This is a genomic window from Motilibacter rhizosphaerae (assembly GCF_004216915.1).
Classification (GTDB): Bacteria; Actinomycetota; Actinomycetes; order Motilibacterales; family Motilibacteraceae; genus Motilibacter; species Motilibacter rhizosphaerae.
Genome location: NZ_SGXD01000002.1, coordinates 568,340 through 681,250, shown reverse-complemented (window position 1 = coordinate 681,250; position 112,911 = coordinate 568,340). Strand labels below are relative to the sequence as shown.

Sequence of the window (112,911 nt, the reverse complement as noted above, 5' to 3'; positions counted from 1 at the left end):
CCGTCGACGTCAACAGCGACCCGCGCAACCCCGTCATCGGCGTCCGGTCGTTCGGTGCGGACCCCGACCTGGTCGCCCGGCACGGTGTCGAGCTCGTCCTCGGGCTGCAGGAGTCCGGGGTCGCGGCCGCCGCCAAGCACTTCCCGGGCCACGGCGCCACGGTCGCCGATTCGCACCTGGCACTCCCCGTAATCGACGCCGACGAGGAGGAGTTCCGGCGCCGCGACCTGCCGCCCTTCGCCGCGGTCGTCGCGGCCGGGGTCGAGCTGGTCATGACCTCGCACGTCGTGTTCACCGCGCTGGACCCCGAGCCCGCGACGCTGAGCCGACGGCTCCTCGTCGACCTGCTGCGCGGCGAGCTCGGGTTCGCCGGCGTCATCGTCACCGACGCCCTCGACATGGCCGGAGTCCGTGCAGCGCACGGCATCGCCGACGGGGGAGCGCTGTCGCTGGCGGCGGGCGCGGACCTCCTGCTGGTGGGCGCCGAGGACGGGGAGCAGCACCTCGCGGACCTCACCTCGGCCGTGGCGCGCCGGCTGGCCGACGGCAGCCTGCCGGAGGAGCGGCTCGTCGAGGCTGCCGAGCGGGTCGGGCGGCTGCGGGCCAGGCTGGCGACGCCGCCACCTCCGCCGCCGAGCGATCCTGCCGCCGGAGGAGAGGCGGCGCAGCAGGCGCTCCTCGCCCGCGGCGTACGGCCCCTGCACGCCCCGGCGGTCGTCGTCGAGGTGCGGGGCGAGGCGAACATGGCGGTGGGGCAGGCGAAGTGGTCGCTGGCCGAGCCGCTCGCCCAGCTCGGCCTGCTCGGTGGTCTCGTCACCGTCACGGAGGACGGGGTCGCCGGCACGCTCCCGGAGCCGGGGGAGGAGCGCCCGGTCGTCGTGGTGGTGCGCGACGCGTACCGCAGCGCGTGGCAGCGGGCGGCCGTGGCCGAGCTGCTCGCCTCCTGCAGCGCGACCCTCGTCGCGCTCGGCATGCCCGACGACCTGCAGCTGACGACCGGTCCGGCGCTGTCGACCGGGGGCGCCGCCCGTGCCTGCACGGCCGCCGCGGCCCGGCTGCTCGCGGGGCGGGCCGCCCCCTAGATCTCCTGCCGCCCGGGCAGGGAAGCACGCTTCGCGAAGGAGCACCGATGCCACGAGCATCTCGGCGCGTCGCGGTCACTGCCGCCGCCGTCGCCGCCGCCATGACGAGCCCCCTCGTCGCGACCACGGCGCAGGCCAAGCAGCCCGCGTCGCCCCAGCACGTCGTCAACACCTACTTCGCGGACTGGGACATCTACGGCCGGGGCTACCTGGTCAAGGACATCCCCGCCGACGAGCTCAACCACATCACCTACGCCTTCGCCGCCCCCGACAAGGACGGCCTGTGCGCCGCGGCCGACCCGTGGGCGGACTACCAGAAGGTCTTCGACGCCACGCAGACCGTCGACGGCGTCGCCGACACCTGGACCCAGCCGCTGGCCGGCAACTTCAACCAGATCCTCCAGCTGAAGAAGGCCCACCCGGGCCTGCGCGTCAACCTCGCGCTCGGCGGGTGGACGCTGTCGACGTACTTCTCCGACGTGGCCAAGAAGGACTCCAGCCGCAAGGCGTTCGTCCAGTCCTGCCTCGACCGGTTCATCCGCGGCGACCTGCCCGGGTTGCCGGCGGGCGCGGCCAAGGGCGTCTTCGACGGCATCGACCTCGACTGGGAGTACCCCGGCGTCGACCCGGGCAACGGCAACCACTTCACCGCCGAGGACAAGCACAACGCCACCCAGCTGCTGCGCGAGTTCCGCAAGGAGCTCGACGCGCAGGGCGCCGCCGACGCGAAGCACTACGAGCTGACCGCCGCGCTCCCCGCGACGGCGAAGGCGAGCCAGTACTACGAGCTGCAGAAGGTCGCGCGCGAGCTCGACTACGTCGACCTCATGACCTACGACTTCCACGGGCCGTACGAGCCGGCGACGTCGTTCAACTCGCCGTTCACGACCGACCCGACCGACCCGAACCCGGGCGTGGACGCGACGTGGAGCACATCGGCGACCGTCGACTACTACCTCTCGCAGGGCGTCCCGGCCGAGAAGCTGGTCGTGGGCACGGCGTTCTACGGCAAGCAGTACATCCGGGTCGGGTCCGCGAACGGCGGCGTCTACCAGCCCTTCGACGACACGGGCCTGTCCGGCGCCGTCACCGGCGTCTCCGGCAGCACGACGCCGACCTACCGCGACCTCGTCCAGGCGGGCATCCTCAGCCCGGCGGGTGCCGTGGTCGGCGAGGGCTGGGTGCGCGGCTGGAACGCGGCGACCGGTGAGCCGTACCTCTGGAACCCCTCGGCCAGCCACACGCTGTCGGACGGCAGCACCGTGAGCGTGCCGACCTTCATCAGCTACGACGACCCGCAGTCCCTGCAGGAGCGGGTCGACCTGGTGCAGGCCAAGGGGCTGCGCGGCGTGATGGCCTGGGAGGTCAGCCAGGACACCGACGACGCGACGCTGCTCGGGACGTACGCGCCGCTGCTGCACTGAGCACGGGTGCACTGAGCTCTGAGCACTGAGCACGGGGCCGTGCCCGGGCGACCTGCCCGGGCACGGCCTCATGCCGGCTGGATCACTCCGACCGGATCACGCTGACTGTGCGGTGGCGCTGTGCCGCCGCGCGGTGGCCACGACGTCGTCGAGCCGGGCGCGGGTCGTGAGCAGGTCGCGCACGCGCTCGTCGATGCGGTCGCGCTCCTCCTCGAGGCGGCGCAGCATCTCCTCGGTCGCGATCCCCGTGTGGACGCAGGGCAGCAGCTCGAGGATGGTGCGGCTGGGCAGCCCAGCGGCGTAGAGCGCCTGGATGAGGCGCACCCGGTCGACGGCGTCCTCGGCGTAGTGCCGCTGACCGCTCGTGCTGCGCACCGAGGTGAGCAGGCCCTGCTCCTCGTAGTAGCGCAGCGCCCGCGTGCTCACGCCCGCCGCTGCCGCGACCTCACCGATCCGCACGGGTCCTCCCGGGGCTTCCTCGTCCAGCACTTGACCTTGACGCCAACGTCAACTCCTAGCGTAGCGAGCGCGGGCCGGCCGAGGGGGCCGGCCGCAGGTCCAGCAGGAGGACGTCATGGAGATCAAGGGATCCGTCGCGCTCGTCACCGGCGCCAACCGCGGCATCGGCCGCCACGTCGCCGCCCAGCTGCTCGAGCGCGGAGCGACGGTGTACGCGACCGCGCGCCGCCCCGAGGCGGTCGACCTGCCGGGTGCGCGCGTGCTGCAGCTCGACATCACCGACCCCTCGTCGGTCGCCGCAGCGGCGGAGGCGGCGCAGGACGTGTCGCTGCTCGTCAACAACGCGGGGGTCGCGACGTACCAGAACCTCGTGAGCGGCGAGCTGGACGCGATCCGGCTCGAGCTGGAGACGCACGTCTTCGGCACGCTGTCGATGGTGCGGGCCTTCGCACCCGTCCTCGCCGCGAACGGCGGGGGCGCGGTGCTCAACGTGCTCTCCGCGCTGTCGTGGCTGTCCTACGACGGCTCCGGCGCGTACAGCGTCGCGAAGGCCGCGGAGTGGAGCCTGACCAACGGGATCCGGCTCGAGCTGGCCCGGCAGGGCACGCTCGTCACCGCCCTGCACATGGGCGCCGTCGACACCGACATGATGGCCGGCTGGGACATCCCGAAGAACGACCCCGCCGACGTCGCGCGCGCGGCCCTGGACGGCATCGCGGCCGACGCGCTCGAGGTGCTCGTCGACGACGCGAGCGTGCGGGCGAAGGCGGCCGCCTCAGCGGACCTGCGATCGGTCTACCCGACGGCCGCGTGACGCCCGGCTCAGAGCGCGAGCACGGCCTCCTCGAGGACCTGCAGGCCCTCGAGGAGGAGCTCCTCGCCGATGACGAGCGGCGGCAGCAGCCGGATCACGTTGGAGAAGCTGCCTGCTGTCAGCACGATCACGCCCTGGGCGTGGCACGCCTGGGAGATGCGGGTGGCCGCGGCGGAGTCGGGCTCGTCGGTGCCGGGCTGCACCAGCTCCATCGCGAGCATCGCGCCCCGGCCGCGGACGTCGCCGATGCGGTCGGTGCGCTTCTGCAGGTCGCGCAGGCGGGGGAGGGTGAGCTCGGCGATGCCGCGGGCGCGAGCGGCCAGGTCGTACTGGGCCATGGTCTCGATGCTCGCGAGGCCGGCGGCGCAGGCGACGGGGTTGCCGCCGTAGGTGCCGCCGAGCCCGCCCTTGTGCACGGCGTCCAGCAGCTCGGCGCGACCGGTGATGCCGGCGAGCGGCAGGCCGCCGGCGATGCCCTTCGCCGTGACGACGATGTCGGGCTCGACGCCGTCGTGCTCGGCGGCGAACCAGCTGCCGGTGCGGCAGAACCCGGTCTGCACCTCGTCGGCGATGAACAGCGCGCCGTTGTCCGCGCACCACTGGGCGAGGGCGCGCAGGAAGCCCGGCGCGGGCTCGATGAACCCGCCCTCGCCCTGGATGGGCTCGATGAGGACCGCGGCGACGTTGCCTGCGCCGACCTGCACCTCGAGCTGGCGGGTCGCGCGGGCCGCGGCCTCCTCGCCGGTCATGCCCTCCGGGTCGCGGAACGGGTACGACGTGGGCACGCGGTAGATCTCGCCGGCGAACGGGCCGAACCCGTTCTTGTACGGCGTGTTCTTGGCCGTCAGCGCCATCGTGAGGTTGGTGCGGCCGTGGTACGCGTGGTCCACGACCGCGACCGCGGAGCGCCCCGTCGCCTTGCGCGCGACCTTGACGGCGTTCTCCACCGCCTCCGCGCCCGAGTTGAACAGCGCGGAGCGCTTCTCGAAGCTGCCCGGCGTCAGCTCGTTGAGCTTCTCGCAGACGGCGACGTAGCCCTCGTACGGGGTGATCATGAAGCAGGTGTGCGTGAAGCGGGCCACCTGCTCCTGCACGGCGGCGACGACCGCGGGGCTCGCGTTGCCGACGCTCGTGACCGCGATGCCGGACCCGAGGTCGATGAGGCTGTTGCCGTCCACGTCGACCACCACGCCGCCGTCGGCGTCCGCGGCGTAGACGGGCATCGTCGAGCCGACCGCCGCCGTGACCGCGGCCGCCCGTCGGGCCGCCAGCTGCTGCGACACCGGGCCGGGCAGGTCGGTGACGGTGCGCCGCTCCTGCGGCAGGCGGGTGGGGGGCAGCGCGGGAGCCTCGGTCATGCCCCCGAGCATGCCCGTACGCCGCGACGGAAGCAACGTCGCCGGCCCTCCGACGGGCGGGAATCCCTCGCGTGATCATCGGCGGTCGCGGGAAGGAGCAGACCATGGTGCAGAACGAGGACAAGGGCCCGGAGCTCGACGCGCTGTGGCAGGAGTTCCACGACCTGGTGACGATGGACTCCCGCGAGCTGCGGGAGTTCCTGCGCAGCGACGCCGCGGGCGAGGAGGGCGAGGCGCTGCCCGGGCAGGAGGGCGCGCTGGGCGACTCCGTCGCGGCCGTGCTCTCCAAGCGCAAGACCGACCTCACCGACGACGACGTCGACACGATGCGGACGGTCGTCGAGCAGATCCGCGGGGCCTACCCCGACGGCGACACCGACGCGACGATCGACCTCACCGACGGCGCGAAGCGCCACTGGCTGATGTCGCTCGGGCACGACCCGCTGAAGGTGCGCTAGCCGGGCTGCCGGCTAGAGGTAGGTCGTCGGGACCACGGGCTCGCCCTTGGACAGCTGGCGCGCGGCGGGCGGGAGCTCGCCGCGCGAGCGGCCGTGGCGCTCGCGCGCGGCCTCGACCGGCTCGGCGCCCACCACCTCGCCGCCGCGGACGAGGGGCACGAGCATCTGCCGGCCCTCGACGGGCTCACCGTCGGCCACCCGGCCGACGACCTCCTCCGCCGCGGTGCCGCCCTCGTAGCGGCGGACGGCCCACTTGCGCCCCCCGTGCGACGCCTTGCCCACGGAGCGCTTCTCGACGGGCACGAGCTCCCCACCGGACGTGGACTCCCGTGCCACGAGCTTGTAGACCAGGCCCGCGGTCGGCGCGCCGCTGCCGGTGACGAGCGAGGTGCCCACGCCGTACCCGTCGACGGGGGCGGCGGCGAGACCGGCGATGGCGTACTCGTCGAGGTCGCTCGTCACGATGATCCGCGTCTCGTCGTTGCCGAGGGAGTCCAGCAGCCGCCGGGTGTCGTGCGCCTGAGCGACGAGGTCGCCGGAGTCGAGCCGCACCGCACCCAGCGCCCGGCCGGCGACCGCGACCGCGTTGCGCACCCCCTGCTCGACGTCGTACGTGTCGACGAGCAGCGTCGTCCCGGGCCCGAGCGCGGCCACCTGCGCGGCGAACGCCTCCTGCTCGGAGTCGTGGAGCAGCGTGAACGCGTGCGCGCTCGTGCCCGTCGAGGGGATGGCGTAGCGGCGCGCGGCCTCGAGGTTGGAGGTGGCCGCGAAGCCCGCGACGTACGCCGCCCGCGCCGCCGCCACGGCCGCCTGCTCGTTGGCCCGCCGCGAGCCCATCTCGATGCACGGCCGCCCGCTGCTCGCGCAGGTCATCCGGCTCGCCGCGCTCGCGACCGCGCAGTCGAAGTTGAGGATCGAGAGAGCCAGCGTCTCGAGCAGCACGGCCTCCGCGAAGGTGCCCTCCACCACGAGGATCGGCGAGCCCGGGAAGAACGCCTCGCCCTCGGCGTAGCCGTCGACGTCGCCCGTGAACCGGTACGCCGCGAGCCAGTCGAGCGTGCGCCGGTCGATGCCGGCGCGCTGCAGCACGGCGAGCTCGTCGTCGCCGAACCGGAACTCCGCCAGGGCGTGGAGCAGCCGGCCCGTACCCGCGACGACGCCGTAGCGGCGGCCCTCGGGGAGCCGGCGCGCGAACACCTCGAACACCGACCGGCGCTCCGCGGCGCCGGAGCGCAGGGCCGCCTCGAGCATCGTGAACTCGTACTGGTCGGTCAGCAGGCCGGTGGACGATCCGCTCATGCGCGCACCCTAGCCAGCCCCCGCCCCCGGCACGTCTAGGGTGGTGGCGTGTCCAGCGCGCCCGTCGAGGCTCCGGAGCGGGTCGCGCCCGACCCCGTCGAGGACTACGCGCTCGCGCCCGACGTGCCCTGGATCACCCTGGTCTGGAACGACCCGGTCAACCTCATGAGCTACGTCACCTGGGTGTTCCAGGAGCACTTCGGCTACTCCAAGGAGAAGGCCACCGAGCTCATGCTCGACGTCCACCAGAAGGGGCGCGCGGTCGTCTCGACCGGCACCCGCGAGGAGATGGAGCGCGACGTGGAGGCCATGCACGGCTACGGCCTCTGGGCGACGCTGCAGAAGGACACGTGAGCGGGCCCGTCCGCCGTCGCCGCGACGGCACCGTGGAGCTCGACCTCGAGCCCGCCGCCGTCTCCGTGCTGCGCGGCGTGCTCACCGAGATGCTCGACCTGCTCGAGCCGGAGGAGGGGCCGCCGCCGAGCGACCCGCTCTCCGCGGCGCTCGCCATCGGCGTCAGCACCGCACCGCCCGAGGACCCGGCGCTGCGGCGGCTGCTGCCCGACGCGTACCCCGACGACCCGGAGGCGTCCGGCGACTTCCGGCGCTACACCGAGCTCGGGCTGCGCGAGCGCAAGCGGACGGCGGCGAGCACCGCGCTCGCGTCGCTGCCGGCCGAGGGGGAGGAGCCGCGCGGCCCGCTGCGGCTGCGCCACGACGTCGTGCTCGCCTGGCTCGGCGCGCTCAACGACGCGCGGCTGGCGCTCGGCACCCGGCTCGGCGTCGACGAGGACTGGGAGGCCACGGCGTCCCGGTTGTCCCCCGACGACCCGCGCCAGTACGCGTACGCCGTCTACGAGTTCCTCACCGACGTCCAGGAGCTGCTGGTCAGGGCGCTGGGCTAGGTCTGCTGGGCTGGATCTGCTGGGCTAGGGTCGGGCCGTGCTCCAGCTCCCGCGCGCGCTCCACGACGCGATGGTCGCCCACGCCCGCCGCGACCACCCCGACGAGGCCTGCGGCCTGCTCGCCGGGCCCCTCGGCTCCGACCGCCCGACGCGCATCGTCGAGATGCTCAACGCGGCCCGCTCGCCCACGTTCTACGAGTTCGACTCGATGGAGCAGCTGCAGGTCTGGCGCGAGCTCGACGACCGCGACGAGGAGCCCGTCGTGATCTACCACTCGCACACGGCCACCGAGGCGTACCCCTCGCGCACGGACGTGTCGCTCGCCTCCGAGCCGGGCGCGCACTACGTGCTGGTCTCGACCGCGGACCCGGAGACCGCGGTGGTCCGGTCGTACCGGATCGTCGACGGGGAGGTCACCGAGGAGCCCGTCGAGCTCGTCGACTGAGGGGAATACCCTGGACGGCGGGCCCGGTTGCCCGGTGCGCGGACGCCCCTCCAGGGGCTCCGCCCAGTGCTCGACGTCAGGAAGGTTCGGCAGTGGCCATCGAGGTGCGGATCCCGACGATCCTCCGGCAGTACACCGACGGCGCGAAGGCCGTCGAGGGGGCGGGCGGCACGCTCGACGAGCTCATCGCCGACCTCGAGTCCCGCCACCCCGGCCTGCGCGACCGCCTGGTCGACGGCGACGCGCTGCGCCGGTTCGTCAACGTCTACCTCAACGACGAGGACGTCCGCTTCCTCGGCGGGCTGCAGGCACCGGTCGAGGACGGCGACAACGTCACCGTCCTCCCCGCGGTCGCCGGCGGCTGAGGTCCCGCGTGCGCTTCGACTCCCTGCTCGACTCTGTCGGGCGCACACCGCTGGTGGGCCTGCCCCGCCTCTCCCCGTCGCCCGAGGTGCGGCTCTGGGCCAAGCTCGAGGACCGCAACCCGACCGGCTCGGTCAAGGACCGCCCGGCCCTGCGCATGGTCGAGGAGGCCGAGCGCTCCGGGCTGCTGCAGCCCGGCATGACGATCCTCGAGCCGACGTCCGGCAACACCGGCATCTCGCTGGCGATGGCGGCGAAGCTCAAGGGCTACCGGATCGTCTGCGTGATGCCGGAGAACACCTCGCCCGAGCGCGCCCAGCTGCTGCGCATGTGGGGTGCGGAGATCTCGTTCTCGCCGGCGGCCGGCGGGTCGAACGAGGCGGTCCGCGTCGCGAAGGCGATGGCGGCCGAGCACCCCGACTGGGTGATGCTCTACCAGTACGGCAACCCCGCCAACGCGCTCGCGCACTACGAGGGCACCGGCCCCGAGCTGCTCGAGGACCTGCCGACGATCACGCACTTCGTGGCCGGGCTCGGCACGACCGGCACGCTCATGGGCGTCGGCCGCTTCCTCCGCGAGAAGGTGCCGGGCGTCGAGATCGTCGCCGCGGAGCCGCGCTACGGCGAGCTGGTCTACGGCCTGCGCAACCTCGACGAGGGGTTCGTGCCCGAGCTGTACGACGCCTCGGTGCTGACCACGCGGTTCTCCGTGGGCCCGCGCGACGCGCTGAAGCGCACCCGCGAGCTGCTCACGCAGGAGGGGATCTTCGCCGGCATCTCCACCGGCGCGATCGTCCACGCCGCGCTCGGCGTTGCGAGGCGCTGCGTCAAGGAGGGCCGGCGCGCCGACATCGCGCTGATCGTGTGCGACGGGGGCTGGAAGTACCTCTCCACCGGGGCGTACGAGGGCGAGCTCGACGAGGCCGAGGAGTCGATCGAGGGCCAGCTCTGGGCGTGAGTCCTGGTTCCCAACGTTGTGGCCCTGGTTCGCGTCATAGTCCGCACTGAGGGCCACAACGTCGGGGACTTCCTTGCCAGCCGCGGTCGCGCAGCACCCGCGCGACCTGACGGGCCACACGGCACGGCTCACCGAGGACGTCGAGGTACCCGAAGCGCAGCGTGACGAGCCCCTCCACAGCAGCGGCGTTGTCCCGAGCCATGTCGCGGAAGCGCGTGTCGGCGTCGGCGTGGAACGCGCGGCCGTCGAGTTCCACCGCGACCCCCTGCTCCCGGTAGAGCGCGTCCCGGAAGACGCGGCCGCCCGGACCCGCGCCCGGTGCCTGGCGCTCCGGGTCCGGGAGGCCGTGGGCCCGCTCCAGGTGGAGGTACGCCGCCTCGAGCCCCGAGTGCGCGCCTGCCGTGACGTCGAGCAGCACTGCTGCGAGCGCCGCTCGGTGACGCACCTTGTGCCGCGCGTCCAGCTCCTGCAGCAGGAGGTCTGGCCGCGTACGTCCGCGCTGGACCGCCCTCGCCACCAGGGCCAGCCCGGCCAGGGGCGTGCGGCTCGCGACGGCGACGTCCAGGACGGTCGCCTCGACCCGGGTGCACGGGAGGAACGCGCGGTGGTCCCGCCGGTCCTCGACGTGGCGCGAGCGGAACACGCGCACTCCGCGCAGCCGCGGCGCCTTCCGCTCGTACGGCACGGTGACCGAGATCTCCGGAGGCCCGGCGCCCAATCCCCACAGTGCCGCAGCCGACGCGTGGCTCAGCACCGCGCCCTCACCGGCGCCGAGGACTGCTGCCCACCACGCGGAGCGCTCGAGGAGCGGGCCCGTGTGCACGGCGTACGTGCGGGGGTGGACCTCGCGCCAACGGCCGCTGGTGAGGCGCCAGCGCACAGTGTCCCGGGAGTGCCCGTGGGTGAGCGCCTGCTCGAGGGTGATGATCCCGTCCTGGCGCTCAGCGAGCTGTTCCCACTCCTGCACCCGAGCACCGTGCCGCACGAGCCGAGGCTGGTGCTGCCTCCCGACGCAGCCTGTGGATGACGCCCCCCTCGCGCGGTACCCAACGTCGTGTGCCTGGTTCGCGCTATGACCCCGCACCAGCGACACAACGTTGGGTACCCGGGGTGGCGTGACCCGCCCCGTACGCTGGGGCGCGTGGCGGACGCACCGATCGGCATCTTCGACTCCGGCGTGGGAGGGCTCACCGTCGCGCGTGCCGTGCTCGACAGCCTGCCGCACGAGCAGGTGCTCTACATGGCCGACACCGCCCGCCAGCCGTACGGCCCCAAGCCGCTCGCCGACGTCCGCCGCTACGCCCTCGAGGTGGTCGACGACCTCGTCGAGCGGGGGATCAAGGCGCTCGTCATCGCCTGCAACAGCGCCAGCTCGGCGATGCTCGCCGACGCCCGCGAGCGCTACCCGATCCCGGTGGTCGAGGTGATCCGGCCTGCGGTGCGCCGCGCGGTGGCGACCACCCGCAACGGTCACGTCGGCGTCATCGGGACGCGCGCGACGATCACGAGCGGGGCCTACGAGGACGCCTTCGCGGCGGCGCCGCACCTGAAGATCTTCACGCAGGCCTGCCCGCGCTTCGTCGAGCTGGTCGAGGCGGGCATCACGAGCGGGCCCGAGGTCGTCGAGGTCGCCCACGACTACCTCGACGACATGGTGGCGACGGGCGTGGACACGATCGTGCTGGGCTGCACGCACTACCCGCTGCTCGCGGGTGCCGTCCAGTACGTCGTGGGCGAGAACGTCACCCTGGTCAACTCCGCCGACGAGACCGCGCGCGACGTCTACCGCGTCCTGTCGGACAAGGGACTCCTGCGCGATCCCGCACTGCCTGCACCACGCCACACGTTCCTCGCCACGGGCGACGCGAGCCTGTTCACGCAGCTGGGCAGGCGCTTCCTCGGTCCGGAGATCGAGGTCGCGTAGGTGGAGCTCGCCGTCGCCGGCTGCTCGGGGTCCGGTCCCGGGCGCGACGGCGCCGCCAGCTGCTACCTCGTCCGCGCCGGCGCGACGACGCTCGTGCTCGACTGCGGGCCGGGTGCCCTGGCGCCGCTGCAGGGGCTCGTGGACCTGCGCGCCGTCGATGCGGTCCTGCTGAGCCACCTGCACCCCGACCACTGCCTCGACCTCTGCGCGTGGCACGTCGCCCAGCGCTACGGCGGCGCCGGCCGATCCGCGCCGCTCCCGGTGCTCGGCCCCTCGGGCACGCAGGACCGCCTGGAGCGCGCGTACGCCGTGGAGCGCCAGGAACCCTTGTCCTCCTTCGCCTTCGGTCCCTTCCGCGACGTCGGCGAGGTGGTCGTGCGCACGGCACGCGCGCACCACCCGGGGGAGTCGTACGCGATCCGGCTGGAGCACGCTGGGACGACGCTGGTCTACACCGGCGACACCGCGGTCTCGGACGAGGTCCTCGCGCTCGCGCAGGGGGCGGACCTCCTGCTCGCGGAGGCGGCCGCACCGGCTGACGGCTCGGGGGTCCACCTCAGCGGCGCCGAGGCCGGCGCGCTGGCACGGGAGGCCGGCGTGCGGGGCCTGGTCCTGACGCACATCCCCACCTGGGTCGAGCCCGAGCAGCAGCTCGAGCAGGCGGAGGCGGCGTTCGGCGGCCAGGTCGTGCTGGCCCGCAGCGGACTCGTGGTCGAGACCGCCGGATAGGCTCGGGCGCATGGCACGCCCTGACGGACGCACCGCGTCCGACCTCCGCCCCGTCACGTTCACCCGCGGCTGGACGGAGCACGCCGAGGGCAGCGTGCTCGTGGAGTTCGGCCGCACCCGCGTGCTCTGCAACGCGAGCGTCACGGAGGGCGTCCCGCGCTGGCGCAAGGGCAGCGGGCTCGGCTGGGTCACGGCGGAGTACGCCATGCTCCCCCGGGCGACCAACACCCGCAGCGACCGCGAGTCCGTCAAGGGCAAGATCGGCGGCCGCACGCACGAGATCTCCCGCCTCATCGGCCGCAGCATCCGCGCGGTCGTGGACGAGAAGGCGCTGGGGGAGAACACCATCGTGCTCGACTGCGACGTGCTGCAGGCCGACGGCGGCACGCGCACCGCAGCGATCACCGGCGCGTACGTCGCCCTGGCCGACGCGGTCACCTGCCTGCGCGGTCGCAAGGCCCTCCACGGCGAGCCGCTCAAGGACAGCGTGAGCGCGGTGAGCGTGGGCGTGATCGACGGCGAGGCCCGGCTGGACCTCTGCTACGACGAGGACGTCAAGGCCGGCACCGACATGAACGTCGTCATGACCGGCAGCGGGCTCTTCGTCGAGGTGCAGGGCACTGCGGAGGGCGCGCCGTTCAGCAAGGCCGAGCTCGACGCGCTGCTCGACCTCGCCGCCGTGGGCAACCTCGAGCTGGCCGAGCTGCAGAAGGCGGCGCTGGCATGACGCGGGTCCTGCTCTCGACGCGCAACGCGCACAAGGTCGAGGAGGTGCGCCGGATCCTCGCCGCTACGGAGGCCACGGGCGTCGAGGTCGTCGGGCTCGACGGCTACGACGTGCCCGAGGTCGTCGAGGACGGCCTGACCTTCACGGAGAACGCGCTGCTGAAGGCCCGTGCTGCCGTGCAGGCGACGGGCCTCCCCGCGATCGCGGACGACAGCGGCATCTGCGTCGACGTGCTGGGCGGGATGCCGGGCATCTTCTCGGCGCGCTGGTCCGGCCGCCACGGCGCGGACGACGCCAACCTGGACCTGCTGCTGGCCCAGGTCGCCGAGGTGCCGGACGACCGGCTGGGCGCCCACTTCACCGCCGCGGTCGTCCTCGTGCGCCCCGACGGCTCGAGCGTGGTGGAGGAGGGCATCGTGCGCGGACACCTCGTCCGCGAGCGGCGCGGCGCCGGGGGCTTCGGCTACGACCCGGTCTTCGTCGCGGACGAGTCCGGCGGCCTCACCACCGCCGAGCTCGGCCCCGAGCGCAAGGACGCCATCTCCCACCGCGGGCGGGCGCTGCGGGCGCTCGCGCCGTCCCTGGTGGCCCTGGCCGGCCAGCCCACCTAGGCGACGAGCACCTCGCCGCCCGGCCCGCTCAGCCGGGCCCGCGCGCCGAGCGCGTGCAGCCGCTGTGGCGCCTCCGTACCCCAGGAGTGCGCGGCCTGCGCGAGTGCCGCGCTCTCCGGGCCGCTCCATGCCACGACGGCCTCGCTCCACGGCGATGAGGCGCTCCCGGCGACACGGCTGACCGTGCCTCCCGGGGGCACCTCCAGCCCCCACACCACGGGCGGCAGGGCCAGCCCCCGCGCCGCGGCGGTCCCCCCGATGACGACGTACGCGCCGGTGCCCAGCACCTGCAGGACCTCCGTCGCCGCCCGGGCCGCGGCGACGGCAGCGGCGAGGGCGGGCACCTCGAGCGAGCGACCCGCGGGCACGGTGGCGCTGCCCTCCGCCACGTCGATGCCGGCCCACGGGTCCGCCGCGCGCGGCCAGGCCGCTCCGCCGCACGACGCGGTGGGCGAGCCGGCAGCGACGGCGGAGGCCCGTCCACCGCGGAGCCCACCGCCGGTGAGCTCCCGGGCACCGACCAGGCTGCGGAGCACGTCAGCGAGCACGGGGGAGACGGGCACGCCACGGGCGCCGGTCGCCCGCAGGCGGACGAGCTCCGAGTCGTACGACGCGCAGGTCGCCGTCTCGGCGCTGAGCAGGGACTGCCGGGCGAGCCGTCGCGCGCGCGGCAGCCAGCGGGCGTCGTCGACCTTGACCGAGACGTCGACGCCGCGGACGAGGAAGTAGCACGAGGCCGGCTGCCGCACCGGGCGCTCCGGCGGGACGAGCACCACGAGGTCCATGACCCGACCGTCGTCCGTGCCGCTGTGCAGCGGCTGTCAGGGGCCTCTGCGCCGGGTGTGAGGGTGCGCGAGCGAGGTCACCGCGGCGGCCCCGGAGCAGGTGCGCGGAGCGCGGCCGCGACGGTGCATGGCGCAGTCCTACCGCCTGCTGAAAGCGCTGTCAACGCCGAGGCACACGTTCCGACGGGCTGGGCGGCTCCGGTGTTCGCTTCTGTTGGGCGATCAGAACTGATCGGCGAGGCCGACCGGGGCTGTCCAGCAGCCCATGTGACCGGTAACGCTGGCGCGCAACGGCTTCCCACGTTGGACATCGGCGGACTCACGTGCTCGGTCACGTCGGTCACGCCGAAAAGCTGCGTGATCCAATCGTGACCAAACAGAAGTTGACACTTTCTGACGTCCGCTGGCACTGTCCGAGCACCGGCGGTCCGAGCGGCCGGCTTCTCGCCGCTCCGCGTACGCCGGGACCACCACCCAGAGGAGGAGTCCCCCCATGACAGCGCTGTCACCCAACCGCCTGAGCGCCGGCCGTCCCACCCCCGTGCTGCGCCGCGCCGGCATCGGCATCGCCGCGGTCGCGCTCGCCCTGACGGCGAGCGGGTGCGCCAAGTCCGCGAACGACTCCGCGAGCAGCTCGAGCGGCAGCGGGGCCGCGGCTCCCGCGGCAGCCGCGAGCAGCGGGGGCGACGCCGCCTCGGCAGCACCTGCGGCCGGCGGGGACGCCGCCTCGGCCGCCCCGGCCGCCAGCGGCAGCGGGAGCGGCGACGGCTGCACCCTGCAGCAGACCGGCGCGACGAAGATCGACCTGAAGGACGCGGTCGTCGGCTTCTCCCAGTCCGAGCCGGAGACCGCCGCCTTCCGCATCGCCGAGACCACGTCGATCGAGGACGAGGCGAAGAAGCTCGGCGTCAAGAAGCTCCTGCACACCGTGGCGAACTCCAACCTGCAGAAGCAGATCGCCGACATCCAGCAGATGATCAACCAGGGCGCCCAGGCGCTCATCGTCGCGCCGCTCAACAGCGACGGGCTGCAGCCGGCCTTCGCGGCCGCCGCGGCGAAGCACATCCCGGTCGTCACCATCGACCGCAAGGTGACCTCGCAGCCCTGCAAGGACTACCTCACCTTCATCGGCTCCAACTTCGTCGACCAGGGCAAGCGCGCCGCAGACCAGCTCATCAAGGTCACCGGGGGCAAGGCCAAGGTCGCCGTGCTCCTGGGGTCGTCGGGCAACAACGTCACCACCGACCGCACGTCCGGGTTCGTCGACGAGGTGAAGACCGCCCCCGGCATCACGATCGTCGCCCAGCAGACGGGTGACTTCGCCCGCGACAAGGGCCAGTCCGTGACGGAGACGCTGCTGCAGGCGCACCCCGACATCACGGCGATCTACGCCGAGAACGACGAGATGGGCCTCGGTGCCCTGGTCGCGATCAAGGCCGCAGGGAAGCAGCCCGGCAAGGACATCAAGCTCGTCTCCATCGACGGGACGAAGAACGCCGTGCAGGCGATCGTGGACGGGACGTACAACGCGGTCATCGAGTCGAACCCGCGCTTCGGCCCGCTCGCCTTCAAGACCCTGCAGGACTTCTTCTCGGGCCAGCCGATCCCCGCGAGCATCGTCATCTCGGACGGCCAGTACACCTCGGACAACGCGAAGACCGACGTGGCGAAGGCCTTCTGACGCAGCGGGCTCCACGAACCGCGCGCCCCGTGCCGGCGGCCCTGGCACGGGGCGCGCGCCCAGCAGCACCCGCAGGAGGAGGATCAGTGGACGAGAGCAGGACCGCTCCAGCAGCAGGACCTCCTGCCCTGGAGGTCGTCGGCGTCACCAAGCGGTTCCCGGGGGTGCTCGCCCTCGACGACGTGTCGTTCGCGCTGCACCCCGGGGAGGTGCACGCGCTGGTGGGGGAGAACGGCGCCGGCAAGTCCACGCTCATCAAGGTGCTGACCGGCGTCTACCAGCCGGACGCCGGCGAGCTGCGCCACGACGGGCAGCCCGTCCGCTTCGCCGGGCCCGCCGCGGCGCAGGCCGCCGGCATCAGCACGATCTACCAGGAGGTCAACCTGATCTCGCTGCAGAGCGTGGCCCGCAACGTCTTCCTGGGCCGTGAGCCGCGCCGGTTCGGCCTCATCGACTTCGCGCGCATGGAGCGCGACGCGCAGCGCGTGCTCGCGGACTACGGCGTACGCGTCGACGTGCGCCGCCCACTGCGCTCGCTCGGGCTCGGCATGCAGCAGATGGTCGCGCTGGCACGCGCCGTCTCCACGGACGCGCGCGTCGTCGTCATGGACGAGCCGACGAGCTCGCTCGAGCCGCGTGAGGTCGAGACGCTGTTCTCGGTCATCCAGCTGCTCAACGAGCGCGGGGTCGCCGTGCTCTACGTCAGCCACAAGATGGACGAGCTCTACCGCATCTGCCGCCAGGTGACGGTCATGCGCGACGGCCGGATCGTCCACACCGGCGAGCTCGCCGGTCTCCCGCGCCTCGAGCTCGTGTCGCTCATGCTCGGGCGCGACGCCTCCACGCTGCGCAACGGGCGCACGGAGCTCGGGGGCGGTCACGCCCGTCCGGGCCGGCCGGTCCTGTCGGTACGCGGCCTGCGCAGCCGCCACGCGCTGCACGGCGTCTCCTTCGACGTCGCGCCCGGCGAGGTCGTCGGCCTCGGCGGCCTGCTGGGCGCAGGCCGTAGCGAGACCGCGAAGGCGGTGTTCGGGGCGCTGCCGCTCGACAGCGGCGAGGTGCAGGTGGGCGAGAAGCCGCTGCGCCGGCACACGACGGGTGCGGCGCTCGACGCCGGTGTCGCCCTGCTGTCCGAGGACCGCAAGGTCGAGGGCATCATCCCCAACCTCTCCGTACGCGAGAACATCGTGCTGGCAGCACTTCCGCAGCTCTCGACGTTCGGGCTGGTGTCGCGGGCCAAGCAGGACCGGATCGTGGAGACGTTCATGCAGCGGCTCCGCATCAAGGCCTCCTCGCCGGACCAGCTCGTCTCGCAGCTGAGCGGGGGCAACCAGCAGAAGGTGCTGCTGGCGCGGTGGTTGTGCACCAAGCCCAAGGTGCTGCTGCTCGACGAGCCGACGCGCGGCATCGACGTCGGGGCCAAGGCCGAGGTGCAGGCGCTCATCGACGAGCTGGCCGCGGAGGGTCTCGGTGTGGTGCTGATCTCCAGCGAGCTGGAGGAGCTGCTCGAGGGCTCCGACCGCATCGTCGTGCTCAAGGAGGGTGCCGTGGTCGGCACGATCGAGGGGGAGGACGTGACGGAGGGCCGGCTCATGCAGCTGCTCGCGACCAGCGTGGCGGACGGCGGGGTGCAGGGTGGCGAGTAGCAGCTTCGCCCCGCGGCTCGGGAGCTCGGCCCTGCGGCTGCGCCCGGGCTGGATGCAGGACAACGGCGTCTACGCCGCGCTGGTCGTGCTCCTGCTGGCCAATGCGGCGTTCACCGACCGCTTCGTGACGGTCTCGAACCTGCGCACCCAGCTCATCCAGGTGGTCCCGGTCGTCATCGTGGCGCTGGGCATGGCGCTCGTCATCGGCACCGAGGGCATCGACCTCTCGGTCGGGTCGGTGATGGCGCTCGCCTCCGCGCTGCTGCCGCAGTACCTCGGCTACGGCTGGCCCGTCGCGCTCGTCGTGTGCATCCTCGGCGGCGTGGCCGTGGGGCTGGTCAACGGCTGGCTGGTGGCCTCGATCGGCCTGCAGCCCATCGTCGCGACGCTCGCCTCGCTCATCGCCGTCCGCGGTCTGGCCAACATCGTGCTCGACAACCAGGCCGACATCCACGACCGGACGCTGCTCGACCTGGGGTCCGGCTCGGTGCTGGGGATCCCGTACACCGTCCTCGTCGCGGCCGTCCTCGCGCTCGTGGTGGCGTTCCTCGTCCGGCGTACCCTCGTCGGCCGCCGGATCGTCTCGATCGGCGGCAACCGCGCGGCCAGCGAGCTGGCGGGCCTCCCCGTGAAGCGCACGCTGCTCCTGGTCTACGTCATCTCGGGGTCGCTCGCCGCCGTGGCCGGGGTCCTCGCGACCGCCCGGCTCACGGCCAGCACGCCCAACACCCTGGGCAACCTCGTCGAGCTCAGCGCCATCACCGCCGTGGTCGTCGGGGGTACGCCGCTGTCCGGCGGCAAGGTGAAGATCCTCGGCACCGTGGCGGGCGCGCTGCTCATGCAGCTGATCCGCTCGACCCTAATCGCCCACGACCTCAAGGACTCCGCGGCGCAGATGGTCCAGGCGGCCATCATCATCGTCGCGGTCTACTCCCAGCGCCGGCGAGGAGCGCGATGAGCACGGTGGACACTCCCGTGACCGCAGGCGGTCCCGACGCCCGGCTCCCCGAGGGCGACCCGGGTGAGGGGCTCTCGCGCGGGGAGCGGCTCGCGGCACTGGCGCAGCAGCGCGGCTCGCTCGTCGTGCTGCTGCTGACGGTGCTCGTCGCCTCGCTGGTCTTCGACACCTTCGGCAGCGTGGACAACCTGCGCGACATCTGCTTGCAGAGCTCATTCCTCGCGGTCGTCGCACTGGGCATGTCGTTCGTCATCCTCACCGGTGGCATCGACCTGTCGGTCGGCTCGGTCTACGCGCTCGGCGGCGTCGTCGCGGCCTGGGCGTCGTCGCACGGGACCGTGGCCGCACTGGTCGCCCCGGTCGTCGTCTGCGGTGCGGTCGGGCTGCTCAACGGCCTGCTCATCGTCCGCGCCGGGATGGCGCCGTTCATCGTCACGCTGACCACCCTGCTGTTCGCCCGGGGGCTCCTGCTCTCGGTCACCACCGAGGGCAGCGTCACCCGCGTCGTCCCCTCCGGCTCGGCCTTCGCGACGATGGGGCAGGGGTCGGCGCTGGGGATCGGCTACCCCGTCTGGATCGCCGTCGGTCTGTACGCCCTCGGCGTGCTGGTCCTGCAGCGCACGGGCTTCGGGCAGACCGTGCTCGCCATCGGCAGCAACGAGGACGCGGCGCGGCTCATGGGCCTGCCGGTCGGCTCGGTGCTCCTGCGGGTCTACGTGATGTCCGGCGTCCTCGCCGGCTTCGGCGGGGCGCTGGCGGCGGCGCAGGCGTCCTCGGGCGTGACCACGACGGGGGTGGGGCTCGAGCTCAGCGCGATCTCCGCCGTCGTCATCGGGGGGACGCTGCTGACCGGGGGCGCCGGCACCACGGGCGGCACGCTCGCCGGCGTGCTGCTGCTCGGCGTCATCGCCAACATCATCAACCAGATCGGCTTCAGCAACTCCAACTGGCAGTCGGTCGTCAACGGCGGCTTCCTCGTGCTCGTCGTCGTCATCCAGACGTTCCTGGCGCGCCGGCAGCGGCTCTAGCCGGCCACTCGAACCGCCCGCCCAGCAGCCCGGCCGGACCGCGTCCCGCGGTCCGGCCGGGCCGTGCTGTCTCCCGGCCCCCGGCAGTTGAAGATCGACTGGCAGCACGCAAGAACTGGAGCGCACAGGGGATTGACCGGAGCACGTCGTCGCGGTTGGATCAGACTCGTCCTGATCGGTCCAGCCCGTCTTGTGCGCGCTTGCGACCGGATCCGACTCCCTCGGCTGAGGAGGCCGCATGCTGCTCGATCGACGACGACCGACAGCCCGTTCCCGGACGCTCGTGACCGCCGCGCTCACCGGGATGGTGGGGGCGCTGGTCGCCGTCACCGCCCCGGTTCCCGCGTCGGCGGACACGCTCGTGCACGGGCTCAAGGGCGACTACTACCGCTCCAGCGGACCGGGGGTCGGCGACTTCGCCGAGCTGCGGACGACGCAGATCGACCCGAGCCTGGAGTTCCCCAACCTCGAGGGCGTCCTGCAGGCCGCGACCGGCCAGGACGACCGGGACTCCGTGCGCTGGACCGGGCGGGTCGACGTGCCGGCCACCGACGCGTACACCTTCTCGATCATCGGCGACAACGGGTTCCGTCTGTGGGTCGACGGCACCCTCGTCATCGACCACTGGGTCGACGACTGGGACAACCGGCAGACCAGTGCCCCGGTGCAGCTGACGGCGGGTCTCCACGACATCCGCGTCGACTACTTCGAGGACTTCGGCGGGTCGAACCTGCACGTCTCCTGGTCGACGCCGACGAGCCCGCTGGCTCCGATCCCGGCCACGGCGTACTACCTCCCGGCCGACTACACCCCGCCCGTGTCGGGGGATGCGACGGTGGCGACGAACGGCTCCGCCGTGACCCTCGCCGTCGACCACCCCTTCGTGCAGCCGCTCCCGACGGGCCTGACCGACCACCTGCACGTGATGGTCGACGACGTCGCGTACCCGGTCACGAGCATCGCCGTGGACCCGGCGGCCGCCGGGAACCTCGTCATCACGCTCGGTGCGCAGGTGCAGAAGGGCGCGACCGTCCGCGTGACCTACGACGGGAACGGCGGGCTCGCGACGTCGGAGAAGTCGCTGCCCGCGTTCTCCCTGCCGGGCATCAACTCCTCGACCTACACGCTCGACACGCCGTGGGCGAAGGACGTCAGCCCGACCAACGCGCTGCCGGACTACCCGCGCCCGCAGCTCGCCCGCGTGAAGTGGGAGAACCTCAACGGCACGTGGCAGTTCGAGGAGGCCACCGAGGGCCAGGCGGCCCCGCTCGGCCAGCAGCTCGACGGCAGCATCCTCGTGCCGTACCCCGTCGAGTCGAAGCTCTCGGGCGTGCAGAAGCACGTCGACCGCATGTTCTACCGGCGCACCTTCACCGTCCCCGCCGACTGGAAGATCGGCAGTGGCCAGCGCCTCGTGCTGAACTTCGGCGCCGTCGACTACCAGGCGACCGTCTGGGTCAACGGCACGCAGGTGACGAGCCACACCGGCGGCTACGACAAGTTCAGCGCCGACATCACCGACGCGGTCACCGGTACGGGCCCGCAGGAGATCGTCGTCGGCGTCGTCGACACCACGGACTCGAGCAACCAGCCCGTGGGCAAGCAGACCAACAACCCTGGCGGCATCTTCTACACGCCGGCCTCGGGGATCTGGCAGACGGTCTGGCTCGAGCCGGTCGCCGCCGCCCACATCGACTCGCTGGGCATCACCTCCGACGTGCCGGGCTCGGCCTTCGTCGTCACGCCGCGCACCACGGGCGCCTCGGCGGACGCGACCGTCACGGTCGTCGCCTCGGCCAAGGGGAAGGAGGTCGCCCGGGTGACGGGCCCCGCCTCGTCCGCGCTGCGGGTGCCGATCGCCGACGCCCACCTGTGGTCACCGTCGGACCCGTACCTCTACGACCTCTCGGTGACGCTGCACGACGGCGACTCCACGGATGCCGTCACGAGCTACCAGGGCCTGCGCTCGATCGGGCTGAAGGTGATCGACGGCAAGCAGCGCATCGTGCTCAACGGCAAGCCGACCTTCCTGCTCTCGACGCTCGACCAGGGCTACTGGCCGGACGGCATCTACACCGCGCCGACCGACGAGGCGCTCGCCTTCGACCTGGTGCAGCACAAGGAGATGGGCTTCAACACCGTGCGCAAGCACATCAAGGTGGAGCCCGACCGCTGGTACTACTGGGCAGACCGGCTCGGACTGCTGGTCTGGCAGGACATGCCGGCGACCTTCGACCTCTCGACCGGCGCCAAGCGCGCGAGCTTCGAGAGCCAGCTCGACCAGATCGTCACCGAGCACGACAGCGACACCTCGGTCATCGGCTGGATCCCCTTCAACGAGGGCTGGGGCGAGTACTCCAAGCAGTTCACCGGTGAGGTCGCCGACCACGTCAAGGCCCTCGACCCGACCCGGCTCGTCGACGCGCACAGCGGCGTCAACTGCTGCAACTCGCACGGCGACTCCGGGCACGGCGACGTCATCGACTGGCACCAGTACAACGGGCCGGCCTTCCCGGCTCCTGACGCGAACCGCGCCGCCGTCGACGGCGAGCACGGCGGCTTCGGCCTCGTCATCCCCGGGCACACGTGGCCGGGCGGCTCGCTGAGCAACTACGGCGCCGACCTCAAGACGACGGCCGACCTCACCAGGGCGTACGTCGCCAACCAGACGCCGCTCATCGCGGCGGCGAGCTGCGGGCTCTCGGGCTCGGTCTACACGCAGATCACCGACGTGGAGACGGAGCTCAACGGTCTGTGGACCTACGACCGCCGCGTCGAGAAGGTCGACCCGGCCGCGGTGCGCGACATCAACCAGCGCATCATCGCCGCCGGCGAGAGCACCGGCCAGGTGCAGCTCCCGCCGGGCAAGCCCGGTCTCGTGGGCGTCGGTGACTGGCAGCTCGACGAGGGCAGCGGCACCGTCACCGAGGACACGAGCGGCGGGGCGCACGACGGCACGCTCGTGGGCGGACCGACGTGGACGGCGGGCAAGACCGGCAGTGCGCTGCACTTCGACGGGCACAGCCAGTACGTCGACACGGGCGCGGAGATCCTCGACACCAGCGGGAACTACACCGTGTCCGCGTGGGCGAAGCTCGACAGCACCAACGGGTTCGCCACGGTGGTGAGCCAGGACGGCGCCTCCCGCAGCGACTTCTTCCTGCAGTACAGCGGCGCCGACCACCGGTGGGCGTTCAGCACCCCCGACGTACGCGCGCTGGCGTCGGACGTCGGGGAGCCGAAGGTGGGCCAGTGGTACCACCTCACCGGTGTCCGCGACGTGCGCGCCGGGCAGCTGCGGATCTACGTCGACGGCGCGCTCGCCGGCACGGCGTCGACCTGCGGCGGCGTGGACGACGGCGGGAACCTCGTCATCGGCCGGGCGAAGTGGGACGGGAACCCCGTCGACTTCTTCCCGGGCACGATCGACTCGGTCCACGCGTACGACCGCGTGCTGAGCGACGCCGAGATCGCGTCGCTGGCCGCGCAGGAGCCGACCACGACGACGCCGAGCGACGTCACGGCGGCGGTCGACGAGCTGAAGCGCTCGGGCGACCTGCTCTCGAGCGAGGCGGGCGTGCTCCGGCCGCTCTCGACCGGGGCGGAGTCCGCGCGGGCCGCGCACGACTACGCGACGATGCGGACCCGGCTGCAGGCGCTGCGCACGGAGGTGGACACGGCACGCACCTCGAAGCTCGGGGACGCCGCCCGCGACCGGCTCAGCGGGCTGCTCGACGCGCAGCTCCCGGCGCGTACGGGCGTGCAGGGGCTGCAGCGGCTCGTCGGTGACCTCAGCCGGCAGGACGCGGTCTTCCAGTCCGGCTCGGCCGGGCTGCTCGACCAGCTGGCGGCCGCGCGGGCGGCGGAGGTGGCCGGTGACCCGGCGACCGTCAAGGCCCGGCTGCAGGAGTTCCGCGCCGCGGTGGCCACCAGCCGGAAGGTGAGCGCCTCGGCCCGGGCGACGCTGCTGGCCCGCACGGATGCGGTGCTGGCGACGCTGTAGCAGGTCCGGAGCGGGGGCGGGTCCACCGAGCGGTGGGCCCGCCCCCGCCCCGCGCCGTGGGAGCGGATGCGGGCACGGACTGTCGGTGCCGGGTGGGAGGCTTGCGGGCATGAGCGACTCCCAGGTGCGCGTGCACAACTTCAGCATCTCCCTCGACGGCTTCGGGACCGGCGAGGGCCAGAGCCTCGAGACGCCCTTCGGGCACGCCGGTCAGCGGCTCCACGGCTGGGCCTTCGAGACCCGCACCTTCCGCCGGATGATGGGGCGCGAGGGCGGCGGGGTCGGGGTCGACGAGGCGTTCGCCAGCCAGTGGGGCGAGGGCATCGGCGCCGAGATCATGGGGCGCTGGAAGTTCGCCCCGAAGCAGGGCGCGCCCACGGACGAGGAGTGGCGCGGCTGGTGGGGTGACGAGCCGCCGTTCCACACGCCGGTCTTCGTGCTGACCCACCACCCGCGCCCCTCGATCGAGATGGAGGGCGGCACCACCTTCCACTTCCTCGACGCCACCCCGGCGGAGGCGCTGGCGGCCGCCCGCGAGGCCGCAGGCGGGCGCGACGTGCGCATCGGCGGCGGCGTCACCACGGTGCGCGAGTTCCTCGAGGCGGACCTCGTCGACCACCTGCACCTCGTCGTGGTCCCGGTCGTCCTCGGGCGCGGCGAGCGGCTGTGGGACGGGCAGGAGGGGCTCGAGTCGCGGTTCGACATCGAGGCCGTCTCCTCCCCGAGCGGCGTGACGCACCTGACGCTGACGCGCCGCCCGCGCGACTGACGCGCGGGAGGGACGCACAGAGGTCGCACAGGGCGGGCACAACCGCACGACAGCGGCCGGTCCGACGGTGGTGCCATGACCTCGACCGCCCTCGACCACCTCGAGCCCCTGGACGTGCGGGAGCCGGAGCCGCGCCCGGCCCGCGACCCGCGCCGCCTGCTGCACGGGCGGGCCGACGACCCCGCGTGGGTCCGGCCCGCCCTGCTCGCCCTGCTCGCCGCGACCGGCGTCCTCTACTTCTGGGGACTGTCCGCGTCCGGCTGGGCCAACTCGTTCTACGCCGCCGCCGTGCAGGCCGGGTCGGTGAGCTGGAAGGCGTTCTTCTTCGGCTCGTCCGACGCCGCGGGCTCCATCACCGTCGACAAGTCGCCGGCCTCGCTGTGGCTCATGGAGCTCTCGGCCCGCACCTTCGGGCTGAGCTCCTGGTCGATGCTCGCGCCGCAGGCCGTGCTCGGCATCGCCACCGTCGGGACGGTGTACGCCGCGGTGCGCCGCGTCGCCTCCGCCGGGGCGGGCCTGCTCGCCGGTGCGGTCTGCGCGCTGACCCCGGTCGCCGTGCTGATGTTCCGCTTCAACAACCCCGACGCGCTGCTGGTCCTCTGCATGGCGCTCGCGGCGTACTGGATGACGCGGGCCACCGAGGACGCGCGCACGACGTGGCTGCTGCTGGCGGGATCCGCGATCGGCGTGGGCTTCCTCGCCAAGATGCTGCAGGTGCTCCTCGTGGTCCCCGGCTTCGCGCTGGTCTACCTCGTGCTGGCCCCGACGGGCTTCTGGCGCCGGGTCCGCCAGCTGCTCCTCGCCGGGGTGGCGCTCGTCGCCTCGGCCGGGTGGTGGGTCGCGATCGTCGAGCTGTGGCCCGCGTCCGACCGCCCGTACATCGGCGGCTCGCAGCACAACAGCATCCTCGAGCTCGTCATCGGCTACAACGGCCTCGGCCGGCTCGACGGAGACGAGACCGGCAGCGTGGTCGGCGGTGGCGGCGGTGCCGGGGGGAACGGCGGCGGCATGTGGGGCTCCACGGGACTGACGCGGCTGTTCGGCAGCGAGATCGGCGGCCAGGTGTCCTGGCTCATCCCCGCCGCGCTGGTCGCGCTCGTCGCCGGGCTCGCGCTCACCTGGCGGGCGCAGCGCACGGACAGGGTCCGGGCGGCCCTGCTGATCTGGGGCAGCTGGCTCGCCGGCACCGCGCTCGTCTTCAGCGAGATGAAGGGCATCTTCCACCCGTACTACACGGTGGCGCTGGCCCCCGCCATCGGCGCGACCCTCGCCATCGGCGCAGAGCTGCTGTGGCGCGGGCGCTCCTCGATCGTCGTCTCCTGGGTGATGGCGGCGACCGTCGCGGGCACCGGCTGGCTCTCCTTCGACCTGCTGAGCCGCAGCGCGTCGTTCGTGCCGTGGCTGCGCTGGGCCGTGCTCGGGGCCGGGCTGCTCGCGGCCGTGCTGATGCTCGGCGCCACGCTGCGCGCCCGGGTCGCCGTCGCCGCGGTCGTGCTCTCGCTCGTGGCGGGGCTGGGAGGCCCCGCGGCGTACGCGGTGCAGACCGCCTCGACCGGTCACACCGGCTCGATCCCGAGCGCCGGCCCCCAGGTCGCCGGTGGCCGCGGCCCCGGCCCCGGCGGTGGAGGCGGGTTCCGCGGCGGACCCCGCGGCGGCTTCCCCGGGGGCACTGCTCCCGGTGGCACTGCTCCGACTGGCACGACGGGCGGGTTCCGCGGTGGCGCGGGCGGCGGCCTGCTCGAGGGCTCGACCCCGTCGACCGCGATCACCCAGGCCCTGCTGGCGGACGCGGGCGACTACACCTGGGTCGCGGCAGCCGTCGGGTCGAACAGCGCCTCCGGCTACCAGCTGGCGACCGGCAAGCCCGTGATGGCGATCGGCGGCTTCAACGGCAGCGACCCGTCGCCGACGCTGGCGCAGTTCGAGGCGTACGTCGCCGCCGGCAAGATCCACTACTTCATCGCCGGTGGCGGGATGGGTGGCGGGACCCAGATGGGCGGCAGCGGCGCCTCGAGCTCGATCACCTCATGGGTCGAGTCGCACTGCACCGCGACGACGATCGGCGGCGTGACGGTCTACGACCTGACGGCGCCCACGGACTGACCCTCCTCGTGATCATGCGGATCCTGGGGTTCGTCCCGACCGGACGGGCCCCAGGATCTGCATGATCGCGGGGGAGGGCGGTTGACCGGCTCCGACATACCGCGTATACATACGCGGTATGTCGATCCGTACGGGCCTGCTGGCCCTCCTCGCCGACGGTCCGCGCTACGGCTACCAGCTGCGCAGCGACTTCGAGGCCCGCACCGGCGCCACCTGGCCGCTCAACATCGGGCAGGTCTACACGACGCTCGCGCGCCTCGAGCGCGACGGGCTGGTGTCCCGCGCAGGGGCTGACGACGAGGGCCGGGTCAGCTACGCGATCACGCCGGAGGGGCACGAGGAGGTGCGTCGCTGGTTCGCCACCCCCGTCGACCGCTCGACGCCGGCACGCGACGAGCTCGCGATCAAGCTCGCGGTCGCAGTGACGGTCCCCGGGGTGGACGTCGCCGCGGTCGTGCAGGCCCAGCGCACCGCCACGCTGCGCGCGCTGCGGGACTACACCCGGCTCAAGGCGGGGGCCGGCACCGGCGACCGCGCCGAGCTCGCCTGGCTGCTCGTCCTCGACTCGCTGGTCTTCGCCGCCGAGGCGGAGGTGCGCTGGCTCGACCACGTCGAGGCGCGCCTCGCCCGGGCGGCGGCGCTCCCCGTCCCGGCGACGAGCGCCCCTGACCGCGAGCGCGCGGCGCAGGCAGGGGAGCCGGTCCGATGAACCCCGCGCCGATGAGCCCCGACCCGACGCAGCCCGTGCTCGAGCTGCGGGACGTCTCCCGGGTGCACGGACAGGGCGGCACGGAGGTCCACGCCCTGCGCGGCGTGAGCCTGCGGGTCGTCCCCGGCGAGCTCGTCGCCGTCATGGGGCCGAGCGGGTCGGGCAAGTCGACCCTGCTCACCATCGCCGGGGGGCTCGACACCCCCAGCAGCGGCGAGGTGCTCGTCGAGGGCATGCCGCTGCGCGGGCTGGGCCGGCGCGAGCTCGCCCGCCTGCGCCGCCGATCGGTCGGCTACGTGTTCCAGGACCTCAACCTCGTGCCCGCCCTCACCGCGGCCGAGAACGTCGCGCTGCCCCGCGAGCTCGACGGCGTCCGCGCCGCCACGGCCCGCGACGAGGCGCTCGACGTGCTGGAGGAGGTGGGCATCGCCGAGCTCGCGGACCGCTACCCGGACGACATGTCCGGCGGCCAGCAGCAGCGCGTGGCGATCGCCCGCGCGCTCGTCGGCGGCCGGCGCCTCGTGCTCGCCGACGAGCCGACGGGCGCGCTCGACTCGGAGACCGGGGAGGCGGTGCTCCGCCTGCTGCGCGCCCGGGTCGACGCCGGCGCCGCGGGCGTGCTCGTCACGCACGAGGCGCGGCACGCCGCCTGGGCCGACCGCGTGGTGTTCCTCCGCGACGGGCGCGCGGTGGACGACACGGGGTACGCCGCGACCCCTGACGCCGTCCTCCACGGGCGCAGCGCATGAGCCTGCGGCTGCTGCTGCGCGTGGCCCGTCGCGACGCCGCGCGCTCCCGGGGGCGCAGCCTGCTGGTGGTCGCGATGGTCGCGCTTCCCGTGCTCGGCCTCACCGCCGGTGACGTCCTGGCGTGGAGCGTGCGGCTCGACCCCTCCGAGCGGGTCGAGCGCCGGCTCGGCGCGACCAGCGCGGAGCTCCGCGTGGTCGACCCGACCGGCGGACCGGTGCTCCAGCTGCCGGGCGCCGGGCAGTGGACGAGCCCGCCGGACGCGCCGACGGGGACGCTGCCCGCCGCTACCGCGTGGCAGCGCGCCGCGGCCCTGCTCCCTCCCGGTTCCACCGCCAGCCCCACCCGCTCCGGCAGCGCGCTGCTCGCGACGCGCGCGGGCCAGGCGCAGAGCCCGGTCGCCGAGATCGACACCCGGCTGCCCGCGCTCCGCCCGCTGCTGCTCGTCCGTCGCGGCCGGCTGCCGCTCGCCGCCGGCGAGGCGGCCGTCTCCCCGCAGGTCCTCTCCCGGACCGGCGTGCGCGTCGGCGGGACCCTGCGGCTGCTCGACCCGGCCCGCGAGCTCACGGTGGTCGGCGTGGCGACCGGCTACGGGCCGGCGTACGGCCTCGGCATCACGACCCTGCCGGGGCAGGTCCTCCCCGCGACCACCCTACCGGACCGGCTGCTCGTCACCACGCCGCGCCCGGTCAGCTGGGCCGAGGTCCAGCGGTGGTCGGCGACCGGGGTCGTGACGTACTCCCGTGCCGTCGTCCTGCACCCGCCCGCCGACGCGGCGGTGCCGGCGTACCGGCTGGTCGGCTCGGGCAGCACGAACCGCGACGTGGTGACGCTCGCGGTCGGCGCCACGCTCGTCGTCGTCCTGGCCGCGCTCGAGGTCGTCCTCCTCGCCGGTGCCGCCTTCGCGGTCGGCGCCCGGCGCCAGGCCCGCGCACTGGCGCTGGTCGAGGCGGCGGGAGGGGAGCCCCGCCACGTGCGCGGGGTCGTCCTCGCCGGCGGGGCCGTGCTGGGCGCGGTCGCCGGCGTGCTCGGCAGCGCCCTCGGCGTCGCCACGGGCAGCGCCGTGCTCGCGTGGATGCGCCGCGCGGAGTACGGCGGGGTGCCCGGCCACGTCGAGCTCCGCCCGCTCGAGCTCGCGGCGATCGCCCTGCTCGGCGTGCTGACGGGGGTCGCGGCGGCGCTGCTGCCCGCCCGTGCCGCCGCCCGCCAGGACGTCGTGGCCGTGCTGGCCGGTCGGCGCCCGCTGCCGCCGCTGCGCCGCCGCGTGCCGGTGACCGGCCTCGTGCTCTGCGTGCTCGGCGCCGTGGTGGCGGCGCTGGGCTCGGCGCTCGGCCTCGCGGTCGCGCACAGCTCCGCGGCCGGGGGCCCGCGCCGGTACGCCGCTGCCGGCCTCATCGCCGGCGGCGCCGGCCTCACCGAGCTCGGGCTCGTCCTCGCCAGCGGCGCGGTGGTCGCCCTGCTCGGCCGGGTCGCGACCCGGCTGCCGGTCGCCCCGCGGCTCGCCCTGCGCGACGCCGCCCGCCAGCGCAGCCGCACCGCCCCTGCCGTGGCGGCCGTGCTCACCGCGGTGACCGGCGCGTGCGCCGTCGTCCTCGTCGCCGCGAGCGTGCAGGACCGCGGCCGACGCTCGTACGTGCCGGACGCGCCCGTCGGCACGGCCCTCGTGCAGCTGCGGACCTACGTCGACGACGGCGCCGGCGGCACCCGGGAGCTCGTGCACGACCCGGCGCGCGTCCAGGACGTGCTGCGCCAGCAGCTCGGCGCCACCACCAGCGCCGTGGTCGGGGAGGTGGTCGACCCGCGCTGCCGCGCGGACGGCAGCGACTGCCGCTCCGTCGAGGTCCAGCGCGCGCCGGCCGACCGCTGCCCGCAGGAGGACGGCGCCCGGCAGGACCCGCGCGACCCCCGCTGCGCCGGCGGCTGGGCGATCGCCGGGGGCTCGCTCCCCGTCGTGGCCACGGGGGACGCGCGCGCCGTCGCCGCCATCACGGGCCGCCCGTCGGACGCGACCGACCCGGCGGTGCAGCGCGCGCTCGCCGACGGCGGTGCGGTGGTGTTCCGCCGCGTGGGGACGGGCGACCCGTACCTCGGCAAGGGCGGGCGGCTCTGGGTCGGCGTCGACCGCCCGGACGGCTCCGCGCTGGGCGACGCGCCGGTGCCCGCCGTCGTCGTGCCGGTGACGAGCACGGCGCCCGCCGCCCTGCTGGGCCCGCGGCTGGTCGCGTCGCTCGGCATGGCCGGGCGGCCCTCCCAGGTGCTGGCCTCGGGCCCGCAGCCGCCGAGCGCCGCCCAGGAGGACGCCGCCCGCGCGGCGCTCGCGACCGCGGCGTCCCCGGGCTACCTCGAGGTCGAGCGCGGCTGGCACGGGACGCTCGGGTACCTGCTCGTCGCCCTCGTCCTCGCCGCCGGGCTGGTCGTGCTCGGGGCGTCGTGGGTGACGACCGGGCTCGCGCAGGCCGACTCCCGCGCGGACTCCGCCACGCTCGCGGCGGTCGGGGCCGACCCCGGCGTACGCCGTCGCGTGTCCGCCGCCCAGGCCCTCGCGGTCTCCGGCACCGGCACGCTGCTCGGCGTGCTCGCCGGCTTCGTCCCGGCGCTGGCCTTCGTCGGGCAGGACGAGAGCCTGCGCACCGTCGTGCCCTGGGCGCCGCTGCTCGTCCTGCTGCTGGGCGTCCCCGTCGTGGCGGCGCTCACCTCGGGGCTCGCGACCCGCGGCCGGCTCCAGCTCCAGCGGCGCGTCGCCTGAGCGGGGCCGGACGAGCTCCGCTGGCTAGGCTGGGCGCGCGCCGCGGGAGTGGCGGAACTGGCAGACGCGCGGGACTTAGGATCCCGTGCCCGCGAGGGCTTAGGGGTTCGAGCCCCCTCTCCCGCACGACCGGCGCGGCGGGGACTAGACGCCGAGCTCCCGCCGCAGCTTCGCCACGTGCCCCGTCGCCTTGACGGCGTACTGGGCACGCTCGACCCGGCCCTCCTCGTCCAGCACGAAGGTCGAGCGGATGACGCCCTCGACCTGCTTGCCGTAGAGCGACTTCGTGCCGTACGCCCCCCAGGCCCGCAGCACGTCCTTCGACGGGTCGGACAGCAGCGGGAAGGTCAGCCCCTGGGCGTCGCGGAAGGCGGCCAGCTTCGCCGGCGGGTCGGGGGAGATGCCGACCACGGCGTACCCGGCGGCGCGCAGCGGCTCGAGGGAGTCGCGGAAGTCGCAGGCCTGCTTCGTGCAGCCGGGCGTGCCGGCCGCCGGGTAGAAGTAGACGACCGCGCGGCGGCCGCGCAGGTCGGCCAGGGACAGCTCGCCGCCGTCGGCGTCGGGCAGGGTGAACGCGGGCGCGGGGTCCCCGGGGGCGAGGCGCACAGGAGCGGCGTCGGTCATGGCCAGCAGGATAGGCGGGCGCCCCCTGCTGGGCACCCGGGCGTGGACCCGGCATGATCGGGTATCCCCGGGACAGACCAGCAGGCGCCCAGCCCGGGCCACCACAGGAGGATCGACCGTGAGCCAGCACTCGGCCGCCGGCACCACCCACCGGACCCCCGGCGACATCGAGCGCGACATCGAGGCCACGCGCGCCCGCCTCGCCGGCACCATCGACGAGATCAGCGACCGGGTCAAGCCGGCCAACGTCGTCGCGGAGCTCAAGGAGAAGGCGCGCGCCCAGGTGGTCGACGAGCACGGCGCGCTGCGCATCGAGCGCGTCGGGGCCGCCGCCGCCGCGGCGGCGTCCGCCGTGGGCCTCGTCGTCCTGCGCGCGGTGCGCCGCAAGTAGTGGCAGCGGTGGAGGGCTCCGGCGGCCTGCCCGTCCGGCTGCTGCACGACCGGGTCCTCTGCCGCACGGGCAGCGGCGAGGGGGAGCGCCGCAGCACCGGCGGCATCCTCATCCCGGCGACGGCCGCGGTGGGCAAGCGGCTCGCCTGGGCCGAGGTCGTGGCCGTCGGGCCCAGCGTGCGGAGCATCGAGACCGGCGACAGCGTGCTGTTCGACCCCGAGGACAAGGCCGAGGTCGAGCTGCACGGCGCGACGTACGTCCTGCTGCGCGAGCGCGACGTCTCCGCGCTGGCCGCCGCGCGCGTCAGCGAGGGCGCGACCGGGCTGTACCTCTGACGCGCACGACGAAGGGCGCCCCTCGATCGAGGAGCGCCCTTCTCACGGGTGCGCCGCCAGGGACTCGAACCCCGAACCCGCGGATTAAGAGTCCGCTGCTCTGCCAGTTGAGCTAGCGGCGCGCGAGGAAGAGAATAGCAGGACCTCGGCCCGGTCCGTGCCAGGCCCGCCCTGTGCTGCCCGGTGCTGCTGCCCGGTGCTGCTGCCCGCCTGGTCGCGCCGCTCCAGGCAGCAGGTGGACGGACCGTCAGCCCGCGGACCACCAGGCGAGCTCGGGCTGGCCCTCGTGCTCGAGGATGTCGCGCGAGCTCGGCCCGCCGTCGTCGGTGAGGTCGCACAGCAGGGACAGGGGGATCCCCGCCTGCAGCAGTCGCATGCACAGCTGCGCGGAGGTGTCCCGCGCGCCCATCGTCGTCGCTCCCATGGCAATGTCCTCGGGCCGGTCGGGCGGTGCCTGGATGCGCCGCTCGGGTTGGCATCCCCCCGGGGGACGCGCTTCCCACCTCCGGGGCAGGCGGTTCACCCGGGAGGAGCAGCCCCCGGCCCGACCCCTGGCTCCAGCGCCGCCACGCCGAGCACGATCTTCGGCGCGGCGAAGGCCTCGGCGTACGCCGCCCGGCACTCCATGCCGCGCAGCCGGGCCAGGCCGGAGAACGTGTCGGCCCGCCACCAGTCGTGGGGGCGCTGCGAGGGGTAGTGCTCGTCGAGCAGCGCCCACTTGCGCTCGACCAGCTCGGGGGAGAGCGGCCAGTAGACCTGCGGGCGGGTCGCGCCGAGGTCGCCGTCCCACTTGGGGATCTCGTAGTGCAGGACCACGGCGTCGCGGAACGCCGTGCGCACGAGCTCGCCGAGCAACCGGTGGTCCTGGTGCGCGTCGGCCGGGGAGGGCGCGAGCACGACGTCGGGCCGGGTCGCGGCCGCGGTCTCCTGCAGCAGGTCCTTCACGGCGTCCCAGTGCCCCGGCAGCCGCCCGTCGGGCAGACCGCCGAAGCGGGCGGTGGGGACCACCGGCGCGCAGAACGCCGCGAGGCTCGACCGGGCCTCGCGCTCGCGCTTCGGGGTGGAGGCGAGCACGAGGGCGTCGGCCGAGCCGAGCGCGGCGCGCGCCGCGAGGTCGAGGAGGAGCCCGCCGGCGCCGATCTCGACGTCGTCGCAGTGCGCGCCGACGAGGACGAGGCGGAGGGGGCGGTCGAGCGAGGGGACGAGCTCGAGCACGAGCGTCAGCTCGCGATCTCGTCGTCCGCCGCGCGGCGCTGCCCGACGGCGGCCGGCCGCGGCGCCCGAGCCGGGACCTCCACCGCGCGGGCGGGCTCGCGCGCCCAGCGGGCCCACGGGCGGTTGCCGTGGCGCGCCATGTCGTCGAGCAGGCTGCGCTCCTTGACGGTGTCCGCCGGCATCCAGAACCCGTCGTACGGGTACGCCAGCAGCTCGCGCCGGTCCGCGAGGCGGGGCAGCGCATCGGTGACGAGGTCCTCGCCCTCGTCGAGGACGTCGAAGACCTCCTGGCGGAAGAAGAAGTAGCCGCCGTTCTCGCGCACGTCGAGCGAGGACACGGGGCGGATCGCCTCCACGCGCTGATCGGCGTCCATCTCGACCATGTGGAAGGCCGCCTGCGGCGGCACGGCGAGCAGCGAGCCCACGGCCCCGGACTCGCGGAAGCGCTGCTCGATGACGTCGAGGGGGGCGTCGGTCAGCACGTCGGCGTAGTTGGCGGCGAAGACCTCCTCGCCCTCGAGGTGGGGGCGCACCTGGCGCAGCCGCTCGCCGATCGGCGTCTCCAGCCCGGTGTGGACGAAGGTGATCGTCCAGTCGCCGATGTCGCTGGAGAGCATCTCCACGTCGGCCCCGCTGCGCCGCATGACGAAGTCGTTGGAGCGCGTCTCGTCGTAGTGCAGGAAGTAGTCGGTGACGTGGTGCGCGCCGTAGCCGAGGCAGAGGATGAACTCCGTGTGCCCGAAGTGGGCGTAGGTGCGCATCACGTGCCACAGCAGCGGCCGGTCCCCGATGACCTGCATCGGCTTGGGCAGGTCGGTCAGCCCGTCGCGCATCCGCATCCCGTAGCCGCCGCAGAAGAGCACGACCTTCACGCTGCACCACCGCGCCGCCCGGTCCCTGACGTGAACGCTCCCACCAGTCCCCCTCGCCTCCGTGCCGGCGGCACCGTCCCCCGCGGTGGTGCCGTCCTCCTCCGTCGAGGCTAGTGCGGGCGCCGCGGCCCCGGGCAGGAACCCGCGCGGTTGGCCCGTCCGGCCCCATGATCCCGGCGCCGGCCGAGCGGGGTCAGGGCTGCTGGCCCTCGTCGGGCACGACCACGCCCTCGCGGAGCAGCCGCCGCACCAGCACCTCGGCGTCGCCGGGGTCGTCCACCGGCAGCTCGCCCACCACTGCGCCGCCGTCCGCCAGCAGCCGCTCGAGCGCCGTACGGGTCTGCGCGGGCAGGGAGAGCTGGCGCTCCGGGAGCAGCAGCAGCACGGGGGCGGCCTGGTCGTCCGTCGGCGTCCCCTCGGCGAGCCGCACGCGCAGCGCGGGACGCAGCCGCACCCGGGTGCCGGGACCGACCGCAGCGGCGGCCGCCGCCTGGCGCACGGGGGAGAGCGGTCCGGGGCGGCTCTGCGGCCAGAAGCGGCGGCGCATCCGGTCCGCGACCGCCTGCGCGTCGGCACCGCGCAGCTCGGCCGCGAGGGCCTCGAGCGTGCTGGCCAGGTCCTCGCGCAGCTGCTCGGGATCCGCGACGTCGACGCCCAGCGGCAGCGAGCGGCGCAGCTCCTCGGCGCCCGCCGCCCCGGCGAGCAGGGCCTCCGCCAGGGCGTACCGCGTGATGCTGTGGATCCCGACGGTCACGTGGGCCGAGGTCTCGCCCAGCGCCTCGGCGGAGTGCAGCCAGCCGCGCGGGAGGTAGAGCACGTCACCCGGCTCGAGCACCTCCTCGAGCTCCGGGGGCTCGGCGGCGCGGGCGGCGACGGCCGTCTTGCGGTCGGTCCAGGGCTGCGAGCGCAGCGGCGCCTCGAGCACGGGGCGGCGCACCTGCCAGCGCTTGCGGCCGGCGACCTGGATGACGAAGACGTCGTGCACGTCGTAGTGCGGGTCGAAGCCGCGCGACTGCGGGGGAGTGACGTACGCGTTGACCTGGACCGGGTGCCCGAGCTCCGCGGCGAGGTCCGTGGCGAAGCGGACGAGCGGGGGGTGCGTGCGGTGCAGGCCCTGCAGGACGAGCGTCGAGCCGTCGGCGAACAGCCCGAGGAGGGCGTCGTCGCGGACCTGGTCGCCCACCTCGGCGCCGGCGCCGCCGCTGCCGGTCCACCGCCCCGGTTCGACCACCTTGCCGTCCTTGGCGACGCGGAGGAACGGCGTGCGCAGCCCCGAGGTCGAGACCAGGGCGTCGACGGCGTCGAGGTCGAGCAGGTCGGAGAGGCCGCCCGGCCCGCCGGGAAGCGCAGCGGCGCGGGCGAGCAGCGCCTCCCGGCCCCAGTGGCGCTCGGCGAACTCCTCGACGGGCAGGGGGAGCAGCCGGGCGAGCGCCGGCCCGGAGGTCCGGGGCCGGCGCTGCCCGGCAGCGAGGAGCGTCATCGGAGAGCGGTCAGGCCGAGCGGTCAGGAGGCGGAGGAGTCCGCGCCGCCGTCGCCGGCGCCGCCGTCAGCGCCACCGTCGTGCTCGCCCGCGACGCCGCCGGCGCCGGAGTCCGCCGGGCCGTGCGCGCCACCGTCGGCGCCGCCGTCAGCGCCACCGTCAGCGCCACCGTCGGCGCCACCGTCAGCGCCGCCGTCGTGCTCGCCGGGGACGCCGCTCGCGCCCGAGTCGGCCGGGCCGTGGGCGCCGGAGTCCGCGCCGCCGTCGCCGGAGGTGATGTCGCTGTCGTCGAGGGCCATGGAGGCTCCTTCCAGGTCGGCCGGCGCGCCTGCGCTGCGCCGTGCATGTGCATCGTGCCCCACCGGGCGGCACCGCGCAGTGCCGCCCCCGGCGGTCCTCCCCCGGCCGCGGCAGGTGAACCTTCGGTGAATGATCAGCCGGCGGCTCTTGCCCGCCGCAGCCCCGGGGAACTCGGCGGGTGACCCACCGGGCCCCGATCGCGGAGGCGCTCCATGACCGCCCAGAACCTCCTGCTGCTCACCGTCGTCATCACCGCGGTGGGCTTCGACTTCACCAACGGCTTCCACGACACCGCCAACGCGATGGCGACCTCGATCGCCACCGGCGCCCTGCGGCCCAAGGTGGCCGTCGCCCTGTCGGGGGCGCTGAACTTCGTGGGGGCCTTCCTGTCGCTCAAGGTCTCGGCGACCATCGCGAACAACATCGTCGACCAGGGGTCGGTGACGCTCGCGATCGTCTTCGCCGGCCTCGCGGGCGCGATCATCTGGAACCTCGCGACGTGGTACCTCGGGCTGCCGTCGAGCTCCTCGCACGCGCTCATCGGCGGCGTCATCGGCGCGACGTGGGTCGCGGCCGGGTCCCACGCCGTGCTCGGCAAGGGGATCCTCAAGTCGGTCGTGATCCCCGCGCTGCTCGCGCCGTTCGCGGCAGGCCTCGTCGCGCTCCTCGGGACCCTCGCGGTCTACCTCATCACCAGGCGGATCGACGACCGCACGCGCACGCACGGCTTCCGCATCGCCCAGGTCGGCTCGGCCTCGCTGGTCTCGCTCGCGCACGGCACCAACGACGCGCAGAAGACGATGGGCATCATCACGCTCGCCCTGGTCGCGAACCACACCATCGACAAGGGCGCGGCGACGCCGACCTGGGTGATCGTGCTGTGCGCGCTCGCGATCAGCCTCGGGACGTACCTCGGGGGCTGGCGGGTCATCCGGACGCTCGGCAAGGGCATCACCGAGATCGAGACGCCGCAGGGCTTCGCCGCCGAGGGCGCGTCGGCGTCGGTCATCCTCGCCTCGTCGCACTTCGGCTACCCGCTCTCCACGACCCACGTCGTGTCCGGTTCCGTGCTCGGCTCGGGCGTCGGGCGCCGCCTCGCCGAGGTGCGCTGGTCGGTGGCCGGGCGCATGGCCGTCGCGTGGGTGCTGACGCTCCCGGCCGCCGCGGTCGTCGGCGGCGTCGCCGTCAAGGCCGCCGACGGCATCGGGGGCACGACCGGCGTCGTCGTCATGGCGCTCGTCCTCGCGGCCTGCGCCGCGGGCTTCTTCGTCGCGTCGCGCCGCGCCCCCGTCAGCGCCCACAACGTCAACGACGACTGGAGCGGCTCGACCGCCCCCACCGACCACGAGCGCGTCCCCGCCGGCGTCTGAGCCCCCTCCCCACCCGACTCCAGGAGGTCCCCGTGAGCGACTACATCGACTTCTCCGCGCTGGGCCAGGTGCTCCTGGCCAGCGTCGTGCTCGGCGCCGGGCTCGTCGCGCTGTTCGCCGTCGGCCTGGTCGGCGTCTCCGCCGCCCGCGGCGAGACCGTCTCCAGCGACGGCAGCCTCGGCGTCCACCGCGGCTCCCCGCTCGGGTACGTGCTGGCCGCCGTCTGCTTCGCCGTCGTCCTCGCCGGCATCGGCCTCGGCATCTGGTCGATCCTCGCGAAGTAGCCGCCGACCGGGGGAGGAGGGCGTCGTCGCGACGCTCTCGTCCCGTGATTCCCCTCGATGTCCTGACGGCACCGGTTGCCCGGGTGTATCAACGGAGCGGTGTCTCCGCTCCGACCGTCGAACCCCCGCCGGGGGGACGGCCGGGCGAGGGCCCGGTGCACGAGAGGGGAGTCTCGATGCAGGTCCCAGTGTGGCTCAGCGCCAGCGACCGGTCCTTCGGAGCGGAGGTCGCTCGACGCCTCGCGACGTGCCCGGAGATCCGCCTGCTGCCGACCAGCATGGCCGACCGGGCGGCCGTCGCGGTCGTCGCGGCGCGCGGTCTCGACGTCACGAGCTCGCGGCTGGTCGCCGCGGCGCGGGCCCGGGGGCTCGCGTGCCTCGTCGTCTGCGGCGCCGTGCCCCCGGCAGGGGCGCGCCAGCAGCTGCCCGCGGGCGTGAGCCTGCTCCCGCTCGTGGAGACCGGCGCCGGTCGGCTGCCCGAGGTGGTCGCGACGCTGGCGCGCGGGGGGAGCCGCGGCGTCCCCGCCCAGCGGGCCGCCGTCCCCCGGGTCGTCGACCTGACGGCGCGCGAGCTCGTCGAGGTCGCCCCCGTCGCCGTGTCCGTGTCCGTGCCCGCCGCGGCAGCGGCCCTCCCGCTCGCCGGCGGCAGCGGGGCGGACGGGGAGCCCCTGCGCGAGCGCGAGGTCGCGGTGCTGCGGCTCGTCGCCGAGGGGTTCGACACGGCGGAGATCGCGCGGCACCTGTCGTACTCGGAGCGCACCGTCAAGGGCGTGCTCCACGACGTCACGACGCGGCTCGAGCTGAGGAACCGCTCGCACGCGGTGGCGTACGCCCTGAGGCGCGGGCTGATCTAGCGCCGGCGGGCCTAGCGCGGGAGGCGGACGACCTCGGGCCGTGCCGTGACCTCGGGCCGGGCCGTGACCCGGGCCGTGCCGTCCACGGCGGGGTCCACGCGCAGGGTGCCGCCGCGCCGGGACGCGCAGCCGGCGGCGTAGCGGAGGAAGTCCACGAGGTCGGCGGGGAGGGCGCCGAGCTCGGTCGCGTCGAGCACCACGGCCCCGCCGGGCTGCAGGGCGCGCACGGCCTCGGCCACGCGCTGCCACATGAGCGGGGACTCCACGTCGTCGCCGAGGGCGACGCGCACAGCGGGGAGGGTGACCGGCTCGCGCAGCACCCGGGGGGCGGCGGGGTTCCGCGGCGCGAGCGGTGTCGTCAGGGGGGCGGGGATGGTGGACCGCCGCCGGGTGAGGTCGATGATCCGCTCGGGCTCGCCCCGCAGCAGGGCAGGACGGCGGTCAGGCTCGACACGCTCCGCGGCAACCGACACGGTCTGCCTCCTCCCTGAGGGTCCCGACTGCTTCGTCCCCGCCCAGGACGAGCCCCAACCCCCGTGACCGGCACTTTTCCGGCGTGTTCGCGCACCCTCCCGCACAACCGCACCGAGGGCAAGAAACCGTTGCGGCACGAAGAGAACTCCCTGTTGCGCGGGTGTTGCGGGCGCGGCACCCGGGCGCGTCGGGGCTGCCGCCGCCAGCACCGGGCGGCGGGTTTTGCGGGGCCTCCGCAGGGGTCCGGACGACGGTTCCGCTCGCGCCGCGGTCGCAACACGGAGTTTCCGCGCGCAGTCGTTGACACCGGCCACCGCCAGGGACAAGATCCAGCGCAGAAGGACCGCGTTCCATACCAACCGCGGTCGCGCGTCCCCGAGGAGGGCAGGGCCCGTGTCCCGCACCAGTCCCGAGGCCAGCCGCCCGGCGGCCACCGAGCACGACCGCGACGCCCAGCGGCTCAACGAGCTGGGCTACGCCCAGGAGCTCAAGCGCGGGATGGGGTGGTTCTCGAACTTCGCCGTCTCGTTCACGATCATCTCGATCCTCACCGGCGGCATCACGACGTACTACCTCGGCATGCTCGCCGGCGGCCCGATCGTCATCATCTGGGGCTGGCTGCTCGTCGGCGGCATGGTGACCCTCGTCGGTGCCGCGATGGCCGAGGTCTGCTCGAGCTACCCCACCGCCGGTGGCCTCTACTACTGGTCCGCGAAGCTGGCCCCTCCCGGGAAGGCCGCGGTCTGGAGCTGGTTCACCGGGTGGTTCAACCTGCTCGGCCAGGTCGCCGTGACGGCGTCGATCGACTTCGGCCTCGCGAACTTCATCGCGTTCTTCGTCAAGCTCGTCTTCGACGACTCGTTCCGCGCCACCCCTCGCACCGTGCTGGGCATCTACTTCGTGGTCCTCGTGCTCCACGGCCTGCTCAACACCTTCGGCGTCAAGCTGACCGCCCTGCTCAGCGACGTCAGCGTCTGGTGGCACCTCGTCGGCACCGTGCTCGTCGTGGGTGCGCTGTTCATCGTGCCGGACCAGCACCGCAGCATCGGCTGGGTCTTCGGCCAGTACGAGAACGAGACCGGGTGGGGCTTCACCGGCAACGCGGTCTGGGTCGCAGCGATCGGCTGCATGCTCGCGCAGTACACCCTCACGGGCTACGACGCCTCGGCCCACATGACCGAGGAGACGCGCGACGCCTCGGTCAGCGGCCCCAAGGGCATCATGACCTCGATCTGGGTGAGCGTCGTCGCGGGCTTCGTGCTCATGCTCGGCCTGACCTTCGCCATCCCGCCGAAGAGCTACGACGACATCGCCGCGCTGGGCACGTTCTCCGCCGGCCAGATCATCCTCGACGCCGTGGGGGGCGGCTTCGCCAAGTTCCTCCTCTTCGTCATCGTCGTCGCGCAGTTCTTCTGCGGCATGGCGTCGGTGACGGCCAACAGCCGCATGATCTACGCGTTCTCCCGTGACGGCGCCGTGCCGGGCTCGAAGCTCTGGCACCGCATCAACCCGCGCACCCGGACGCCCACGAACTCCATCTGGTTCGCCGCGGCGTTCGCCTTCGTCCTCGGCATCCCGTCGCTCGTCACCAACAAGGCCGGCGTCCCGGTCGCGTTCTTCGCGATCGTCTCCGTCGCGGTGGTCGGGCTCTACATCTCCTACGTCATGCCGGTGCTGCTCCGCCGGCTCGCCGGCGACAGCTTCCAGCCCGGCCCGTGGAACCTCGGGCGCTGGAGCCCGCTCATCGGCTGGGCCGCGATCATCTGGGTCGTGCTCATCTGCTTCCCGCTGCTGCTGCCGCAGTTCAGCCCCGTCACCGCCAGTTCGTTCAACTACGCCCCGGTCGCGGTGGTCGCGGTCATCGGCTTCGCCTGGCTCTACTGGGTGCTCTCGGCGCGGAAGTGGTTCGTCGGGCCCAAGGTCCAGGGCACGCCCGAGGAGCTGGCAGCGATCGAGCGCGAGCTCGAGAGCCTGGCCTAGCGGTGGTGGCCGGGCCGGCGGCGAGCAACGTCGAGGCGCTCTGGTCGCGCTCGCTGTTCCGGCCCGTACGCGACCGCAACACCTTCGAGGTCGCCGTCGAGCGGCTGGCGCAGGGCATCCGGCTCGGCGTCCTGCCGTACGGCGCCCGCCTCCCGCCCGAGCGCGAGCTGGCGGAGCGGTTCGAGGTCAGCCGGGTGACGCTGCGCGAGGCCATCAAGGCCCTGCGCGAAGCGGGCTTCGTCGAGTCCCGGCGCGGTCGCGGCGGGGGGACCTTCGTCGTCTGGGCGGGCGCCCGCAGGGGTGGCGCCGACGCGGCGGCGATGGCACGGGGGATGGGCGACCGGCTCCTCGACGCGCTGGACTTCCGGCGCGTCGTGGAGCCGGGCGCCGCAGCGCTGGCCGCCACCCGCGAGCTCGCCGACTCCGACCGCGACTACCTCTGCGCCTGCCTGGCCGCCGCCGAGGCCCCGCCCGGCGACCACCACTCCGCGGACAGCGGTCGGCGGCTGGCCGACAGCCGGCTGCACCTCGCGATCGCGGGGCTGGCCGGCAGCGAGTCGCTCGCCCGTGCGGTGGCCGACGTGCAGCTGCGCCTCGACGAGCTGCTCCGGGCGATCCCCGTGCTGCGGCACAACATCGCGCACTCCGACCGGCAGCACGCGGCCATCGTCGACGCGGTCCTCGGCGGCGACCCGGTCGGCGCGCGGACCGCCATGGAGGAGCACGTCGACGGCACGGCGGCGCTGCTGCGGGGGTTCCTGTCGTGAGCCCCGAGCCCAAGGTACGGTTCCCGTACCAATCCCCGGAGGAGGACGCATGACGCCGCTCACCGTCGAGCAGCTGCGCGTGGACGTGGAGGCGGGGCGCACCGACACCGTGCTCCTCTCGCTCACGGACCTGCAGGGCCGGTTGTCCGGCAAGCGCCTGCACGCGCCCTTCTTCGTCGACGAGGTGCTGGCCCACGGCAGCGAGGCCTGCAGCTACCTGCTGGCCGTCGACGTCGACATGAACACGGTCGGCGGCTACGCGATCTCCTCCTGGGAGTCGGGCTACGGCGACGTCGTGCTCAAGCCCGACCTCGACACGCTGCGGCCCGTCCCGTGGCAGGAGGGGACCGTCTCGGTCCTCGCGGACGTGGAGTGGGAGGACGGCAGCCCGGTCGCGCAGAGCCCGCGCCAGATCCTGCGGCGCCAGCTCGACCGGCTCGCCGAGCGCGGGCTGCGGGCCTACGCCGGCACGGAGCTGGAGTTCCTGGTGTTCCGGGACACCTACGAGCAGGCCTGGACGAGCGGCTACCGCGACCTCACCCCGGCGAACCTCTACAACGTCGACTACTCGATGATCGGCACCGCGCGCATCGAGCCCCTGCTCCGCCGGATCCGGCTCGCGATGGCGGGTGCCGGGCTGACCGTCGAGTCGGCCAAGGGCGAGTGCAACCTCGGCCAGCACGAGATCGCCTTCCGCTACGCCGAGGCGCTGCGCACCTGCGACGACCACGTGCTCTACAAGACCGCGGCCAAGGAGATCGCCGCGCAGGAGGGCATGGCGCTGACCTTCATGGCGAAGTACGACCAGCGCGAGGGCAACTCCTGCCACATCCACCTCTCGGTGAGAGGTGCCGACGACGACGCGCCCGTCATGGCGGGCGACGGCGAGCACGGCTTCTCGCCGCTCATGGAGCACTGGCTCGCGGGCCAGCTCGCCTCGCTGCGCGAGCTCACCCTGCTGTTCGCGCCGAACATCAACAGCTACAAGCGCTTCGCCCCGGGCTCCTTCGCCCCCACCGCCGTGCGCTGGGGGCGCGACAACCGAACCTGCGCCCTGCGGGTCGTCGGGCGCGGGCAGTCGCTGCGCGTCGAGAACCGCGTGCCGGGCGGCGACGTCAACCCCTACTTCGCGGTGGCGGGCATCGTCGCGGCCGGCCTGCGCGGCATCGAGGAGGAGCTGCCGCTGGAGGCGGCGTTCCCCGGCAACGCGTACCTCGACGACGGCCCTCGCGTGCCGGAGACGCTGCAGGAGGCGCTGCAGCTGTGGGAGTCCAGCGAGCTCGCGCTCGCCGCCTTCGGTCCCGAGGTCGTCGAGCACTACGCCAACACCGCGCGCGTCGAGCTGGCGGCGTTCGGCTCGGCCGTGACGGACTGGGAGCGCTACCGGGGGTTCGAGCGGCTGTGAGCACCACCTTCGACGTCCTCGACCCCTCGACCGAGGAGCTGGTCGAGACCGTGCCGCTCGCGACGGTCGAGCAGACCGACGCCGCGGTCGCGGCCGCGCTCGCCGCGTACCCGGCGTGGAGGGCGGTCGCGCCCGCCGACCGGGCCCGGCTGCTGCGCCGCTTCGCCGCGCTCGTGGACCGCGACCGCGAGGAGCTCGCGCAGACCGAGGTGCGCAACGCCGGCCACACGATCGGCAACGCCCGCTGGGAGGCGGGCAACGTCCGCGACGTGCTCGACTACTACGCCGCCGCGCCGGAGCGGCTGTTCGGCCGGCAGATCCCGGTGGCCGGCGGGGTCGACGTCACCTTCCACGAGCCGCTCGGGGTCGTCGGCGCCATCGTGCCGTGGAACTTCCCGATGCCCATCGCCGCCTGGGCCTTCGCCCCGGCGCTCGCCGCGGGGAACTGCGTCGTGCTGAAGCCCGCCGAGCTCACCCCGCTCACCGCGCTGCACCTCGCCCGCCTCGCGCTCGAGGCCGGCATCCCCGAGGGCGTCCTCACCGTCCTGCCGGGGGAGGGCCCGGTCGTCGGCCGTCGCCTCGTCGAGCACCCCGACGTCCGCAAGGTCGTCTTCACCGGCTCGACCGCCGTCGGCAAGGACATCGCCGCGCGCTGCGCGCAGCAGCTCAAGCGCGTCACGCTCGAGCTCGGCGGGAAGTCCGCCAACATCGTCTTCGCCGACGCCGACCTCGAGCGCGCGGCGGCCACCGCGCCGTACGCCGTCTTCGACAACGCCGGCCAGGACTGCTGCGCGCGCTCGCGGATCCTCGTGCAGCGCAGCGCCTACGACCGCTTCCTCGAGCTGCTCGAGCCCGCGGTCAAGGGCGTGCGCGTCGAGCACCCCTCCAGCGAGAGCGCCGAGATGGGCCCGCTGATCAGCGCGGAGCAGCGCGACCGCGTGGCGTCGTACGTGCCGGAGGGCGCCCCGGTCGCCTTCCGCGGCTCGGTCCCCGAGGGCCCGGGGTTCTGGTTCCCGCCGACGGTGCTGGCGCCGGTGTCGCCCGGCGACCGCGTCCTCACCGAGGAGGTCTTCGGGCCCGTCGTCGCCGTCGTGCCCTTCGAGGACGAGGCGGACGCGGTGCGGATCGCCAACGCGACGGCGTACGGCCTGGCGGGCTCGATCTGGACCCGTGACGTCGGGCGCGCGTTCCGGGTCGCGCGCGGCGTCGAGGCCGGCAACCTCTCGGTCAACTCGCACTCGTCGGTGCGCTACTCGACGCCGTTCGGCGGGTTCAAGCAGTCCGGGCTCGGCCGCGAGCTCGGGCCGGACGCGCTGAGCTCCTTCACCGAGGTCAAGAACGTCTTCCTGAGCACGGAGGGTTAGAGCAGTGGCAGAGCGCCTGCAGGGCCGCGTCGGCGTCATCACCGGCGGGGGGAGCGGGATCGGGCTGGCGACAGCCGTCCGCTTCGCCGCCGAGGGGGCGAAGGTCGTCGTGGTCGACGTCGACGAGGCCGCCGGGAAGGCCGCGGCCGACCAGGTCGGCGGCACCTTCGTGCGCGCGGACGTGACCGACCAGGAGCAGGTCGAGGCGGTCTACGCCACGGCGTACGAGACGTACGGGTCGGTCGACATCGCCTTCAACAACGCGGGCATCTCGCCGCCCGACGACGACTCGATCCTCACCACGGGGATCGACGCGTGGCGTCGCGTGCAGGAGGTCAACCTGACCTCGGTCTACCTGTGCTGCAAGGCGGTCCTGCCCTACATGCAGCGGCAGGGCAAGGGCTCGATCATCAACACCGCGTCGTTCGTCGCGGTGATGGGCGCGGCGACGTCGCAGATCTCCTACACCGCCTCCAAGGGCGGCGTGCTCGCGATGTCGCGCGAGCTCGGCGTGCAGTTCGCGCGCGAGGGCATCCGCGTCAACGCGCTGTGCCCCGGGCCGGTCAACACCCCGCTGCTGCAGGAGCTCTTCGCGAAGGACCCCGAGCGCGCGGCGCGCCGGCTCGTGCACATCCCGGCTGGCCGCTTCGCGGACGCCAGCGAGATCGCTGCTGCCGTGGCGTTCCTCGCGAGCGACGACGCGTCGTTCGTGACCGCGTCCACCTTCCTCGTCGACGGCGGCATCTCCGGGGCCTACGTCACGCCGGTGTAGGCGGCGCGAACTCGGCCGCGAGCATCGTGACGTCGTCGGTGCGGCTGCCGCGCGACCAGGCGTGGAGGGCGGCGCGGAGGGCGCCGAGCCCCTGCTCGAGGCTGCCGTCGGCGAGCCGGCCGCCGGCGGTCAGCAGGGGGAAGTCGCCCTCGGGCCCGCGCGCCTCGACGACGCCGTCGGTGTAGAGCAGCAGCCGGTCGCCGGGTACGAGGCGCACCCGCGAGCAGCTGCCGCTGCTGCCGAGCCCCAGGGGCAGGGCGCCCGCGGGGGGCGGCAGCGTCTCGACCCGGCCCGCGCGGACGAGCAGCGGCGGGGGGTGCCCCGCGTTGCAGACGCGCAGCTCGTCGCCCTGGAGCTCGGCGAGCACCGCGGTGACGAAGTCCTCCGGCCCGGCGGCCCGGGCCACCGCGCGGTCGAGGTCGCGGGCGAGCTCGCCGAGGTCGGCCCGCTCGTGCGCCCGCTCGCGGAACGCCCCGAGCACCGTGCTCGCGAGGCGGACGGCGTCCAACCCGTGCCCGCGCACGTCGGCGAGCAGCAGGCGGGTGCCGAACGGGCTCGGGACCGCGGCGTACAGGTCGCCGCCGACGGCGGCGTCCTCGTCCGCGCTCTCGTAGGACGCGGTCAGCACGAGGTCGCCGAGCCGCCGCGGCACCGGGGGCAGGATCGCCTGCTGCGCCACGGCGGCGATGCGCTGCACGCGGGCGAGCCGCTCCTCCCGGTGCACCCGGCTGCGCGCGGCGGCGACGGCCAGCGCCCCGCCCGCGGCGATGAGGACGAGGCGGACGACCTGGTCGGGCAGGCGCGGCGCGGCGTACTGGTCGGACAGGGTGCCGAGGGCGGCGCCGAGCGCGAGGGCGAGCACCGCGTACGCGGCCGTCGCCCGCGGGCCGAGCAGGCTGGAGGCGAGCAGCGGGGTGATGACGGCGAGCGCGAGGACGACCGCGTGCTTGCCGGTCGCCACCTCGAGCGCGGCCACGCCGAGGGCGACGAGCGCGGGTGCGGAGCGGGCGAGTCGCCGGTCGGTGCTCAGGACTGCCTGCTGCGGTGGTCCTGCGCCGCGGCGCGGAGGCCCTCGAAGAGCCGCAGGTCCTCGTCGACCTCGGGGTGCCACAGCACCCCCAGCGCGAAGGGGTGCCCGGGCACCTCGACGGCCTCGACGCTCCCGTCGTCCGGGACGGTGCCGGAGGCGACCAGCGAGCCGACGGTGTCGACGCCCTGGTGGTGGTAGGACGCGACCGTCACCTCGTCGCCGAGCACCGCGTGCGCGAGCGTCCCGGGGGAGAGCCGGACGGCGTGGCGTCCGTAGACGCCGGGCTCGGGGCGGTGGCCCTCGTGGCCCACGACGTCGGGCAGGTGCTGGCAGAGCGTCCCGCCCGCCGCTGCGGTGAGCAGCTGCATGCCGCGGCAGATCCCCAGCAGCGGCAGCCGCTGCTCCAGGGCCGCCTGCAGCAGTGCGCTCTCCGCGGCGTCGCGGTCGGGCCGCAGCCCGGTGGTGCGCGGGTCGGGCTCGGCGGCGTACAGCGCCGGGTCGAGGTCCGCGCCCCCGGCGAGCACGAGCCCGTCGAGGTGGGCCAGCACGGCGGCGGGGTCGAGCGCGGCGGCCGGGGGGAGCACCACCGGCAGGCCCCCGGCCGCGACGACCCGGGCGACGTAGGCCTCGGGGAGCAGGACGGCGCGGACGGCGTCCCAGGGGCCCCAGGCGGCGGGCTCGACGTAGCTGGTGATGCCGATGACGGGGCGCACGAGGACAGGCTGCCACAGCGGAGGATCGTGCCTAGCCCGCCGCCAGCCGTCCCTCGGCGAGCCGGACCACGCGGTCGGCGTACGCGGTGGCGAGCGCGTCGTGGCTCGCGAGCAGCACGGCGAGCCCGTCGGCGTGGCAGCGGCGGCGCAGCTCGGCGAGCACCACCCGGGTGAGGTCCTCGTCGAGCCGGCTGGTGGGCTCGTCGGCGAGCAGCAGGGCCGGCCGGACGACGAGCGCGCGCGCGAGCGCGGCCCGCTGGGCCTGGCCCAGGGAGACCGCGTCGGGGCGGCGGTCGGCCTCCCCGGCGATCTGCAGCTCCTCGAGGGCGTGCAGCGCCGCGGTACGCGGTGCGGGCACCCCCGCGAGGCGCGCGGGCAGGGCGACGTTCTCGAGCAGGGTCAGCTCCTCGAGCAGCCCGGTCTGCTGGGGGACGACCGCGGTCCGCTCCCACGCCGTCGCGGCTCCGGGGGCCGTCACCTCGACCTCGCCGGAGTCCGGATCCTCCCACCCGAGGATGCAGCTGAGCAGCGTCGTCTTGCCCGAGCCGGACCGGCCGAGCAGCACGACCAGCTCGCCGGCGGCCACCTGCAGCTCGACGCCCTGCAGGGCGTGGACGACCTCGTCGCCGCGGCGGTAGGACTTGCGCAGCCCGCGCACCTCCAGGACGGGCGCGGCGTCGGGCAGCGCGCTCATGCCGGCGGCTCGAGGCGCACGCCGCGCTCGTCCAGGGTCACGAGCACGCGGCCGCCGGGGAAGCGGGCCAGGGCGTCGTCGGGCAGCTGCACGCGGCCGTCGGGGTCGATGACGGCGACGTGCCGGCCGTCGACGCGCTCCCCGGCGATCGTCCCCGACCGCATGGCGAGCACCCGGTCGGCGACCTGCTCGACACGGGGGTCGTGCGTGGCGAGGAGCACCGTGGTCCCGCGCGCCGTGAGCGCCCGCACGGCGCGGAGCACGTCGTCCGCGGTCGCCTCGTCGAGCTCGCCGGTCGGCTCGTCGGCGATGAGGAGCTGCGGGCCGCCGACCACGGCCTGGGCGAGCGCGAGCCGCTGCTGCTCGCCCCCGGAGAGCTGGTCCGGACGGTGCTCCGCGCGGTGGCCGAGCTCGAGCAGGCCGAGCAGCTCGTCGGCGGCCTCCGTGAGCGGGCGGCCGCGCAGGCCGCGCATCCGCCCCGCCGCGCGCAGGTGCCCGAGCGCGGTGAGCTGCGGCTGCAGGTTGTCCGACGGACGCGCGAGGACGAAGCCGACGCTGCGGCGGCGCAGGGCGCGCAGCCCGCGCCGCGACAGCGGGCCGAGCGGCGTCCCGGCGATCTCCGCGGTGCCCGCCGTCGGCCGGTCCTGGGCCGCGAGGATGCGCAGCAGGCTCGTCTTGCCCGAGCCCGACGGGCCGGTGAGCGCCGTCAGCGAGCCCGCGGGCAGCTGCAGGTCGACGCCCTTGAGGGCGTGCACGTCACCCTCCGGCGCGGCGTAGATGCGGACCACGCCCGAGCACCGGGCGGCGGCCGCGGCGCTCACGCGGGCGCCCGCATGACGGTGCCGGCGGGAGCGCGCCGGGCGAGCCGGTCGACGAGCAGCGCGCCGAGGACGACCGCGGCGAGCGTGCCCACCACCACGGCGAGCAGGGCGAGGGCGGGCACGCGGAAGAGCGGCGCCGGCGCCACTGCCGGGACCGGGTCGACGCGGCCGAGCACGAAGGCGCAGGCCGGCAGGGCCAGCACGCAGCCGCAGACGAGCGCCGTCCCGGCGAGCAGTCCGAGCTCGAGCGCCGCGGCCGTCCGCCCGGCCGCGCGGCCGAGGCCCATGCGGTCGAGGAGCACGGTGGCGACCGTGCGGCGCCGCTGCTGCCCCGCGGCGTGGAGCACGAGCCCGAGCAGCCCCAGGGCGCCGCCCGCGCCCGCGACCGCGCGGAGGTAGGCCAGCGCGTACGCCGCGGAGCGGACGTCGGGCCGCTGCAGGAAGCCCGCGGTGGTCGTCGTCGTGGCGGCGGCGCCGCTGCCGGTGAGGCCGAGCGCGCGCTGCGCGGGGGCCGAGTCCCCGCGTACCCAGACCTCCTGGTCGAACAGCGCGCGCGGCGAGGGGTCGTGCGCGGCGAGGGCGGCGAGGAGCGGCTGCTGGGCCACGACGACGAGGGGGCCGCGGCCCAGCATGCCCGGGAAGGCCGGCACGCGCGCGACGACCTGCACCTGCAGGGTGTACGGGCCCTCCTGCAGCGCCGCCGCCCCGGTGCTCGGCAGCCCCGTCGCGTCGCCGGCGATGACGACCGGCACGCTCCCCGGGGCCCCGGCCAGCCGGTGCAGCAGGCGGTCGCGGTCCCCGAAGCGGGTGTCCCACGTCGCCACCGCGGCGAACGTCTCCGGGTCGAGCGCGAGCAGGGCGGCGTTGCGGGTGGCGGACGCGACGCTCACCTGGGGGTCGCGCAGCACGGCCGAGGTCCCCGCGGGCAGCGCGGGCAGCACGCGGTCGTCGGCCGACACGACGGCGTCCGCCCCGACGGCCACGGCCGCCTTCGCGCGCAGCGTGCGGGAGGACGAGTCGGCGAGCGCGCTGGCGTAGACGGAGAGCCCGAGCGCGACGGCGCACGCCACGACGACGAGGCGCGCGGCTCCAGGGGCGGCGAGGACGCGCCGTGCGGCCAGGAAGGCGCCGGTCGGCAGTCGGTCGAGCGCGGGGAGCGCGCGCGGCGCCAGGCGCTGGAGCGCGGTGACGGCGAGCCCGGCGCCGGCCCCGACGACGAGCAGGGGGACCGCCAGCGCGACCGCACCGAGCGGTGCGCCGCCGGTGCTCGTGCCGGTGCTCGTGCCGCTGCCGTGGAGGAGGGGGAGCGCCGCGACGGCGGCGACCGCGCTGAGGACGGGGAGCCAGGGGACGCGGCCGAGCCGCTGCTCCAGCCGTCCGGCGTCCACCCGGTCCAGCCGCGCGACGAGCGCGGCGGTGACGACCGCGACCACCACGAGGGCCGCGACCGCGGCGAGCAGGGCACCGGCCGCCGTCGCCGTGTCCGGGCGCACCCGGGCGGGCCCCAGCAGCGAGACCCCGGCCCAGCCGAGGGCCGTCCCGAGGACCGCGCCGAGCAGGACCGCGGGTACGGCCGCACGGGCCGCGCGGCCCGCGGCCTCGGCGGGCCGCAGCCCGCGGGCGAGCAGTCCGCGGAGCTGCACCTCGCGCCGCCGGGACGACGCCGCCGCCCATGCCCCGACGAGGACGAGCGCGGCCGCCGCACCGCCGACGCCCACGGCGCGCACCGGCGGGGAGAGCAGCGCGGTCGTCCTGCGGGCGTCCGCGATGAGCCCGGGCAGCGAGGTGCGCAGGACCGGCGGATCGCCGACGGGGAGGGCCGCCTCCGTGACCCGGCCGCCGGCGACGGCGGCGGCGAGGCGGGCGTACGCCGACGCCGTTCGCTCGGCGGTGGCGAGGTCGAGGGTGCGGGGTGCGGGGAACGACCACTCGACGTCGACCGGGGAGTCGATGGTGCCGGCGAGCGCGTCCAGCAGGGCCGGCGCGGCGATGACGGGCGCCGGCGGGTAGACGACGCCCTCGTCGCCGCGGCCCGGTGCCCGCAGGAAGAAGCGCAGGCCGAGCCCCGCCCAGTACGCCGCGAGGGGCGCCGCCGGGCGCACGTAGATCCCCGAGACCGTCACTCCTGCCGGGCGGGCCCTGGTCGTCACGCTGCCGGCGAGGGTCATCCGGTCGCCCGGCCGCAGGTGCAGCTGGTCGGCGAGGTCCTGGGGGACGAGGACGCCCGCGGCGTCGACGCGTCCGGCGACGAGGTGGAGGTTGGCCTCGGCCGAGCTGCTGGTGGTGGTGCTGGTCGGGCTCGTGCTCGTGCTCGTGCTCGTGCGGGAGACGAGCACGACGGGCGCGTGGGCGTGCTTCGGGCCCGGGACGGCGGGGTCCTGGACGCTCACCGGCTCGACCGTCTGCAGCTCGAGGGCGTCGCCGAGCCCGGCGTCGCGGCCGGCCGCACTGACGGCCGAGGAGAGCGCGTCGAGGTGCGCCAGGCGCTCGGTCTGGGGCTCGGCGCCCTGCCCGCGCGTACCGCCCACGACGGTGGCGGAGACCGCCGACGGGTCGAGCGCCTCCCGCCCGTGGCGCCAGGTCGCCTCCCCGGCGGCCGCCACGTCGAGGGGCGCGGAGACCGCGACGCCCACGAGGACCGCGGTCAGCAGCACGAGCCCGACGTCCGGCCGAGGTACGCGGCGGAGCGCAGCCAGCCGGCCCGTCCGCCCCGACCTGCGCATGGTCCTCCCCGAAGCCGGCCCGTACGCCGTCCTCGTCACGCTAGTCGAGCCGTGTGACGGGCACGGGTCGGCGGGTCCCGCGGGTGCGGCGCAGTGCGGCGCAGTGCGGCTCGGCCGCGGGAAGGAGCGCGCCGGTAGCCCCGTCCGGCTGGTGCCGGCGGGGCTGGGCGGTCGTGCTGGTCCTGCTGCTGCTCGGGGTTCTCTCCACTGCCGACGGCTGAGTCAGGCGGCGCAGGGTTGGGGTTCTGGTCGTGCTTCGTACATCCGGCCGAGGGGTGTGCGGTGGGCGATGGTGCCGTCGGGGAGTGGTGTGGTGGTCCAGCCCCACCAGGTCTTGAGGTTGTGGTGGAGCCGGCATCTGGGGCAGAGGTTGCGGCAGGTGGTGTGCCCGCCGCCCGGGTCGTCGGGGTCCTCGCGGTTGAACGGGACCGTGTGGTCGACGTCGCAGCGGGCCGCGGGTACGGAGCAGGTGGGGTGTCCGCAGTGCAGCCACAGCGCGGTCACGTGAGCCCGTTGGGCGGCGGTGGGCTGGTAGCGGAGGCGGTGGAGGTCGAGGAGCTTGCCGTCGGGGTCGGTGATGGCGAGCTGCCAGGTCCCGTCGCTGGCGAGGAGGCGGCCGAGGTCGGCGGGGATCGGGCCGTGGCCCACGAGGTGGGCGGGGTCCTCGGCGAGGCCGAGGAGGGTGGCGGCGGAGATCTGCACCTGCACGGCGACCGGTGCGGCCGTCCTCGTCAGCGCCGGGACGAAGTCGCCGTCTGCGCTCGGGTCGAGCAGCACGGAGCACACCGCGACGAGCGCGTCGGCGCGTGAGCCGGCTCGAGCGGCGAACCCGCCGTCAGCGGTGGGCAGGTCTCGGGCGATCCGGTCGAGCGCGCTGGACACGACCTGCGCTTCGTCGGCGGTGAGCAGCGCGCGGATCTCGGCCATCCCATCGGGCAGCGGGGTGATCCGGACGGCCCGCTGCTGGACGGCGTCGGCGTGCCGCTCCACCGCCCCGCGCGGGTCGAGCTTCGCCACCGCGCGACGGACGTCGCGGCGCAGCTCGCTGACCGTCCGCTCCGGCGCGCGGCGCAGCACCGCCGCCTCCAGCGCCGGGATGAACTCGTCGGCCAGCACGGACGCCTCGTCGACCACCACCCGGGCGTGGGCAGGTGACAGGTGGCCCTCGGCGAGCAGCCACCGCGTCCCCGGATGACGCGACGTGAGCAGCAGCGCACCGTCGACCATCGCGGCGGCACCGCGCTCGGTCATCCGCAGCGCGAGCGCCATCTCCGCCCGCGCCGACACCTTCGCCCCACCACCCCGAGCCGCACCCGGCACCGTCTCCGCGGTCGCCGTCGCGATCTGCCCGTAGGCCGAGGCGACCAGCTCCGCCTTCACCGCCGCCGCCACAGCCTCTACCCGCGCGCACGCCTGCACCAGCGCCAACCGCGCGTCGGCGAGGACCACGACCTCCGGGCGGCCCTCCTTCGACCCGGCCACACCGGGGGCCGGTTCCCCCGCCAGCGCCCACGACCGCAGCAGGCCCTCGTCGCGACTCAGCTGCTGCACCAGCGACAGCAGCATCGGACCAGCCACGACCTGCTCCACCGCCCTCGCGAACGGCCGCCCCGGCCCAGGCAGCGCAACGACCCCGGGCACCGGGCGGACGGGCAACCCGTCGCCCCGCTCAGGACCGTTATTCGAACGCATGTTCGAATCGTACAGCTCCCAGGCGAGCTCGGCAAGGGTCAGCCGGCCTTTGTGGGCTCAGTCCTCGGGTGACAGGTCGGCCCTCCCAGAAGTGCGTGATCGCGAGGATGTAGCTGGCGCGGGCCGAGCCCCGGGATGTGCATGATCACGGCGGAAGGGGGGGCGGGCGAACCGCGGCACACCCCTCCCCACGATGTGCATGATCACGGCGGAAGAGGGCGGGCGGACGGCGACCCGGCCGCTGCCCGAGCCGTGCTTCATCACGTCCTTAGGTAGCCGTGCTCGATCGCGCCCTCACGGAGATGCGCAAGACCACGCCTCGCCGACACGTGCATGACCACGCCCTCGCCAGGATGTGCATGATCACCAGGGAGGGGGCGCCACTCGCTCAGCCCGCCCGCCGCCCCGCCGATCGGGAGGGCAGGAGACGGGGACGGGGACGCGGACGAGGAGGTGGCGGGATGGCGCGGGTGCTCGTCGTCGAGGACGACCCGGACGTGCGCTTCCTTCTGGCCGCCCAGCTGCGCCGCGCGGACCACGAGGCGCGCTGCGTCGCGAGCGGCGAGGAGGCCGTCGCGCTGCTCGCGAGCGGGCCCGCCCCTGAGGTCGCGATCGTCGACGTCGGGCTTCCGGGCGCCGACGGGTTCAGCGTCCTGGACTCGCTCGCGCGGGCCGGGCTCCGCGCCGAGCGGGTCGTCATGGTGACGGCCTCGCCCGCGGTGCAGCTGGCGGACCGCGTGCGGGCGCAGGGCGCGCGCTACCTCGCCAAGCCGTACGCCGCGGTCGACCTGCTCCAGGTCGTCGCCCAGGCCCTGGCCCAGACGCAGGCCCTCGGCTAGGGCCCGACCCGGAGCATGCCTACAGCTCGCGCAGCCGCGGCAGCACCTGCTCGCCGACCTGCTCGACCCACCCGGGGATCGCCGGGCCGGGGCCGCGGCGCGACACCCACGCCTTGCTGATGCCGAGCTCGGCGTAGCTCTGCATCCGCGCCACAAACTCGTCGACGTCCGCGAGGGGGTCGCCGGCCGCCACGACGGTGCGCTGCACGGTCGCGGGGTCGCGGCCGACGTCGGCGCAGTGCTGGTCCAGCACGGCGAGCTTGTCGCGCAGCACGTCGAGGCCGGCGTCGAACAGGTTGCAGGCGTCGGCGTACTGCGCGACGAGGCGCAGGGTCTTCCGCTCGCCCATCCCGCCGATGAGGACGGGCGGCCCACCGGGCTGCAGCGGCTGGGGCACGCAGAGCGTCTCGGCGAGCTGGTAGTGCCTGCCCTCGTAGGCCCCGTCGTCGTCGCTCCACATCTGCTTGCAGATCTGCAGCGCCTCCTCGAGCCGCTCGAAGCGCTCGGCGACCGGCGGGAACGGCACGCCGAGGCCGCGGTGCTCGCGGTCGTACCACGCGGCGCCGATGCCGAGCAGCGCGCGGCCGCCGGAGAGCACGTCCAGCGTGGCGACCGTCTTGGCGAGCAGCCCCGGGTGCCGGTAGGTCACACCGGTGACGAGCAGCCCCAGCTGCAGCCGCTCGGTGCGTCCGGCGAGGAAGCCGAGGGCGGTGTAGCCGTCGAGCATGGGGTCGGTCGCCGGCGCCATCGCCTCCATCTGGAACCAGTGGTCCATCAGCGTCAGCGTCACGAAGCCTGCGTCCTCCGCCGCGCGCGCGGTGGCCGTGAGCCCCTCGGCGAGGCCGGCGGGGTCGCCGTACGGCGTGAAGTCGGGGACGTGCAGGGCGAGGTCCACGGATGCTCCAGCGGGTGCGGCGGTGCGGCGCCGCCCAGCCTCGCAGACGCCTCAGCGCACGGCCAGCCCGACCACCACGAGGTCGAGCACGCACACAGCCGTGCAGGCAGTGCCGGCGACGAGGCGCAGAGGGGAGCGTCGCCCTCCGGTCGCGCGCGGAGCGGCTGGTCGCGTACCTCGCGCTGCACCACAGGCCCGTACGCCGTCAGCAGCTCGCCGGCGTGCTGTGGCCGGAGAGCATGGAGGACAAGGCGGGGGCCAGCCTGCGCTCGACGCTGTGGCGGCTGCCGCGCCCGCGCGGGCTCCCGCTCATCACGGTCACCCCGACCCACGTGGGGCTGGCGGGCGGGACGAGCGTGGACCTCTGGGCGGCGGAGGACAGCATCACGAGCCTGTCGGTCGAGGGCACCGAGTGCGACGTCCGGCTGCTCGACCGCGACGTGCTGCCCGACTGGGGCGAGGACTGGGTGCTGCTCGAGCGGGAGCGGCACCGCCAGCGGAGGCTGCACGCGCTCGAGGCGCTCTGCCGGCGCTCCAGCGCCCAAGGACAGCACGACAGCGCCCTCACCGCGGGGCTCGCTGCCGTCGCAGGCGAGCCGCTGCGGGGGAGCGCGCACCGCGCGGTGATCGAGGCGCACCTGGCCGAGGGCAACCCGGGAAAGGCGCTGCGGCAGTACGACCTCTACCGCAGGCTCGTCCGCAGCGAGCTCGGGCTCGCGCCCCTGCCGGCGATCCGCCGGCTGGTCGCGGACCTGCTGGGCAGGCCCGCCGAGCGGAGGCCGCGATGAGCACGGTCCTCGTCATCCGCGCGTGGCACGAGCCCGACGGGGAGGAGCCGGGGGAGCAGGCCGTCCGCGCTCGGCTGCTCACCGGGGACGACGCCGACCAGACCGTGGACGTGGCGGACGGCGTCGACGCGCTCGTCGACGCCGTCCGGCGGTGGCTCACCGCAGTCGCCAGCGGTGCGCGCCCTGCGATGAGCCCTCGGCTCAGCTGTTGGTGATGGGCAGGCCGGGCGGGTTGATCTCGGCGGTCTTGACCGCCTCGTTGCTGAGGTTCCACGCCGCCAGCCACTTGGCGTAGGTGCCGTTCGCGATGAGCGTGTTGATCGCGTCGGCCACCGGCTTGTTGAGTCCGTCGCCCTTCTTGGTCGTGGCGGCGATGAGGCCCTGGAGACTCGCGCCGGCGCCCGAGTACGTGCCCGCCGTGCGCGTCGCGCTCGCGGTGCCCCGCGACTGCTGGTTGGCGTACGCGATGCTCGGGTTCGGGCCGAGGTAGGCGTCGACCTGCTTCGAGCGCAGGGCCAGGGCGATCGTGCTGTCGTCGGTGTAGAACTTGCCGTTGAGCTTCTTGCCCTCGGCCTTCACCTTGGACTGCCACTCCAGCAGGATCTTCTCCTGGTTGGTGCCGCTGCCGACGGCGACAGTGAGCCCGGCGAGGTTGTGGTAGTCACCGGCGAACTGCCAGGTGCTGGAGGCCAGCACCTGGAAGCCGAGGTTGTCCTGCCGGTAGCTCGCGAAGTCGTACTTCTCCTTGCGCTTCTCGGTATCGGTGATGTTCGAGAAGCCCACGTCGGTCTTGCCGCTGTCGATGCCGACGAACAGGTTGTCCCACGTGGCGTTCGTGATGACGGGCTTGAGGCCGAGGGTCGCCGCGACGAGCCGGCCGAGGTCGGGCTCGGCGCCGGTCAGCGTGCGCTTGTCGTCGCCGACGAACGCGAGGGGCGGGAACCCCGTCGGCAGCGCGCCCTCGCCGATGACGAGGGTGCCGCGCTTGACGACGTCGGCGGGCAGCTCGGCCCGCGCGGCCTGGTCCACCGCGATGCTGAGCGTGACCGGGGTGGAGGCGTGCAGCGAGCCCGCGTTGCCGCCGACGAGGACGGACGTGGTGCCCGCGGCCGCGGTGGAGCCCCCGGCGCTGGTGCTGCTCGCGGCGTCCTGCGCCCTGGTCGACGACCCGCAGCCGCTGAGCACGGTCGCGGCGAGGGCGGCGGCGGCAGCGAGGCCTAGAGGAGTGCGGGCGGGCGATGGCATGGGAGTGCTCCTGATCGGGGTGCTGGAGAACGTGCTGCGGGGAGGGGGTCTAAAGGACCTTGGAGAGGAACTCGCGGGTACGCGGGTGCTGGGGGTCGTCGAGGACGCACGCGGGCGGGCCCTGCTCGACGACGCGCCCCTCGTCGAGGAAGACGACCACATCGGCCGTCTCCCGGGCGAAGGCGATCTCGTGCGTGACGATGACGAGCGTGGTGCCGGAGCGGGCCAGCCCGGCGATGACGGCGAGCACCTCGCTGACGAGCTCGGGGTCGAGCGCGCTGGTCGGCTCGTCGAAGAGGATCAGCTCGGGACGCAGGGCGAGCGCCCGCGCGATCGCGACGCGCTGCTGCTGACCGCCCGACAGCTGGCGCGGGTACGCGCCGGCCCGGTCCGCCAGCCCGACCTGGGCGAGCAGCTCGAGCGCCTCGGGCTCGACCTCGGCGCGCTTGCGCCGCTGCGCGGACACCGGCGCCTCGACCACGTTGTCCAGCACCGTGAGGTGCGGGAAGAGGTTGAAGCTCTGGAAGACGAAGCCGATACGGGCCCGCTGGCGCAGCAGCGCGCGCTCCGTCAGCTCGCGCAGCCGGTCGCCCTCGCGGCGCACGCCGATGAGCTCGCCGCCGACGCTGACCCAGCCCTCGTCGAGGCGCTCGAGGCCGTTGATCGTGCGCAGCAGCGTGGACTTCCCCGACCCCGACGGCCCGATGACGGCGACGACCTGGCCGTGCGGCACGTCGAGGTCGATCCCCTGGAGGACGGGCACGGAGCCGTAGGACTTGTGGGCGCCGCGCACCTGCAGCGCGCTGCCAAGCCTCGGCTCGGCCTGCAGCGCGGTCATGCCGCTACCTGCTGCGGGCGCAGCGAGGCGACGCGCGCCCGCAGCCGCTGCAGCGGTGTGGGCGGCAGCGAGCGGACGTGGCCGCGGGCGTACCTGCGCTCGACGTAGTACTGCACGACGCCGAGGGCGCTGGTGAGCACGACGTACCAGATCGTCGCGACGAGGTAGAGCGGGATGATGTCCTGCGGCACGCGGGAGTTCTGCGTCTGCACCTGGCCGAAGAGGTCGAGCAGCGAGACGTAGTAGACCAGCGAGGTGCCCTTGACGAGCCCGATGATCTGGTTGACGTAGGTCGGGACGATCGCGCGCAGCGCCTGCGGCAGCACGATCCGGGTGTACTGCCGGTGCTTCGGCAGTCCGAGCGCGCTGGCCGCCTCGAGCTGGCCCTGGTCGACCGAGAGGATGCCGCCGCGGACGAGCTCCGCCGCGTACGCCGCCTCGTTGAGCGTGAAGCCCACCACCGCGATCACCAGCGGGCTGCCGAGCAGCGTCAGCGTGTCGACGTGCGCGAAGCCGGGCCCGAACGGCACGCCGACCTGCAACCGGCTGTAGAGCGCGTTGAAGTTGAAGACGAGGAGCAGCAGCACGAGCATCGGCACCGAGCGGAAGATCCACACGTAGACCCACGACGCGCCCTGCAGCAGCGGTACGCCCGAGAGCCGGGCGAGGGCCAGCAGCACGCCGAGCGCGCCCCCGAGGACCGCGCTCAGGGCGGTCACCTCGAGGGTGATCCGCAGACCGTCGAGCACGACGGGGTCGACGAACCAGTCGCCGACGACCGTCCACTGGAAGGCGCGGTTGGTGACGAGGCCGTGCACCAGCTGCGCCACCACCACCAGCGTCACCGCGGTCGCGGCCCAGCGGCCGGGGCGGCGCGCGGGCAGCGGGCGGCCGGGGAGGAGCCCGTCGGTGGGGTCGCTGCCGTGGGCGGCGCCCTGCTCGGCTGCCTTCGGGAGCGGGGCCGGGACCGGTGGCGCAGTGCCGGTCTCGGGCGTCTGCGTGGCGCTCATGCGGGATCTCCAGGGCGAGGGGGAGCGCGAGCCGGGGACGCGGGCGTGCGTCCTGCCGAGCCGCGGGGACGGGACCCGCGGTGCCGGGGCGTTTCCCGCAGGTCGTCTGGCGAGGACCGTACGCGGCTTCCGGCCCCCCGGCCGACCGGTTCGAGGACCTGTCCACGATGTGGAACGGGGCGATAGAACGGTTGCCGCTACGAGGATCTCGACGCATGCTCGGAGTCGTCACGAGCGCCAGCGACAAGCCCCGGCTAGCTGGCCGGCAACCCTCCGACCGCGGCGGGGTGCCCCGGGTGAGGACACGGCCGCACCGCGGCAAGCGCGGGTCCGGGCTCCCCTCGTGGGGCTCGGCCTCGTGCTCCCCGACGACAGGAGACGCATGAGCATGGCGACCTGCGCCAGCCCCGTGGACGTGGGGGAGCACGGCACCTACGCGGTGCACCGCGACCCCGGAGACACGCGCCCGGTGTACCGCTTCACCGACCGCATCACGGCGGACGGGGCGAGCGGCTACCCCGCCGTCGGTGGGCGCTACCACGTCTACGCCGGCTGGTTCTGCCCGTGGTCCCAGCGGGTCACGCTGGAGCTGGCGCTCAACGGTCTGGCCGAGGTCGTCTCCGTGTCCTTCGTCGACGACGAGCGCGACGGCCGCGGCTGGGCGTTCCGCGAGACGCACGGGCCGGACCCTGTCAACGGCTTCGCCCTGCTGCGCGAGGCGTACGACCGCACCGAGCCGGGCTTCGACGGGCTCGTCTCCGTCCCGACGCTGTGGGACCGCGTCACCGGCCGCGTGGTGAGCAACGACTTCCGCCTGCTCGGCATCGACCTCGCCACGCAGTTCGGCGCGACGGCTGGCACCTACCCCGAGCACCTGCGCGACGAGATCGAGGCGCTGGACGCGCAGCTGGGCCCCGACGTCAACCAGGGCATCAGCGTGGCAGGGGGCGACGGCCCGGGCGCCCCGCAGGCGCGGGAGCGCCTGCTCGCGCGCTTCGCCGAGCTCGAGGAGCGCCTGTCCGGCAGCAGGTTCCTGCTCGGCGACCAGCTCACCGAGGCCGATGTCCGGCTGTGGGTCTCCGTGGTCCGCTACGACGCCGAGCACAACGTGGGCGGCCGCATCGGCCCGGCGCTGCCGCACTGGCCCGCCCTCTGGCGCTGGGGGCGCGAGCTGTACGCGCTCCCCGCCTTCCGCTCCACCACCCGCTTCGCCTCGTTCACCGGGCCCGGTGCGGTCCAGCTCGAGTGGGAGGGCGAGCGATGAGCCAGCTCCACCTCGCCGTCGGCCTCGAGGGCGCCGGCTGGCACCCCGCGGCCTGGCGCGACCCGGCCGCCGCGCCACACGACCTGCTGTCGGCGGCGTACTGGACCGAGCTGGTCGCGGTGGCCGAGCGCGGGCTGCTCGACCTCGTCACGATCGAGGACGGGCTGGCCCTGCAGTCCGAGCGCGACGACGCGCCGGACGGCCGCACCGACCGGGTCCGCGGCCGGCTCGACGCCGTGCTGACCGCCGCACGCGTGGCGCCGACCACGCGGCACATCGGCCTCGTGCCGAGCGCCACCGTCACGCACACCGAGCCCTTCCACCTGAGCAAGGCCGTCGCCACGCTCGACTACGTCAGCACCGGTCGCGCGGGCCTGCGCGTGCAGGCCTCCCTGCGGCCCTTCGAGGCCCGCCACTTCGGGCGTCGCGAGGTCTCCTTCGTGCCGCGCCAGGGCGTCGACATCGCGGGCGATCCGCTCGTGGTCGACCTGCTCGGCGAGGTGGTCGACTACGTCGAGGTCCTGCGCCGGCTCTGGGACAGCTGGGAGGACGACGCGGAGATCCGCGACGTCGCGACCGGGCGCTTCGTCGACATCGAGAAGCTGCACTACATCGACTTCGAGGGCAAGCACTTCAGCGTCCGTGGCCCCTCGATCACGCCGCGCCCGCCGCAGGGCCAGCCGCTGGTCGTCGCGCTCGCGCACGGCCCCGCCGCGTACGCCGTGGCAGGGCGGGCGGCCGACGTGGCCATCGTGACGCCGCACAGCCTCGAGGAGGCGCGCGCCGCCGTCGAGGGCGTGGCGGCCGAGCGGTCGGCCGCGGCGCGTACCGACGGCCCGGGGCACGTCCTCGGCGACCTCGCCGTGGTGCTCGGCGCCACGACCGCCGAGGCGCAGGACCGCCTGGCACGCTTGGACGAGCTCGCCGGGGAGCCGTGGTCGACCGACGTCGACGTCATCGCCGGGACGCCCACCGAGTTGGCGGACCGCCTGCAGGACTGGGCCTCCGCCGGGCTCGACGGCTACCGGCTGCGTCCCGCCGTGCTCGCGACCGACCTCGCGCACATCACGACGGGGCTGGTCCCCGAGCTGCAGCGGCGGGGGGCCTTCCGCACGGCCTACACCGCCAGCACCCTGCGCGGTCACTTCGGGCTCCCGCGGCCCGCCAACCGCTACGCCGCCGTCTGACGGCGATCTGACGCCACCACCGGAGACGACCGATGCCCAAGCAGATCCACCTCGCCGCGCACTTCCCCGGCGTCAACAACACGACCGTGTGGAGCGACCCGCGCGGTGGCAGCCACATCGAGTTCTCGTCGTTCGTGCACTTCGCGCAGACCGCCGAGCGGGCGAAGTTCGACTTCCTCTTCCTGGCCGAGGGACTGCGGCTGCGCGAGCAGGCCGGCAAGATCTACGACCTCGACGTGGTCGGCCGACCCGACACCTTCACCGTGCTCTCGGCGCTCGCCGCCGTCACCGAGCAACTGGGGCTCACCGGCACCATCAACTCGACCTTCAACGAGCCCTACGAGGTCGCCCGGCAGTTCGCGAGCCTGGACCACCTCTCCGCCGGGCGCGCCGCGTGGAACGTCGTCACCTCCTGGGACGCCTTCACGGGCGAGAACTTCCGCCGGGGAGGCTTCCTCCCGCAGGACCAGAGGTACGCGCGGGCCAAGGAGTTCCTCACCACGGCGTTCGAGCTGTTCGACTCGTGGAAGGGCGATGAGATCGCGGCCGACGCCGGATCGGGGCAGTTCGTCTCCCGCCCCGACGTGGGGGCGTTCTCCCACGAGGGCCCGCAGTTCAGCATCTCCGGTCAGTTCAACGTCCCGCGCTCGCCGCAGGGCCGCCCGGTCATCTTCCAGGCCGGCGACTCCGAGGAGGGGCGCGAGTTCGCGGCGTCCACCGCGGACGCGATCTTCAGCCGCCACAGCGAGTTCGAGGCCGGTCGGGCGTTCTACACCGACGTCAAGGACCGGCTCGCGACGTACGGCCGCAGCCGCGACAGCCTGCTCATCCTTCCGGCGGCGACGTTCGTCCTCGGTGACACCGACGCCGAGGCCCAGGAGATCGCCCACCAGGTGCGGCTGCAGCAGGTGAGCGGCCAGACGGCGATCCGCTTCCTCGAGCAGCTGTGGAACCGCGACCTCTCGGCCTACGATCCCGACGGCCCGCTGCCGGACATCGACCCCGACACCGGCGACGACCACATCGCCAAGGGCCGCGCGAGCGTGCGGATGAACCGCGACCCGGTCGCGGTCGCCCGCGAGTGGCGCGCGCTGGCGACGGAGAAGGGCCTGTCGATCCGGGAGCTCATCATCGAGGTCACCGGCCGGCAGTCCTTCGTGGGGAGCCCGCGCACGGTGGCCGACGAGATCGACCGCTTCGTGCAGGCCGACGCGAGCGACGGCTTCATCCTGGTGCCGCACGTCACCCCGGGCGGCTTGGACGGCTTCGCCGACACGGTCGTCCCCCTGCTGCAGGAGAAGGGCGTCTACCGCACGGAGTACGAGGGGACGACGCTGCGCGAGCACCTCGGGCTCGCCGCGCTCGGCAACGCGGTGCCGGTCGGATGACGTTCCTCGCCATCACCCTGGTCGTCCACGCGCCGCACCCGGTGGCGGGGCGGCAGGTCACGACGCACGAGCGGTCCTCGGCCAACGTCATCGACCCGATCGAGCCGTACGCCGAGCTCGTCCGGCACTGCGGCCAGCGGTGGGCGGCTCCTCGCTCGCAGGACGCGATCGCGGCGTACGAGCCGGTGTTCGGCGGGCAGCTCGCCTTCCAGCGCCGGCTGGGCCTCGAGCCCGTCCTCCCGACGCTGGAGGACGTCGTCGAGCGCAGCTCCCCGCACGTCGGCAGCCCCCAGCAGGTGATCGAGAAGGTCCACCGCGACCACGACGGCCTCGGCCACACGGCGATGCACCTGCACGCCGACGCCGGCGGGCTCAGCGAGGAGCAGCACCGGGCGAGCCTCGAGCTGTTCCAGTCCGACATCGCGCCGGTGCTGCGGCGCGAGATCCCCGACCCGCCCTGGGGCGCGGGACCGCTGCTCGCCGCCGCGGCTCCCGCGGTCCACGCCTAGGAGCCGCCGCATGGCCGCCGTCCCGCTCGGAGTGCTCGACCTCGTCCCCGTCGCCTCCGGATCCACGCCGCAGCAGGCACTCCGCAACGCCGCCGACCTCGCCCGCGCCACCGAGCGGGCGGGCTACTCCCGCTACTGGGTCGCCGAGCACCACCTCAACCCCGGCGTCGCCGGCACCTCGCCCGCGGTCGTGCTCGCCCTCATCGGCGCCGCGACGAGCACGATCCGGATCGGCTCCGGAGCGGTGCTCATGGGCCACAGGACCGCGCTCTCCACCGTCGAGGAGTTCGGCCTGCTCGACGCGGCCTACCCGGGGCGCGTCGACCTCGGGATCGGCCGCTCGGGCCGCCCGTCGAACCGCCCGGCGAAGGTGCCCGCGACCGCCGGCGCGCCGGCGGTCGTCGACGGCCGCGCCCTCAACGGCCTGCGCATCCCCGAGCCCTTCTCCTTCCAGCACCTGCTGGGGTCGCCGCGCTTCGCCCTGCAGAAGTCCTTGCTGGGCCTGCCCGGCGCCGTGGCCCAGGACTACGCCGACCAGGTCGACGACATCCTCGGGCTGCTCGCCGGCACGTACGCGTCGGCCGAGGGCGCCGAGGCGCACGTCGTGCCCGGCGAGGGCGCGCCGCTGCAGCTGTGGGTGCTCGGCAGCAGCGGCGGGGAGAGCGCGGAGGTCGCCGGAGAGCGCGGGCTGCCCTTCGCGGCGAACTACCACGTGAGCCCCGCCTCCGTCCTCGAGGCGGTGGAGGGCTACCGCGCGGCGTTCCAGCCCGGCGTGCTGGCGGCGCCGTACGTCGCGGTGAGCGCGGACGTCGTCGTCGCCGACGAGACCGCTACCGCGCGCCACCTCGCCGCGGGCTACGCGCCTTGGGTGCGCAGCATCCGCAGCGGCGAGGGCGCGATCCCGTTCCCCTCGCCCGATGAGGCCGCCCTCCACGAGTGGACCGAGGCCGACCGGGCGCTCGTGCGCGACCGGCTGGAGACGCAGTTCGTGGGCACGCCGGCGCAGGTCGCCGACCAGCTCGAGCTCCTGCAGGAGGCCACCGGGGCCGACGAGCTCGTCATCACCACGATCACGCACGACCACGCGGACCGCGTACGGTCCTACGAGCTGCTGGCCGCGGAGTGGGCCGCACGACAGAGGAGGGCCGCATGAGCGTCTCCGACGGGCTGCAACCGATGACGGAGGAGGCGGCGGTCCCGCACGTCCTCGACAACCCGGTGTGGGCGTCGCTGACGGGCCCGCACGCCGACCTCGCGCTCGGGACGGGGCTAGCCCGCGCGTACCCCGACGACGTCGCCCGCTTCGTCGCGCTGCAGGATCTCGCAGACCCGCAGGCGTGGCGCGACCTCGCCGCGCTGGTCCCGCCGGGCGAGGTGGTCGCGGTGAGCGGCCCGCGTCCGGAGCCGCCGGAGGGCTGGGAGGTCGTCGCCGGGGGCGAGGGGGTGCAGCTCGTGGCCACGGACCGCCTGCACGACAGGGCCTTCCCCGAGGCCGTGCCCCTCGGGCCGGACGACGCCGAGGAGATGCTGGACCTCGTCGCGCGCACCGAGCCCGGGCCGTTCCTGCCGCGGACCTACCTGCTCGGCACCTACCTCGGCGTGCGCGTCGACGGCCGGCTCGTCGCCATGGCCGGAGAGCGACTGCACCCTCCGGGGTTCACCGAGATCAGCGCGGTGTGCACGGACCCGGACTTCCGCCGGCGCGGGTACGCCACCCGCCTCGTCCTCGCGGTGGCCCACGGCATCCGCGCGCGGGGGGAGACCCCCTTGCTGCACGCGGCCGCCACGAACACGGGCGCCATCCGGCTGTACGAGGCGCTGGGCTTCGAGCTGCGCCGGCGCACGCGCTTCATCGCGGTGCGGGTGCCGCAAGGCTGACCGCGGCCCGCGCGCCCCGTCGATGTGAACAGGGGCACCCAGTGGCGGTCCGACCGCCACTGGGTGCCCCCGTTCACTCGGGGCGCATGGACCGCGCTAGCTCCAGGTCCCCGCCTGGCAGGTCTTCACCGTCGCCTTGGCCGAGGACTTGGCGCCCACGACGCTCGCCAGTGCCGCGGCGCCGCCGACGTTGCGCTGGTCGTCGAAGGTGCCGCAGACGACCGCTGCGCAGACCTTGATCTGGCGCTTCACGTGCCCGATGCCCTTGCCGCACGGGGTGGTGACGATCGGCTCCTCCAGGTCGCCCGTCACCCCGAGGCCCATGATCTCCGTGCTGACCTCCTGCAGGACCGTCGTGCCCGTGGAGTCGGTGCCCGAGAAGGGGTCCACCTCCATCGTCGCGCCGAAGCCGACCCCGCCCTCCCAGCAGAAGGAGAAGCCCTTCGTGTCGACGCTCGCCTTGACCCCGAGGTAGAGCAGCAGGCCGGCACCGAGCTCGAACGACACCGTGCCCGTGCGGTCGACCCGGTCGACCGGGTCGCCGAGCGCGTACTCGTAGAGGCTCGCCTGCCCGCCGCCCAGCAGGGCGGGATCGGCCGCCGCCCACTGGGCCAGCGCGGGGACGTAGTCACGGACGCCGAACCGCACCAGGCCGGTCAGCGGGTCGGCGAGGCCGCCCGCGTACCCGATCGGGAGGGCGAAGCCCGGGTTGCTGTCCGACCGCACGACCCCGTCGGCATCGGTCTCGACCTGCTTGACCACCGACCCGCCGGGCGAGACGACGACCTGCGGCGTGCCGAGGTGGTCGGTCGCCACGCCGTACCGCGTGCCACCCCTGGTGACGGCCACCAACCGCTCCTGGTCGTCGTAGGTGAGCGTGGTGAGCGAGCCGTCGGCCTCGCGCACCGCGGTGACCTGGAGCGCGTCGTCGGGGTTCCCGTAGAGGTACTGCGTGGTCCCCCCGGCGCCCGCTCCGCTGACGGCCGTGCGCGCCACCCGCCGCCCGAGCGCGTCGTAGGCGTAGCTCACCTGCTGCCCGCCGACGCTCGCGCTGAGCAGCTCACCGCGGTCGGACCAGCCGAACCGGTCGGCACCGCGCGTGGCGAGGTCGCCGTCGGCGTCGTACGTCCATGCCGTCCCGCCCACCGAGGTGGCCCGGCCGTCGGCGTCGACCGCGACCGGCGTGCCGCTGACCGAGGTCCGCGCGCCGTCGCCGTTGCGGGTGACGTCCTCGACCAGCGTGCCGTTCCGGCGCACCTGGGCGAGCCGGCCGGTCGCGTCGTACGCGTAGTCCCACGTCGTGGTCGTCCCGAGCACGGTGTCGACCCGGCGGGTGACCCGCCCGGCGGCGTCGTGGACGAGCGACTCGGCGTAGACCTGCGTGCCGCCGCTGCGCAGCGTGCGGCTCGTCGGCGCGCCGGTGCCGTCGTAGCCCAGCGCCAGCGCGTAGCCGTCGGGGCCGGTGATGCTGCTGACCGCCCCGCCCGGCGCGCCACGGGTGAGCGTGACGTCGCCCTGCCGGGTGACCATGCCGTCCGCGTCGTGCGCCACCGCGACGGGGGCGCCGCCGTCGAGGGCGTACGACGCGACCTGGCCGAGCGCGTCGCGGGTCACGGCGTACGTCCCCTGCGCGGCACCGGAGACGGTCGTCCCCGACACTCCGCCGCCGTCGTACGTCGAGCTCAGCGTCGTCGTCGAGCCGCCCGTGGTCCGCACCGCGGAGAGCAGGTCGCCGCTCGGCGCGTCCCAGGTGAAGCTCGCGCTGGACCCCGCCGCCGTGCTGCTGATCGCGTCGAGCAGCCCGGTCGCCGTCGCCAGCTTGCGGGTCAGCACCGTCCCCGACGGCGTGGTCGTGCTGGTGCGCAGACCGGACCGGTCGTACGCCGCGTGCACGCCCAGCCCGCCCGGGCTTCTGTAGTCGGTCAGCCCGCCGTGCTGCGCGGGCGTGAGCCGGTGGACCTCGCCGTCGGGCATGGTCAGCGTCGTGAGCCGCCCGTCGTCGTCGTAGGCGTAGCGGTAGCCCGCCGGCTGGCCCTGCACGGTCGCGCTGATCACGCGGTCGGCAGCGTCGTAGCCGTAGGTCCTCGTCTGCCCCGTCGCGTCGTGCAGCGTGAGGAGCCGGTCGCTCGTCCCGTCGTACGTCCGCGTCGTGACGTCGCTGCCCTGCGCGGCCTGGACCAGCCGGCCGAGCGCGTCGTAGGTCCAGGTCCACGGAGCCAGCGAGTCGACCGCGGCGGACACGACCCGCCCGTCGGCGTCGAGGGTCGTGGTCTGGACGTGCCCCGCGGGGCTCGTCCCCGTCGACGTGCGCGTCGTGCGGTCCCAGACCGCCGTGCTGTGCCGGTCCTGGACCGTGCTCGTGCGGGTCACGCGCTGCACGGTCCGCGGGTCACCGGGCGAGCCGAGCACCGCGGTGAGCTGCTGGGTCGCGGTCAGGGCCGGCTTGCCGGGCACCTTGACGGTGAGCTGCGCGGCGTACGGCAGCGCCATGCCCCACACCGGGTCGGCCGCGCGGGTCGTCGTCGTGACCGTGCCGTCGGGGGCGGTGGTCGTGATCGTGCCGTCCGCGACGTACGTCGTGCTCGTCGTGCCCGTCGGGTCCTGCACCGAGCGCGTCAGCGTGCCGTCGTCCGCCTTCCTCGTGGTGTACGTCGTGACCCGCCCCTCGGGGTCGGTGACGACGACGCGGTGGCCGTCGGCGAGGTCCGTGCGCGCCAGCGTCGTCTCCCCGCCGTCGGGCCCCTTGTCGCTGACGAGCAGGCCGGCCGCCTCGTACCGCAGGGTGTGCAGGGCGCCGGTCGGCTCGCGCAGGGTGGTGAGCAGGCTGCCCACCGTCGTGTACTGGAACTGCGTGGTCTCACCCGCGGGGTCGGTGACCGCCTCCAGCTGGTAGCCGGGGCCGTCCAGCTCGGCCTGCAGGGTCGTCACCTCTCCGCCGGGTGCGGTGACCGAGACGGGCCGCCCGATGCTGTCGCGCCCGATCCGCGTCGTCCTGCCGCCGCGCTCGGTGACGCTCGCGAGCCGGCCCCTGTCGTCGTAGCCGAAGCTCCGGACCGTCGCTCCCGTCAAGGCGTCCTCGGTCCGCAGGTGGCGGCCGGCACCGTCGAAGACGTAGACCTCGGTCCCGTCCTCGCTCGGCACCCGGATGCCGTCACCCACGAGGTGCGGGTGCGGCCGGTCGACGCGCACGACGCGCCGTCCGGCGGAGTCGGCGAGCACGACGCTGCCGTCGGGGGCGAGGGCGCCGCCCTCGGCACGGCAGGGTCCGTACCGCAGCGGGAAGGTCGGCAGCACCGCGTCGCACTGGCTGAGCTCGCCGCCCACCACGTGCAGCTCCGTGCCGTCGGGCAGCACCCGCATGACGGAGGTGCTCGACACCACGAGGACGCTGCCGTCGGCCTCCGCCTCGATGTCGGTGACATCGCCGATGCGGTCGATGCCGTGACCCACCGAGCCGTCGGGCATCAACCGCTCGACCGCGTGCGACTCGTCGACGCTGAACCAGATGCTGCCGTCCGGGCCCACGTCGGCGTGCGAGACCAGCGGAGAACCCGCTTCCCGAGCGGGGATCCTGGTGACCAGCCCGTCGGTGCCGATGCGCTCCATCCCGACGGAGGCGACGACGACGACACTGCCGTCCGGCGAGGCGGACACCGAGCCGAGCCCCGCGATGCCGGAGGCCAGCACGCGGACGGTGCCGTCGGCGCTGCGTTCGAGCACCCGCCCACCGGCGGACTGGTCGAGCGGACCGGCGTCGCCCACGAGCAGGCTGCCGTCGGCGGACAGGTCGAGGTCGGTGGGGTTGGACAGCGACTGCAGCCCGGGGACGGCCGAGACCGTCCCGGACGGCGAGATGCTCCGCACCCGTCCGGTGCCGCCGCTGCCGTCGGCGATCCACACGGTGCCGTCGCCGGACACCGCGACGCCGTGCGGCTCCTGCAGCAGGGCGTCCGTCGCGGGGCCGCCGTCCCCGCTGTCGCCCGGCGCGTCGTAGCTGCCGGCGACCGCTGTCACCTGACCCCCGTCGGCCAGGTCGTGGGTGCTGATCACCCCGCCCGAGCCGAGGTACACGGTGCCCGAGGAGACGTCGAGCGTGTGGTGGACGTCGAGGTCCCACCCGCCCGCCGCCTGGTACCGCGGCGCGTCCCAGGTCGTGACGGAGGACTCGAGGTCCTGCTGCCGGACGTAGTGCGCGCGCCCGGCGACCTCACCCCGCCCCGAGGTGATCTCCCCGCCCTCCTCGGCGAGCCGGCCGAAGGCCGCGTCGTACGCGCCGCCCTTGAGCGGCACCATCTGGATGGCCCGGTCGTAGTCGTACTGCACGTGCACGTGGAGCGGGAAGGTCCCGTCGACGGGGCGCCCGAAGCGGTCGCTGCCGTCCCAGACGAGGGTGCTCGCCATGCCCGCGGCCGCCGGGACCTGACGCTCGCTCGCGAGCGTCTGCCCCGCCACCGTGGCGGTCCACGTGATCGACGTCAGGCCCGCCGGGAGCGAGTCGGGGGTCAGCTGCACGGTCGCGCTGTTCGCCGCGTGGAAGCCCTCGGTGCGGTCGCTCCAGTAGGCCAGCTGGTACCCCGTGCCGGTGATCCCGACGGTCTCCCCGAGCACCTGCGAGTCGCACTCGATGATCGAGCCCGCGTTCTCGCACGGCTTGTCCGGGTCGTCGTCCTTGGGGCTCCGCGGCGTCGGCAGGTCCGGGACCGGCGGGGCCGGCGCGGTCGCGTCCGGCGCGTACGGCCAGTTGCAGTCGAACGGCGTGAAGTGGCCCAGCTCGACGCGCCAGAACGCGTCGCCCGCCTTCGCCCGCCCGGCGAGCGCGGTGAGCTCGTCGTCGGTGATGCCGAGGGCGGTCAGCGCGCTGCCGGTGTCGGCCTTGCCGTCCCCGTCGACGTCGACCTGCGCCTTGCCGCCGGTGACGGAGACGACGCCGATGACCCGGCCGTCGTGCTCGGCGACCCACTGCGCCTTCGTGCGGTCGTAGGAGCCGAGGGGCACGGCACCGCCGACGGGGAAGTGGAGGAAGTCGTCGACGTACGCGACGACGGGCGTCGAGAACTCGACGGACGTCGCGCCCGCGGCCTGCGCCTCGTCGAAGGAGAACTCGCTGGCGTACGTGTACGCCGAGCTCGGCGGCAGGTCGCCCGGCATCTGCGCCTGGCCGTCCTCGCCGATCGTGTACTCCGTCACGCGCAGCGTCCCCGTCGTGAGCGGCTTCGTCGTCCCGTCCGGCAGGCGCATCGTCGCCGTCGTGCCGGGGCGGACCATCACCGTCGCCTGGCGAGTGCCGTCCACGTCGGTGACGACGGAGCCGTTGGCGACCTGGAGCGTGGTGCTGCCGGCGCCGAAGCCGACCACGGTCTTCGCCGGGTCGAGCGCGACCAGCACGACGTCGTCGACGGTCTGGTAGTCGTGCTGGAGCGAGCGGACCGTGCGCTGGGCGGACAGGAAGCCGGGCTTCGCGACCGCGACGGTGACGTCCCCGCCGGCGTTGACGGCGAGGTCGTACGCGCCGTCCGCGCGTGTGGTCGTGCTACCGAGCTCGGGGTGGTCGTGGACGGTCACCGAGGCCCCGGCGAGCGGCTTCCCGTCGCGGGTCAGCACGCGGCCGGAGACGACTCCCACGCGGCGCTGGTCGACGGTGCCGGCGGCCACGCCGGTCTGGACGGGGTCCGTACCGGAGTAGAGGAAGGACGTGCTGGTACCGAAGTCGGTCGTCACGCCCGGCGCGACGGGCGGGGCGGAGATGCCGCCGGGGGAGGGGGTCGGCGTGGGGGTGGGGGTCGGGGTGGGCGTGGGGGTCGGGGTGGGCGTTGAGGTCGGGGTCGGGGTGGGCGTGGGCGTGGGGGTGGGCGTCGGAGTGGGCGTGGGGGTGGGTGTCGGAGTGGGCGTCGGGGTGCTCACGGGCGGCGGCGCGCTCGACGGGTCGAAGGCGGCCTCGAGGAACAGCTGCAGCACGAGCGCCGCGTCCCCCCGGCGTACGGTCGGCGCGCTCGGCCGCGGCGGCACGCCCCAAGCGGCGGCCAGCCCCAGCGCGGTGACGGCGACCGGGGTGGTCCTGCCGGTGAAGGCGAGCCGCGCCGCACGCAGCAGCGCCGCCGCGGAGTCGGCCGGGGTGGCGGCGACGTCCGGGCGGTAGGACTTGTCGGCGTACCCGGTCACGACGCCGGCGGCGGCGAGGCGCTGGACGGCGTCGTGGTGCGCGTCGCCCCTGATGTCGCTGAACCGGTCGGGGCTGCTGAGCTTCGGGACCCCGGCTGCGCGGCCCGCGGCGACGAGGGTGTCGAGCAGGAAGTCGGCGAGCTCGCCGCGGGTCATGGCGGCGGCGGGACGGAAGGCGAGCGCGGGGGAGTCACCGATCCCGCGGTACGCCAGGCAGTCCAGCGCCCGCTTGAGCGCGGTCGACGCGGTCGAGCGGTCGGGGTAGGTCGAGACGGGCAGCGTGCCGGTGCAGGCGTGCGCGGTCGTCGCCGCTGCTGCGCCGGGCACGGTCGTGCCGAGGCAGAGCGCGGCGAGCACCGCGGTCGTCACCGCGACGGCCACGGCGCGGACGGCTGCTGCCGGGATCTGGTGCCGCGAGCGCGGCACCCTGCTGGAGTGCATGACGGGCCCTTCGTTCAGGAGGAAGGGCCACACCGTGCCGCCGCGGAGTTGCCACCCGCTTGTCGCCGACTTGCCCTGGGGTGTGGAGGGCCTGCTGGATCCCGCGTGCGGCAGAGTGGGGGCACCATGCCACCCGTCCAGGAGCACCCGTGAAGCTGATGCGCATCGGCGCGCCCGGCGCCGAGAAGCCGGTCGCGTACGTCGACGACGAGACGTACGTCGACCTCTCCGACCTCGTGCGCGACATCGACGAGGAGTTCTTCGGGAGCGGGGGCATCGAGCGGGTCCGGCCCGTGGTCGCGGAGCGGGTCGCGGCGGGTCGTGTGTCGTCCTTCGCGGGCGAGCGGGTCGCCGCGCCGATCGCCCGGCCGCACCAGGTCCTCTGCATCGGGCTGAACTACCGCGACCACGCCGCGGAGACGGGCCAGGAGGTGCCGAGCGAGCCGATCCTGTTCACCAAGCCGCCGAACACCGTGGTCGGCCCGTACGACGACGTGCGGCTCCCGCGCGGGGCCACCAAGACGGACTGGGAGGTCGAGCTCGGCATCGTCATCGGGCGGCGCACCAGCTACCTCGAGTCCGTCGAGGAGGCGCGTGACGCGATCGCCGGCTGGGTCCTCGTCAACGACGTGAGCGAGCGGGCGTTCCAGATGGAGCGCGGCGGCCAGTGGTCCAAGGGCAAGTCCGCCGAGACGTTCAACCCGACGGGGCCGTGGCTCGTCACGCCCGACGAGGTCGTCGACGTGCTCGCGCTCGACATGTGGCTCGACGTCAACGGCGTGCGCCGGCAGACCGGGACGACGAGCACGATGGTGTTCGACCCGTACGAGATCGTGCGCTACCTCAGCCAGTTCCTCGTGCTCGAGCCCGGGGACCTCATCGACACCGGTACGCCGCCGGGCGTCGGCATGGGGCTGCGGCCGCAGGTGTGGCTGCAGGAGGGCGACGTCATCGAGCTCGGGATCGAGGGGCTGGGGCAGCAGCGCCAGCGCGTCGTCGGGCCGCGCTGAGCATGCGCGCGTGGGTGCTGCACGGGCCGTCCTCCGGTGCTGTGGAGGAGGTCGCTGACCCTGTGGCGGCACCCGGAGAGGTGGTCGTCGACGTCGAGCGGGTCGGCCTGTGCGGCACCGACGTCGAGTTCTTCACCGGGGAGATGGCGTACCTCGCCGACGGGCACGCGCACTACCCGATGCGGCTCGGCCACGAGTGGTGCGGGCGGGTGTCCGCGGTGGGTGCCGCGGTGGACCCGTCGTGGGTCGGGCGGCGGGTCATGGGCGACACGATGCTCGGGTGCGGGACCTGCCGGCGGTGCACACGCGGTGCCCAGCACGTCTGCGCCGCCCGCTCCGAGGTGGGGATCCGCGCCGGGCGCGCGGGCGCGCTGGCCGAGCAGGTCGCCGTGCCGGTCGCATCGCTGCACCGGTTGCCGGACTCCGTCGACGCGGAGCTGGGCGCGCTGGTGGAGCCGGGCGGCAACGCGCTGCGGGCTGCGTCGGCGACGGGCGCGGGCCCGGCGGACCGGGTGCTCGTGCTCGGCCCGGGGACGATCGGGCTGCTCACGGCGATGTTCCTGCGCGCATCAGGTGCTGAGGTGCACGTGTTGGGGCGTACGCCGGAGTCGCTGGACTTCGCCCGCTCGCTGGGGTTCGTCGCTGCTTGGGACGAGGGGTCGCTCCCGAGCGTGGCGTTCGACGCGGTCGTCGACGCCTCCAACGACCCGCGGCTGCCGGCGCTGGCGCTGGACCTCGTGGAGCCCGCCGGCCGGGTCGTCTGCATCGGGCTCGCCGGGGTGCCGAGCACGGTGGACACGCGGACCGTCGCGCTGAAGGACGTCACGCTGGTGGGCATCCTGTCCGCGTCGCCCGGGCTGGACGCGACGATCGCGGCGTACGCGTCCGGAGCCGTCGACCCGCGCCCGCTCGTGTCGGCGGTCGCGGGGCTGGAGTCGGTGGGGGAGGTGCTCGCCGGGCAGCTTCCCGTGGGCGCGGGGCCCGGGCCGAAGGTGCACGTGGTGCCGGGTGGCTGAGCGCGGCTGGGAAGTTGATCAGGTTGCCCGATCAAGTTCGCGGCCGACCGCACGACGTGGTGGCCGCGGGGGCGGAATCTCGTCGTGCTGGCGGTCAGTTCGTGCTGGTCCTGCCGTGCGCTCAGCCCGTGCCCGTGTCGTCCCACAGGCGCGTGCTCGTGCCGGGGTTGCGGTCGCTGGCGTGGGTCGCTTGTACGGGGTCTCTGCCGTCGGGTGGTCGCCAGCGGAATCGTCCTGCTCGGTCGGGGTCGGGTTCGAGCTGCCAGCCGCCCTGGTGGAGGAGGTGGTGGTGGCGGCTGCAGAGCAGGCACATGTTGGTGAGGTCGGTGGGGCCACCGTCGGACCAGTGGCGGATGTGGTGGGCTTGGACGCGTCTGTTGCGGCAGCCGGGGGCGATGCACCCGCCGTCGCGCACCCAGAGGGCCTTCAGCTGGGCTCGGGTCGCGAGGCGGGACTCGCGGCCGAGCGCGAGCGGCACGCCAGGCGCGACTGTCACCTGCATGCCGGCCTGCGCTCGGCCCGCGTGCGGACTCATTGTGGACGTGAGCAGCACGCTGACGTTCGCGGTGCAGGTGAGGTACTTCAGCTCCTCCGCGGTGAACGCGGTGCCGAGGATGGCGCTGATGCCGGTCCTGCCGTCGCCCGGCTTGAGCTCGTCGCGCAGGGTGGGCAGGTCGACGACCAGCGTGGTGTCGAGCCGGAGCGAGGTGACCCCGGGCTCGGTGGCGAGGACCGTCTGCACGATCTCGACGAGCGCGTCAGCCTGGCGCTGGGCGGCGGTGCGGAGGTCGACAGTCTGCCCGGGCTCGGGGTTGGGCTGGGAGCCGGCGCGGATCGCCTTCTGCAGCAGCAGCCCCTCCGCCTTCGGGAGCCGGCCGGTGATCTCGACCGTGCCGTTGAAGCCGGTGGAGAGCAGCAGGTAGCGGCTGTCGTGGATCCGCTGCGCTTTCTCCTCGCGGGACTCGTCGGCCCCGACGGCCTCCTCGAGACGCGTGACCGCGGCGCGAACGTCCGCAGGTGCAGCGTCCTTTGCGAGTGGCAGCAGTGTGTCCTCGGCTTCGAGCATGACCTGCGGGCCGAGCCGCTTGTGCCCGGCCGCCAGCTCGTCGACGTGTCGGGCGCTGATGGCGCCGGCCGCCAGCGCTTCCTGCGTTTCGGGCAGGTCGCGCAGCGCCCGTGCCGCGCTCACCGCTCGGCGGGCGTCGAGCGCGTCCATCCGCGCGTGGTGCCGCAGCCACGCCTGAGCGGTGACCTGGTTGTCGAGCACGAACTCGCCCGCGGCGTCGAACTCGGCCAGATCGGCGAGGAACTCGGCGTGCAGCCGGGCGATCGCGGCCTGCTTCTCGAGCAGCGCGACACCACGCGCCGACCCCGACCGGGGATCGCGCGAGGGCTGGCTGCTCGAGCTCATGCCGACAACGTACAAGCCACCACTGACAGAGTCGGATCTCAGAGAACCGCTGCCGTACAGCGACTTCTCTACCCCGCACCGTCACCGAAGTTGATCGGGTAACCCGATCAACTTGGCGACGACGGCCGCCCAAGATCTGCATGATCACGGGGAGAGAGGGCGGTGCACCAGGCGCGATCATTCCCAAGATCTGCATGATCAGGGGAGGGGATGAAGCTCCGTCCCCGCCCCACAACGTGCATGATCACGGGGGAGGGGGCGACCGCACCTCTCCTCGCGGCTTCCGCACCCCACCGTGCCGCTCCCTCACGTCTCCCGCGCGGCCACGCCACCCTTCCGCGCGGACCGGGGGAGGGGGGCGCGGCCCTCCGGTTGGCGGGGGCGGGGTCGGGGCTCGACCGGCGGGACGGCGCGGGTCTCGGAGACGTCGGGCCGCAGGACCAGCGTCTCGCCGTAGTGCTGGACCACGGCCTCGCGGCCGCCGTCCTCCACCGCGTACGTCGCCTGCCTGCCGTCCGTCTCCACCCGCACGCGGAGTCCGCGGTGCCGGACGCGGAAGACCAGCCGGTCGATGCCCTCGGGCAGCCGCGGCGCGAAGGCCAGGCGGCCGCCATCGTCGCGCAGGCCGCCGAAGCCGTGCACCAGGCTGATCCACGCGCCGGCGAGCGAGGCCATGTGCAGGCCGTTGCCGGTGTTCGCGGCGAGGTCGTGCAGGTCGGTGAGCGCTGCCTCCGCGGCGTAGTCGTACGCGAGGTCGAGGTGCCCGACCTCGGCGGCGAGGACCGCCTGCGTGCACGCGGACAACGACGAGTCGCGTACGGTCAGCGCCTCGTAGTACGCGAAGTTGCGGGCCTTCTGCTCGGCCGTGAACGCGTCGCCGCGCAGGTGCATCGCGAGGACGAGGTCGGCCTGCTTCACGACCTGCTTGCGGTAGAGGTCGAAGTACGGGAAGTGCAGCAGCAGCGGGTACTTCTCCGCAGGGGTCACCGCGAAGTCCCAGAGGTCGTGCGCGATGAAGGCGTCGTCCTGGGGGTGGATGCCGAGCTCCTCGTCGTACGGCACGTGCATCGCCTCCGCGCAGCTGCGCCACGCGGCGCTCTCCTCCGTCGACACGTCCAGCTCAGCCGCCTGGTCGGCATAGCGGTCGCAGGAGTCGGCTGCTGCCAGGAGGTTCCGCTGCGCCATGAGGTTCGTGTAGACGTTGTTGTCCACGACCGCGGAGTACTCGTCCGGGCCGGTGACACCCTCGATGCGGAACGACCCGTCAGCGCCGAGGTGGCCCAGCGAGTGCCACAACCGCGCTGTCTGCACGAGGATCTCGATGCCGGCGGTGCGCGCGAAATCGTCGTCACCGGTAGCGTCGACGTAGCGGATGACGGCGTCGGCGATGTCGGCGTTGACGTGGAAGGCCGCCGTCCCCGCCGGCCAGTACGCCGAGCACTCCGCGCCGTCGATCGTCCGCCACGGGAACGCGGCGCCCCGCAGCCCGAGCTGCTGCGCGCGCGCCACCGCCGCGGGCAGCGTGGACCTCCGCCACTGCAGGGCGTCCGCTGCCGCGTCGGGCGCCGTGCGGTTGAGCAGCGGCAGGACGAAGGTCTCCGTGTCCCAGAAGCAGTGGCCGTCGTAGCCCGGGCCGGTCAGCCCCTTGGCCGGGATCGGCCGCCGCTCGGCACGCGACCCTGCCTGCAGCACGTGGAAGAGCGCGAAGCGGACCGCCTGCTGCAGCTCGGGGTCGCCGTGCACCTCGACGTCCGCACCGGCCCAGTAGTCGTCGAGGTATGCGCGCTGGTCCGCCAGCAGACCGTCCCAGCCGCTGTGCCAGGCGCCGACGATCGCCGCGCGCACCTGGTCGCGTACGGCGGGCAGGGACCGCGTGCCCGACCAGCCGTAGCTCACGAGCTTCACCAGCCGCAGCCGCTGGCCCTGCTCGAGCACCGCGGTGAAGGTCACCCGGCCCGAGTCGGGGAACGACTCCGCCTGCACCTCGACGTCGACACCGTCGCTCGCCTCGACGCGGTGGTCCATGTGGGCCGCGACGCGCAGGCCGCTGCGGACGGTCTCGTGCACGAGCAGCGCTCCGGCGTCGCTCGCGGCGTGCTCCAGGGACCGCAACGGGTTCTCGAGCACCGCGGACGCCCGGGGGTCGGGGTGCGCCGGCCCGGGCAGCTGCTCGTTCGCCACCAGCTCGGACTGCACGACGACGCGGGCCGTCCCGTCGACCGGCTCGACCTCGTAGACGACGCCCACGACCGAGCGGTGCGTGAACGACACCAGCCGCGTCGAGCGGACGCGCACCACCCGCCCTGCAGGTGAGCGCCACTCCGCCGACCGGGTCAGCGTTCCGGCGCGCAGGTCGAGGACCCGCTCGTGCGCCAACAGGTCGCCGTACCTCACGTCGAACGGCTCGTCGTCGACGAGCAGCCGGATCAGCTTGCCGTTGGTGACGTTGATGACGGTCTCCCCGGACTCGGGGTAGCCGTAGCCCGCCTCGGCGTACGGCAGCGGGTGCGTCTCGTGCACCGAGTTGAGGTACGTCCCCGGCAGCCCGTGCGGCTCGCCCTCGTCGAGGTTGCCGCGCAGCCCGATGTGGCCGTTGGACAGCGCGAACAGCGACTCCGTACGCGGCAGCAGGCCGGTGTCGAGCGCCGTCTCGCGCAGCACCCACGGCTCGACCGGGAAGAGCGGCTCGCTCACGAGGACGCCAGCAGCTCGGCGAGGTCCTCGACGACCTGGTCGGCGCCGTGCGCACGCAGCTCGTCCGCCTGGCCCGCGCGGTCCACCCCGACCACGAGGCCGAAGTGGCCCGCGTGCCCGGCCGCGACCCCGGCCAGGGCGTCCTCGAACACCGCGCAGCCGTCCGGCTCGACCCCGAGCTTGCGGGCCGCCGCGAGGAACGTGTCCGGCGCCGGCTTGCCCGGCAGGTGCTCCTCGGCAGCCGTCGTGCCGTCGACCCGCTCGTCGAACTGGTCGACCAGGCCGGTGACCTGGAGCACCTGCAGGGTGTTCGCGCTCGACGACACGACCGCCGTCTTGAGCCCCGCGTCCCGCACCGCCGCGAGGAACCGCACCGAGCCCGGGTACGTCGCCACCCCGTCCTGCTCGATCTTGCGCTGCACCAGCTCGTTCTTCCGGTTGCCGAGCCCGTGCACGGTCTCCGCGTCTGGTGCGTCGTCCGGGTCGCCCTCGGGCAGCGAGATCCCGCGCGACTCGAGGAAGGACCGGGTGCCGTCGGCCCGCGGCTTGCCGTCGACGTACGCGTCGTAGTCGTCGTGCAGGTCGAAGGGCGTGAAGCCGTCGCCGTCGCGCGAGCGCAGGTAGCCGTCGAACATCTCCTTCCACGCCGCGGCGTGGACCTCGGCCGTCCTGGTCAGCACGCCGTCGAGGTCGAAGAGGCAGGCGCGGATGGACCCCGGGAGCCGGGGCGCGGCGTCGGACATGATCGCCGCGTACCCGGGATCCGCGCGGCGCTACCCCGACGACGTCGACGGGCCGGTCCCTGGACGAAGCGTGATCGTTTCGCTACGCGGACCCCAGGGGACCATCACGCCCGCACGGCCAAGGAGGCCGGAGATCCGAGAGGAGCCGCAGGTGCTGCTCGACGCCGCGACGGAGACCCACAGCGTCACCCTGACGGGGCTACCGGCCCTGCTCATCATCCTCGCCGTCCTCGCGCTGATCGTCGTGGGGGCCGTCACCGTCGTCCGCGCTGTCGCGCGGCGAGCGAAGTAGCCGGCGTGAAGGACGTGGCGTCGGTCCTCGTCGGGGTCCTCTTCGTGGCCTTCGGGCTCGGGCAGGCAGCGTGGCCCAGGGCGTTCTTCGACTTCAACAAGCGCGGCAGCCGCTGGGAGTACAAGAACCCGGAGGCGGTGCAGCCGAGCGACGCGTACCTCACCTACAGCCGGGTCATCGGCCTCGCCTTCGCCGTCATCGGGGTCGTCCTGGTCGTCACCAGCCTCTGAGCGGACCGCGTTCGGCGGGGGAGCTCGAGGGCCGGCCACGACGACAGGACCGGGGTGCTCGGCTCGCGCAAGAGCCCCGGCCCGCATGCGCAGGTCCGGGGCTCTTCCAGGTGGGGTGAGTGACGGGACTCGAACCCGCGACATCTCGGACCACAACCGAGTGCTCTACCAGCTGAGCTACACCCACCATCGGCGCACGCTCGCGCGTGCGCCGTCGAGAAGTGTAGCGGGTGCGCAGAGCGGCGCAGACGACTACGACGGCTCGATCACGTGCTTCGCCGCGATCGCCTTCGCCTGCTCCGAGTCCGGGCCGGGCTGCGGGACGAACAGCGCCTCCCGGTAGTACGCGAGCTCCGCGATGCTCTCCCGGATGTCGGCGAGGGCGCGGTGGCCGCCGGCCTTCTTCGGCGACTGGAAGTAGACGCGGGGGTACCACCGCCGCGCCAGCTCCTTGATCGAGGAGACGTCGACGATCCGGTAGTGCAGGTGGTCGTCGAGCTCGTGCATGTCGCGCGCGAGGAAGCCGCGGTCGGTCGCCACCGAGTTGCCGGCGAGCGGGGCCTTGCGCGGGTCGGGCACGTGCTCCCGCACGTACGCCAGCACTTGCTGCTCGGCGTCCTCGAGCGTCGTGCCGGAGGCGAGCTCAGCGAGCAGCCCGGAGGTCGTGTGCATCTGGCGCACGACGTCGGGCATCGTCTCGAGCGCCTCGTCCGGGGGCTTGATGACGACGTCGACCCCCTCGCCGAGCACGGTCAGCTCGTTGTCGGTGACGAGCACCGCGATCTCGACCAGCGCGTCCTTGGCCAGGTCGAGACCGGTCATCTCGCAGTCGATCCACACGAGTCGGTCGGACATGCCGCTCACCCTAGTGGCCGGTACGCTCGCGGCCGTGCGCACGGCGGGTGTCGACCGGCTGCTCGGCGCGCTCGGCCTCGTCGCTGCGACCCTGCTCGCCCACATCGCGGGCGGGGGGACGGCCGGGCCGGGCGCGCTCGCCGCGCTGCTCGCGGTCGCCGCAGCCGTCACGGCGCTGCAGCGGCGGCTCCCCGCCGGTGGCGCGCTCCAGCACCTCGCGCTGCTCGCGCTCGCCCAGGCCGCCGGGCACCTCGTCTGCGCGGGGGACGGCTCCCCGGCGCGCATGCTCCTCGCGCACGCGGTCGCGACGGTCGCCGCCCTCGCGCTGACGGAGGAGGGCCGGCGCGCGTGGCGGCGTACGGTCGCCCGCCTCCTCCCGCCGGGACGCGCCCGCCTCCCCGCACTCACAGGACAGCCCCACCTCCCCGAGCTGGGAGCGGCCGCCGCCTCCCGGCAGCAGGGCGCCGCCGGCGTACGCGGTCCACCCCGGGTCCCGGCACCCGCCTGAGCAGGGCGGGTGCCTGCGCGCGCCCACCACCCCCCCGCTCACCGAAGGACCACCCGTGCTCCGCTCCCTGCCCCGCGCTGCCCTGGCGCTGGCCGCGACGCTGCTCGCCGGCCTCGCCCTCGCCCCTGCCGCCTCCGCGCACGTCCGCGTCAGCTCGCCCGACGCCGCGCCGGGCGGCTTCGCCACGCTCGTCTTCCGCGTGCCGACCGAGTCCGCCACCGCCCGGACCACCGCCCTCACCGTGACCCTGCCGGACGGCACGCCCTTCGCCTCCGTGTCCGCCGGCACCAAGCCCGGCTGGACCGTGGCGACCACCACCGCTCCGCTCGCCCACCCGCTCACCGACGACGACGGAGTCACCCTCACCAAGGCCGTGCACACCGTGACCTGGACCGCCACCGGCGACGGCATCCCGGCGGGCCAGTTCGACCAGTTCCTCCTCACCGTCGGCCCGCTGCCGAAGGGCGCCGGCGAGATCGCGTTCCCCGCCGCCCAGCGGCTCAGCGACGGCACGAGCGTGTCCTGGGACCAGGCCGGGGTCGACGCCGAGCACCCCGCGCCGGTGCTCACCGTTGCGGGTGCCGCGTCCCACGCGGACGACCTCGCCCGCTGGCTCGGCGGCGCCGGGCTGGTCGCCGGAGTGCTCGCCCTTGCGCTGGCGGCCACGAGCGCGCTGCGCCGGCGCCCGACGGGCGGCCCGAGGGCGTGAGGCGAGGCATGCTGGGAGGCGTGATGCGTACCCGGCGGCTGCTCGCCGCGCTCGGGGCCACCGGCCTGCTCCTCCTGCTCGCCGCGCCCGCCGCCTCGGCGCACGCGGTGCTGCTCAAGGCCGTGCCCGCCGACGGCACGACCGTGGCGACCGCCCCCGGCCAGCTGCAGCTGACGTTCGACGAGGCGGTGTCCCGGATCGGGGCGTACGCGACCCTCACCGGCCCCTCCGGCGTCGTCACGACCGGCACGCCGAGCACCGTCGACGAGACGATGAGCGTGCCGGTGCAGGGGGCGATGCCCGCCGGCCCGTACGCCGTGGCGTGGCGCGTCGTCTCCGCCGACGGGCACCCGGTGTCCGGCACCGTGCACTTCACCACGACGAGCGGGGCGGCGGCGCAGGCCGCCGCGGCGCCCGCGGCGGCGGCCAAGGGGCGCAGCAGCTCCTGGGTGGGCAGCCACGTGTCCCACGTCGCGGTCGCCGCCGTCGTGGTGCTGCTCGCCGTCGGCTACCTCGGCTACGACCTGCGGGCGCGGCGCCGGTGACCGCGACCCTCGAGCGCACCGCCACCGAGCGCGCCACCCGCCCCTGGGGACCCCCTGCCGTCGTCCTCGCCGTGGTCGTGCTCGTGCTCGCCGCGCTCGTCGGCGGGGCCGTGACGCACGAGAAGGAGGTGGGCGTCCCGGACGCCGGCGTGCTGGTGACTTGGGGGCTGCTCCTCACCCGGCTCGTGACCGACCTCGCCGGGCTGTCGGCCGCCGGGCTGCTCCTGCTTGCCGCGGTGCTGCTGCCCAACGCCGAGGGTGCGCTGCGGGGGAGCGGGTTCCACGGCGTACGCCGGGCCGGGCAGCTCGCCGCCGCCTGGGCCGTCGCCGCCCTCGTCGAGGCCGTCCTCACCGGCGCCGACATCGTCGGGACCTCGGTCGGCAAGGTGCTGGCGCCCACGCTGCTGCGCCAGACGGTCGACGCCGTGCCGCAGGTGCGCGCGCTGCTCGTCCAGGCCGCGCTGGCCGCGGTCCTGGCCGTCGCCTGCCGCTTCGTCGTCACCGCCGGCCGGGCGGTCGCGCTGCTCGTGCTGGCCCTCGGCACGCTCGTCCCGCCGCTGCTCACCGGTCACTCGGCCGCCGCCGGTGACCACATGCTCGCGATCTCCGCGCTCACCGTCCACGTGCTCGCGCTCGCGCTGTGGCTCGGTGGCCTGGGCGCCCTGGTCTGGATGCGTCGCCGGTCTCCGGAGGCGCGCTCGTTCCCGCTGGCAGTGAGCAGGTTCAGCGGCCTCGCCCTGTGGTGCGCCGTCGCCGTGGGCGTCTCCGGCGTCGTCAGCGCGTGGCTGCGGCTGGGCAGCTGGACGGCGATCACCACCACGGCGTACGGCGGGCTCGTCTCGCTGAAGACCGCGGGGTTCCTCGCGGTCGCTGCCGCCGGTGCCCGCCACCGGTCGCACACCCTGCCGCGCCTGCAGGAGGACCGGCGGGCCTTCAGCCGCCTCGCGGCGGGCGAGGTCCTCGTCATGGTCGCGACCGTGGGGCTCGCGGTCGCGCTGGGGCGCACGCCGACGCCCGCGCCCTACGACGAGGCGAGCGACGGCACCGACGGCGTCTCGCTGGTCCAGGCCGAGCTCGGGTTCGCCCCGCCGCCGCACCCGTCGCTCTGGCACTACGTCACGGCCTACGAGGTCGACGGGTTCTTCCTGCTCTTCGTGCTCGTCGCGGGGATCCTCTACGCGCAGGGCGTCCTCGCGCTGCGCCGGCGCGGCGACTCGTGGGCGCTCGGCCGCACCGTCTCCTGGTACGCCGGCCTGGCCCTCGTGCTCTACACGACCTGCGGAGGGCTGGCGGCGTACTCGCACATCCTGTTCAGCGCCCACATGGTCGCCCACATGGTGCTCGTCTCGGTGGCGCCGATCTTCCTCGTCCTCGCGGCACCGACCACGCTCGCGCTGCGGACGCTGCCCGCCGGCTCCGGTGCCGGCGACCGAGGCCCTCGGCAGGCGCTGGTCGCCGTGCTGCACAGCAGGTTCGCCCGCGTCATGACCAACCCGGTCGTGGCCTCGCTGCTGTTCATCGGCAGCCTGTTCGGGCTGTACTTCACGCCGCTGCTCGACCTGCTGATGAGCTGGCACATCGGCCACACGCTGATGGACGCGCACTTCCTCGCCGTGGGCACGCTGTTCTTCTACGTGCTCGTCGGCGTCGACCCGTCGCCGAAGCCGCTGCCGCACCTGGCCCGGCTCATCCTCGTGTTCCCCGTGATGGCGTTCCACGCGTTCTTCAACGTGGCGCTGCTCGAGGAGAACGAGGTGCTGGCCAAGGGCTACTACACCCGGCTCGGCAACCCGTACGGCGTCAACCTCCTGCACGACCAGCAGTCCGGCGCGGCGCTCGGCTGGTCGCTGGGGGAGGTGCCGATCCTGCTCGTGATCGCCGCCGTCTTCGTCGCCTGGGTACGTGCCGACGAGCGCGAGGCGCGCCGGCGTGACCGTGCCGCCGACCGGGCCGTCGAGCGCGGCGAGGAGGACGAGCTCGCGAGCTACAACGCGTGGCTCGCCGCGATGAACGAACGGGCAAAGGGGCGTTGACCGCGCGCTGACACGCGCCCACGCTGGGGTCCTCGCACCCCGGAGCGTGCCATGCCCGTCCCCGTCTTCGCCGATCCCGCCGCCGAGCGACCCAGCGGCCTCGTCCCGCCCGCCGTCGACCTGAGCGGTGTCACGGAGATCCGTGTGCACGGGGTCGGCGGGTCCACACCCGCTGCACTGCTGGGCGATCTTGCCCCGCAGCAGGTCGCCGGGGACTCCACCGCCGGGTTCTACCGCACCGCGGACTCGCACGGCCGCCACGTGGAGGGCTACTCCTGGGGCGGCATCACCTCGCGCAGCAGCACGCGCGTGCTCTGGCTGCTGCTGCTGCCCTTCGTGCTCGCCAACCTCGCCGGGTGGACCTGCTCCCCGGGGGTGCGCCGCCGCCCCTGGGCGGGGTTCCTCTTCCGCTGGTTCGCCCGCGTGGCAGCCCTCGCCATGACGCTGAACCTCGTCGTGCTCGTCGCGCTGCTCTCCGAGGACCTGGTCGGCTACCAGTGCAGCAGCCAGCAGAGCTGCAGCCGCCGGCACTGGGAGCTCGCGCCGCTGCGCTGGTCCTCCGTGGTGGGCCACCCCGAGCGCGCCCTGGCCCTCGCGACCGTCGTCCCCCTCGCGCTGCTGGGCGTCCTCGCGGTGCTCTCGGTCCGCAACCGGGCGAGGTACGACGGCGTGGTCTCCCGTCGCCAGCACTCCGCCGAGCCCCATCCGAGCGCCGCTTCCCTGCCGAAGGGCCTGCAGGACCAGCACTTCTGGCACGGCGCCCCGGCCGTGCGCCGGCTTTCCCACCTCCACCTCGGCGCGGGGACGGCGACGGTCGCCCTGCTGCTCACGGCGACGGCCGCCCGCCCCGGCGGCGTGCTCCTGCGGGTGCTGGCCGGTGGCGTGGTCGTGGCCGCCGTGGGGCTGCTGGCGCTCGACCCGGCCCTGCCCGACCGCCGCGCCGACCGTCCCGCCGCCGCCGTCCTCCTCGCCGGCTGCGCCGCCGCCGCCTGGGCGCTGGTCGCGGCGTGGGTCGCCCCGGCGTACGACCACCTCCCGGGTCCGCTGCCCGGGCTGCGTCGCATCCTGGGGGCGACGTACGCCGGCGTCCTCGCGCCCATGCTGCTGCTGGGGCTGCTCGTCCTCGCCGTCGTGGTCCTCGACCGCGCCGAGGGGCGCCCGGAGCACCGGCTGTTCCGCTGGGCGCCGCCGCTGGTCGCGCTGGCCACGGGGCTCGCCCTGCTCAACGCCGTGCTGCTCGGCATCGCGATCCGCTTCGCCGCCCTGCTCGGCGAGGTGCGCTGGACCAACGACCCGGTCCGCGACGGGGGCTCCGGCACCGTCGTCGCGCTCTCGCCGTTCGTGCGCTTCGCCCTGCCCTGGCTGACGGTCGTGCCCCTCGCGGCCGTGCTCCTCTTCGCCGCCGTCGAGGTCGCCTCGTGGGCCTGGCACTCCCGCCCCAGCGCCGTGCGCGCCCTCGCCGTCGAGCTCGGCGCGGACGCGGGGCAGCGGCCGGGCCACTGCGTACCCGAGGAGTGGTGGGTGCCCGCCACCACCGAGGGGCCGCGCTTCGTGCGCCAGCACGCCCTCGCCCGGCGCCGGGCGCGCGCCGTGCACGACCTCAGCTACCTGCTCAGCGTGCTCGCGGTCCTCGACATCGGGATCCCCGTCGTCGTGCTGGCCACGTCGGGGACGCCGCACTCGGCGTGGTCCGGGCGCGTCGTCGACCTCGGCACGCTCATCGCGGGCTCGATCCCGCTGGTGCTGCTCGGCCTGCTGCGCGCGGGCTACCGCAACCTCGAGACCCGCCGGCGCATCGGCATCCTCTGGGACGTCGGCACGTTCTGGCCGAGGGCGTTCCACCCGCTCGGACCACCGTCGTACGCCGAGCGCGCCGTCCCCGAGCTGCAGGAGCGCATGGGCTGGATCGCCGACTCCGGCGGGCGCGTCGTGCTCGCCGCGCACTCCCAGGGCACGGTCCTCGCCGCGGCGGCGCTGCTGCAGGACTCCGGCCGTCCCGCGCGCGACCGCGTCTCGCTGGCGACGTTCGGGTCGCCGCTCGTCCGGCTGTACGCATGGGCGTTCCCGGCGTACGTGTCCCCGGCGGTGCTCGCGACGCTGGACCAGGGGCTCAGCGGGTGGCGCAACTTCTGCTACGCCAGCGACATGATCGGCGGCCCCGTGCACGTGCCGTCCGTCGACGTCGCGCTGCCCGACCCGCAGAGCTGCTGGCACAGGTACGGCCAGCCGCCGCCCCCGCCGCTCGGGCACTCCGGCTACTGGCAGGACGCCCGGGTCTGGCGCGAGATCGACGGGCTGGCCGCGGGGCTCGTCGGCCCCGCGACCGTGCCGCCCGCCCGCATCGACCTCACGACCGCCCAGCGCGTCAGCTCGCCGCCACCACCAGCGAGCCTCAGCTCCCCACCACCAGCGAGCCTCAGCTCGCCTTGACCGCCAGCACCGGGCACGGCGCGTCGAGCAGGATCCGCTGCGCGCTGCTGCCCATGACGAGCTTCGCGACGGGGGACCGGCGGCGCAGGCCGATGACGATGAGCTCGGCGGAGGTCTCCTCGGCGACCTTGAGCAGCGCGTCGGCCGCGTCGTCGGTGTCGAACTGGCGGACCGAGAACTGCACGCCCTCCTCGGTCAGCGCCGCGGAGACCTGGTCGAGCGTCTTCTCGTCGGCGAAGGTGTCCTTCGCGTAGTTGTGCCCGACCGCGGTGTTGACGATGACGAGGTCGGTCGAGCGCAGCCGGGCCTCCTTCGCCGCGACCGCGAGGGCCGCCTGGCCCGGCTCGGTGGGGACGTAGCCGACGACGATGCTCATGCTGCTCCTTGGCTGCTCGGGACGGGCGGGCTCGTGCGACGAGCCCCTCCCGCTTGTGCCCTTGATCATCGCGGGCGGAACCCGCGGGCGCCACCGCCTCACCCCAGGCGTGGCGGGGCGAGCGGCGCCAGGGCCAGGGCCGTCGCCCAGCACTCGACCAGGACGACGTCGCCCGCGCTCGTCCGCGCGGCGTACGCGACCCGCCCGCGCCACCCGCCGTCCGGCCCCCGTCCCCAGGCGAGCAGCACGGCCGGCCAGCGACCCGGGTGCCCCTCGGGGTCCTGCACCCAGCAGTGCTGCGGGGTGTCGCCGGTGCGGCTCGGCGGCGGCACGGTGCGCTCGCTCAGCGGCGTCCCCCGCCGCCACCCCATGCCGCCCGCCACCGCCCCAGCATGGCAGAGGGTCGTACGCCTGTTCGAGTCCGACCGTCGGGAGCGGGATGAACCGGACGGTCGTCCGCCCGTCTCCCTCCAGTGTGAAGATGCTCCGCCTCGCTGCCGTCGCCCTCCTCGCGGGCACCGCCGTCGTGCCCGCCCTGCCGGCGAGCGCGGCAGCCTCCACGACCACCGGGTCGGGTGCCACCCTGCAGGGCCCGGGCGGCACGCTGGTCGGCCCGGCTGTCGGCTACCTCACGGTCACCGCCCACCTGACCGACCCGGGCGGAGTGCCGACGGGCAGGAGCTTCTTCGAGAGCAACGACTTCGAGCCGGTCATCGAGTGCCCCTGCGTGCAGGTGAGCAGTCCGGAGCCGCTCGGCGGGGCTCCGCAGTACCTGCGGGCTCCGCTGCGGCTGACGTCGGGCAGCACGACGGACGGCACCTGGAGCGCCCGGATCCCGATCTCCGCGTCGGGCGCGGGGACGTGGTCGCTCGCCTTCGTCGGCCTCCCCGCCCGTGTGGCGCACCCCGAGGCCACCGGCGGCAGCGTCTGGACGCCGCCGAGCGGGGCCGTCCCTGCGGTGACGGTCGCGGGGTCCGACCCCGTGGTCCTCGCGGTCGAGCCGCAGCACCGGGGGCTCCTGCCGCCCCCACCACGGCGGTCGCCTTCGTCGTCTCCGCCCGGACGCGGTCGGGGCACCCGGTCGAGGGCGCGCGCCTCCTCGTGCAGAGCTCGACCTCCGGTGACCTCCTGGACCTGTTCAACCAGCCCGCGTCGGCGGTGCGCACCGGCCGCGACGGGCGCGCGGTGTGGACGGCGCCCGGCCGCGCGATCGGGGGCCAGTTCGAGGTGAGCCGGCCGTTGGCGGGCGCGACGGGCTACGGCCCGGTGCCCTCGGGCGAGACCATCACCCCGGTCCTCACCTCGATCCGGGGCTCGGTCACCGCGCGTCCCGCAGCGACGAGCGTGCGCGCCGGGACCGACGTGCGCGTCACCGGGCGGGCGAACTCCCAGCAGGTCGTCCTCGAGCGGCGGGTGTCGGGGCGCTGGCGGTCGGTCGGTACCGCGTACCTCTCGTCGTGCACGGCGCGCGGGTGCGCGTACCGGCTGACGGCGACGCCGCCCCGCGGCACGTGGACCTACCGGGTGGCGCAGCCGGCCAGCGTCCTCGGGACGTCCTACGCCGCGTCGACACCGTTCACCCTGCGGGGCCGCTAGTCCTTCCGACCTCGGCCAGCACCTGCTCGCGCAGGATGCCCGCGTGGCCGCAGTGCTGCGCGAGCTCGCGGAGGACGTGGAGGTAGACCCAGCGCAGGGGGAGCGGGCCGCGCCGGTTGCCGGGCAGGACGCTGTCGAGGTCGAGCTCCGCGACCGCCGCGCGCGAGGCGGCGCACACCGCGCGGTGCTCGGCGAGCACGCTGGCGATGGTGTCGTCGTCGGCGAGCTCGAACGACTCCTCAGGGCCCACGGGGATGCCGAGCTCGGCGCGCGAGCGGCCGGTGACGGCCTCGGCGAACCACACCCGCTCGACGAAGCTGGCGTGCTTCACCAGCCCGAGCAGCGTGGTCCGGGACGGGACGAGCCGCCGGCGCACCTGCTCCTCGTCGAGCCCCTCGAGGCACTCCTCCAGCGCCGCGCGGTGCTCGTCGAGGAACGCCTCGACCTGCGCCTTGGCCGGCTCGTGCACGACGTCCTCGGATGGCACCCGTGTCCTCCCTCGCCCGGACGGCGATCCTCGCAGAGCGGGGACTCGACGTCGTGCTGATGCCCCACAGGAGGAGCACAGCGGCAGCACGGCCGGGCCACAAGGGCCGGCAGCAGAGTCTCCCCATCGAAGCCCGGCCGCGCACCGCGCCGGGCGCCAGCAGGAGAGGACGCTGCCATGACCGTCACCCAGACCCTCGCCCGCCGCTCCGCCGCGCTCGTCCTCGCCGCTGCCGTCAGCACGGCGGGGCTCGCCGCCACGGTGCCCGCCGTGCGCGCGGAGACGTCGCAGCAGGTCGCCAGCACCGCGTACCGCGCCTGACGGGGCGTCTCTTAGACCGCCCTTAGAGGCGGCACAGGGTCCCGGCAGGTTCGGCGCCGTAGATGGAGTCATCGGCGCCAGGGTGGCGTCGGGAACGGAGGAGTACGCGTGAGATCGACACGAAGGTCGGGCCTCGTCCTGGCCGGCGTCGTGGGCCTCGCCGGTCTCGGCGTCGGCGCCACGATCGGGCCGGTCGCGGCGTCCGCGGCGACCAGCAGCACCACGGCCGTGGGGGACCGCGTCACCGCGATCACGAAGGCGCTCGCGGGCCTCGTCAGCGACGGCACGATCACGCAGTCGCAGGCCGACAAGGTGGCCTCGACGCTGAGCACGGCGCTGCCGCAGCCGCCCGGGCCCGGCGGCTGGGGACCCGGGCGCGGTCACGGTCCCGGCAGGGGCGCCGAGCTCGACGCCGCGGCGACCATCATCGGCGTGACGCCCGAGCAGTTGCGGACCGACCTGCAGGCGGGCAAGACGCTCGCGCAGATCGCGCAGGGGAGGGGCATCAGCCAGTCCACGCTGGTCGACAAGCTGGTGGCGGCGGAGAAGACGCGGATCGCCGCGGACGTGGAGGCCGGGCGGCTCACCCAGGCGCAGGCCGACACGATCATCTCCGGCCTGACCGACCGGGTGACGAAGCAGGTGACGAGCACCCGCCCCGTGGGTCCGGGCGGTCCTGGCGGTCCTGGTGGCCCGCACGGCCACGGCCCCTGGGGCGAGAAGGGCACGGCACCGGCTCCGAGCGGCACCACGGCGCCGTCGGCTCCGGCGACGCCCACGCCCAGCCCGAGCGGGACGCCGACCTGACGGTCGTAGCTCCCAGGAGACCGGCCGGCGGGACCCCCGTAGCCGCCGGCCGGTCGCTCGTGGGTGTGGCACCCCGCTGACGGTCCGAGCGACCTCGGCGTCAGCGGCAATCCCCTGTGTAGCAGACGTACCGGGGTCGCAGAAGGGTTGCGGCAGAAATCGTGGGAATGCCGCTTCGTCCAAGTACTGAACCGGTCTGGTTGCCGCATTCCCGGTCGGTGTACGACACCGGCCGGTCGTGGGTGACTGGCGCTACTCCAGCACGAGGATGACGAAGGCCGCGCCGAGCATGACGCCCACCGCCCCGCCGAACAGCAGCCCCAGCTCGGCCGGCCCCGTCTCCTGCGTCGGCGCCGTGCGCGCGGCGACCCGGGAGAGGCCCAGCGCCATCACCACGACGGTCGCGACCCCCGCGAGGACCAGCGCGAAGCGGGCGGGCACCCCCGCCACGTCCGCGAGGTCCCAGGACCCGGCGAGGACGACCGCGATGACGGCGGCCGCCAGCACGGCGGTGGGCAGGAAGCGGGGGAGCGAGCGGAGCAGGGGCACCACGCCATCCTGCCTCGTGCTCCTGGAGCCCGCGCCCCCGGCAGGACTCGAACCTGCGACCTACGGATTAGAAGGATTATCGGGCCGCTCCGCTGACCAGGACCGAGACCGCGTAAGCGCTGGTGGAGTGGCAAGAGTGACCCTCAGCAGTCCCGCCTAGTCCAGTCCGCAACTGCCCATCCTGCGGACCTCCTGCGGACTGTTAGCGGACCGGTCGCTAGGGCGACGGTCGGAGCACGGCAGCCGGCAGCCAGGTCTCTACGAGGACCGCGTCGTCCCCGTCTCGGGCGACGTAGACGACCCTTCCCCTCCACCCGCCCTCGACCCTCTCCCAGGCCAGCAGGACGCCTGGCCACGAGCCAGGGTGTCCGGGAGGGTCAGCAACCCAGCAGTGGCGTGGAGGGGGCTCTGGGGCCCCTGCTGCAGGAGGCTCAGCCGCCGGCTCCAGACCGAAGCGCTCGCTGAGGGACGGGCCGCGCCTGAAGCTCATCCCGCCCGCCATGCCCAACAGCATGGCACGACTCGTACACCAGTTCGAGGCACAAGCCTCTTGACCAGGTGTACCTCCACCTCTAGGGTGTACGTACACCAGGAGGTGAGGCAGGTGCCCAACCAGCCCAAGACCCCGCACCGGCAGGTGCGCGTGGAGGAGTCGCTCTGGCGAGCGGCGATGGACAAGGCCCGAGCAGAGGGCCGCACCATCTCGGACGTGGTCAGGAAGGCCCTGGAGGCCTACGTAGGACGAGCCAAGGAGGAGCAGCGATGACCCAGCAGAGCAGCTACGTGCTCTGGAGCACGAGCCTCAGCACGCGGCGAGGGCTGTTGCGGGACTTCCAGCGCGAGCTGGGAGACCTGACCCTTCGTGTGGAGGTGACGGACTACGAGGTCGAGCACGACGACGACCGGGGGCGAGAACTTCGGCACCCGATCTACACCGCGACCGTGCTGGACGACCAGGACGAGGCCCCTGCCCCCCCGGACCGCTTCGAGGTGACCCTGGCGGAGGACGAGTGGTACGTGGAGTCTGACTACCTCCTGGGCGCGTTCGACCGCCGCTACGTCGCCCTGGCGCTGGACTTGCTCTGCCTCGAGCACGGTCAGGTGGGCTGGAAGCTGCTGGCTCCGCATGTCTTCGCCCCGGGCGACCCGTGCTATGGCGGGGACGGCCGCTCGGTGCAGTACGTGTGGCCCGTCAAGCTGCGTTAGTCGAGCTGCCCCAGCCCCCGCTTCGGCGGGGGCGTTGGCACGCCGGTACGAAGCGGGTCGCCGACCCTCTCACCTCGGCCTAGGGAAGCTCTAGCGGACACCCTGGCCCGCCCGCCCGGCGGAGCATGCTGTGTCGGAGCAACCGCGTCCGTGCCTCCAGCGTGTGTCGTCTGTCGCCACCGCCGTCTGCGTGGGCATCTTGACCCCGGGTTGCTTAATCGCGTCCCGGCATGAGTGAGTGAGTCCGCTCAAACTTCCCGGGAAAATCGGGACTGCCCCAAGGGGCGATGCTTGCATGCGCCACCGCGCCAGTTGAACAGTTCTCCTCTTTGCAGGTGCGCGACTCCCGGCTACCGTCACGGCTATGCCTCGCTCGAACAGTCGTCGGCCCGTGAAGCCCACCGACCGTCTGCACTGCGCCATCTGCCAGCAGATCGGCGACGACCCGGAGACGCCGCCAAAGCCGTACTTCGTGGCATTCCTCGACTACCGCGTGCAGAGGCGAGACCTCTGTGACGCTCACGCTACGCCGCTGTGGTCCCTGTTTGGGGACCTCTCTATCGCAGACGGACCGGGCCCACACGACGCCTGGCTCGTGTGGCCCAGCGAGCAGGCTATTGCCAGCTATTACATGGACAGCGCGGCACCGCGGGAACAGATCAAGTCTCGCGCGAAGTGAGGCCTTGCTGCCAAAGCTGAGTCGCGGGTGCCTCCCAGGCCACGAGTCGCCATTGTCCCTCCCCACGGCTTGGCAGCCAAGATTCGCCATCGGGCGTCTCGGCAATCCACCTCAGCCTGACCTCGGTGGTGATGTTGGAGTGCAACTGCACCGTGGCCCAGCCGGCGGCGAGGGCTTCATGTTCCACTCGAAGAACCTCGAACGAGTGCAATGCATAGCCTCGGTACGCCCTGCTCACGGCCTCAATGGCTCGCTTCGGCCTGAACTGTTGGGCAGTCAGATCGGCCATACGGTCGTACCGCTTGGCTTGCCAAGCCAGGCAGAAGTCCCTGCACGCTTGATACAGGGGGTGCGTTGGGTTCGTATTCGCCGGATCTGTCCAAGATCCAGGCGCCCAGTCGCTCAAGGCCTCCTGGTCGAGTGCGCGCTCCTTCTGCTGCTGGCCGATCTCTCGAAGGAGTGCACCCAATGGTTTGCTTGGCTCTGGCCTACGCTTTTCCTCAGTGGCGCGAGCTTGAGCCCAGTTGACAACGCCGAAGAGTCTGTTCCAAGCCTTCGTGGCTACGATGACGTTGTCGAAGTTTAGAAGGGTGCCGTGCATGATGCCGTTTCTGTACAGGTCGTGCACTGGCTCAGTACTCGTTTTGAAGAAACCCTTCGTGAAACTCGCCTGACCAGCGGCTAGGCCTTGCGCGTGTCCAATGAACGAGTCCCAGACGTCGAAGTCGCTTCCTTCGCGCGCGTGCATACCCCTGCGTGGAGACTCAAGGTCGTTGACGAGGCCGTCCATCATGGCTAGGAGAACTAGTGTGCTGGCGTAGAAGCGACCGGCTTGGTAGTCCTCAAGTGCCTTCTCTAACAAGGGAAGCCGCGGCCGAACTTCCGGAACGGCGCGAGTCTGACGCAGTAGTAGCGAGAGATTGCCCTCCTCTCGGTACCACTGGATTAGCGCAGCTTCAGCCGCATCGGCAGACCCAGCTGACACCACCCGGGTCTCAACCGCCTCAAGACTCAAGGTGTCGTGAAAAACCCAGTGACGCTCACCGAGGAGCGCGTAGAAGCTTTCCACGCTAAGAGTAATCCTTTTTAGCAGGTCAGCCGAAACCTTGAGGCTCTTCCGTGCGCTGGGTACAAACAGGGCGAGGACTCTTCCTGCGGCGATCTGGCGGCGCAACTCGACAACGGTCGGAAGCTCATCAGCGCTGCGGTAGAGGCGTCGCCTGCTGCTGCCGTCGTCGCTCAAGGCTGCCGCGTCTCACTCACAAGCCACTCCGTCCCCATCACGGTCAAGACCCGGCCGGTAGCCAGGCTGTCCTCGGTACAGCGGTGCTGCTCCTGCAGCCCGCACGGCATCGCAGTTGGCGTAGTAGACGTCAGCAGCGGGTGGCGGAGGCGTCGTGGCAGCGACAGCGGGAGCCGTCGTGACGGGAGCAGGGTCCGCAGGAGGCGGAACGACGACCACCACGGGAGCCGGAGCTTCGGTGGTCTGTGCTGGCTGAGGCGGCACGTACACAGGAGGGACTGGCTGTGGCGGCAGGGTGGGTGTCGGGTTGACCACCGGTCCGGGCACGACGGCCGGCGTCGAGACGACCGGCCGAGGGAGGCCAACGCCACCTCGGGGCAGCGTCTGACCGCTGCAGTTGGCCAGCACACGAGCTGAGGCTGCCTTCTCGGCAGCCGTCATCCAGAGCCCGTACTTTGCCTTCACGGCCACCTGACGGGCCACGTAGGAGCAGCGGAAGGGCTTGCTCGGGGGAAGCCATGAGGCCGCGTCCTTGTCGCCCTTGGCCTCGTTGGCTGCCTCGCTCACCGCCAGGAGGTTCAACGGGTCGTTCGCGAATGTGAGCCGCCTGGAGGCGTCCCACTGCTGGCCACCGGTCTGCCAGGCGTCGCCCAGAGCGACGACGTGGTCAATCTGCACGGCGCTGGCTCGAGCCTTGAGGAAGGCGAGCTGCTTGCCTGTGTAGGGGTCAGTGAGCGTGCCGGTCAGGACGACGCAGTTGCGCGTCCCTGCCCGGAAGGTAACCGTCTTGAGGTCCCGCTTGAGGATGTCGTTCCGGGTGTCACATCCGTTGCGATCCACGTCGGCCCAAGCAGGGCCGAACTGGGACCGGCTGTAATCGGTGAGCGGTGCTCGACCCTTCACCGACAGGCCGGCGAGGGTAGAGCTCGCGCTGGCTGTCGCCGCGCTTGCTCCCGGCCCGGACGCCAGCAACGGAGCCGCGAGGACGACGGCTACCGACAGGGCGGCAGCGGCGAGTGTCAGGCGAGCCGACGGCAGGGGCTTACGCACAGCGCTCCTCAGGTTACGTTCCGAGCACTCGGAGCATATGGCGGACCACCGACAGAAGGAGGTGCTTCGCCCAGTCTCCTGACCTGCAGGAACAGGAGAGGCACCAGGACCGGCTGACCAGATATGAGGCGCAGAGCGACTACCCCTTACTGGTGCTGGCCCTGGTCTTCGTGGTCGTCTACGCGACCGACGTCCTCTGGCTGCACCCTCCGACGATCTGCCGGCACGTCCTGGACTCGCTCTCGTGGCTCGTCTGGCTGGCGTTCGCGGTGGACCTCATAGTGCGGGTCTGGCTGGCGCCTAAGCGCCTGCGGTACCTGGTGACGCATCCGGTGGACGCGCTCATGGTGCTGTTGCCGGCCCCGCGCCCCCTGCGTGTGCTCCGGGTCTTCATGGCCGGGCAGCCTGTTCTCCAGAGGTGGGGGAATGCTCAAGTCCACCCAAGCCATCGTGGCCGCTCCGCTGACCCTCGTGGTCATCGCTGCGCTGGCCATGCTCGACGCCGAGCGGCGAGCACCCGGTTCACACATCAGGACGCTCGCGGACGCCGTGTGGTGGGCCTCCACAATCGTGACGACGGTGGGGTACGGCGACACCTACCCCGTGACAGGCACAGGGCGAGTGGTGGCCGCTGCGCTCATGCTCGTGGGCATCGCCCTCGCTGGGCTCGTCACGGGCACCGTCGCCGCCTGGTTCGTCGCCCAGACTCGACAGGCGGAGGAGCGGGTGGAGGACCAGCTGCTTGAGCGCCTAAGCGCCCTTGAGGTGCAACCTTCCGCACTGACGATTGCAGTGTCGGCCAGCAAGCACGACTAGGCCGAGCGCTCGCGCGTTCCTCAGAAGCGCTCCGCCCTTGTTCCTTCACGGGTAGGTTGCCGGGCTGGTGTCTCTGTCAGCGCGACGCGCTCGTGGGGCCCGCGTAGCTCAGTTCCGGTGGGTCCAGATACTTGGTCGAGGGAGAGGCGTACCGGTCGTGACACACTCGAATGGAGGTCGGTTGGCGCGGGCTGCCGTTCTTGTAGTCCTAGTTGCTGCGCTCGCCGTTGGGTCTGGGTGGTGGGCGGGCAAGCACTACGCCACCATCGGGCGGCCCGGAGTCGCAGGGCCCGCTGGGCCGCCAGGCCCGTCCGGCCCGCCAGGAGCTCAAGGACCCTCCGGTGCGATTCCAGAATCTGTCCTGCAGGAGCTGAGGGGTCGTCAGCACCAGCTTGTCCTTGCCGCCGGGGCCTGCCCCTCGGGCACTTCGTTCGTGGTGCGCGTGCCTTCGGAGGACTACCTAGAGTGGGAAGTGCAAGGGGTTGTGCAGCAGCAGTTGGCTCAACAGGGTCTGGCCTCGAACTACAGCAAACGGACCATCACGTCCTCAAGCACACTGGAGTTCCTGCTCTGTGACTAGCTTCGAAGGTCTCCGTCGTCCGGCCGCACCCCTCCATGCCGCCGCTCCTTGGATCGAAGGTGTCGCCGTGACCACACCCGCACTTCAAGCCGGGCAGCTACCGCCAGGGCGGTGGGTGGCTGATCTTGTGGCGGTTGAAGCCACCTACGTTCCTTCGAACCCCGCTGACGTTCGTCGACAGATTTGGGAGGAGTGGCGCAGACTAACCCTGGTTCTGCAAAGCGTGGTCGGGTCGATCCCGGCTTGCTGGCTATCTGGCAGCTTCTTCACCGACAAGGCGGTCCCAGGGGACCTAGACTGCCTCTACATAGTGGACGTCGAGCGCCTCAAGGCGGTAACAACGCGCGGAGACCCGGGGGAAACCAACTTCATCTCCATTGTTGCCGCAAACGCTGTCAAGCAGGTGTTTTCCCTGCGGGTTGACTCCTTCATTCTCGAGTGGTCCCCATATGCTGGGCCCCTTCCGCCGGGAACCTCCAGGCAGTACCATGAGGATAGGGGCTACTGGGACAATCTGTGGGTTCGAGTGAAGGATCAGGATAAGCGTCTCGATTCGGTACCCCGCCGAGGCTATCTGGAGGTGATCATTGATGGCTACAGATGAAGCCTCCGATCGCCTTTTTGCACTTTCGAGAGAATATGCCAACCAGGGGCAGATCGCTCAAGAGTCAGGCGATTGGGGGAGGTTAAGTCGTGAGGCCCTTCTGCGGCGTGCCGACCTCAATGTGCGAGAGCAGCTCTCCGAAGGAGATTTAAGGATTCACGGTCCGGCAATGCTAGGTCACTCTGCCGAGCTAGGGGCGGTAGGTGCAATTGCTCTTGGATGGCAGCGTGCGGTATCTGCTGTCGGTGCTGGACTTGAGCAAGTCAAATCGGTGCGTGGCACACTTCCTGCCGATGTGGTGCAGAGGACAGCACTGTTGCTCCAGGCAGCGCCGGCACCAGGATCCGTGGTACTACACATCGCCCCGAAGGCGATCGCGCTTGACGAGGTTGAGCCCGCTGGTGCGCTTCAACTATACGAGCGCCCTCGGCCTCTAGCTGACCGGGCGAGCGAAGTCTTGATCTCTCTCCTGCGAAGGATCGTCGATGTTGCGCCGTCGGACATAGAACCAGTCACGGAAGAACTGACCGAGCTTGGTCCTCGAGTGGGTAGCTCCCTCTCTTCGCTCGCACTTGCGCTGGATAGGACTAATCTCACTCTCGACGCTGCCTGGAGAGAGCCTGAGAGGGCAACTGTACGAGCAACGGTGACCCCTAGTGGGGCAAAGTGGATGCGCGAGTTCATCGCTGGTCGCGGGTTGGATGCCGAGCAGCTCAGAGTGAGAGGTAACCTGCGGACGATCAGCGATCGGGAGCGGTGGTTGGTTGAGGTCGGCGATCGTGCGCTGCGGATGGACGCCAGCGAGTTGACACCCGCCGCGGTCGCTGAGTGGCGTGTGGGGGACTTGGTCGATCTCTTGGTGCGCGTGTCGCAGGTTGAGCGGCCCGACGGGGCTGTGCGGCGGGACTACGCCATCCTGGGTCTGAGTTCTCCTGATGGTGCCTTCACGCCCAGTGTCGAGGGCTTCGAGGACGACTGAGCGGATTGGCTCCACGGCTGTCGCCGGACAGAGTTCCTCCTGGTCGGGGGTCGCCAGATTCCCCCAGGCATTGGCGTCCACGTGTGTTGCCAAGTGGTGACACCAACCCCTTTGAACTGGTGAGGGTGCTTCGTCAGGCGCTCTCCCTTGCGCCCTCTGGTGCGCGAGGACGGTGGAGTAGGTAGCGGTCAAGGGACGGGCTGCTACCGCTCCGCCGGTCTCTCTGTCCCAGAGACACCTGCTCGTCGCACTCAGCGGCGCTACTGCGGCACCGGGGCTATCCCCTGGTGCCGCTTCTTTCGTGTTTCTGGGACTCCTTCAAGACGCGTACCTGAGGGGTGCGTGCAGATGGGAGCACCATGTTCGACAGCTTTTTCAAGACGGTCGGCGACATTGCGGACGACGCGGTGGACGGGGTTGGCAACGGCATCGGCGTGGCTTGGGACCTGGCCAAGGCGACTCACGCGCCACAGGCGGTGGGCACCGGCCTCGATGCCGCCGGAAAGGTCTACACGGCCACAGGCAGGGCACTCAGCACCGCTGAGCAGGTGACCGGTGGCCTGGCCATGCTGCGGCCCATCAGCCCGCAGCAGGCGTGGGACAACAACATCAGCCCGGTAGAGGCCGGGCTGGGCTACTGGTCCCAGGTCGCCAACGACTTCGGTCTGCACAACGGCATCAACTACGACACGGTCAAGAGCTATACGCGGCGAGGGGGAGCCAACTACAGCCCCGTCGCCATGCTCGGGACAGGCGCGACGGACGCCGTGGTGTCCTGGTACGCCGACCCGCTGGTGCTGGCCGGTAAGGCCCTCAAGGGCGTTCGTGATGCTCGAACCACGGTCACGGCTGGCGACCTGAAGTCGCTCCGGCCGGAGGCCGAGGGCATGGACCTGACCCGGCGGCAACAGCGGGTGCAAGGGCAGGCCAAGGCCATCATCGAGGGCACGGACGGGTTGAGCTCCGCCGAGCTCTACCAGCACCGGGCCTTCCGCGAAGCACCTCAGGGTGCTGCGATGGCGGACCTCTTCGCGAAGGCGAACACCATCACCGACGAGACTGGCCGTTGGGAGACCAAGCGGCGGATCCTTCGCGTAGCCCTCGGGGACACGCAGGAGCTGACCAGCCTCTCGCAGGAGCGAGCGGACCTGGCTGCACAGATCGAGCGGCTCCGAGAGCCGGTCGAGCAGATGGACAGCCTGGGGGCCCGCACGGCCCAGGAGGACGGTCAGCTGTCACTGTTCGAGCCGAACGACGACCAGCACCTGGCGTCGGCAGTGGCCGAGTGGCAGGCCAGCAACCGGCAGCTGGACGCTCTCAACCGCCTCCACGACACCTTCGGCTCATGGGACACAATGCCCGGCCTCAGCCCGCTAGACCGTGCCCGCCTCGAGCGGTACACAGGCGGCTACGTGGCCCAGGACGGTGTCCTGTCCACTCCGCTCCGGGTCATGGCCAAGGCGACTGAGCGTCGGGCGGCGGGCTGGGTCAACCTCCATGACGAGGCCTCTGCCAAGCAGGTGCAGAACATGCTGCAGTCGGTGCCCCGGTTGTCGCCGGAGGACAGGGATGCACTGCTCGGTCGGTACCTGGCAGCGCCTGACGACGCCTCTCGTGGTCGGGCCCTGGACTCCATCGAGGCACACGTGTTCAGCCACGTCGCCTCGGTCTTCGACATGGACCAGGCGACGGCTGAGGGGGTACTGAGGGAGACGCGGTACCGCAGGGGCCAGCTGCTCCAGCAGACCCGCAGCCGGGCCTACACGGGCGCGACGCGGCAGCCGAGCACAGAGGAGGTGGCCCGTGGTGCCGCACCAGGACAGCCCGTGCCGGTTGGGGCGGTGCAGGGCGACGACGGCGCATGGACAACCCTGCCGATCCACGAGACGCAGCTCGCCAATAGCGTGCCGCTGCTGGATGTGGACGCCTTGTCCACGGCGCTGAAGCGCGCTCGTGACCAGGGACTGCGATCCTTGGCCAACTCCGCAGGCGACATCACGCGGGACGGGCTGGACGTGCTGCAGAGCTTCTGGAAGGCCACGACGCTCATGCGTCTCGGCTACCCGGCACGGGTGGTGACGGACTCTCAGCTGCGCATCATGTCGGCCGTGGGGGCCATGACCTACCTCGCCACTGCTGGCGAGGCCGGCCGGAACCTGCTGCGCAACCGAACCAAGGCGACAGTGGCCGATCTGGTGGACGCCTCGGAGCGGGCTACCGCCCGGATACGGCTGGACCATATCGACAGCCTTCCGGCTGGCCAGGTGGACGACGCGCTCGAGGCCGAGCGCTCCGGGCTGCTGGACCGACTCGCCGAGCCAGCGAAGACCGCGAAGGTGGACCGGGGCCCGCAGGCGAAGCAGCGGCTCGGCGTCGGCACTCGCACAGTCAAGGGCGTGCAGGTCGAGGACGCCCACGGCCAGACGTTCGAGGACTACAAGCTCTCGATGAAGGTCCTCTCCTCTGGCGAGGACTTCTCGCGCCTCCTCGCCAACAGCGAGGGGCAGATCCTCAACCGTCTCCGCGGCTCCGGGAGCTTCACGGTGCTGCGGGGGACTGACGAGGGGCACGAGGCGGCATGGCTTCGGGCGGTCAACCAGCAGTTGCGGCAGTCTCAGGTGGCCAGCCGTCTGCTCGCGGGGCAGCGGGACAGCGAAGTGGTGGGCTGGCTCAAGGGCACGCCTGAGGGTCGCGAGACGGTCCGGAGGATGAGGGCGCTCTACGCCACCCCGAGGGAGTGGGTGGCCAACGTCCGCCAGGACGTCGAGCATCTACTGCCGGACGAGTCGCTGCGGCAGACGGCTGCGCAGCGGGACATGACGGTGGAGGACCTGCGCCAGGCCTTCCCACAGGCGGAGAACCGGCCGTGGGTGCATGGGGAGCTTGTGGCTCATCACGTCGGCACGGGGACGGTGGCTGACTTCTGGAACACGATCGTGCAGCGTTGGTTCCGGTGGGCAAACGACCTTCCCGAGGACATGCTGGGCCGGCATCCGCTCTACGTGGCGGCGTACCGGCGCAAGATCGGAGACCTCGTCGCCCGCGCCCAGGAGGATGCCGACGGCACCCTCTCGGCCGACGTCATCCACGCCCTCGAGCGCCAGGCTCGTCAGCACGCTCACAAGCAGGTGACGAGCACGCTCTTCGACATGGCCTCGCGGACTAACGCAGCGCACTTCTTCCGCTTCGTGTCGCCGTTCTTCTCCGCTTGGGAGGACGCGATGACCAAGTGGACCTCGATCATCGCGCGGGACCCGTCCGTGGCCGTCCACGGCATGCAACTTTGGGACGGGGTGAACAAGGGCCTCACCGTTGTTGACGCCAACGGCCAGCCCGTCAAGGACCCCAAGGGGCTGGGGGAGGGCCAGTACATCGTCCTGCCCGCCCTGCCGGGCATGGGCAAGCTGGCAGGCATCAACAACTGGAGGATCTCCAAGTCGAGCCTTAACCTGGTGATGCAGGGTGACCCGTGGTGGCTCCCCGGCTTCGGGCCGCTGGCCCAGATCCCGGCCAACGAGATCGTCAAGCGCAAGCCGGACCTCGCGAAGGACCTCAGCTGGGTGCTTCCGTACGGCCCACAGGCCTCGAGCCTGGAGCTTGCGACCGGCAGTCGGACGCTCGTGGCACTGCGCAAGGCGTTCAACCCGTCTGACGCCGACTACGCCAGCACCTTCGCCCAGCTCTACCAGGCGGAGACCATCCGGTACCACCAGGGCCAGCGACAGACGGCTCCCACGATGGACGAGATCGAGCGCAAGGCTCGCAACTGGTACATCGCCCGAGCTGTCGCGTCGGGCGCGCTCCCCGTGTCAGCCCTCCCGGCCAGCAAGTACAGCTTCTACTTCGATGAGGCGAAGCGGTACCGAGCCCTGTACGGGGCTGACTGGCAGACGAAGTTCTACGAGGCTTACCCGAGCTACTTTGAGGCCAGCATCTCGTTGAACAAAAACAACACGGGAATCGATGCAACGGATCGAGCATGGGCTGCCAGCCGCAAGTACAAGGACCTGATCGCGAAGGCTCCGGAGTACGGCTGGTTTGTGGTGGGCGAGGACGCTGACGGTGGCAACTTCTCGCCGGCCGTTTACACAGCCCAGCAGGTCACCCGTGTCGCCCCGGGCTCCTCGGAGACCTACCGGTCCCGGAAGGACCCGAAGGACGCCATCGCTGACGTGAATACGCAGCGAGGGTGGATGCAGTACCAGCAGGGCATGGACATGCTCAACGGAGCCAGGACCAAGCTCGGGCTGCCGTCCTTCTCTGCCAGCGGTGCAGAGCAGCTCAACGCGGCCAAGCAGGCCTTCGTGGCCAGCTTGGAGCAGCAGAACCCGGACTGGCAGCGCGACTACACGACTCGCGACACGGGTCGAGTGGCGCGCTTCCTTGACTTCGCCAATGCCGTCGCCAACGACCCGAGGATGAAAGGGCGGGGCGATATGCAGGCAGTGAGGACCTACCTGCAGGGGCGAGCGCTCATGCAGCAGGTCCTGTCCCGAGTTGCCGCCAACGGCGGCTCCGCCTCCCTCACCGCCACCAGCAACCGTGCCCTCGCGCAGGCCTGGGATGCCTTCGCCACCTCGCTGCAGGACCGGTACGTCACCTTCAGCGACGTCTGGAGCCGCGTCCTCGAAGCGGACGACCTCACCCACCAACTGCCGGCTTGAGCCGACGACCGGAACTAGGACACCTCATGGCAACGACTCCCGCGCCCACCGGCGCCACTGACGCGTCAATGTCCGCGCTCGCGGCAGCCATCTCTCAGGCCATGCAGGGAGGGGCTGGCCAGCAGGGGGCCATCCCTGGCCTGGGCGTCTCCAAGTCCGAGCAGGGCACCTACAAGGTGTTCCTCGGTCACGGTGGTGCCACCTCTGGCTCCACCTACTCCGAGCAGGTCCCAGGTGCCGCCGGCCCCAACCGGCAGCCCATCATCTCGGACTACGACTCCGCGATGGCGGACATCTACAAGTGGACGCCTGACAAGCTGAAGTCCTGGGAGCAGCACCTGCTGACTGCCGGGCTCATCAAGCCCGGGCAGTACGACTTCTCGGACCTGGTGAGCGCTTGGCAGAACTCGGTGGACCAGGCTGCCAAGTTCCACACCCTCGGGGGTAAGAACGTCACCCCCGAGCAGGTCGTGGACATGAACGCCGGCCTCCTTGGGACCAAGCCCAGCGGTCCCACCACGCAGACCCAGACGGCCTCGTCGGTGAACGAGGTTGACCCGGGGTCTGCTCGGGATGCCCTGGACAACGCCTTCCGCCAGCTGCTGGGGCGGGACCCCAGCAACAACGAGCGGGAGCAGTTCGCCACCCGGATGCTCAAGGCATCCAAGGCGAACCCCTCGGTGACCACGTCCAAGCGGACGACCACCACAGGCAAGGACGGACTGTCGTCTACGACCACCTCGAGCACGGACACCAAGGGTGGCTTCACGGCCAACGACGTGCTGAGGGCAGCCCAGGACACCGCCAAGTCCCTGCCGGAGTACGGCGCTCACGAGGCCGCTACGACGGCCTACAACTGGCTCCAGCAAGCCATCGCCAGCCCCTGAGTCACAGCAACACGAAGCGCCCCGTCCTCCCGAACAGGGAGGCGGGGCGCCTTTCGTGTGTCTGGACTAGCTCACCCTAGGAACTCTGCACGGGGGAAGCCCCACATGTCCGCGAGGTCCTGCAGGACCATGGCCAACCGGCGGACCTGAGGCTGAGCATGCTCACCTGTCGGCCGGAACCATAGGTGCGTCTCGTGGGGGTCATCGGGGAAGCGATGGCGAAGGCTGAGGTAGCCGGGCTCCGGAACCAGGTCGGTGCTGTAGCCCCGCAGGGTCCCGGCCTTACCGTGCCAGGCAGCGCCGGGCACGAGGAAGGTGATTCTCCGGGGAGTGAGGTACAGGTAGCCTTGCTCGTCCCCCCATGGGGACGCATCCAGTAGTGCCCGCCAGTCGGCGTATACGGGAGAGCCGAAGTTCACTCCCGGTGACATCCGGAGTTTGGCCGCCTGGCCATAACCGTAGTTAAGGAGCTCCTCGCCGGGCTCTACAAGCCCCTGCTGCTGGAGCCGCTGCCACAGGTCCATGGCGAGCGAGGCCTCCATCAGCGGACGACCTGCAGTAGGGGCGTCTCATTATGTGAGACGGTCCGGGGCAGGTGCAGCACTTGCTCTACTGAGCCCCACTGCCGCGCGAGCCGGGCGGATTCGGCGGCGAGACGAGAGCAAGCATCCTCGCTCCCGTCATCCGGAATGAGGACCAGTGGCGCTTGGCCGCCCCTGAAGCGCCACACGTACCCGTCGGCCAGGTCAGTGGAGCCGCTCTCCACCAGGTTGAGCGCGCTAAGTGGACGCTCGAGCACGCGCTGAGGTACCGACGGGTGTGCGTCGGATCGAGCTAGTAGCCGGTCGTGCAGGAGCCACAGGCGGCCCTGCCAAGCCCAGTGCTCCTCAGGCAGGTACAGCACGCCCCTCGCGCCCTTTGAGGGCCTCTCGTAGGCCTGCACGCGCCCCGTCAGGGCGAGCGACTCCCAGGCGCTCCGGTCCGCTGCCTCCGATGTCATCGCTGCCTCCTTTCGGTAGGGAGAGCGGCTCATGCGCCGACCCTCCAAGGGAGAACCGAGAGCGCTTCCCCGATCTTGCGCTCGTGAGTGCGGAGCTTCGCCCGCTCAATGTCGTGCTCCAGGAGTACGTGCAGCACCTGGTACGTGGCGTGGCGGGAGCCCATGCGGGCCACTCGTCCTTCCCGCTGTGCCTCCCGTGCGGGGTTCCAGGAGATGCCGAGGTTCACCTGCAGGTTGGAGGCCTGCAGGTTGAGCCCTGTCTCAAGGACCGAGCTGCCGGCGAGGGCCGTCACCTCCGGGTCGTTGGTGAAGGCATCGACCGCGTCGAGTCGCTCCTGCTTCTTCGCGGTGCCGGTCACGACCAGGCACCGTCCGAACCCCCGGGCCTCCCATCGCTCAGCGAAGGCATGCGCCTGGTCCACGTGCTCGGAGAAGACGACTGCTTTGCCGAACTCGGTCCGGCGATCGCCCATCCATTGGATAGCTCGGTCGACTCGCGTGTACCGACCAAGGGAGCCCTCGGGCAGCTTGCAGCCGTCCAGTATGGACTCGACCGTCGCCCGTGGGGTCTCACGCATTCGCCGCCTCCTGGCGTCGGCGTCGGCAGCCGCAAGTACCTCGACCTGGTCCGGGTGCAGCGGGGCCCACAGGGTGACCTCCGGCAGTCGCTCCGGGAAGCGGAAGCGGCGGAGGCTCTCCTGGTCCCCCCGTGCAGCGGCGTCGGCCATGAGCTCCGGCCAGGTCCGCCCATGCACATGCGGCTCCACGAGACTGCGGACCTGTCGCCTTCCCATGGCCGTCAGCCTCATGGCTGACTGCCAAGCGTTCGCCTGCTCGGGACGCCAGCAGTACCTCGACTCGAACTCGTACTCGCTGGGCCACGGCTGGACTCCTGCGGCATGGACCGTCTTCCAGAGCGAGCCGGCGTCGTTGCCGAACGGGGTGGCGTCCAGGGCGAGCACCCGAGGAGCCTTGCGAGCGAGGGCTCGCACCGCCGCAAGGGACGCGGGCGGGATCCGGCTCGCTTCGTCCAGGATGATGAGGTCCCACGGCACTGTGGCCGCCCAGACCGGGATGCCGGCTGCGTTGCGTGCCTCTCCTCGAGCACCCGTGCCAGCCAGCTTGCGATAGGTACCGAAGACCACCTGGACCGGGCAGACGCCTGGACGAGGGGCCTTGCCGATCCCTGGGCTGTCGAACGTGCCCAGCTTGAGGCCGGGTAGGACGCCGCCTGTGTCCCCGTGAGTCTGCCGCATCAACTGCGCGCTGGGGCCCAACACCAGCGCGTGGCCAGTGGGCTTTTCCAGGAAGGCTCTGGCAAGCGCCAGTTGCGCGACGGTCGTCTTGCCAGCACCAGGCGGCAGGGAGACGACCACCTTGGGGTGGACGGTGGCAAAGTCGAAGGCCTCCCACTGGTGGTGAAGCGGCACCCGTCCCTTGAGGACGGGCCGGCAGGCCTCGGGACTCAAGGCTGCACCTCCTCGTGGAGGTGCCGGCGGGTAGCGGGGGCTGAGGATCTGGTGCTGTCCCGGTGGGACAGCGAGTCGTGAGGGACGTACACGACGAGCTCCTGACGGAGTGGGTGACCCAGGCCTAGCGGCCTGGCGGGTAAGGGGTGGCCTCGACCGCAGGGAAGAGGCCGGGGGTAGCGGCAGGGAGCCCCTGTGGGCTCCCCTGAACATGAGGACCTAGGAGAGGCCCATAGGGGCCTCGACGGGAAGACCTCTGACTGAGGGGTTAGCGCAGGTCAGCCGCCATAGCGGCTGCCTGCTGGCCTCGACCCGGAGGGTCGGTATGGAGAGTAGGTGTGTGCTCACGCTTGTTGGCGTGAGCTGTTCCAGAACCCTCGGCTCCACTGAGCCTCGTCCAGGCACCCTCTTTATAGAAGATCCGGGAAGGAACCGCAGGTCAGACGGCATATCGCGGAAGCGATAGTGCCGTTAGGAGCCCTTTTTGGAAGCATTGCTTCCAGCATCCCTGAGGGCCGCTGCAACAGCATGAGGGTGAGGGTCGAACCATTGGCCGTTAGGGCCGCCTGACCACGCCAGAGCGTGGCCGTGCTGCGGGCAGTCCTGGATCTTGTACCGGGTACCCATGTCCCACACGGTCAGGGGCAGCACGAGGCAGCGCAGGGAGGAGGTGGGAGCGAGCAGCTCCGCCTTCACGAGGGTGCTGATCGCACCTCTGAGGTGCCTCTCGCCGTAGGGCCCGAGCTCACCCGTGCTGCGGTTGAGTCGCAGGAGTTCCTGCTGCAGGCGGCCGAGCTCGAGCGGAGCATGGCCCCCCGGGCCGGCGAGCCCGCTCGCGAGGAGGAAGATCCGAAAAGAGAGGTCCAGCGGAGCCTCGAAGTCCTGCCGCTGGGCGGCACGGACGCATGCGGAGCCCTTGAGCTTGGCCCACTGTGCGCCTGTAGGGCGGGTGGTGTGACGTGTCGACATCTGTCTTGGTCTCGACCTTCTACGTTTCGTTCGACAGGTAGCGCTGTTGCGGGTCAGGTCAGGCGGCGGTGCCCTCCGACTGCTGAGCGAGCCAGGCGTCCACCTCCGACAGCCGGAAGCGAAGCTGCTTCCCGAGCCGGTAGCGGGGGATCCCCAGTCGCTCCGCGTTGTTGTAGATCCAACTCACCGGCTTGCCGATGTGCTCGCCAACGGCCGCGGGCGAGACGAAGGGCTCTCGCATGAATTCTCCTCATGCAGTAGGTTGTGCTCCGACATGTTGCAGAGTATCGTGTGACACGCGGTGTTGCAAGGAGGGGTTGGAGGCAGAACATGACTGGACGCGACTTCGTCAGCGTCGCAGTGCGGTTCGGAGACAGACCGCTGCCGATGCTGGCGGTACTGCAGAACGACGACTGGGCTGTTCGGCTGCGGGTGGCCGACGTGAACGGCGACGCCGCCGTACAGGAGCTTGTGGTCGCGCCTGTGACGCACTTGGGTGAGTTGCTGGAGTCCCTGGACCTCGAGCAGCACTGGCTCACCTCAGGCCAGCTGCCGTCTCCCGGGTTGACTGCGCGAGCGCTGCGCGAGCTGCCCTTGGGTGCGCTACTGGCTTTGGCTCAGGAGCATGTTCAGGCGCACAGCACTGCGGTCGCTCGACCGAGTCGTGACGACCTCGAAGGCGTGGCAATAAGCGAGCTCAAGGGAGACGTGCTGTTGGCCTACACGGCTCAGCGCTACCTCGAGTTGCTCACCGAGGGAGCCGGTGCCGCACAGAAGGCGGCGGAGGAGTTTGGCATCCGGCCGGCAGCTCTGAACTCACGACTCGCTAGGGCTCGCTCTCGGGGGCTACTGACCTCGGTTGGGCGGGGCAAGCGCGGCGGAACGCTTACGTCGCGCGCGTGGTCGTTGCTCAACTCCTACCAGGAAGCGGGGCTGGCTGATGGCTAGCGCGACGAAGCGGGGCAGCGGCTACCTAGGGCGCTACAGGGGTCCCGACGGCAAGGAGCGCAGCAAGACCTTCGACCGCAAGGGCGACGCACTGCGTTGGGCGCAAGAGCAGGAGCGCAAGGTCCGCAACCAGGACTGGGCTGACCCCGCACTGGCAAAGGTCACGGTGGGTGAGCTGTGCGAGCACTGGCTGGCTACGCTGTCCGTGAAGCCCAAGACCCGCCTGTCCTACGAGAACCTGCTGACAACCGCCGTGCTGCCTACCTGGGGCACCGTGAGAGTGGACCGGGTGACGCACTCGGCGGTACGAGCGTGGGTCGCCGGCATGACCGGGGCTCGCGGACTTCTGCTGTCGGCGTCCCGGCGGCGGCAGGCCTACAACCTCCTGGCATCCGTGCTGGATGCTGCCGTGCTTGACGGGCGCCTGACCAAGAACCCGGCACGTCCCGCTGACGTGCGCGGTCGTCGTGCCAACTTCCTCCCAAAGGTCGAGGCTCCCGCCCGCAAGCGGTACCTCACCCACGAGCAGGTGGCAGCCCTCGCTGACGCGGCGGGGGAGTACCGGCCCCTCATGCTCGTGCTGGCCTACTGCGGCCTCCGCTGGGGCGAGGCTTCGGCCCTGCGCGTTCGGCACGTGGACCTGCTACGCAAGCGCCTCCTCGTGGAGGAGGCTGTAGCGGACATCCGCGGCAAGCTGATCTACGACACGACCAAGACCAGGACAAGCCGGCGCACGGTGGCGGTGCCGCCGTTCCTGCTGGCCGACTTCGAGCGGCTCATGCAGGACAAGGGCCCGAACGACCTGCTCTTCACGTCGCCTCAAGGGAGCGCCCTGCGGCTGCCCAACTGGCGCAAGCGCGTCTTCGACAAGGCCGTGATCGCGGCAGGGCTCGAGGGGCTCACACCGCACGGGCTGCGGCACACAGCCGCCAGCCTCGCGGTGCAGAGCGGTGCCAACGTGAAGGTGGTCCAGGCGATGCTCGGCCACAAGGACGCGGCCATGACGCTCAACGTCTACGCCGATCTCTTCGACCAGGACCTTGACGACGTCGCAGCGCGGCTAGACGCGGCCTACAGGGACCGGCAGCAGACCAGGAACGTGGTCCGCCTGACCGGCACCGCCGGCGGGGCCTAATCAGCCTGCCTCAGCGTCCGCGCGTCATCTGACTGCCCGCGCGCAGGACCGCCCGACCGGGGCAGTGGCTGGCATCGCACCCTGCCGATGGGCAGGCATGGAGCCTGCCTCGGGGACGGCCTACGGACGCCTCGCTACCGCTGACGGTGGCGAGGCGGTCCTGTGCCACGAGTGCGGCTCGCCGTACCGCTTCCTGTCCTCCCATGTGCGCCAGGCGCACGGTCTGACGGCGGACGATTACCGGGAGCGCTGGGGGCTTAACAGGACCACGCCGCTTGCTTCGCCTGCCTTGCTGGCGGCGAGGGCTAATGAGGGCCACCGCCGCTACCGGCTGCCAGCCGTGCGTGAGGGCCTGGCCCGTGGCCAGGCGCTCGCCCGCTCAGGCGAGCTCCTGCAGCTGAGTCACGAGGCGCAGCCTGCCGGCTCCGCTCGGGCGGAGCGCCGGGCGCAGACCTTGGAGACCACGGCTCTCACTCGCCGGAGCACGGCTCGCTCTGCAAGCCGTCGCCTGGAGGCAACGCTGACCGCGCTGGGCTTCGACTCGTTCCCGGCGTACTGGCGTCAGCGGTACGACGTGGAAGGGCTGTCCATGCTCCGCATCAGAGCGGAGCTCGGCGTGGGTGGCGAGACCCTCACCCGGCTGCTTGAGACGCACCAGGTGGCGACACGCCGACGGCCCGGAGGGGCCGGGCCGGCACGAGCCCGATGGGGACGCCCAGCGGCCCGCTGATGGCATCTCAGAGGACGCTTCTCGGACGTCCTGCGGACTATCTGCGGACTAGCGGCCTCGCTGAAGAGGCGAGACAGCCCGCCTGGCGAGCGCTGCGAGCCCGTGACCTGCGGCGACGTGCTGCGCCCCCGGCAGGACTCGAACCTGCGACCTACGGATTAGAAGTCCGCAGCTCTATCCGCTGAGCTACGAGGGCAGACGGCCCCATCCTGGCACGCGCCCGTGACAGGGTTGCCCCGTGACCACCGACGGCACGACCCTCGACGACGTCGCGGACGAGCTGTACGCCGTACCCCTCGGGCAGTTCACCCCGCTGCGCACGCAGCGGGAGAAGGAGGCGAAGGCCGCGGGGGACAAGGAGCTCGCCGCGCAGGTCCGCGAGCTGCGCAAGCCGACGGTGGCGGCCTGGCTGCTCAACGCGCTGGCCCGGGAGCGGCGCGCGGAGCTCGAGCCCTTCCTCGGGCTCGGCGAGGGGCTGCGCGAGGCGCAGGCGGCACTGCAGGGCGAGGAGCTGCGCGCCCTGTCCGCCCAGCGCCACCGGCTCATCGCGGCGCTCGTCCAGCAGGTACGCGGCCTGGCCCGCGACGCCGGCATGCGGATGACCGAGGACGTGGAGCGGGCGGTCGAGCAGACCCTCGACGCGGCGCTGGCGGACCCAGCGGCGGCCGAGGCGCTGCTCGCCGGGAGGCTGGTGAACCCGCTGCAGCACGTCGGCTTCGGCGGGCCGGCGGTGCCGGAGGCTCCCGCACGAGCGCTGCGGAGCGTACCTCCGCCGGCGGAGCCGCAGCGTCCGCGCGAGTCGGCCACCGCGCGGCGCAAGCGCGAGAAGGAGGAGCGGGAGGCGCGCGAGCGCGAGCAGGCGGAGGAGGCGGTCCGCGACGCCGAGGAGTCGCTGCACGAGGCCGAGGAGCGGCAGGCCCGGACGACCGCGCAGGCCGCTCAGGCCGACGAGGCGGTCGAGGAGGCCGAGGGCAAGGTCGAGGAGCTGCGCTCGCTGCTGCAGGAGGCCGAGGAGCGGCTGGACCAGGAGCGGCGGCACGCGGGCGAGGCGGCGCACGCGCGCGACCGGGCGGCTGCGGACGTCCGGCTCACCCGCAAGCGGCTGGACTCGGCGCGGGCGCGGCTCAGCGCTCTCGGCGACGGCTAGCGCGTCAGCCCACCACGACGACGACCGCGCCCGCGACGGCGGCCGCGACGAGGGCGTACCCGACGTACGCCGCGAGCGGCGCCCGCGGCAGCGGGTCGCCCTGGCGCATCGCCCGGTCGACGGCGTTCCACCGCGGCCGCGCGGCGGCGAGCACGGTCCCGCCGAGGGCGAGCAGGAACAGCCCGAGGGCGCGGCGCAGCGCTTCGGCCCCGGCGTCCGGGAGTGCCGCGGCGACCCCCATCCCGGCGGCGAGCAGGGCCAGGCCGGTGCGGACGTACGCGAGGTACGTCCGCTCGGCGGCCAGGCTCATCCGGTAGTCGGGCTCGCGCTCCTCCGGCTGATGATCGGGCTCGCGCTCCTCCGGCTGATGATCGGGCTCGCGCTCCTCCACGCCGCCCATCCTGCCGGACCCGCCATGGAGCCCTCAGAGCACCTTCGACAGGAACGCCCTCGTGCGCGCCTCGCGCGGGTCGCCGAGGACCTGGGCGGGGGGGCCGTACTCCACGATGACGCCGCCGTCCATGAAGGCCACCGTGTCGGCGACCTCCCGGGCGAAGCCGATCTCGTGCGTGACGACGACCATCGTCATCCCGTCACGGGCCAGGCCCTTCATGACGTCGAGAACCTCGCCGACGAGCTCGGGGTCGAGCGCGCTGGTCGGCTCGTCGAACAGCATGAGCCGCGGCTTCATCGCGAGCGCCCGCGCGATGGCCACGCGCTGCTGCTGGCCGCCCGAGAGCTGCGAGGGGTGGTGGTCGGCCTTGTCCGCCAGCCCGACGCGCTGGAGCAGTGCCACGGCCTCCTCGCGCGCCTGCGCGCGCTTGGTCCCGCGGACGCGCACGGGCGCCTCCATGACGTTCTCGAGCGCCGTCATGTGCGGGAAGAGGTTGAAGCGCTGGAAGACCATGCCGATCTCGGCGCGCTTCGCGGCGACCTCCTTCTCCCGCAGCTCGTGCAGCGAGTCGCCGGAGCGGCGGTAACCGACGAGCTCGCCCGCCACCTCCAGCTCGCCGCCGGAGATCTTCTCGAGATGGTTGATGCAGCGCAGGAACGTCGACTTGCCGCTGCCGCTGGGGCCGAGCAGGCAGAGGACCTCGCCCCGGCGCACGGCCAGGTCGATGCCCTTGAGGACCTCGTTGCGGCCGAAGGTCTTCGTCACCGCGCGGGCCTCGACCAGCGGCGGCTCGAGGGCGCCGGCGCTCATGCCGTCCCTGCCGGCGAGCGCAGGGACAGCAGGCGGACGCGCTGCAGCGGCGTGGGCGGCAGCGCGCGCTGCGCGCCCTTCGCGAAGTAGCGCTCGAGGTAGTACTGCCCGACCTGCAGGACGCTGGTCATGACGAGGTACCAGATCAGCGCGACCACCAGCATCGGGATGACCTGGTACGTGCTCGCGTAGATGAGCTGCACGCTGTAGAGCAGGTCGGAGACCGCGATGACCGAGACCAGCGAGGTGGTCTTCAGCATGTTGTTCACCTCGTTGCCGGTCGGCGGGATGATGACCCGCGCCGCCTGCGGCAGGATGATCCGCCGCAGCGCCAGGCCGCGCGTCATGCCCAGCGCCGCCGCGGCCTCGGTCTGGCCCTCGTCGACCGAGAGCAGGCCGGAGCGGACGATCTCGCTGTAGTACGCCGCCTCGCTGAGCCCGAGGCCCAGGACCGCGGCGACGAACGGCGTGATGATCGACTTGGAGTCGCCCGCGAACAGCTGCGGGCCGCCGAACGGGATGCCGAAGCCGACGCGCGGCAGCAGCGCGGCCAGGTTGAACCACACGAAGACCTGCACCAGGACGGGCACTCCGCGGAAGAACCACACGTAGAGCCAGCAGACCTGGCTCACCACGGGGTTCGCCGAGCGGCGGCCCACGGCGACGAGGACGCCCAGCACGATCCCGACGGCCATCGAGACGACGGTGAGCTCGATCGTCATGCGCACCCCGGAGAGCACCTGGCTGTTGAACAGGTAGTCGCCGATGACGTCCCAGCGGAACCGCTTGTTGCGCACGGCTCCCTGGACGAACTGGGCCAGCAGGACGAGCAGCAGCACCGCCGCCACCCACCGGCCCGGGTGCCGCACGGGCACGACACGGGCCGGGGGTCGGGTGGTCGCGGCCGGCACGTCCTCGTCGACGTGGACCTCGCTCATGTCAGCTCGTCGCGCCGTTGATCGTCGCCGACTGCACGGCGCCGGCCTGGACGCCCCAGGTCGTGAGGATCTTCGTGTAGCTGCCGTCGGCCATCAGCGCCTGCAGGGCCGCCTGCACGGCCTTCGCCATGCCGTTGCCCTTGGGGAGCGCGATGCCGTACGGCGCGGTGCCGTAGGCCTGCCCGACCAGCTCGAAGGCTCCGTTGGACTGCTTCACGGCGTAGGCCGCGACCGGCGAGTCGGCCATGGACACCTGGTCGCGACCGCTCGACAGGGCCACGTTGGCGCCGCCCTGGTCGGGGTACTGGTCGACCTTCACGGCCTTCTTGCCGCCGTCGGTGCACTTCTTCGACTGCGCGGTCGCGTCGTCGGCCTGCGTGGTGCCCTTCTCGACCGCGACCGAGACGCCGCAGAGGGCATCGAGGCTGGTGATCTGGGCGGCGCCCTTCTTGACGAAGAACGAGGTGCCGGCGGAGAAGTAGTCGACGAAGTCGACGACCGCCTCGCGCTTCTTGTTGTCCGTCATGCTGCTCATGCCGAGGTCGTAGCGCTTGGACGCCAGGCCGGGCACGATCGAGTCGAACGACTGGTTGACCACGTTCACCTTGAGGCCGAGCTTCTGGCCGAGCGCCTGGGCCAGGTCGACGTCCATGCCGACGATGGTCTTCGTGCCGGGCTTGACGAACTCGTTCGGCGCGTAGCTCGCGTCCGTCGCCACC

Annotated in this window: 107 protein-coding genes, 4 tRNA genes and 1 riboswitch (2 of these 112 only partly in view); of the genes, 67 read left to right on the top strand and 44 right to left on the bottom strand. The window is 73.2% G+C overall.

The window, feature by feature from the left end; translation table 11 throughout:
* Positions 1-1,082: the 3' portion of a glycoside hydrolase family 3 protein gene (locus tag EV189_RS08675; RefSeq protein ID WP_231116200.1), read on the top strand. It extends 394 nt beyond the left edge of the window; only the last 1,082 of its 1,476 coding nucleotides appear in the window; the start codon falls outside the window, past its left edge; its stop codon occupies positions 1,080-1,082.
* Positions 1,083-1,129: 47 nt separating this feature from the next.
* Complete coding sequence (locus EV189_RS08670) at positions 1,130-2,506, top strand: glycoside hydrolase family 18 protein (RefSeq protein WP_130492503.1); 1,377 nt, start codon at positions 1,130-1,132, stop codon at positions 2,504-2,506.
* A gap of 96 nt (positions 2,507-2,602) precedes the next feature.
* Here EV189_RS08670 and EV189_RS08665 read toward each other — a convergent pair whose 3' ends face one another.
* Positions 2,603-2,965, bottom strand: a complete 363-nt coding sequence (locus EV189_RS08665) for a MerR family transcriptional regulator (protein WP_130492502.1) — start codon at positions 2,963-2,965, stop codon at positions 2,603-2,605.
* Positions 2,966-3,080: 115 nt separating this feature from the next.
* Here EV189_RS08665 and EV189_RS08660 point away from each other — a divergent pair, with 115 nt between their 5' ends.
* Positions 3,081-3,779: an SDR family oxidoreductase gene (locus EV189_RS08660; RefSeq protein ID WP_130492501.1), complete on the top strand. Its 699-nt coding sequence runs from the start codon at positions 3,081-3,083 to the stop codon at positions 3,777-3,779.
* 8 nt (positions 3,780-3,787) lie between these two features.
* Here the strand turns inward: EV189_RS08660 and gabT are convergent, their stop codons facing one another.
* On the bottom strand, positions 3,788-5,137 hold the full coding sequence (gene gabT, locus EV189_RS08655) for a 4-aminobutyrate--2-oxoglutarate transaminase (protein WP_130492500.1): 1,350 nt from the start codon (positions 5,135-5,137) through the stop codon (positions 3,788-3,790).
* 104 nt (positions 5,138-5,241) lie between these two features.
* Between gabT and EV189_RS08650 the strand changes: the two genes are divergently transcribed.
* Positions 5,242-5,595: a DUF3140 domain-containing protein gene (locus EV189_RS08650; RefSeq protein WP_130492499.1), complete on the top strand. Its 354-nt coding sequence runs from the start codon at positions 5,242-5,244 to the stop codon at positions 5,593-5,595.
* A 12-nt stretch (positions 5,596-5,607) separates the two neighbouring features.
* Here the strand turns inward: EV189_RS08650 and EV189_RS08645 are convergent, their stop codons facing one another.
* Positions 5,608-6,894: a nicotinate phosphoribosyltransferase gene (locus tag EV189_RS08645; protein ID WP_130492498.1), complete on the bottom strand. Its 1,287-nt coding sequence runs from the start codon at positions 6,892-6,894 to the stop codon at positions 5,608-5,610.
* Between the two features lie 48 nt (positions 6,895-6,942).
* Between EV189_RS08645 and clpS the strand changes: the two genes are divergently transcribed.
* The 5 genes from clpS to EV189_RS08620 all read left to right on the top strand — a co-directional run bounded on the left by clpS (position 6,943) and on the right by EV189_RS08620 (position 9,565).
* Positions 6,943-7,248 (top strand): ATP-dependent Clp protease adapter ClpS, encoded by a 306-nt coding sequence (clpS, locus tag EV189_RS08640; RefSeq protein ID WP_130492497.1) that lies wholly within the window; start codon positions 6,943-6,945, stop codon positions 7,246-7,248.
* Complete coding sequence (locus tag EV189_RS08635; protein ID WP_130492496.1) at positions 7,245-7,799, top strand: DUF2017 domain-containing protein; 555 nt, start codon at positions 7,245-7,247, stop codon at positions 7,797-7,799. Before clpS ends, EV189_RS08635 begins: the two co-directional genes overlap by 4 nt.
* A gap of 37 nt (positions 7,800-7,836) precedes the next feature.
* Positions 7,837-8,244 (top strand): Mov34/MPN/PAD-1 family protein, encoded by a 408-nt coding sequence (locus tag EV189_RS08630; protein ID WP_130492495.1) that lies wholly within the window; start codon positions 7,837-7,839, stop codon positions 8,242-8,244.
* A 92-nt stretch (positions 8,245-8,336) separates the two neighbouring features.
* Complete coding sequence (locus EV189_RS08625; protein WP_130492494.1) at positions 8,337-8,609, top strand: MoaD/ThiS family protein; 273 nt, start codon at positions 8,337-8,339, stop codon at positions 8,607-8,609.
* Positions 8,610-8,617: 8 nt separating this feature from the next.
* Positions 8,618-9,565: a PLP-dependent cysteine synthase family protein gene (locus EV189_RS08620; RefSeq protein WP_130492493.1), complete on the top strand. Its 948-nt coding sequence runs from the start codon at positions 8,618-8,620 to the stop codon at positions 9,563-9,565.
* Between the two features lie 34 nt (positions 9,566-9,599).
* On the opposite strand, the gene EV189_RS08615 is transcribed toward EV189_RS08620, so the two are convergent.
* On the bottom strand, positions 9,600-10,532 hold the full coding sequence (locus EV189_RS08615; protein WP_130492492.1) for a hypothetical protein: 933 nt from the start codon (positions 10,530-10,532) through the stop codon (positions 9,600-9,602).
* Between the two features lie 174 nt (positions 10,533-10,706).
* Between EV189_RS08615 and murI the strand changes: the two genes are divergently transcribed.
* The 4 genes from murI to rdgB are packed head-to-tail and all read left to right on the top strand — an operon-like array spanning position 10,707 to position 13,556.
* Positions 10,707-11,489, top strand: coding sequence for a glutamate racemase (gene murI / locus EV189_RS08610; RefSeq protein ID WP_130492491.1), 783 nt, complete (start codon positions 10,707-10,709; stop codon positions 11,487-11,489).
* Positions 11,490-12,218, top strand: coding sequence for an MBL fold metallo-hydrolase (locus EV189_RS08605; RefSeq protein ID WP_130492490.1), 729 nt, complete (start codon positions 11,490-11,492; stop codon positions 12,216-12,218).
* A 10-nt stretch (positions 12,219-12,228) separates the two neighbouring features.
* Complete coding sequence (gene rph, locus EV189_RS08600; protein ID WP_130492489.1) at positions 12,229-12,945, top strand: ribonuclease PH; 717 nt, start codon at positions 12,229-12,231, stop codon at positions 12,943-12,945.
* Positions 12,942-13,556: an RdgB/HAM1 family non-canonical purine NTP pyrophosphatase gene (gene rdgB / locus EV189_RS08595; RefSeq protein WP_130492488.1), complete on the top strand. Its 615-nt coding sequence runs from the start codon at positions 12,942-12,944 to the stop codon at positions 13,554-13,556. Before rph ends, rdgB begins: the two co-directional genes overlap by 4 nt.
* On the opposite strand, the gene EV189_RS08590 is transcribed toward rdgB, so the two are convergent.
* Positions 13,553-14,341: a hypothetical protein gene (locus tag EV189_RS08590; RefSeq protein ID WP_130492487.1), complete on the bottom strand. Its 789-nt coding sequence runs from the start codon at positions 14,339-14,341 to the stop codon at positions 13,553-13,555. The genes rdgB and EV189_RS08590 overlap by 4 nt on opposite strands.
* A gap of 493 nt (positions 14,342-14,834) precedes the next feature.
* Between EV189_RS08590 and EV189_RS08585 the strand changes: the two genes are divergently transcribed.
* The 11 genes from EV189_RS08585 to EV189_RS08535 all read left to right on the top strand — a co-directional run bounded on the left by EV189_RS08585 (position 14,835) and on the right by EV189_RS08535 (position 30,857).
* A complete protein-coding gene (locus EV189_RS08585; RefSeq protein ID WP_130492486.1) occupies positions 14,835-16,022 on the top strand; it encodes an ABC transporter substrate-binding protein in 1,188 nt (395 codons plus the stop codon).
* An 86-nt stretch (positions 16,023-16,108) separates the two neighbouring features.
* Positions 16,109-17,668 (top strand): sugar ABC transporter ATP-binding protein, encoded by a 1,560-nt coding sequence (locus tag EV189_RS08580; RefSeq protein WP_130492485.1) that lies wholly within the window; start codon positions 16,109-16,111, stop codon positions 17,666-17,668.
* Positions 17,658-18,626 (top strand): ABC transporter permease, encoded by a 969-nt coding sequence (locus EV189_RS08575; RefSeq protein WP_231116199.1) that lies wholly within the window; start codon positions 17,658-17,660, stop codon positions 18,624-18,626. The genes EV189_RS08580 and EV189_RS08575 overlap by 11 nt, the downstream gene beginning before the upstream one ends.
* Positions 18,623-19,654, top strand: coding sequence for an ABC transporter permease (locus tag EV189_RS08570; protein WP_130492484.1), 1,032 nt, complete (start codon positions 18,623-18,625; stop codon positions 19,652-19,654). Before EV189_RS08575 ends, EV189_RS08570 begins: the two co-directional genes overlap by 4 nt.
* A gap of 238 nt (positions 19,655-19,892) precedes the next feature.
* Positions 19,893-23,657: a LamG-like jellyroll fold domain-containing protein gene (locus tag EV189_RS08565; RefSeq protein ID WP_231116198.1), complete on the top strand. Its 3,765-nt coding sequence runs from the start codon at positions 19,893-19,895 to the stop codon at positions 23,655-23,657.
* Between the two features lie 109 nt (positions 23,658-23,766).
* Positions 23,767-24,426 carry a dihydrofolate reductase family protein gene (locus EV189_RS08560; RefSeq protein WP_130492483.1) on the top strand — a complete coding sequence of 220 codons (660 nt, stop codon included), beginning with the start codon at positions 23,767-23,769 and terminating at the stop codon, positions 24,424-24,426.
* A gap of 75 nt (positions 24,427-24,501) precedes the next feature.
* On the top strand, positions 24,502-26,529 hold the full coding sequence (locus EV189_RS08555; RefSeq protein ID WP_130492482.1) for an ArnT family glycosyltransferase: 2,028 nt from the start codon (positions 24,502-24,504) through the stop codon (positions 26,527-26,529).
* Positions 26,530-26,647: 118 nt separating this feature from the next.
* Positions 26,648-27,238 (top strand): PadR family transcriptional regulator, encoded by a 591-nt coding sequence (locus EV189_RS08550; RefSeq protein ID WP_130492481.1) that lies wholly within the window; start codon positions 26,648-26,650, stop codon positions 27,236-27,238.
* 11 nt (positions 27,239-27,249) lie between these two features.
* Positions 27,250-27,987: an ABC transporter ATP-binding protein gene (locus EV189_RS08545; protein WP_130492957.1), complete on the top strand. Its 738-nt coding sequence runs from the start codon at positions 27,250-27,252 to the stop codon at positions 27,985-27,987.
* The gene (locus EV189_RS08540) at positions 27,984-30,731 is read left to right on the top strand and encodes an FtsX-like permease family protein (RefSeq protein WP_130492480.1); all 2,748 of its coding nucleotides are present in this window, start codon (positions 27,984-27,986) and stop codon (positions 30,729-30,731) included. Before EV189_RS08545 ends, EV189_RS08540 begins: the two co-directional genes overlap by 4 nt.
* A gap of 42 nt (positions 30,732-30,773) precedes the next feature.
* Positions 30,774-30,857 (top strand) — tRNA-Leu (locus EV189_RS08535).
* An 18-nt stretch (positions 30,858-30,875) separates the two neighbouring features.
* Here EV189_RS08535 and bcp read toward each other — a convergent pair.
* The gene (gene bcp / locus EV189_RS08530; RefSeq protein ID WP_130492479.1) at positions 30,876-31,355 is read right to left on the bottom strand and encodes a thioredoxin-dependent thiol peroxidase; all 480 of its coding nucleotides are present in this window, start codon (positions 31,353-31,355) and stop codon (positions 30,876-30,878) included.
* Between the two features lie 118 nt (positions 31,356-31,473).
* On the opposite strand from bcp, the gene EV189_RS08525 reads away from it, so the two are divergent.
* Positions 31,474-31,746 (top strand): DUF3618 domain-containing protein, encoded by a 273-nt coding sequence (locus tag EV189_RS08525; RefSeq protein ID WP_165400207.1) that lies wholly within the window; start codon positions 31,474-31,476, stop codon positions 31,744-31,746.
* The gene (locus EV189_RS08520) at positions 31,746-32,081 is read left to right on the top strand and encodes a GroES family chaperonin (RefSeq protein ID WP_130492477.1); all 336 of its coding nucleotides are present in this window, start codon (positions 31,746-31,748) and stop codon (positions 32,079-32,081) included. Before EV189_RS08525 ends, EV189_RS08520 begins: the two co-directional genes overlap by 1 nt.
* Before the next feature lie 49 nt (positions 32,082-32,130).
* On the opposite strand, the gene EV189_RS08515 is transcribed toward EV189_RS08520, so the two are convergent.
* The 6 genes from EV189_RS08515 to EV189_RS08495 all read right to left on the bottom strand — a co-directional run bounded on the left by EV189_RS08515 (position 32,131) and on the right by EV189_RS08495 (position 35,947).
* Positions 32,131-32,203, bottom strand: a tRNA-Lys gene (locus EV189_RS08515).
* A 125-nt stretch (positions 32,204-32,328) separates the two neighbouring features.
* Positions 32,329-32,505: a hypothetical protein gene (locus EV189_RS20160; RefSeq protein WP_165400206.1), complete on the bottom strand. Its 177-nt coding sequence runs from the start codon at positions 32,503-32,505 to the stop codon at positions 32,329-32,331.
* A gap of 95 nt (positions 32,506-32,600) precedes the next feature.
* Entirely contained in the window at positions 32,601-33,296 is a 696-nt protein-coding gene (locus EV189_RS08510; RefSeq protein WP_130492476.1) for a PIG-L deacetylase family protein, read from the bottom strand.
* Between the two features lie 5 nt (positions 33,297-33,301).
* Positions 33,302-34,168 (bottom strand): glycosyltransferase family protein, encoded by an 867-nt coding sequence (locus tag EV189_RS08505; RefSeq protein ID WP_231116196.1) that lies wholly within the window; start codon positions 34,166-34,168, stop codon positions 33,302-33,304.
* Positions 34,169-34,361: 193 nt separating this feature from the next.
* The gene (locus EV189_RS08500; RefSeq protein ID WP_130492475.1) at positions 34,362-35,648 is read right to left on the bottom strand and encodes a cupin domain-containing protein; all 1,287 of its coding nucleotides are present in this window, start codon (positions 35,646-35,648) and stop codon (positions 34,362-34,364) included.
* Between the two features lie 23 nt (positions 35,649-35,671).
* The gene (locus EV189_RS08495; protein ID WP_130492474.1) at positions 35,672-35,947 is read right to left on the bottom strand and encodes a BatC protein; all 276 of its coding nucleotides are present in this window, start codon (positions 35,945-35,947) and stop codon (positions 35,672-35,674) included.
* Between the two features lie 213 nt (positions 35,948-36,160).
* Between EV189_RS08495 and EV189_RS08490 the strand changes: the two genes are divergently transcribed.
* The 3 genes from EV189_RS08490 (at position 36,161) to EV189_RS08480 (ending at position 38,456) form a co-directional block, all read left to right on the top strand.
* Positions 36,161-37,318, top strand: a complete 1,158-nt coding sequence (locus tag EV189_RS08490; RefSeq protein ID WP_130492473.1) for an inorganic phosphate transporter — start codon at positions 36,161-36,163, stop codon at positions 37,316-37,318.
* Positions 37,319-37,350: 32 nt separating this feature from the next.
* The gene (locus EV189_RS08485; protein ID WP_130492472.1) at positions 37,351-37,602 is read left to right on the top strand and encodes a hypothetical protein; all 252 of its coding nucleotides are present in this window, start codon (positions 37,351-37,353) and stop codon (positions 37,600-37,602) included.
* Positions 37,603-37,778: 176 nt separating this feature from the next.
* Positions 37,779-38,456, top strand: a complete 678-nt coding sequence (locus EV189_RS08480) for a helix-turn-helix transcriptional regulator (protein ID WP_231116195.1) — start codon at positions 37,779-37,781, stop codon at positions 38,454-38,456.
* Between the two features lie 11 nt (positions 38,457-38,467).
* Here the strand turns inward: EV189_RS08480 and EV189_RS08475 are convergent, their stop codons facing one another.
* Complete coding sequence (locus EV189_RS08475) at positions 38,468-38,929, bottom strand: hypothetical protein (RefSeq protein WP_130492471.1); 462 nt, start codon at positions 38,927-38,929, stop codon at positions 38,468-38,470.
* A 499-nt stretch (positions 38,930-39,428) separates the two neighbouring features.
* On the opposite strand from EV189_RS08475, the gene EV189_RS08470 reads away from it, so the two are divergent.
* Genes EV189_RS08470 through EV189_RS08450 form a run of 5 tightly spaced genes read left to right on the top strand, consistent with a single transcriptional unit; the run spans position 39,429 to position 45,218 of the window.
* Entirely contained in the window at positions 39,429-40,910 is a 1,482-nt protein-coding gene (locus EV189_RS08470; protein WP_130492955.1) for an amino acid permease, read from the top strand.
* Between the two features lie 5 nt (positions 40,911-40,915).
* A complete protein-coding gene (locus EV189_RS08465; RefSeq protein ID WP_130492954.1) occupies positions 40,916-41,677 on the top strand; it encodes a FadR/GntR family transcriptional regulator in 762 nt (253 codons plus the stop codon).
* 49 nt (positions 41,678-41,726) lie between these two features.
* On the top strand, positions 41,727-43,082 hold the full coding sequence (locus EV189_RS08460) for a glutamine synthetase family protein (RefSeq protein WP_130492470.1): 1,356 nt from the start codon (positions 41,727-41,729) through the stop codon (positions 43,080-43,082).
* Positions 43,079-44,446, top strand: a complete 1,368-nt coding sequence (locus tag EV189_RS08455; protein WP_130492469.1) for an aldehyde dehydrogenase family protein — start codon at positions 43,079-43,081, stop codon at positions 44,444-44,446. The genes EV189_RS08460 and EV189_RS08455 overlap by 4 nt, the downstream gene beginning before the upstream one ends.
* A gap of 4 nt (positions 44,447-44,450) precedes the next feature.
* The gene (locus EV189_RS08450) at positions 44,451-45,218 is read left to right on the top strand and encodes a 3-oxoacyl-ACP reductase (protein ID WP_130492468.1); all 768 of its coding nucleotides are present in this window, start codon (positions 44,451-44,453) and stop codon (positions 45,216-45,218) included.
* Here EV189_RS08450 and EV189_RS08445 read toward each other — a convergent pair.
* The 6 genes from EV189_RS08445 to EV189_RS08425 all read right to left on the bottom strand — a co-directional run bounded on the left by EV189_RS08445 (position 45,205) and on the right by EV189_RS08425 (position 52,777).
* Positions 45,205-46,194, bottom strand: coding sequence for a PP2C family protein-serine/threonine phosphatase (locus tag EV189_RS08445; RefSeq protein WP_231116192.1), 990 nt, complete (start codon positions 46,192-46,194; stop codon positions 45,205-45,207). The two genes, EV189_RS08450 and EV189_RS08445, sit on opposite strands and share 14 nt — an antisense overlap.
* Positions 46,195-46,244: 50 nt before the next feature.
* A complete protein-coding gene (locus EV189_RS08440; protein WP_130492467.1) occupies positions 46,245-46,961 on the bottom strand; it encodes a gamma-glutamyl-gamma-aminobutyrate hydrolase family protein in 717 nt (238 codons plus the stop codon).
* A 31-nt stretch (positions 46,962-46,992) separates the two neighbouring features.
* On the bottom strand, positions 46,993-47,655 hold the full coding sequence (locus EV189_RS08435; protein ID WP_130492466.1) for an ATP-binding cassette domain-containing protein: 663 nt from the start codon (positions 47,653-47,655) through the stop codon (positions 46,993-46,995).
* Positions 47,652-48,476 (bottom strand): ABC transporter ATP-binding protein, encoded by an 825-nt coding sequence (locus EV189_RS20155; RefSeq protein WP_165400205.1) that lies wholly within the window; start codon positions 48,474-48,476, stop codon positions 47,652-47,654. Before EV189_RS20155 ends, EV189_RS08435 begins: the two co-directional genes overlap by 4 nt.
* Positions 48,473-51,199, bottom strand: a complete 2,727-nt coding sequence (locus tag EV189_RS20150) for a thioesterase domain-containing protein (RefSeq protein WP_165400204.1) — start codon at positions 51,197-51,199, stop codon at positions 48,473-48,475. Before EV189_RS20150 ends, EV189_RS20155 begins: the two co-directional genes overlap by 4 nt.
* A gap of 222 nt (positions 51,200-51,421) precedes the next feature.
* Positions 51,422-52,777 (bottom strand): HNH endonuclease signature motif containing protein, encoded by a 1,356-nt coding sequence (locus tag EV189_RS08425; RefSeq protein WP_165400203.1) that lies wholly within the window; start codon positions 52,775-52,777, stop codon positions 51,422-51,424.
* Positions 52,778-53,352: 575 nt separating this feature from the next.
* On the opposite strand from EV189_RS08425, the gene EV189_RS08420 reads away from it, so the two are divergent.
* Positions 53,353-53,730: a response regulator gene (locus EV189_RS08420; RefSeq protein ID WP_165400202.1), complete on the top strand. Its 378-nt coding sequence runs from the start codon at positions 53,353-53,355 to the stop codon at positions 53,728-53,730.
* 19 nt (positions 53,731-53,749) lie between these two features.
* Here EV189_RS08420 and EV189_RS08415 read toward each other — a convergent pair whose 3' ends face one another.
* Complete coding sequence (locus EV189_RS08415; protein ID WP_130492463.1) at positions 53,750-54,625, bottom strand: LLM class F420-dependent oxidoreductase; 876 nt, start codon at positions 54,623-54,625, stop codon at positions 53,750-53,752.
* Positions 54,626-54,846: 221 nt separating this feature from the next.
* On the opposite strand from EV189_RS08415, the gene EV189_RS08410 reads away from it, so the two are divergent.
* Together EV189_RS08410 and EV189_RS08405 are read left to right on the top strand one after the other, a co-directional pair.
* A complete protein-coding gene (locus tag EV189_RS08410) occupies positions 54,847-55,413 on the top strand; it encodes an AfsR/SARP family transcriptional regulator (RefSeq protein ID WP_165400201.1) in 567 nt (188 codons plus the stop codon).
* Positions 55,410-55,628 carry a hypothetical protein gene (locus tag EV189_RS08405; protein ID WP_130492461.1) on the top strand — a complete coding sequence of 73 codons (219 nt, stop codon included), beginning with the start codon at positions 55,410-55,412 and terminating at the stop codon, positions 55,626-55,628. The genes EV189_RS08410 and EV189_RS08405 overlap by 4 nt, the downstream gene beginning before the upstream one ends.
* Here EV189_RS08405 and EV189_RS08400 read toward each other — a convergent pair.
* The 3 genes from EV189_RS08400 to EV189_RS08390 are packed head-to-tail and all read right to left on the bottom strand — an operon-like array spanning position 55,615 to position 58,506.
* A complete protein-coding gene (locus EV189_RS08400; protein WP_130492460.1) occupies positions 55,615-56,658 on the bottom strand; it encodes a transporter substrate-binding domain-containing protein in 1,044 nt (347 codons plus the stop codon). The two genes, EV189_RS08405 and EV189_RS08400, sit on opposite strands and share 14 nt — an antisense overlap.
* Positions 56,659-56,707: 49 nt before the next feature.
* Positions 56,708-57,496 carry an amino acid ABC transporter ATP-binding protein gene (locus EV189_RS08395; protein ID WP_130492459.1) on the bottom strand — a complete coding sequence of 263 codons (789 nt, stop codon included), beginning with the start codon at positions 57,494-57,496 and terminating at the stop codon, positions 56,708-56,710.
* Positions 57,493-58,506, bottom strand: a complete 1,014-nt coding sequence (locus EV189_RS08390) for an amino acid ABC transporter permease (RefSeq protein WP_130492458.1) — start codon at positions 58,504-58,506, stop codon at positions 57,493-57,495. Before EV189_RS08390 ends, EV189_RS08395 begins: the two co-directional genes overlap by 4 nt.
* Positions 58,507-58,732: 226 nt before the next feature.
* Positions 58,733-58,837: riboswitch (SAM riboswitch) on the top strand.
* A 51-nt stretch (positions 58,838-58,888) separates the two neighbouring features.
* On the opposite strand from EV189_RS08390, the gene EV189_RS08385 reads away from it, so the two are divergent.
* From EV189_RS08385 to EV189_RS08360, 6 genes are read left to right on the top strand one after another with little or no spacing between them, the layout of a single operon-like run.
* Positions 58,889-59,770, top strand: coding sequence for a glutathione S-transferase C-terminal domain-containing protein (locus tag EV189_RS08385; RefSeq protein WP_231116191.1), 882 nt, complete (start codon positions 58,889-58,891; stop codon positions 59,768-59,770).
* Positions 59,767-60,957, top strand: a complete 1,191-nt coding sequence (locus EV189_RS08380) for an LLM class flavin-dependent oxidoreductase (RefSeq protein ID WP_130492457.1) — start codon at positions 59,767-59,769, stop codon at positions 60,955-60,957. Before EV189_RS08385 ends, EV189_RS08380 begins: the two co-directional genes overlap by 4 nt.
* A 32-nt stretch (positions 60,958-60,989) precedes the next feature.
* Entirely contained in the window at positions 60,990-62,345 is a 1,356-nt protein-coding gene (locus EV189_RS08375) for an NtaA/DmoA family FMN-dependent monooxygenase (RefSeq protein WP_130492456.1), read from the top strand.
* Positions 62,342-62,854: a hypothetical protein gene (locus tag EV189_RS08370; protein WP_231116190.1), complete on the top strand. Its 513-nt coding sequence runs from the start codon at positions 62,342-62,344 to the stop codon at positions 62,852-62,854. Before EV189_RS08375 ends, EV189_RS08370 begins: the two co-directional genes overlap by 4 nt.
* A gap of 10 nt (positions 62,855-62,864) precedes the next feature.
* Positions 62,865-64,007: an LLM class flavin-dependent oxidoreductase gene (locus tag EV189_RS08365; RefSeq protein ID WP_130492455.1), complete on the top strand. Its 1,143-nt coding sequence runs from the start codon at positions 62,865-62,867 to the stop codon at positions 64,005-64,007.
* Entirely contained in the window at positions 64,004-64,732 is a 729-nt protein-coding gene (locus tag EV189_RS08360; protein ID WP_130492454.1) for a GNAT family N-acetyltransferase, read from the top strand. The genes EV189_RS08365 and EV189_RS08360 overlap by 4 nt, the downstream gene beginning before the upstream one ends.
* 96 nt (positions 64,733-64,828) lie before the next feature.
* Here the strand turns inward: EV189_RS08360 and EV189_RS08355 are convergent, their stop codons facing one another.
* Positions 64,829-71,332, bottom strand: a complete 6,504-nt coding sequence (locus EV189_RS08355) for an RHS repeat-associated core domain-containing protein (protein WP_130492453.1) — start codon at positions 71,330-71,332, stop codon at positions 64,829-64,831.
* Positions 71,333-71,481: 149 nt separating this feature from the next.
* Here EV189_RS08355 and EV189_RS08350 point away from each other — a divergent pair, with 149 nt between their 5' ends.
* Positions 71,482-72,342: a fumarylacetoacetate hydrolase family protein gene (locus EV189_RS08350; RefSeq protein WP_130492452.1), complete on the top strand. Its 861-nt coding sequence runs from the start codon at positions 71,482-71,484 to the stop codon at positions 72,340-72,342.
* Positions 72,343-72,344: 2 nt separating this feature from the next.
* Complete coding sequence (locus EV189_RS08345; protein ID WP_130492451.1) at positions 72,345-73,358, top strand: zinc-dependent alcohol dehydrogenase; 1,014 nt, start codon at positions 72,345-72,347, stop codon at positions 73,356-73,358.
* 121 nt (positions 73,359-73,479) lie between these two features.
* Here the strand turns inward: EV189_RS08345 and EV189_RS08340 are convergent, their stop codons facing one another.
* From EV189_RS08340 to EV189_RS08330, 3 genes are all read right to left on the bottom strand, one after another.
* Positions 73,480-74,769 (bottom strand): HNH endonuclease signature motif containing protein, encoded by a 1,290-nt coding sequence (locus EV189_RS08340; protein ID WP_130492450.1) that lies wholly within the window; start codon positions 74,767-74,769, stop codon positions 73,480-73,482.
* A 306-nt stretch (positions 74,770-75,075) separates the two neighbouring features.
* Positions 75,076-77,463 (bottom strand): glycoside hydrolase family 65 protein, encoded by a 2,388-nt coding sequence (locus EV189_RS08335; protein ID WP_130492449.1) that lies wholly within the window; start codon positions 77,461-77,463, stop codon positions 75,076-75,078.
* Positions 77,460-78,206, bottom strand: a complete 747-nt coding sequence (locus EV189_RS08330) for a beta-phosphoglucomutase family hydrolase (RefSeq protein ID WP_196788539.1) — start codon at positions 78,204-78,206, stop codon at positions 77,460-77,462. Before EV189_RS08330 ends, EV189_RS08335 begins: the two co-directional genes overlap by 4 nt.
* A 151-nt stretch (positions 78,207-78,357) precedes the next feature.
* Between EV189_RS08330 and EV189_RS20145 the strand changes: the two genes are divergently transcribed.
* The gene (locus EV189_RS20145; protein ID WP_165400200.1) at positions 78,358-78,498 is read left to right on the top strand and encodes a hypothetical protein; all 141 of its coding nucleotides are present in this window, start codon (positions 78,358-78,360) and stop codon (positions 78,496-78,498) included.
* Positions 78,499-78,503: 5 nt separating this feature from the next.
* Entirely contained in the window at positions 78,504-78,728 is a 225-nt protein-coding gene (locus EV189_RS08325) for a DUF6199 family natural product biosynthesis protein (RefSeq protein ID WP_130492448.1), read from the top strand.
* Between the two features lie 111 nt (positions 78,729-78,839).
* Here EV189_RS08325 and EV189_RS08320 read toward each other — a convergent pair.
* Positions 78,840-78,915: transfer RNA gene (locus EV189_RS08320), tRNA-His, on the bottom strand.
* 65 nt (positions 78,916-78,980) lie between these two features.
* Positions 78,981-79,583, bottom strand: a complete 603-nt coding sequence (orn, locus tag EV189_RS08315; RefSeq protein WP_130492447.1) for an oligoribonuclease — start codon at positions 79,581-79,583, stop codon at positions 78,981-78,983.
* 34 nt (positions 79,584-79,617) lie between these two features.
* On the opposite strand from orn, the gene EV189_RS08310 reads away from it, so the two are divergent.
* Genes EV189_RS08310 through EV189_RS08290 form a run of 5 tightly spaced genes read left to right on the top strand, consistent with a single transcriptional unit; the run spans position 79,618 to position 85,808 of the window.
* Positions 79,618-80,091 carry a hypothetical protein gene (locus EV189_RS08310; RefSeq protein ID WP_130492446.1) on the top strand — a complete coding sequence of 158 codons (474 nt, stop codon included), beginning with the start codon at positions 79,618-79,620 and terminating at the stop codon, positions 80,089-80,091.
* A gap of 55 nt (positions 80,092-80,146) precedes the next feature.
* On the top strand, positions 80,147-80,800 hold the full coding sequence (locus EV189_RS08305) for a YcnI family protein (RefSeq protein ID WP_130492445.1): 654 nt from the start codon (positions 80,147-80,149) through the stop codon (positions 80,798-80,800).
* A gap of 23 nt (positions 80,801-80,823) precedes the next feature.
* Positions 80,824-81,345 (top strand): copper resistance CopC family protein, encoded by a 522-nt coding sequence (locus EV189_RS08300; protein WP_231116268.1) that lies wholly within the window; start codon positions 80,824-80,826, stop codon positions 81,343-81,345.
* A complete protein-coding gene (locus tag EV189_RS08295; RefSeq protein WP_130492443.1) occupies positions 81,342-83,378 on the top strand; it encodes a bifunctional copper resistance protein CopD/cytochrome c oxidase assembly protein in 2,037 nt (678 codons plus the stop codon). Before EV189_RS08300 ends, EV189_RS08295 begins: the two co-directional genes overlap by 4 nt.
* Before the next feature lie 51 nt (positions 83,379-83,429).
* The gene (locus EV189_RS08290) at positions 83,430-85,808 is read left to right on the top strand and encodes a hypothetical protein (RefSeq protein WP_130492442.1); all 2,379 of its coding nucleotides are present in this window, start codon (positions 83,430-83,432) and stop codon (positions 85,806-85,808) included.
* Here the strand turns inward: EV189_RS08290 and EV189_RS08285 are convergent.
* From EV189_RS08285 to EV189_RS08275, 3 genes are all read right to left on the bottom strand, one after another.
* On the bottom strand, positions 85,795-86,184 hold the full coding sequence (locus tag EV189_RS08285; protein WP_130492441.1) for a universal stress protein: 390 nt from the start codon (positions 86,182-86,184) through the stop codon (positions 85,795-85,797). The two genes, EV189_RS08290 and EV189_RS08285, sit on opposite strands and share 14 nt — an antisense overlap.
* A 98-nt stretch (positions 86,185-86,282) precedes the next feature.
* Positions 86,283-86,567 (bottom strand): hypothetical protein, encoded by a 285-nt coding sequence (locus EV189_RS08280; RefSeq protein ID WP_130492440.1) that lies wholly within the window; start codon positions 86,565-86,567, stop codon positions 86,283-86,285.
* Between the two features lie 241 nt (positions 86,568-86,808).
* Positions 86,809-87,099, bottom strand: a complete 291-nt coding sequence (locus EV189_RS08275) for a hypothetical protein (protein WP_130492439.1) — start codon at positions 87,097-87,099, stop codon at positions 86,809-86,811.
* A 186-nt stretch (positions 87,100-87,285) separates the two neighbouring features.
* On the opposite strand from EV189_RS08275, the gene EV189_RS08270 reads away from it, so the two are divergent.
* Entirely contained in the window at positions 87,286-87,780 is a 495-nt protein-coding gene (locus EV189_RS08270) for a hypothetical protein (protein WP_130492438.1), read from the top strand.
* Here EV189_RS08270 and EV189_RS08265 read toward each other — a convergent pair.
* A complete protein-coding gene (locus EV189_RS08265; RefSeq protein WP_130492437.1) occupies positions 87,761-88,267 on the bottom strand; it encodes a DinB family protein in 507 nt (168 codons plus the stop codon). The two genes, EV189_RS08270 and EV189_RS08265, sit on opposite strands and share 20 nt — an antisense overlap.
* A gap of 177 nt (positions 88,268-88,444) precedes the next feature.
* Between EV189_RS08265 and EV189_RS20140 the strand changes: the two genes are divergently transcribed.
* Positions 88,445-88,588 carry a hypothetical protein gene (locus tag EV189_RS20140; protein WP_165400198.1) on the top strand — a complete coding sequence of 48 codons (144 nt, stop codon included), beginning with the start codon at positions 88,445-88,447 and terminating at the stop codon, positions 88,586-88,588.
* A gap of 108 nt (positions 88,589-88,696) precedes the next feature.
* Positions 88,697-89,395 carry a hypothetical protein gene (locus tag EV189_RS08260; protein WP_130492436.1) on the top strand — a complete coding sequence of 233 codons (699 nt, stop codon included), beginning with the start codon at positions 88,697-88,699 and terminating at the stop codon, positions 89,393-89,395.
* Positions 89,396-89,647: 252 nt separating this feature from the next.
* On the opposite strand, the gene EV189_RS08255 is transcribed toward EV189_RS08260, so the two are convergent.
* Entirely contained in the window at positions 89,648-89,944 is a 297-nt protein-coding gene (locus EV189_RS08255; protein WP_130492435.1) for a hypothetical protein, read from the bottom strand.
* 604 nt (positions 89,945-90,548) lie between these two features.
* Between EV189_RS08255 and EV189_RS20135 the strand changes: the two genes are divergently transcribed.
* The 3 genes from EV189_RS20135 to EV189_RS08240 all read left to right on the top strand — a co-directional run bounded on the left by EV189_RS20135 (position 90,549) and on the right by EV189_RS08240 (position 91,829).
* On the top strand, positions 90,549-90,710 hold the full coding sequence (locus tag EV189_RS20135; RefSeq protein ID WP_165400197.1) for a hypothetical protein: 162 nt from the start codon (positions 90,549-90,551) through the stop codon (positions 90,708-90,710).
* Positions 90,707-91,150: a hypothetical protein gene (locus EV189_RS08245; RefSeq protein ID WP_130492433.1), complete on the top strand. Its 444-nt coding sequence runs from the start codon at positions 90,707-90,709 to the stop codon at positions 91,148-91,150. Before EV189_RS20135 ends, EV189_RS08245 begins: the two co-directional genes overlap by 4 nt.
* Before the next feature lie 391 nt (positions 91,151-91,541).
* Positions 91,542-91,829: a hypothetical protein gene (locus tag EV189_RS08240; RefSeq protein ID WP_130492432.1), complete on the top strand. Its 288-nt coding sequence runs from the start codon at positions 91,542-91,544 to the stop codon at positions 91,827-91,829.
* Here the strand turns inward: EV189_RS08240 and EV189_RS08235 are convergent.
* Positions 91,810-93,072: a hypothetical protein gene (locus EV189_RS08235; RefSeq protein WP_130492431.1), complete on the bottom strand. Its 1,263-nt coding sequence runs from the start codon at positions 93,070-93,072 to the stop codon at positions 91,810-91,812. The genes EV189_RS08240 and EV189_RS08235 overlap by 20 nt on opposite strands.
* A gap of 12 nt (positions 93,073-93,084) precedes the next feature.
* Complete coding sequence (locus EV189_RS08230) at positions 93,085-94,122, bottom strand: GmrSD restriction endonuclease domain-containing protein (RefSeq protein WP_231116188.1); 1,038 nt, start codon at positions 94,120-94,122, stop codon at positions 93,085-93,087.
* A gap of 426 nt (positions 94,123-94,548) precedes the next feature.
* Between EV189_RS08230 and EV189_RS08225 the strand changes: the two genes are divergently transcribed.
* From EV189_RS08225 to EV189_RS08205, 5 genes are all read left to right on the top strand, one after another.
* Entirely contained in the window at positions 94,549-94,938 is a 390-nt protein-coding gene (locus EV189_RS08225) for a potassium channel family protein (RefSeq protein WP_130492429.1), read from the top strand.
* Between the two features lie 647 nt (positions 94,939-95,585).
* The gene (locus EV189_RS08220) at positions 95,586-96,122 is read left to right on the top strand and encodes a DUF6932 family protein (protein ID WP_130492428.1); all 537 of its coding nucleotides are present in this window, start codon (positions 95,586-95,588) and stop codon (positions 96,120-96,122) included.
* Between the two features lie 670 nt (positions 96,123-96,792).
* Positions 96,793-97,101 carry a hypothetical protein gene (locus tag EV189_RS08215; protein ID WP_130492427.1) on the top strand — a complete coding sequence of 103 codons (309 nt, stop codon included), beginning with the start codon at positions 96,793-96,795 and terminating at the stop codon, positions 97,099-97,101.
* Positions 97,102-97,460: 359 nt separating this feature from the next.
* Positions 97,461-101,765, top strand: coding sequence for a hypothetical protein (locus EV189_RS08210; RefSeq protein ID WP_130492426.1), 4,305 nt, complete (start codon positions 97,461-97,463; stop codon positions 101,763-101,765).
* Positions 101,766-101,791: 26 nt separating this feature from the next.
* Positions 101,792-102,652, top strand: a complete 861-nt coding sequence (locus EV189_RS08205; protein ID WP_130492425.1) for a hypothetical protein — start codon at positions 101,792-101,794, stop codon at positions 102,650-102,652.
* Between the two features lie 71 nt (positions 102,653-102,723).
* Here EV189_RS08205 and EV189_RS08200 read toward each other — a convergent pair whose 3' ends face one another.
* The 3 genes from EV189_RS08200 to EV189_RS08190 form a co-directional block, all read right to left on the bottom strand.
* Positions 102,724-103,194: a hypothetical protein gene (locus EV189_RS08200; RefSeq protein ID WP_130492424.1), complete on the bottom strand. Its 471-nt coding sequence runs from the start codon at positions 103,192-103,194 to the stop codon at positions 102,724-102,726.
* 487 nt (positions 103,195-103,681) lie between these two features.
* Positions 103,682-105,121 (bottom strand): helicase-related protein, encoded by a 1,440-nt coding sequence (locus tag EV189_RS08195; RefSeq protein ID WP_165400196.1) that lies wholly within the window; start codon positions 105,119-105,121, stop codon positions 103,682-103,684.
* Between the two features lie 1,027 nt (positions 105,122-106,148).
* On the bottom strand, positions 106,149-106,331 hold the full coding sequence (locus tag EV189_RS08190) for a helix-turn-helix transcriptional regulator (protein WP_130492422.1): 183 nt from the start codon (positions 106,329-106,331) through the stop codon (positions 106,149-106,151).
* Between the two features lie 89 nt (positions 106,332-106,420).
* Here EV189_RS08190 and EV189_RS08185 point away from each other — a divergent pair, with 89 nt between their 5' ends.
* The 3 genes from EV189_RS08185 (at position 106,421) to EV189_RS21110 (ending at position 108,903) form a co-directional block, all read left to right on the top strand.
* Complete coding sequence (locus tag EV189_RS08185) at positions 106,421-107,038, top strand: hypothetical protein (RefSeq protein ID WP_130492421.1); 618 nt, start codon at positions 106,421-106,423, stop codon at positions 107,036-107,038.
* On the top strand, positions 107,031-108,173 hold the full coding sequence (locus tag EV189_RS08180; RefSeq protein ID WP_130492420.1) for a tyrosine-type recombinase/integrase: 1,143 nt from the start codon (positions 107,031-107,033) through the stop codon (positions 108,171-108,173). The genes EV189_RS08185 and EV189_RS08180 overlap by 8 nt, the downstream gene beginning before the upstream one ends.
* Before the next feature lie 97 nt (positions 108,174-108,270).
* Positions 108,271-108,903, top strand: a complete 633-nt coding sequence (locus tag EV189_RS21110) for a MucR family transcriptional regulator (protein WP_130492419.1) — start codon at positions 108,271-108,273, stop codon at positions 108,901-108,903.
* 123 nt (positions 108,904-109,026) lie between these two features.
* On the opposite strand, the gene EV189_RS08170 is transcribed toward EV189_RS21110, so the two are convergent.
* Positions 109,027-109,099, bottom strand: a tRNA-Arg gene (locus EV189_RS08170).
* Positions 109,100-109,141: 42 nt separating this feature from the next.
* Between EV189_RS08170 and EV189_RS08165 the strand changes: the two genes are divergently transcribed.
* Complete coding sequence (locus EV189_RS08165) at positions 109,142-110,050, top strand: hypothetical protein (protein WP_130492418.1); 909 nt, start codon at positions 109,142-109,144, stop codon at positions 110,048-110,050.
* A 4-nt stretch (positions 110,051-110,054) separates the two neighbouring features.
* Here the strand turns inward: EV189_RS08165 and EV189_RS08160 are convergent, their stop codons facing one another.
* The 4 genes in view from EV189_RS08160 to EV189_RS08145 are tightly spaced (at most 33 nt apart) and all read right to left on the bottom strand, a layout consistent with a single transcriptional unit that may run on beyond the window.
* Entirely contained in the window at positions 110,055-110,441 is a 387-nt protein-coding gene (locus tag EV189_RS08160) for a YidH family protein (protein ID WP_165400195.1), read from the bottom strand.
* A gap of 33 nt (positions 110,442-110,474) precedes the next feature.
* Positions 110,475-111,254, bottom strand: coding sequence for an amino acid ABC transporter ATP-binding protein (locus tag EV189_RS08155; RefSeq protein ID WP_130492416.1), 780 nt, complete (start codon positions 111,252-111,254; stop codon positions 110,475-110,477).
* Positions 111,251-112,192, bottom strand: coding sequence for an amino acid ABC transporter permease (locus tag EV189_RS08150; RefSeq protein ID WP_130492415.1), 942 nt, complete (start codon positions 112,190-112,192; stop codon positions 111,251-111,253). Before EV189_RS08150 ends, EV189_RS08155 begins: the two co-directional genes overlap by 4 nt.
* Position 112,193: 1 nt before the next feature.
* Positions 112,194-112,911 carry the 3' portion of an ABC transporter substrate-binding protein gene (locus tag EV189_RS08145; RefSeq protein WP_231116187.1) on the bottom strand. The gene runs 287 nt beyond the window's last position, so only the last 718 of its 1,005 coding nucleotides appear in the window; the start codon falls outside the window, past its right edge; its stop codon occupies positions 112,194-112,196.

Excerpts from the sequence above, each read along its gene's own strand:
- EV189_RS08670 (WP_130492503.1), top strand. The coding sequence starts at position 1,130 with ATGCCACGAGCATCTCGGCGCGTCGCGGTCACTGCCGCCGCCGTCGCC.
- EV189_RS08660 (WP_130492501.1), top strand. The coding sequence starts at position 3,081 with ATGGAGATCAAGGGATCCGTCGCGCTCGTCACCGGCGCCAACCGCGGC.
- gabT (WP_130492500.1), bottom strand. The coding sequence starts at position 5,137 with ATGACCGAGGCTCCCGCGCTGCCCCCCACCCGCCTGCCGCAGGAGCGG.
- EV189_RS08650 (WP_130492499.1), top strand. The coding sequence starts at position 5,242 with ATGGTGCAGAACGAGGACAAGGGCCCGGAGCTCGACGCGCTGTGGCAG.
- EV189_RS08645 (WP_130492498.1), bottom strand. The coding sequence starts at position 6,894 with ATGAGCGGATCGTCCACCGGCCTGCTGACCGACCAGTACGAGTTCACG.
- rph (WP_130492489.1), top strand. The coding sequence starts at position 12,229 with ATGGCACGCCCTGACGGACGCACCGCGTCCGACCTCCGCCCCGTCACG.
- rdgB (WP_130492488.1), top strand. The coding sequence starts at position 12,942 with ATGACGCGGGTCCTGCTCTCGACGCGCAACGCGCACAAGGTCGAGGAG.
- EV189_RS08590 (WP_130492487.1), bottom strand. The coding sequence starts at position 14,341 with ATGGACCTCGTGGTGCTCGTCCCGCCGGAGCGCCCGGTGCGGCAGCCG.
- EV189_RS08585 (WP_130492486.1), top strand. The coding sequence starts at position 14,835 with ATGACAGCGCTGTCACCCAACCGCCTGAGCGCCGGCCGTCCCACCCCC.
- EV189_RS08570 (WP_130492484.1), top strand. The coding sequence starts at position 18,623 with ATGAGCACGGTGGACACTCCCGTGACCGCAGGCGGTCCCGACGCCCGG.
- EV189_RS08565 (WP_231116198.1), top strand. The coding sequence starts at position 19,893 with ATGCTGCTCGATCGACGACGACCGACAGCCCGTTCCCGGACGCTCGTG.
- EV189_RS08560 (WP_130492483.1), top strand. The coding sequence starts at position 23,767 with ATGAGCGACTCCCAGGTGCGCGTGCACAACTTCAGCATCTCCCTCGAC.
- EV189_RS08555 (WP_130492482.1), top strand. The coding sequence starts at position 24,502 with ATGACCTCGACCGCCCTCGACCACCTCGAGCCCCTGGACGTGCGGGAG.
- EV189_RS08550 (WP_130492481.1), top strand. The coding sequence starts at position 26,648 with ATGTCGATCCGTACGGGCCTGCTGGCCCTCCTCGCCGACGGTCCGCGC.
- EV189_RS08545 (WP_130492957.1), top strand. The coding sequence starts at position 27,250 with ATGAGCCCCGACCCGACGCAGCCCGTGCTCGAGCTGCGGGACGTCTCC.
- EV189_RS08540 (WP_130492480.1), top strand. The coding sequence starts at position 27,984 with ATGAGCCTGCGGCTGCTGCTGCGCGTGGCCCGTCGCGACGCCGCGCGC.
- bcp (WP_130492479.1), bottom strand. The coding sequence starts at position 31,355 with ATGACCGACGCCGCTCCTGTGCGCCTCGCCCCCGGGGACCCCGCGCCC.
- EV189_RS20160 (WP_165400206.1), bottom strand. The coding sequence starts at position 32,505 with ATGGGAGCGACGACGATGGGCGCGCGGGACACCTCCGCGCAGCTGTGC.
- EV189_RS08500 (WP_130492475.1), bottom strand. The coding sequence starts at position 35,648 with ATGACGCTCCTCGCTGCCGGGCAGCGCCGGCCCCGGACCTCCGGGCCG.
- EV189_RS08495 (WP_130492474.1), bottom strand. The coding sequence starts at position 35,947 with ATGGCCCTCGACGACAGCGACATCACCTCCGGCGACGGCGGCGCGGAC.
- EV189_RS08490 (WP_130492473.1), top strand. The coding sequence starts at position 36,161 with ATGACCGCCCAGAACCTCCTGCTGCTCACCGTCGTCATCACCGCGGTG.
- EV189_RS08480 (WP_231116195.1), top strand. The coding sequence starts at position 37,779 with ATGCAGGTCCCAGTGTGGCTCAGCGCCAGCGACCGGTCCTTCGGAGCG.
- EV189_RS08470 (WP_130492955.1), top strand. The coding sequence starts at position 39,429 with ATGGGGTGGTTCTCGAACTTCGCCGTCTCGTTCACGATCATCTCGATC.
- EV189_RS08460 (WP_130492470.1), top strand. The coding sequence starts at position 41,727 with ATGACGCCGCTCACCGTCGAGCAGCTGCGCGTGGACGTGGAGGCGGGG.
- EV189_RS08435 (WP_130492466.1), bottom strand. The coding sequence starts at position 47,655 with ATGAGCGCGCTGCCCGACGCCGCGCCCGTCCTGGAGGTGCGCGGGCTG.
- EV189_RS20150 (WP_165400204.1), bottom strand. The coding sequence starts at position 51,199 with ATGCGCAGGTCGGGGCGGACGGGCCGGCTGGCTGCGCTCCGCCGCGTA.
- EV189_RS08420 (WP_165400202.1), top strand. The coding sequence starts at position 53,353 with ATGGCGCGGGTGCTCGTCGTCGAGGACGACCCGGACGTGCGCTTCCTT.
- EV189_RS08405 (WP_130492461.1), top strand. The coding sequence starts at position 55,410 with ATGAGCACGGTCCTCGTCATCCGCGCGTGGCACGAGCCCGACGGGGAG.
- EV189_RS08400 (WP_130492460.1), bottom strand. The coding sequence starts at position 56,658 with ATGCCATCGCCCGCCCGCACTCCTCTAGGCCTCGCTGCCGCCGCCGCC.
- EV189_RS08395 (WP_130492459.1), bottom strand. The coding sequence starts at position 57,496 with ATGACCGCGCTGCAGGCCGAGCCGAGGCTTGGCAGCGCGCTGCAGGTG.
- EV189_RS08390 (WP_130492458.1), bottom strand. The coding sequence starts at position 58,506 with ATGAGCGCCACGCAGACGCCCGAGACCGGCACTGCGCCACCGGTCCCG.
- EV189_RS08385 (WP_231116191.1), top strand. The coding sequence starts at position 58,889 with ATGAGCATGGCGACCTGCGCCAGCCCCGTGGACGTGGGGGAGCACGGC.
- EV189_RS08380 (WP_130492457.1), top strand. The coding sequence starts at position 59,767 with ATGAGCCAGCTCCACCTCGCCGTCGGCCTCGAGGGCGCCGGCTGGCAC.
- EV189_RS08375 (WP_130492456.1), top strand. The coding sequence starts at position 60,990 with ATGCCCAAGCAGATCCACCTCGCCGCGCACTTCCCCGGCGTCAACAAC.
- EV189_RS08370 (WP_231116190.1), top strand. The coding sequence starts at position 62,342 with ATGACGTTCCTCGCCATCACCCTGGTCGTCCACGCGCCGCACCCGGTG.
- EV189_RS08365 (WP_130492455.1), top strand. The coding sequence starts at position 62,865 with ATGGCCGCCGTCCCGCTCGGAGTGCTCGACCTCGTCCCCGTCGCCTCC.
- EV189_RS08360 (WP_130492454.1), top strand. The coding sequence starts at position 64,004 with ATGAGCGTCTCCGACGGGCTGCAACCGATGACGGAGGAGGCGGCGGTC.
- EV189_RS08355 (WP_130492453.1), bottom strand. The coding sequence starts at position 71,332 with ATGCACTCCAGCAGGGTGCCGCGCTCGCGGCACCAGATCCCGGCAGCA.
- EV189_RS08345 (WP_130492451.1), top strand. The coding sequence starts at position 72,345 with ATGCGCGCGTGGGTGCTGCACGGGCCGTCCTCCGGTGCTGTGGAGGAG.
- EV189_RS08340 (WP_130492450.1), bottom strand. The coding sequence starts at position 74,769 with ATGAGCTCGAGCAGCCAGCCCTCGCGCGATCCCCGGTCGGGGTCGGCG.
- EV189_RS08330 (WP_196788539.1), bottom strand. The coding sequence starts at position 78,206 with ATGTCCGACGCCGCGCCCCGGCTCCCGGGGTCCATCCGCGCCTGCCTC.
- orn (WP_130492447.1), bottom strand. The coding sequence starts at position 79,583 with ATGTCCGACCGACTCGTGTGGATCGACTGCGAGATGACCGGTCTCGAC.
- EV189_RS08300 (WP_231116268.1), top strand. The coding sequence starts at position 80,824 with ATGCGTACCCGGCGGCTGCTCGCCGCGCTCGGGGCCACCGGCCTGCTC.
- EV189_RS08290 (WP_130492442.1), top strand. The coding sequence starts at position 83,430 with ATGCCCGTCCCCGTCTTCGCCGATCCCGCCGCCGAGCGACCCAGCGGC.
- EV189_RS08285 (WP_130492441.1), bottom strand. The coding sequence starts at position 86,184 with ATGAGCATCGTCGTCGGCTACGTCCCCACCGAGCCGGGCCAGGCGGCC.
- EV189_RS20140 (WP_165400198.1), top strand. The coding sequence starts at position 88,445 with ATGACCGTCACCCAGACCCTCGCCCGCCGCTCCGCCGCGCTCGTCCTC.
- EV189_RS08245 (WP_130492433.1), top strand. The coding sequence starts at position 90,707 with ATGACCCAGCAGAGCAGCTACGTGCTCTGGAGCACGAGCCTCAGCACG.
- EV189_RS08225 (WP_130492429.1), top strand. The coding sequence starts at position 94,549 with ATGCTCAAGTCCACCCAAGCCATCGTGGCCGCTCCGCTGACCCTCGTG.
- EV189_RS08215 (WP_130492427.1), top strand. The coding sequence starts at position 96,793 with ATGCGCGAGTTCATCGCTGGTCGCGGGTTGGATGCCGAGCAGCTCAGA.
- EV189_RS08210 (WP_130492426.1), top strand. The coding sequence starts at position 97,461 with ATGTTCGACAGCTTTTTCAAGACGGTCGGCGACATTGCGGACGACGCG.
- EV189_RS08205 (WP_130492425.1), top strand. The coding sequence starts at position 101,792 with ATGGCAACGACTCCCGCGCCCACCGGCGCCACTGACGCGTCAATGTCC.
- EV189_RS08200 (WP_130492424.1), bottom strand. The coding sequence starts at position 103,194 with ATGGAGGCCTCGCTCGCCATGGACCTGTGGCAGCGGCTCCAGCAGCAG.
- EV189_RS08190 (WP_130492422.1), bottom strand. The coding sequence starts at position 106,331 with ATGCGAGAGCCCTTCGTCTCGCCCGCGGCCGTTGGCGAGCACATCGGC.
- EV189_RS08185 (WP_130492421.1), top strand. The coding sequence starts at position 106,421 with ATGACTGGACGCGACTTCGTCAGCGTCGCAGTGCGGTTCGGAGACAGA.
- EV189_RS08180 (WP_130492420.1), top strand. The coding sequence starts at position 107,031 with ATGGCTAGCGCGACGAAGCGGGGCAGCGGCTACCTAGGGCGCTACAGG.
- EV189_RS21110 (WP_130492419.1), top strand. The coding sequence starts at position 108,271 with ATGGAGCCTGCCTCGGGGACGGCCTACGGACGCCTCGCTACCGCTGAC.
- EV189_RS08155 (WP_130492416.1), bottom strand. The coding sequence starts at position 111,254 with ATGAGCGCCGGCGCCCTCGAGCCGCCGCTGGTCGAGGCCCGCGCGGTG.
- EV189_RS08150 (WP_130492415.1), bottom strand. The coding sequence starts at position 112,192 with ATGAGCGAGGTCCACGTCGACGAGGACGTGCCGGCCGCGACCACCCGA.